The organism is Siccibacter colletis (assembly GCF_025914095.1).
Taxonomy (GTDB): domain Bacteria; phylum Pseudomonadota; class Gammaproteobacteria; order Enterobacterales; family Enterobacteriaceae; genus Siccibacter; species Siccibacter colletis.
This window is the reverse complement of the sequence record NZ_CP074352.1, coordinates 1-113,211: the sequence shown is the minus strand read 5'-3', so window position 1 is coordinate 113,211 and position 113,211 is coordinate 1. Positions and strand designations below refer to the sequence as shown.

The window sequence follows — 113,211 nt, the reverse complement described above, 5'->3', positions numbered from 1 at the left end:
TTGCCAACGATAATTCCCGCCTGCGGCCCGCCCAGCAGCTTATCGCCGGAGAAACTGACCAGGCTGACGCCGGCGCGGATCAGATCGCGCACCACCGGCTCTTTCGGCAGGCCGTACTGGCTGAAATCCACCAGCGAGCCGCTGCCGAGATCGGTAATCACCGGGACGCCGCACGTCTCGCCGAGCTGTGCCAGCTCCGCTTCGTCCACCGCTTTGGTAAAACCTTCAACATGATAATTGCTGGTGTGGACCTTCATCAGCAGCGCGGTCTGATCGCTCAGCGCGCTGCGGTAGTCCTTGAGATGGGTACGGTTGGTAGTGCCCACTTCCACCAGCTGGCATCCGGCCTGGCGCATAACGTCCGGGATGCGGAACGCACCGCCGATCTCCACCAGCTCACCGCGCGAAACCACCACTTCCCGGCCGCTGGAGGTGGCGGCCAGCATCAGCAGCACCGCCGCCGCGTTGTTATTGACGATACAGGCGTCTTCCGCCCCGGTTAGCTCGCACAGCAGCGCCGCCAGCGCCTGGTCGCGATGCCCGCGTCCGGCCCCGTCGAGATCGTACTCCAGCGTCACCGGGTGGCGCATCGCCTGGGTCACTGCTGCGATTGCTTCGTCAGCCTGCTGCGCGCGCCCGAGATTGGTGTGCAGCACCGTCCCGCTCAGGTTGATGACCGCCCGCAGCGCCGGGGCATTCTGCGCGACGAGTTGCGCCTGCGCCTGCCCGGCCCAGTCATTGCACCAGGCTGGCAGCGCCCCGGTGTCCCGAATAGCGTGGCGCGCCGCCTGCTGAAGCTGTTGCAGCACGGTCACTACCTGCGTGTGGCCCCAGGTTTCCAGCAGCGGAGAGAAGCGCGCATCGCGCAGCAGACGATCGGTGGCAGGAAGCTGACTGTAGAGCGAACGGTTTTCGGTTGTCATGAGCGAGGCCTGGCTGAGAATGTGTACACCGCAACACCATTACTGTGCGGGGCGCGGGAGATCCGCGCCGCGGTTAAAAGTGGTGTCGATTGTACAGGCTCATCGCGTCAGGCCCAAGCCGGGTCAGGAAGCAGGAGGTTCAGTACGGGCAAAGCTCTCACGGCTGAACAAGTTCTCTACCAGCTTCACCAGCTGCGGACGATCCACGCACCAGCCGGGCGCGACGCGGCGGAAATTGAGATAGCCAATCGCACAGGCTACCGCGATGGTGGCGATGGTCAGCTCATCGGCTTTCAGCGACCCGTCGGCGACGTGGCCTTCCAGCGCGTCCAGGCTCTGGTTGATTTTCTCACGCTGGCGCAGCAGTTCAGCCTCGGATTGCTGCTCCGCCGGACGCGCCTGCTCGCGGACAGAGGCCAGCGCCGCATCCATCACGCCGTCGGCCAGTGCTTCCAGCTGACGCACTTTCAGCGCCGCTCTGGCATCGCGCGGCAGCAGCGCCGGGGCGATATCGAGCTGCTCCAGATACGCGGCAATAATCGGCGAGTCGAACCAGGTTTCGCCCTCGTCGGTGACCAGCGCCGGGACTTTACCGAGTGGGTTGTACTGCGTGACGCCGTGGTTTTCGCTGTACGGCGATTCGTTTACGAATTCAAAGGTGATGCCTTTTTCCAACAGGATGACCGAGATTTTACGCACGAACGGGCTGGTATAGCTGCCAACGAGTTTCATTGCCTGCTCCTTAATAAGCGAAATGCCAACTGGGGGTAAGTATGGTTCAGGATACGCAAAAAGGCTGACAAAGCGACCCATTGCGCCGCTGCGGTTGCCGGGCGGTGCGTCATCGTTTTGTCACGCCGGACAGCTGTAATTTTCTTTCACCGCGTAACGAAAAGGATGTTGAAGAAGTGAACAGCTTTACTTAAGAAAAATCCTGGAAAATATTTCGTGATCGCCATCACAAATAGTTAACAAAGCGGCCGCGACAAAACGTGATTTGTTTCACATTTAACAGGATGTTACGACGGTTTTTTCGCCATTGTGATCTTTTTACAGGGCGTTTTTGTGACAAAAATCACACTTAATAGCCCCTGTTGCGGACAACCTGCGTGATGCAGATCACACTTTATTCCCCGGTCTGGACACCATAGCGATTCAGTGCCAGATTTCGCGTCACCAGAGCATGGGTCCGGCTACCTCTGCCGCCACGTAAACAATAAAACTCGGGCTACGAGCCTGCGCGTCAACACAATAAGGGGTGTTCTATGTCATCCGATATCAAGATCAAAGTGCAAAGCTTTGGTCGTTTCCTCAGCAATATGGTAATGCCAAACATCGGGGCGTTTATCGCCTGGGGTATTATCACTGCGTTGTTTATTCCAACAGGATGGTGGCCGAGCGAAACGCTGGCCAAGCTCGTCGGTCCGATGATTACCTATCTGCTGCCGCTGCTTATCGGTTATACCGGTGGCCGTCTGGTGGGTGGCGATCGCGGTGGCGTGGTCGGTGCGATTACCACGATGGGCGTAATCGTCGGTGCAGATATGCCGATGTTCCTCGGCGCAATGATTGCCGGTCCGCTGGGCGGCTGGTGCATCAAGAAGTTTGACGCTGCGGTAGACGGTAAAATCAAATCCGGCTTCGAAATGCTGGTGAACAACTTCTCCGCCGGCATCATCGGTATGATCCTGGCGATTCTGGCGTTCCTCGGCATTGGCCCGGCGGTTGAAGTGCTCTCTAAAGCACTGGCGGCTGGCGTTAACTTCATGGTTGTCCATGACATGCTGCCGCTGGCGTCCATCTTTGTTGAACCGGCGAAAATCCTGTTCCTCAACAACGCCATCAACCACGGCATCTTCTCGCCGCTGGGTATTCAGCAGTCCCATGAAATCGGCAAGTCTATCTTCTTCCTGATTGAAGCGAACCCGGGTCCGGGTATGGGCGTTCTGCTGGCGTACATGTTCTTCGGTCGCGGCAGCGCGAAGCAGTCTGCGGGCGGCGCGGCGATCATCCACTTCCTCGGTGGTATTCACGAAATTTACTTCCCGTATGTGCTGATGAATCCGCGTCTGATCATTGCCGTTATCCTCGGCGGTATGACCGGCGTGTTCACCCTGAGCGTGCTGGACGGCGGCCTGGTTTCTCCGGCGTCTCCGGGCTCCATCCTCGCGGTACTGGCGATGACGCCGAAAGGCGCGTACTTCGCTAACATCGTCGCGATTGTTGCCGCGATGGCAGTGTCGTTCGTGGTATCAGCCATCCTGCTGAAAACCAGCAAGGTGAAAGAAGAAGACGACATCGAAGCAGCGACCCGTCGCATGCAGGATATGAAATCCCAGTCTAAAGGCGGCGCGGTAGCGGCCACCGCTGGCGATGCCACTGGCGACCTGAGCCACGTGCGTAAAATCATCGTTGCCTGTGATGCCGGTATGGGTTCCAGCGCAATGGGTGCGGGCGTACTACGTAAGAAAGTGCAGGATGCAGGTCTGAGCCATATCTCCGTCACCAACAGCGCCATCAACAGCCTGCCGGGTGATGTGGATCTGGTGATTACCCACCGTGACCTCACCGAGCGCGCGATGCGCCAGGTGCCGCAGGCGCAGCACATTTCCCTGACCAACTTCCTCGACAGCGGCCTGTACACCAACCTGACCGACCGTCTGGTTGCGGCCCAGCGCCATACCCAGAACGAAGAGAAAGTGCGCACCAGCCTGCAGGACAGCTTTGACGAGAGCAACAGCCACCTGTTCAGACTCGGCGCGGAAAACGTGTTCCTCGGCCGCACCGCGACCCACAAAGAAGACGCGATCCGCTTTGCTGGTGAGCAACTGGTGAAAGGCGGCTACGTGCAGCCAGAATACGTGGAAGCGATGCTGGAGCGCGAGAAGCTGACCCCGACCTATCTGGGTGAGTCCATCGCGGTTCCGCACGGCACCGTGGAAGCCAAAGACCGCGTGCTGAAAACTGGCGTGGTATTCTGCCAGTATCCGGAAGGCGTGCGCTTCGGCGAAGACGAAGACGATATCGCCCGTCTGGTTATCGGTATCGCGGCGCGTAACAACGAGCACATCCAGGTGATCACCAGCCTGACCAACGCGCTGGATGACGACACCGTTATCGAACGTCTGGCTAACACCACCAGCGTGGATGAAGTGCTGGCGCTGCTGGCAGGTAACAAGAGCGCGTAATACGCTCCGGCCTCCTCTCCACGGTGAGGGGGCCGGTATTCAGTTTCATCCCTCTCCTTCGGGAGAGGGCCAGGGTGAGGGAACACCGTACGCTGCCTTCACCCTGGCCCTCTCGGGTAAAAACATTAGTAAGGATATCCACATGAAAGCATTACATTTTGGTGCAGGTAATATTGGACGCGGCTTCATTGGCAAACTGCTGGCGGATGCGGGTCTTGAACTCACGTTCGCCGACGTCAATCAGGTCGTGCTGGACGCCCTGAACGCCCGTCACAGTTATCAGGTACATGTGGTTGGTGAGAATGAGCAGGTGGACACCGTGTCCGGCGTTAATGCCGTGAGCAGCATCGGCGATGAGGTTATCGATCTAATCGCTCAGGTCGATCTCATCACCACCGCGGTCGGTCCGGTGGTACTGGAGCGCATCGCTCCGGCGCTCGCCAAAGGCCTGGCAAAACGTAAAGCGCAGGGCAACGACGCGCCGCTGAACATCATCGCCTGTGAAAACATGGTGCGCGGGACCAGCCAGCTGAAAGGCCACGTCTTCAATGCCCTGAACGATGAAGATAAAGGCTGGGTTGAGAGCCATATCGGCTTCGTTGACTCCGCCGTTGACCGCATCGTGCCGCCGTCTGAATCCGCAACCAACGATCCGCTGGAAGTGACCGTAGAAACCTTCAGCGAGTGGATTGTCGATAAAACCCAGTTCGTGGGCGCGCTGCCGACCATTCCGGGGATGGAACTGACCGACAACCTGATGGCGTTCGTTGAGCGTAAGCTGTTCACCCTCAATACCGGCCACGCTATCACCGCGTATCTCGGCAAGCTGGCGGGCCACCAGACTATCCGCGACGCTATTCTGGACGACGCCATTCGTGCGGTGGTGAAAGGCGCTATGGAAGAGAGTGGCGCGGTGCTGATCAAGCGCTACGGTTTTGAAGCCGATAAGCACGCGGCCTACATTGAGAAAATCCTCGGCCGCTTCGAAAACCCGTATCTGAAAGACGACGTAGAGCGCGTCGGCCGTCAGCCGCTGCGTAAACTCAGCGCCGGCGATCGCCTGATCAAGCCGCTGCTCGGCACCCTCGAATATGACCTTCCGCATCACAACCTGGTACAGGGTATCGCTGCCGCAATGCACTACCGCAGCGAGCAGGACCCGCAGGCCCAGGAGCTGGCGCAGCTTATCGATGAAAAAGGCCCGCAGGCCGCGCTGGCGCAGGTCTCTGGCCTGGACGCCCAGAGTGAAGTGGTGGCGGACGCGGTCAACGCGTATAACAGCCGGGCGTAATCAGTACCGGAAGCGCCCGCCAGCGTGGCGCTTCCGTTTTCAGGTTGTCAGATATGCAGGCAAAATTGGAAGAACCACAGGCCTTCGAAAACCGTGTGCTTGAGCGTCTGAACGCCGGTCAAAGCGTGCGCAGCCTGATCATCGCCGCCGTTGAATTACTCACCGAAGCGGTGAATCTTCTGGTGCTGCAGGTGTTTCGCAAGGACGACTACGCGGTGAAATACGCCGTTGAACCCTTGCTTGACGGCAACGGTCCGCTGGGCGATCTGGCGGTTCGTCTGAAGTTAATTTATGGCCTCGGGGTGCTCAGCCGCCCGGAGTATGAAGATGCCGAGCTGCTGCTGGCCCTGCGCGAAGAGCTGAATCACGACGGCAGCGACTACCGGTTTACCGACGATGAAATCCTCGGGCCGTTTGGCGAGCTGCACTGTGTTGCCGCTCTGCCGTCCGCGCCGCCGTTCGATCCCAGCGACGCCGCTTTATATGCGATGCAGAAACAGCGCTATCAGCAGATCGTGCGCTCAACGATGGTGTTATCCCTCACCGAGCTTATCTCAGGAATCAGCCTGAAAAAGGCGTTTCAGAAGTAGTTTTTCCTCAGGGCGGGGAGCGCATGCTTACCCGCCCTGAGGCGTTCCTGCCATTTCCCCCACCGCGAAAAATCGTGGCACCTGCGTTCCCGCAATCAATAGTGTATCCTTTGGGAGATACACACTTGTAGAGTCAATTTGCTATGAAAGAAGTCGAAAAAGCCGAAATTAAACGCCTGAGCGACCGCCTCGATGCGATTCGCCACCAGCAGGCCGATCTCTCGCTGGTTGAGGGAGCTGAAAAATACGCCGAGCTGGAAAAAGAGAAAGAGACCCTGGAAACCGAGATCGCGCGTCTGCGTGAAGTTCACGGTCAGAAGCTTAGCAAAGAGGCGCAGAAACTCGCCGACATGCCGTATCGCCGCGCCATCACCAAGAAAGAACAGGCCGACATGGGCAAGCTCAAGAAAAGCGTGCGCGGGCTGGTCGTGGTTCACCCGATGACCGCGCTGGGCCGCGAGATGGGCCTGAAAGAGATGACGGGCTTCTCGAAGACGGAATTCTGATCCTGTCGGGTGTGCCTCTCTGGCGCACCCGCTAATTGGTCCAACCAATCCCCTGCAATCTTTCGTCTGTCCTCACAAATCCCGCATCGTCTCTGACAATAATATTGCTCAAACTTAACATTCGGTTAACCATTTGTTGTCATTTACCCTACAACAACACTTTGGTTGGACCACCTTTACACTGACTGCAATCAGGCGAACGCAGAGTCGCCGCGCGGAACAGGTGGGCCACGGGAGCGCGCTATGCAACTCTGGCAGCAAAATTACGATCCGGCAGGCAATATCTGGCTCTCCAGTCTGATTGCCGCTTTACCGATTCTGTTTTTCTTTTTTGCCCTGATAAAACTGAAGCTTAAAGGCTGGCAGGCCGGGACCATCACCGTCGCCATCGCCCTCGCCGTCGCGCTGTTCTTCTACGATATGCCTTACGATCGCGCGTTCGCCTCAGCGGTGTATGGCTTCTTCTACGGCCTGTGGCCCATTGCCTGGATCATTATCGCCGCGGTCTTCGTCTACAAAATTTCGGTAAAAACCGGCCAGTTCGACATTATTCGCTCGTCGATTCTGAGTATCACCCCGGACCAGCGCCTGCAGATGCTGATCGTCGGCTTCTGCTTCGGGGCATTTCTTGAAGGGGCGGCGGGCTTTGGCGCACCGGTGGCGATTACCGCCGCGCTGCTGGTCGGGCTGGGCTTTAATCCGCTCTACGCCGCCGGGCTGTGCCTGATTGTTAACACCGCGCCGGTGGCCTTTGGCGCGATGGGGATTCCTATCCTGGTGGCGGGCCAGGTTACCGGTCTCGACAGCTTCGAGATCGGCCAGATGGTGGGCCGTCAGCTGCCGTTCCTCACCATCATCGTGCTGTTCTGGATCATGGCGATTATGGACGGCTGGCGCGGCATCAAAGAGACCTGGCCGGCGGTCATTGTTGCGGGCGGCTCGTTCGCTATCGCCCAGTACCTCAGCTCGAACTTTATCGGCCCGGAACTGCCGGATATCATCTCGTCACTGGTCTCGCTGGTCTGCCTTACCCTGTTCCTCAAACGCTGGCAGCCAAAACGCATCTTCCGCTTTGACGATATCAATGCCCAGGCTGCGGACCCAGCTGTTGCGCCCAAACGCTATACCGCAGGCCAGATCGTCAAAGCCTGGTCGCCATTCCTGTTCCTCACCGCCACGGTGACGCTGTGGAGCATTCCGCCGTTTAAAGCGCTGTTTGCCAAAGGTGGCGCGCTGGCCGACTGGGTATTCAACCTGCCGGTGCCGTTCCTCGATAAGCTGGTCGCCCGCATGCCCCCGGTGGTGGCTGACGCTACACCTTACGCCGCGGTCTATAAGTTCGACTGGTTCTCCGCCACCGGCACCGCCATTCTGTTTGCGGCGCTGCTCTCCATCTTCTGGCTGCGCATGAAGCCGAAAGACGCGGTGGTGACGTTCGGCCAGACCATGAAAGAGCTGGCGTTGCCTATCTACTCCATCGGCATGGTGCTGGCGTTCGCGTTTATCTCTAACTATTCCGGGCTGTCGTCCACTCTCGCGCTGGCGCTGGCCCATACCGGTCACGCGTTTACCTTCTTCTCGCCGTTCCTCGGCTGGCTGGGCGTGTTCCTGACCGGGTCGGACACCTCTTCCAACGCGCTGTTTGCTGCGCTCCAGGCCACGGCGGCTCAACAAATTGGCGTCTCGGACGTGCTGCTGGTCGCCGCCAACACCACCGGTGGCGTGACCGGGAAGATGATCTCCCCGCAGTCCATCGCCATTGCCTGTGCGGCGGTAGGGCTGGTGGGCAAGGAGTCAGACCTGTTCCGCTTCACCGTGAAGCACAGCCTGATATTCACCTGCATCGTCGGGATCATCACCACGCTGCAGGCCTACGTCTTAACCTGGATGATCCCATGACCTTCACTACCCGGCGTCTGACGGACGAGGTTGCCGAGCGTCTGCGGAAGCTGATTGACGATCGCGGGCTGGAGGCAGGCATGAAACTGCCCGCTGAACGCCAGCTCGCCGCCCTGCTTGGGGTATCGCGCAACTCGGTGCGCGAGGCGTTGCAGGTGCTGAATACCCAGGGCGTGCTGATGAGCCGCCGCGGCGGCGGCACCTTTGTACGCTGGCAGCACGATACCTGGTCGGAGCAAAACATCGTGCAGCCGATCAAGACCCTGCTGGCGGACGACCCCGGCTACAGCTACGACATTCTCGAAGCGCGCCACGCCATTGAGGCCAGCACCGCCTGGCATGCGGCGATGCGCGCCACCGCGGCGGACAAAGAGAAGCTGCGGCTCTGCTTCGAAGCGACCCAGGGGGATGACCCGGACCTGGCCTCCCGGGCCGACGTGCGTTTCCACCTGGCGATTGCGGAAGCATCGCACAACATTGTGCTGCTCCAGACCATGCGCGGCTTCTTCGATCTGCTGCAATCGTCGGTGATTGAGAGTCGTCAGCGCATGTACCTGGTGCCCCCGGTGTTTGCCCGCCTTACCGAGCAACATGAAGCCGTGCTCAACGCGATCCTCGATGGCGATGCCGAAGGTGCGCGTCGGGCGATGATGGCGCACCTGGGCTTCGTCCATACCACGATTAAACAGTTTGATGACGATCTGGCCCGTCAGGCGCGTATTACCCGCCTGCCCGGTGACCCGAGCGAAAACCTGGAGAAAGACGCATGATTATCTCAGCAGCGAGCGACTACCGTGCTTCCGCGCAGCGGATACTGCCGCCGTTTTTATTTCACTACATCGACGGCGGAGCGTATGCCGAATATACCCTGCGCCGCAACGTGGAAGACCTCGCGCAGATTGCGCTGCGCCAGCGCGTTCTGAAAAACATGGCGGACCTGAGCCTCGAAACCACCTTGTTTAACGAAAAGCTCGCCATGCCGGTAGCGCTGGCCCCGGTTGGGCTGTGCGGCATGTACGCCCGCCGCGGTGAAGTGCAGGCCGCAGGCGCGGCAGCGGATAAAGGTATCCCGTTCACGCTCTCCACCGTCTCGGTATGCCCGATTGAAGAGGTCGCTCCCACCATTAACCGTCCGATGTGGTTCCAGCTTTACGTGCTGCGCGATCGCGGCTTTATGCGTAATGCGCTGGAGCGCGCTAAAGCGGCGGGCTGTTCAACGCTGGTGTTTACCGTTGATATGCCAACGCCGGGGGCACGTTATCGCGATGCGCACTCCGGGATGAGCGGGGCCAACGCCGCCATGCGCCGTTACTTACAGGCAGTGACGCATCCGCAGTGGGCGTGGGACGTGGGTCTGCATGGTCGCCCGCACGATCTCGGGAATATCTCGACCTATCTCGGCAAGCCTACCGGGCTGGAGGATTACATCGGCTGGCTGGGGAATAACTTCGATCCGTCTATTTCCTGGAAGGACCTGGAGTGGATCCGCGAATTCTGGGATGGCCCGATGGTGATCAAAGGGATCCTGGATCCGGAAGATGCCCGCGATGCGGTGCGCTTCGGTGCCGACGGCATTGTGGTGTCCAACCACGGCGGACGCCAGCTCGACGGCGTGCTCTCCTCGGCGCGCGCGCTGCCGGCCATTGCCGATGCGGTGAAGGGGGATATCGCGATTCTGGCCGACAGCGGCATTCGCAACGGGCTGGATGTGGTGCGCATGATCGCGCTCGGGGCTGATACCGTGCTGCTGGGCCGGGCCTACCTCTACGCGCTGGCCACGCACGGGCGGGCCGGCGTCGCCAACCTGCTGAATTTGATCGAAAAAGAGATGAAGGTGGCGATGACCCTCACCGGTGCGAAGTCCATCAGCGAGATCTCCCGCGACTCGCTGGTGCCCGATCCGGAGTTCACCTCGGTGCTGGCCTCGCTGCCTGCTGCCAGCGCGTAAGGACATTTTGGCGGGTGCAAGCACACCCGCCGCCACATCCAGGCAACACCTGTAGGGTGGGTAAGCGCAGCGCACCCACCACAAAAAATCACCAGTCCTGGGCAGAGGGTTGATTCGCGGTTTTACCGTGCCATTTTTTAAGTTCATGCAGGCTTTTCGGAGACAAATAAACGTTTCCTTTACCTTCTTTCATGGCCCGCATTAAACCTAAAGCGGTGAGCTTTTTCAGATCGTCACGCGCTGTGTTTTCGGACACGCCCATGCGCGTCGACACTTCCATAGCGGTAAATAACACGCCAGGCTGGTTGATGGCGATAGTCGCTAAATCACGTTGACGGCTATTTATCTCGTTAAAAATTCCGGAGTCGTAAAGCCACTGGCGAAGTTCAGTGCGGGTATTAATTATCCCTTTAATATAATCAATGTATTCAACCACAGCGCGCGAAATGATTTCACACTGGTAATTAACGAAATAGGTCAGATCCATATTGTCGGTTTCAGTGTAGAGGTAAGCCCGCACGTATTTCGCTGGCGCGTTTTTTAATAGCTTAGAGATAGAGATATAGCGAAACGCGGTATAACCGCACTTAAGCATATACCAGTAAAATAGCGCCCTTGCGGTACGCCCGTTACCATCTTTGAAGGGGTGTAAATAACCAATCATAAAATGGATAACGCAGGCTTTGACCAGCGGATGGAGATAAGTCTCGTCTTCAGCTTGCTCATGACGGGTATTAATGAATTCACACAGTTCCTCTACCCCTGCCAGCATAAGCTCAGCCGCTGGAGGCGTATGAATTACATTACCTTCGTGATCGGCCACCACCACGTTATCCTCTGGCCCTCTGAATCTACCGGGGGCGTATTTTTCGTCATCAATACCGGCGATAGCAACGTGGTGTATTTCGAGCAGTTCGGCAACACTGAACGGGGCGTTATCCCGCTCCGATACGTACTGCATCATGCGCCAGTTGCCCATGATCATTTTCTCGCCTTCATCACGCGGCTTGCGTCCTACCTTGAGCATCTCCAGCGCAACCCGGCTGGTCGTCGCCGCCCCTTCAAGCTGGCTTGAGGCGATAGCTTCAGCACGCTCAAGCTCATCCATCAAATATTTTCTGGCATCTAATTTTTCATACCGCTCCGTTTCCGCTGCTGAAGAGGTAAGCCGGTCTACGATGGAGCATGATTTTTGGATCGTCGCGGTGGTATTCAGATATACGCCTGAACCCTCGTTGTCGGTCTGTAGCGGGTCAAGAAACATACTGGAGAGCAGACGAGATATTTTCATCGCCGCCCAGATGGCATCGCATTTCTTTTTATCGCTAAAGCGATGACGCAGCTGGTCATAATGAAGATAAGCCACGCCCTGACTACGAATTTCAGCGTAATACCCGAAAAGATCATCTTCTTTCCAGCTGGGACGCGTTTTAACAACTGGCGGTCTGGTTACCCTCACACTTCACCTCAAAATCAATCGAAATTGAGGTGAATATAGGCATGGCATGTTCAAAAAGCAACCAGGACGGGAATGCAAGCACACCCGCCGCTGGCATCTGTCAGAACCAGGCTTCCCACATCGCGCCGACGTTGAAGGAATCCAGCGTTTCATCGTCGGTGCCGTTGACGCGCGCGGTACGCTCGTTATCCACTTCGCCGCCGGTGACGTAGAAGCGCAGCATCGGACGGAACTCCGGCCCCATGTCGATGGAGATGTTTTGCGACAGCGTCAGTTTCCAGCCGCTGTTGTCCCCGCCCTGGTCGTAATCGACGCGCTGCCAGCCGGCTTCCAGCCAGGTGGAGTGCACATCGTTCCACCAGTACATCGGGCGCACAATCGCGTTGTAGTTGCGGCGATCGTCACGGTTATCCGCATCATTAGCGTAATCATGCCAGGCGAGCAGGTATTCCACCTGGGCCTGTTGGGTAAATTTATACAGCCCTTCGAAGCTGGCGTAGATGGCTGTCAGATCGTCGGTTTTGTTGTAAACGCTGTTATCAGCGTTATCGGAGTAGCGCGCAATCAGCTTGTTAACGCCGTTGTCACCGGTGTGGCTCAGCACCACGCCACCCTGCCAGGCCTTGAGGCGCTCGTCGCTGTCCACCGCTTTTGAGTCAAAGCCGTAGTTCGCATACAGCTCCAGATCCAGCGGCCCAACCTTCATGCCGTGCACTTTCGACGTCAGGGCGTAGTTACCTTTATCGCCGGTGCCGGAGCCGCCGGTACAGGTGATGCGTGACGGGTTACCCTCGTCGTTCATGATTTCCGGGCTGCAGGACTCCACCGCCGCGACGGTGGCAACGTCAAACTTCACGCCGCCGATATCGAAGTTTTTAATCCCGCCGCCCTGGCCGTCATGGTTCATCCAGAAGTAGTCGTTGATGCCCTGCTGCGGACGTTGATGGAAATCACGGCCAGCCCACAGGTAGGCGTCCGGATTAGACTCCAGAATGTTGGTCACACCGGCATAGGCCTTTTTCAGGTTCACCTCATCGCCCCAGTGGTCGATCATGACGTTAACGTCCCAGATAGCACCATTATCGCCCTTAAACGCCTTAGAAAGCTGGAATTCACCGCCGTTGCCTTCATTACCTAAACGGCCAATCGCCGACGAACCGTTATAGGAGCCGTCAACGCCGACAAATTTCTGATCGCCGCTCTGGAACTGGGCACCGTAGCGGGCGTAACCGGAGAACTTCACGCCAAAGGGAATAGCCAGATCCGGCGATTGCGCTGCGCTTTCCGGCTCGGTAATGGGATCGGCTTTTTTAGCGATCGCGGCATCGATTTTTTCCTGCCGTTCGGCGAGGGCTTTATCCACCGCTTTCGCGACGATGGCGTCGATTTGTTCCTGGGTAAATTCTTGTGCGAGGGTGTTTCCTGAGCAAAGCGCAGCCATGACCGCCAGTGCCACTGGAAGTTTTTTCTGTAATTTCATGTTTGTCTCGATGTAGTATTTTATTTTCAGACAATAACTATCCCGTCCGACTTTCACGGAATAATTGCGCTACCACCATGTCATTATTTATTGGGTACAGAGCGATATTTCTATTTTCGTTGCGGCTTCTCCGTTATTTCATTTATTAATTAACGCTGATACAGCTGAATAATTTCTTCAGATAATTCACGTGCCAGCAGAGAATTCATTAAATGATCCTGAGCGTGCACCATAATAAGCGTCATCGGCTGTCGTGCTTCGCCCGCGTCCTGCTCGATAAGCTTTGTCTGTATCTGGTGCGCCCGGCGGGAATAGCCATCGGCTTCGCGCAGCAGGCTTTTCGCTTCATCCAAATCGCCCTGGCGTGCCGAACGCAGCGCTTCAAAACAGAGACTGCGCGACTGACCGGCATTGACGATAATTTCCATTACCGCATCTTCTAATTCAATCATGGCGAATTCTCGTTATTAAGGCGTGGGGAGCCGAAGCGCCGGATAATAATATCCAACGCTGCGGGGTAAATATCGCTATTACTGGCTGACCGGCTGGGCCAGCGGCGCGCTGTTCTGCGCTTTCTGCTCTTCGGTTTTCAGCAGAGAACGTTCGTAAGCGCGCAGGAACGGCAGGTACATCAGCGCCGACATCACCATACACACGACGCACATCACCACCGGACTGAGCGCCCAGTTTGCTGCCCAGGAGGCACCGATCGGGGCCGGGGTCGTCCACGGCGTCAGCGAAACCACCTGCGCCAGCCAGCCAAGCTTCGTAGCACCATACGCGAGGCAGGCGTTGATCAGCGGTACGCACACGAACGGGATAAACAGCATCGGGTTCATGATAATCGGTGCGCCGAACAGGATCGGTTCGTTGATGTTGAAGAAGCTCGGCACCACGCCCATTTTACCGATGGTGCGCAAGTGGGTGACGCGGCTACGCAGCAGCAGGAACGCCAGCGGCAGTGTGGAACCCACCCCGCCAATCAGCAGATAGTGGTCCCAGAACCCTTGCAGATAGACGTGCGGCAGCGTTGCGCCCGCCGCCAGCGCGGCCTGGTTGGCAGACAGATTCGCCATCCAGAACGGGTTCATGATGCCGGTGACAATCAGCGAGCCGTGGATACCGGCGAACCAGAAAATCTGGCACAGCAGCACCGAGAGCAGAATAGCGGGCAGCGAGTCTGATGCTGACACCAGCGGCTCCAGCAGATGCATGATCGCCTGCGGCAGGATCATCCCGGTCTGCGCTTCGATAAACAGGTTAAGCGGATGCAGCGTCCCCATCACCACCACTACCGGGATCAGGATTTCAAACGAGCGCGCCACACCGGTCGGCACCTCTTTCGGCAGACGGATCGTAATCTTGTTCTGCTTCAGCCAGGCGTACACGCGGGTGGAATAGATGGCGGTAATCAGCGCGGTGAAAATCCCCTGCCCGGAGAGATACTGGGTAGAGATTTTGCCATCCGCATAAGGTGCGGCCACCAGTAAAAACGCCATGAACGCCAACAGGCCGGACATCACCGGGTCCAGCTGAAACTGCCGTCCAAGGCTGGCGCCGATACCGACGGAGATGAAAAACGTCATCATGCCCATGCTGAGGTTAAACGGCAGCATGAGCTGTTCGCGATACGTCTCGGAAAAGTTCAGCCAGCCGCGGGCGAAACCGTTAGTGGTATCGGCGGAGAACGGCGGAAAGATGAAAACCAGCATAAACGAGCCGATGATCATAAACGGCAGCGCGGCGGTGAAGCCGTCGCGGATCGCGATCACGTACTTTTGCTGTCCAAGACGACCAGCCAGCGGGGTGATGGTTTGCTCGATGACGGCAACCATTGACTGATAGAGCGAACTCATAGGAACACCTTTTTAGTGTGCCGCTTCGATAAGCGACAGAGCATAGTCCAGTACTTTATCGCCGCGCTGCATGCCGTAGTCCATCGGGTCGATGGGCTGTACCGGAACGCCGCGGGCGGCAGCCTTTTCTGACAGCGTGCTTAACATGTACTTCACCTGCGGCCCCAGCAGCACCACCTGGTAGCGGGGAAACTGCGTATCGAATTCCGCCACGCCATAAGCGTCGATTTCGACCGGCAATTGACGTGCCTCGGCAGCTTCCACCATTTTTCGTACCAGCAGGCTGGTAGACATTCCCGCAGAACAACACAGCATGATCCTGACCATCGACAACCATCCTTAAATGTAAATAGTTATTGCGGCGTTGATTGGATATTATACGGAAACCGATTTCCATTGGCGGTGATGAGAAGTGAGAGACGCATCATAAAGTGCAGGGCACTGGCGCGTAGTAAGGAGAGTTCCATCACAGCTTTTTGGGCGCTTTTGATAGCAATCAAGCCGAAATGGAAAATCGGTTTCCATGAAAAATGGAAAGCGGCTATACTGCGCTGGCGATTTTATGAGCCGTTATTCGCAACAGAATTATTGGGCCGTATACAGGCCTCCCAGGGGAAAAAATGTCAACAATCAACGACGTATCGCGTTTAGCTGGGGTATCAAAAGCCACGGTTTCACGGGTGTTGAGTGGGTCGCGTGGCGTCAAGGAAGCCAGCCGTCAGGCGGTGCTGAAAGCAGTCGAAGAACTGAATTATCGGCCAAACGTTATTGCTCAATCCCTGCTCAGCCAGTCTACGGGCTGCATCGGCGTCATCTGCGCTCAGGAAAATATTAACCAGACCACGGCTTATCTGTATGCGCTGGAGAAGCAGCTCAGCCAGCATCAGAAGCATCTGCTGCTGCGTTTCGCCAACAGCAAAGCGGAGGTGATGAGCGCGCTGGATGAGCTGACCTGCGGCCTGTGTGACGACGTGCTGATCATCGGGGCGCGCTTTCCGCTCAGCGTACCGCACGACAACGTGATTGTGGTGGACTGTGCGGAAACCGATACGCCAAACAGCATTCAGTTCGATCATGCTTTTGCTGCCGAAACCGCCTGTAATTACCTGATTAGCCAGGGGCGACGTCAAATCGCGCTGATTCATCCGGATGCCAGCGGCTCTGGCGAGCAGGTGCTGCTGGGCTACAAACACGCGCTGGAAAACAACTTCCTGCCGTTCAACCGCAACCTGGTGTTTATGGACTCCACCACCTCTTCGGTAGCGCTCCAGGTATTGCTGAATAATGCCACCACGCTGAACTTTAACGCGTTACTGGTGGCGGATGAGCAGGAGGCACAGCGGGTGATTACCCAGTTGCAGGCATTTAACAAATCGGTGCCGGGCGACATCATGGTATTCAGCCTCGCCGGTTCACTGCAGCTGCCCGGCGTGCCCACCATTCCGGCGATTGAATATTCGATGGACGCGATGGCCGCGCGCATCGTGAGCTGGCTGACGGAAAAAACTCAGCGCGTGCTCGGCTCGCAGGTGCTGCGCGGCGACCTGATCATACCCAACATGCGCAAGCGTTAAAAAAAAGCCTCCGTATGGAGGCTTTTTATATGGGTTAGCGGCTACACGCCTGACGACTTCACCGCAGGCTTATTTCCCCATAAACGGCGATGAAAACTCTCTATTTTGCGGGCATCGCGTCGCTTCTGCATGGTTTTCGCCCAGCTCGCCGACAAGCCGGCAGCGCTCAACAGGCGACGCGTCTGCTCATCGTCGAACGGCTGATGCCAGGCAATGGCAGCGGCGTCAAACACGCTGACATCGCTCAGCCGTGACGCCAGTTCCAGCGGCGTGTCGCTGTTGACCGGCCCGTCATTCAGCACCCGATACAGCCAGCCGGTGCGTCCGCTCTCCTGCATCAGGGAGGAGATATCCGTGATGCCAAAATGGAAATTGATCTTAAAGCACGGGGAACGCGGCTGCGTTACCTGAATCAGCGCGTCGCCCCAGCGATAGATATCGCCGATAAACACGCTCTTCTCATCCATACCCAGAGTGGAAAGATTTTCGCCAAAGGCTGGCGCGACAAAGCGTTCGGCCTGCTCCGGAAATGCCTGCGCCCACCAGGCGTAATGCTCGCGCGGGTAATGACACAGCGCGCGCTCCGGCCCACCGTGGATCTTCTTCTCCGCCTGCTGGTCACCTTCAAGGCCGAGGGTGGTGAGGATCAGTTCCCCTTCCACGCTGCGCTTGGCAATCGCGCTCGGGCGCGTGCCCGCGTATTTCTGGATGCGACCGGTAAAGACCTGAACGGGAAATTTCATCTGCGACTCCTTTTGCCAGTAACCCTTAACAGGCTCGCCGCTGCGCCTCGGCATTGCAACAAAATTCGCGAGGCACCGTCCAAAATCCGATATCGATGAAGGTGCGTGACGCGCTGAGGTGCTATCACTTAAAGGAGTGAAACGCCATTTCAGGATTAAGGAGAGAACGACGTGACTTTACAGCCCGCATTTAACGGCGTCTGGTGCCCCTCTATAACGCCGCTCGACACCCAGGGAAATATCGATCTGACAGGCCTGGCTCGCCACCTTGAGCGGCTGACCGCTGCAAAACTGGATGTCATTTTGCTGATGGGCAGCATCGGCGAGTTCGCCTCGTTCACGCTTGAGGAGCGTCTGCTGCTGATCCACGAAGCCCGCGCCATGAGCGCGACGCCAATGGTGGTGAACGTCTCCTCGACCTGTATTCCGGATATTCTGCGGCTGGCGGATGAAGCGCACCGCGTCGGCTATGAAGCAGTGATGATCCTGCCGCCGTACTACTACGGCCAAACCAGCGCGCAGCTGCTGGCGTATTACCGCGAGCTGGGTCGTCAGATTCAGGGGCCGTGGTTTGCTTACAACTTCCCGGCACGCACAGGATGCGATCTGACGCCGGAGCTGATCGCGACGCTGGCCGCAGAGTTCCCGCAGTTTGCCGGCATCAAAGATACCGTGGATTGCCAGTCTCACACCCGCAACATGATCCTCGCCACCCAGGCGGTGCGTCCGGACTTCACCGTGCTGTCGGGCTACGACGAGTACTACATCCCCAATCTGCTGACCGGCGGCGGCGGGATTATCTCTGGCCTGAACAACATCGTGCCAGAACTGTTTGTCCGCGCGAGGGAAGCGTTCGTCCGTGGCGATCTGGTGACCCTGTGCGAGGTGCAGCGCGATATCAGTCGCTACTCGGCGATTTACGCTATCGGGGATGACTTCGTGACCACCATCAAAACCGTGGTGGCACGCAAGTTTGGTTACAGCCAGACCCGCTCACGCAATGCAGGTGGCGAACTCACCGCAGCACAGCTCAGCCAGCTCGATGCGCTGTTCAGCATAGGGTAACGCGCACAAAAAAGCCGACCCTGGGGTCGGCTCGTTCTGCTCAGGACAGATTATTTTTTCGCTGCGAAACGTGCTGCAGCTTCGTCCCAGTTCACAACTTCCCAGAACGCTTTGATGTAATCAGGACGTTTGTTCTGATATTTCAGGTAGTAAGCGTGTTCCCACACGTCCAGACCCAGGATCGGGAAACCGGATGCGCCAGAGATCGCTTCGCCCATCAGCGGGCTGTCCTGGTTTGCGGTAGAAACCACAGCCAGTTTGTCGCCCTGCAGAACCAGCCACGCCCAGCCGGAGCCGAAACGGGTTGCTGCTGCTTTCTCGAACTCTTCTTTGAATTTCTCAACGCTGCCGAAATCGCGCTCGATAGCCGCTTTCAGGTCGCCCTGCAGGGTGGTGCCGAGTTTCAGGCCTTTCCAGAACAGGCTGTGGTTAGCGTGGCCGCCCGCGTTGTTGCGCAGTACGGTTTTCTTGTCAGCCGGAACCTGATCCAGTTTGGTGATCAGCTCTTCAACCGGCAGGTTAGCGAACTCCGGCAGGCTTTCCAGCGCCGCGTTAGCGTTGTTTACATAAGTCTGGTGATGCCTGGTGTGATGGATTTCCATCGTCTGCTTATCGAAGTGCGGTTCCAGTGCGTCATAAGCGTACGGCAGGGATGGCAGTGTATAACTCATAATCATCATCTCCATTGTTGTCGGGCGGCAGAGGTGTAAACGCCGCGTAAGCAGTGGGTTCATTATAGTTAATTAAATGATCTTGAAAATGTTTATCAATGCCGCATTCGTTATAAGGTTATAACGCTGAGCGCTGAGAGCTATGCCGCCTGATGGCTGGACTGACGCCACTGGCTGGGCGTCATGCCGGTTTCGCGGGTGAACACCACGGAAAAATAGTTGCTGTCTTCGAAGCCGCAGCGCATGGCAATTTCACTGATGAACAGGTCGCTATGGCGCAGCAGATACTGGGCGTGGCAGATGCGCAACTGGCGCAGGTACTGGTTGATGGTCATCCCTGTCTGGGTGCGAAACTGCTGGCGCAGGGTGCGCTCGCTGCACTGGTGACGAGCGCAGAACGGCTCCAGCACAAACGGTTTTTCCAGGCTGCGCGCCAGGGCGGTAATCAGCTTGTCGAGCAGCGCTTCCGGCTCGTCCGGGCTGGCGGTATCGGTAGCGTAGCGGGCGCGTTTCAGGGTAATGGCGAGCTGGGCAAACAGCGTTTCGGCGAGGGTGGCGCTCAGCGCATCCTGCTTGTGACTCTCCTGCTCCAGCTGGCTGATGATGGCGCGCGCCTGTGTCATGCCCGCGCTGCCGAGCCGCCACCAGGGCTGGAACGGGCCGCCATTCAGACCGGGGATCAGGCTGTGCCAGTCGAGGTTGAGCCGCAGCCGCTCGGGGCAATAGATCACATTCTGCAGCACCAGATCGTTCACCGAGGCGTAGCTGTGACGATCTTCAGCGCGGATATAAAACAGGTCGCCGCGGGTGATGCGGTACGGCCGATCGTTAAGCACGTGCAGGCCGTTGCCGCGCCACACCAGCACCAGCTCCCAGAACTCGTGGCTGTGCTCGGCGAAGACGTTTTGCGGATAGCGGTCCGCCACCGCCACGGGTTGCCCCGGCCAGGCAAAGAAGTCGTTTTTGCGAAGAATAAGCGGAGCCGCCACGGCGTTACCTCAGATGCTAACAACCTGACATTATTAGCCCTTTCGGTAAAAAAAACGGTGACTCCCCTCGCGTTACTGAAGCTGCGCGTCGCGCCCCTGGCGCACATCGCGCGGTGACCAGCAGAATTCGCGCTTAAACAGCGTCGAAAAGTGGTTACTGTCGCCGAACCCGCAGCGATAAGCGATATCTGTCACGCTCTCGTCGCTGTGGCGCAGCAGGTGACGCGCTTTGATCAGCCGCAGGCGGTTAAGGTAGCGCTGCGGCGAGAGTCCGGTTTGCTGCTTGAGCTGGCGGTGCAGCGTGCGCAGCGAGAGCGAGAAACGGTCGGCTATCGCTTCCCAGCACACCTCATCGGCATAGTGATCTTCCAGCCAGGCAATCAGCTGGTTCAACCGCGCATCGTTGTCTGCCGCCCCTTCTGCGAGGCTGCTTTTACGCAGCAGCACCAGCAGCTGCATAAACACAATTTCCCGGTTTGCGACCGCATGAGGGTCGTCGCCCTGCGGCAGCGCGTCCATCTGCTCAATCAGCACGCGCACCTGCTGAAGCACGCTCTGGTTAACGCGCCAGTGCGACGGGTAATGCCCGTCGTGTTCCTGAGGCAGCAGCTTATCCAGCCCCGACAGGAACGAAAACGCGTCCGGCGCGCGGTAGAGCACGTTGGTCAGGCAGAGGTTATCGGTGTGCTCATAGAGATGGCGATCGTGATCGCGCACGAAGCAGACCGAGCCGCCGCTCAGGGTATAGGGTTGGCCGTTAAAGACGTGAATACCGGTGCCGTGCTCCACGATGACAATCTCATGAAAATCATGGTGATGCTCCGGAAACGCGGACTGCGGCAGGCGTGGCTCAATCGCCAGCGATGTCCGCCCCGACGGGAAAAAATCAATGCCATGCAGTACCGTCATCATCATCTCCGCCCACCTGAAAGTGTCCAGATAGTAGTTAACGCCCTGGCGCCTCACCTTAACTTTTTGACAACAAAGCGCGCAAAGGCTGCGCGTTTTTCAAGATCCGCGCGGCAGATAACAGAAATGCGGCAGGGGTCACAGGGAAGAGCCTTACTGAAATGTGAGCTGCCTCACGTCCATCTTTGCTTTCTTGCCAGCCGCCTGCGGGCGCTGTCACTGGCGAGAAGGTGGCAGGCATCGCCCCTTTTTTAGACTGAACGGCATGTTTATCAGAAGGACTTCATCATGCCTGTTCGTCATTGCGTTGCGGTTGATCTTGGCGCATCCAGCGGCCGCGTCATGCTTGCCCGCTACGACAGCGCCAGCTGCGATCTGACGCTGCGCGAAATCCACCGTTTTACCAATACGCTGCGCCGGGTTGACGGGTTCGATACCTGGGATCTCGACGCGCTGGAGCAGGCGATCGTTATCGGCCTGACCTGCGTCACGGCGGAGGGCATCAAACCTGACAGCATCGGCATCGATACCTGGGGCGTGGACATGGTGCTGCTCGACAGCGCCGGTAACCGCGTCGGGCTGCCGGTGGCCTATCGCGACCACCGCACCGACGGCATTATGGCGCAGGCGCTTGCGCAGCAGGGCAGCGCTGATATTTACCAGCGCACCGGCATTCAGTTTCTGCCCTTCAACACCCTGTGGCAGTTTCGCGCCATTGCCGACCAGCAGCCGCAGTGGCTGGAGCAGGCGGCCCACGCGCTGCTGATCCCGGACTATTTCAGCTACCGCCTGACCGGCAACCTCAACTGGGAATACACCAACGCCACCACCACCCAGATGGTCAATATCAACAGCGACAGCTGGGACGAGACGCTGCTGGCCTGGGCAGGCGCGCCGCGCCGCCTGTTCGGAACGCCAACCCATCCCGGCAACGTCATTGGTCACTGGCACAGCCCGCAGGGCGATGCCATTCCGGTGGTGAGCGTCGCCTCTCACGATACCGCCAGCGCGGTGATTGCTGCCCCGCTGGCTCATCACGACGCGGCATATCTCTCCTCCGGCACCTGGTCGCTGATGGGCTTTGAAAGCCGCACGCCCTGGACAAACGAGGCCGCGCTGGCGGCCAACATCACCAACGAGGGCGGTGCCGAAGGCCGCTACCGGGTGCTGAAGAACATCATGGGGCTGTGGCTGCTGCAGCGCGTGGTCAAAGAGCAGCAGGTGAGCGATCTGCCGGACCTGATCCTCCGCGCCGCGGCGTTGCCCGCCTGTCTTAACCTGATCAATCCCAACGACGATCGCTTTATCAACCCGGACAACATGAGCGTCGAAATTCAGGCAGCCTGCGCTGAGCGCCACCAGCCGGTGCCGCAGGACGATGCCGCGCTGGCACGCTGCATCTTCGACAGCCTGGCGCTGCTCTACGCTGAGGTGCTGCACGAGCTGGCCGCACTGCGCGGTACGCCGTTTCGCAGTCTGCACATTGACGGCGGCGGCTGTCAGAACCCGCTGCTGAATCAGCTCTGCGCCGACGCCTGCGGCATTCCGGTGATCGCCGGGCCAGTGGAAGCCTCCACCCTCGGCAACATCGCCATCCAGCTTATGACCCTCGACGACATCCGCGACGTCGGGGATTTCCGTCGCCGGGTGACGGCCCGTCAGCCGCTCGTCACCTTCACACCCAATTCCGATAGCGAAATTGCACGCCACGTTGCGCAGTTTCAGCAACAACGTCAAACAAAGGAGCTTTGCGCATGACAACTCAACGAGAACAGGCCTGGATGATTGCGAAGGAGCGCTTTGCGGCCGTGGGCGTGGATGCCGAGGCGGCGCTGCGCCAGCTCGACAGACTGCCGGTCTCCGTTCACTGCTGGCAGGGGGATGACGTTGCCGGGTTTGAGAACCCCGAGGGGCAACTCACCGGCGGCATTCAGGCCACCGGCAACTATCCGGGCAAAGCGCGTAATGCCCGGGAGCTGCGCGCCGATCTGGAGCTGGCGTTCTCCCTCATTCCCGGGCCAAAACGCCTGAATCTGCACGCCATTTACCTGGAATCCGACACCCCGGTCAGCCGCGATGCCATTAAGCCCGAGCATTTCAGCCGCTGGGTGGCGTGGGCGAAAGAGAACCACATCGGCCTCGACTTCAACCCGTCCTGCTTCTCGCACCCCAACAGCGCCGACGGCTTTACGCTGGCCCACGCCAACGATGACATTCGCCAGTTCTGGATTGACCACTGCAAAACGAGCCGCCGGGTATCGGCCTCGTTTGGCGAAGCGCTGGGTACCCCATCGGTGATGAACATCTGGGTCCCAGACGGCATGAAAGACGTCACGGTGGACCGCCTCGCCCCGCGTCAGCGTCTGCTGGCGGCACTGGACGAGATCATCAGCGAAAAACTCAATCCGGCGCACCACATCGACGCGGTGGAGAGCAAGCTGTTCGGCATCGGCGCTGAGAGCTACACCGTCGGCTCTAACGAGTTTTACATGGGCTATGCCACCAGCCGCCAGACCGCGCTTTGCCTGGACGCCGGTCACTTCCACCCGACCGAAGTGATCTCCGACAAGATCTCCGCTGCCATGCTCTACGTGCCGCGCCTGCTGCTGCACGTAAGCCGCCCGGTGCGCTGGGACAGCGACCACGTAGTGCTGCTCGACGACGAAACCCAGGCCATCGCCAGCGAAATCATTCGCCATAACCTGTTTGACCGCGTGCATATCGGCCTCGACTTCTTTGACGCCTCCATCAACCGCATCGCTGCCTGGGTGATCGGTACCCGCAACATGAAAAAAGCCCTGCTGCGCGCCCTGCTGGAGCCGGTGGAGCAGCTGCGTCAGCTGGAAGCCGCGGGGGATTACACCGCCCGCCTGGCGCTGCTGGAGGAGCAGAAGTGCCTGCCGTGGCAGGCGGTCTGGGAAACGTACTGCGAGCGTCACGATGCGCCAGCCGGCAGCCAGTGGCTGGAGAGCGTGCGTGGATATGAGAAAGCGGTGCTGAACCAGCGCGGATAACCCACCGAAGGGTCGAGGGTGGGTAAGCGTAGCGCGCTCACCAGAACAGCATACCCTCCCCCGATCGGAGAGGGCCAGGCGAGGGGATACTTCGCCACGACAACAGGAACAGAACAACTATGCAGAACATCCTTAACGCCTGGTTCGTACAGGGCATGATCAAAGCCACCACCGACGCCTGGCTCAAGGGCTGGGACGAGCGCAACGGCGGTAACCTGACGCTGCGTCTCGACGCGCACGATCTGGCGCCCTACGAGGCAGATTTCCACGCCGTGCCGCGCTATATCGCCCTCAGCCAGCCGATGCCGCTGCTGGCGAACACCGCGTTTATCGTCACCGGCTCCGGCAAGTTTTTCCGCAACGTCCAGCTCGACCCCACCGCGAATCTCGGGGTGGTAAAAGTCGACAGCGACGGCGCGGGCTACCACATTTTGTGGGGGCTGACTGACGAGGCGGTGCCGACATCCGAACTGCCGTCACACTTCCTGTCGCACTGCTCGCGCATTCAGGCCACCGGCGGTAAAGATCGCGTCATTATGCACTGCCACGCCACCAACCTGATTGCCCTGACCTACGTGCTGGAGAACGACACCGACATCATCACCCGCTATCTGTGGGAAGGCAGCACCGAGTGTCTGGTGGTGTTCCCGGACGGCGTCGGCATTCTGCCGTGGATGGTGCCGGGTACCGATGAAATCGGTGCCGCCACCGCCCATGAGATGACGAAACATTCCCTGGTACTGTGGCCGTTCCACGGCGTGTTTGGCAGTGGCCCGACCCTGGATGAGGCGTTTGGCCTGATCGACACCGCGGAAAAGTCGGCGGAAGTGCTGGTGAAAGTGATTTCGATGGGCGGCATGAAGCAGACCATCAGCCGCGACGAGCTGATCGCGCTCGGCAAACGTTTTGGCGTGACACCGCGCGCCAGTGCTTTAGAGATTAAAAAATAAAATAACTTACCTGCGCTTTCGCCGGGTGCTACGGCGAAAGCAATCTGTACCTGAAACCTGCAAACGTGGAGTACAACATGAAAATAAAAGCAATACCGGCTTGTACGCTCATCGCATCTGTTCTGGCCTTCTCCGGCCCGGCGCTGGCCGAGGTTAAAATCGCGCTGGTCGCCAAATCGCTGGGGAACGGCTTTTTCGAAGCCGCCAACGTCGGCGCGCAGCAGGCTGCCAAAGAGCTGGGGGATGTGAAGGTCATCTACACCGGGCCAACTACCACCACCGCCGAGGCGCAAATTGAAGTGCTCAACGGGCTTATCGCCCAGGGCGTGGATGCCATCGCCATCTCCGCCAACGATCCGGACGCGGTAGTGCCGGTGCTCAAACGCGCCATGCAGCGTGGCATTAAGGTGGTTTCCTGGGATTCCGGCGTGGAAAAAGCGGGCCGCCAGATCCACCTCAACCCGTCCAACAATGCGCTGATTGGCGAAACCAACGTCAAGCTGGCCGCCGCGGCGCTGAAAGAGCTTAAGGTGGAGAAAGGCGACGTCGCGGTGCTGAGCGCAACGCCCACCTCCACCAACCAGAATATCTGGATTGAAGAGATGAAAAAGGTGCTGCCGAAGTACCCTTCCGTCAATCTGGTGACCGTCGCCTACGGTGACGACCTCTCCGATAAGAGCTACCGCGAAGCGGTGGGCCTGCTGAAGTCCCACCCCGATTTGAAAGTGATTGTTTCCCCCTCCTCGGTGGGCATTGTCGCCGCAGCGCAGGCAGTGAAGGACCAGAACAAGATTGGCAAGGTGTACGTTACCGGGCTGGGCCTGCCGTCTGAGATGGCGGGCGCGGTGAAGTCCGGGGCCACCAAAAGCTTTGCCATCTGGAATCCAATCGATCTCGGCTATGCCGCCACTTACCTCGCTCACGATCTGGTGAAAGGCACCGCCACTAAAACCGAGGCCAGCATGGGCAAACTCGGTAAAGTGAAGCTGGATGCGGATGGCAACGGCGCAATGGCTGAGCCTTACGTCTACGACGCGAGCAACATCGACAAGTTCGCGAAGATGTTCTGATCGGCGCCCAGGCGTGAACAATCCCGCCCTCTCCTGCAGAGGGCCGGGGTGAGGGTGGTTTAACCCATCGATTCGGAGAGACATCATGACGGCATCCACACCGCTGCTGTCGCTCAGGGGCATCACCAAAGTTTTTCCTGGTGTACGCGCTCTTGAGAACGTGCAGCTCGACCTCTGGCCAGGCCAGGTCACCGCGCTTATCGGCGAAAACGGCGCGGGCAAATCCACGCTGGTCAAAGTGATGACCGGCATCTATCAGCCTGACGGCGGCGAAATCCTATATAAAGCGATCCCCATCCAGCTCCCGACACCGGAAGCCGCCCACAAGGTTGGCATCACGGCGATACACCAGGAGACGGTGCTGTTCGACGAGCTGACCGTCACCGAGAACATTTTTGTCGGCCAGTACCTGCATAGCGGGCTGTTCAGAAAGCTCGACTGGCCAGCAATGCATCGCCGGGCACAGGAGATCCTCACCCGCCTGGAAGTGCAGATTGACCCGCGTGCCATCCTGAAAACCCTGAGTATCGCCCAGCGGCATATGGTGGCGATTGCCCGCGCGCTGTCGTTCGACGCCCAGGTGGTGATCCTCGACGAGCCAACCGCCGCGCTGTCACAGCATGAAATTCTGGAGTTTTATCAAATTGTTGAACGTCTGAAGCATGACGGCAAAGCAATTCTGTTTATCTCGCACAAATTCGACGAAATCTTCGAGCTGGCAGACCACTACACCATTCTGCGCGACGGCGAATTTATCAGCGCCGGGGCGATGAACGACATCACCGAAGAGCGCATGGTATCGATGATGGTGGGGCGCGCCATCACCCAGACCTACCCGAAAATCGCCTGCGAGCCGGGGGAGACGGTGCTGGAGGTAAAAAATCTCAGCCACCCCACCGAGTTCGCCAACATCAGCTTCTCGCTGCGCAAAGGGGAGATCCTCGGCTTCTACGGCCTCGTCGGTGCCGGGCGCACCGAGCTGATGCAGGCGCTGTGCGGCGTCTCCCGACCCGCCAGCGGTGAGATTGTCCTTAATGGTGTTCCCGTCTCGTTCAGCCAGCCCGCCGATGCCATCCGCGCCGGTATCGTCTGCGTGCCGGAGGAACGCCAGAAACAGGGGGCGATTATCGAACTGCCGATCGCCCAGAACATCAGCTTGCCGCAGCTCGGCACCCTTAATCCCAACGGCGTACTCAATGAGACGCGCGAATGGGCGCTGGCCGATGAGTACGCCCGTCGCCTGCAGGTGAAGGCATTTAGCTGGCGCCAGGCGGTCGAAACGCTCTCCGGCGGCAACCAGCAAAAGGTGGTGATCGCCAAATGGCTGGCCACTCACCCGACGGTGATTATTCTCGATGAGCCGACGAAGGGCATCGACATCGGCTCAAAAGCGGCCGTGCACCAGTTTATGTCCGAGCTGGTAGCCCAGGGGCTGGCGGTGATCATGGTCTCGTCCGAACTGCCGGAGGTGATGGGGATGGCGGACAGCATTATCGTGATGCACGAGGGGCTGATGGTGGCGCACTATCGCGCCGGGGAAGCCAGTGCGGAAACCATCGTCAGCGCCGCCAGCGGCGCGGGCAAGGAGGCAGCATAATGTGGCAATCCCTGCTTAAAAATCGCGAAGCGCTGCTGGCGGTGGTCATCGTGCTGATGATTGCCGCCATCGGCAGTCGCGTACCGTCGTTTGTCAGCCCCGGCAACCTTGTTGAGATGTTCAACGACACCTCGATCCTGATTATTCTCGCCCTCGGCCAGATGATGGTGCTGCTCACCAAAGGCATCGACCTCTCTATGGCCGCTAACCTGGCGCTCACCGGGATGATCGTCGCCCTGCTGAATTTCCACTATCCGGCGCTGCCGGTCTGGACGCTGATGCTGATCGCCACCGCGCTTGGGCTGGTGATGGGCGCGATCAACGGCCTGCTGGTGTGGAAGCTCGGCATTCCGGCGATAGTGGTGACCCTCGGCACCATGAGCGTCTATCGCGGGATTATCTTCCTGCTTACCGACGGCGGATGGATCAACGCCCACCAGATGAGCCAGGCGTTTCTCGCCCTGCCGCGCACGGCGCTGCTTGGCCTGCCGGTACTGAGCTGGTGCGCCATCGCCGCGCTGCTGCTGGTGGGCTACTTCCTGCGCTTCAGCCGCACCGGACGCGCGCTTTACACCGCTGGCGGCAATCCGACCGCCGCCTGGTACACCGGCATCAACGCCGGCAAGATGCAGTTCATCAGCTTCTGCCTCTCCGGCACCCTGGCCGGGTTCTGCGGCTACCTGTGGATCTCGCGCTTTGCGGTGGCCTACGTTGACGTGGCGAACGGCTTTGAGCTTCAGGTGGTGGCGGCCTGCGTGATCGGCGGCATCAGCACCATGGGCGGCATCGGACGCGTGCTCGGCTGCCTGTGCGGTGCGCTGTTCCTCGGCGTTATCAACAATGCGCTGCCGGTGATTGGCGTCTCGCCGTTCTGGCAGATGGCGATCTCCGGCGCGGTGATCGTTATCGCCGTGTTGCTCAACGAGCGCGGCAACAAACGCAAAGGGCGGCTGATCCTGCGTGATGCGGCGCTGGCCCGACAAAAACAGGCGGTGAATCCATGAGCAAAATAATGATGACCGATGCGCCGGCCGCTGCGCCGGTGCCTCCCACCTTCCTGAAACGCCTGCTGTGCTGGGAAGGGTTTCTGTTGGCGGTGACGCTGGCGGTGTTTGTCGGCAATGCCATCGCCTCGCCGTGGTTTCTGGATATCTGGAACCTGTCGGACGCCACCTTCAACTTCACCGAAAAAGCAATCATCGTGCTGCCGATGGCGATGCTGATTATCGCCAGGGAGATTGACCTCTCGGTGGCCTCCACCATTGCGCTCAGTTCGACGGTAATGGGGTTCTGCGCCCAGGCGGGATTCGGCACTCCGGAGCTGGTGTGTGTCGGGCTGGGGGTCGGGTTGCTGTGCGGGCTGTTTAACGGCCTGCTGGTGACGCGCTTCAACCTGTCGTCCATCGTTATCACCATCGGCACCATGAGCCTGTTCCGCGGTATCACCTATATCCTGCTCGGCGACCAGGCGCTGAAAGATTACCCGGAGAGCTTCGCCTGGTTTGGTCAGGGCTACGTGTGGGGCGCGCTGTCGTTTGAGTTCGCGCTGTTTATCGTGCTGGCAATAGCCTTCTCATTCCTGCTGCATCGCACCAACTTTGGCCGCCGCACCTACGCCATCGGCAACAACCCGACCGGCGCGTGGTTCTCGGGGATCAACGTGAAGCGCCACAACCTGCTGCTGTTTGCGCTGGTGGGCCTGATGGCCGGTCTGGCCGCGGTGCTGCTCACCTCGCGTCTCGGCAGTACCCGCCCGACCATCGCGCTCGGCTGGGAGCTGAGCGTGGTGACCATGGCGGTGCTCGGTGGGGTCAACATCCTTGGCGGCTCTGGCAGCATGCCGGGAGTGATTATCGCCGCGTTCCTGATGGGGCTGGTGACCTTCGGCCTGAGCCTGCTCAACGTGCCGGGCATCGTCATGTCGATCATTATCGGTCTGATGCTGATTGTGGTGATTTCCCTGCCGATCGTTACCCGTCGCCTGCTGGCGCGGCGGCGAATGTGACGTTGCCCCTTCAGGTATTAACCCCGGCGACACCGGATGCCGCCGCACGAATTATTTAAATATCAAGGAGATATACCATGAGCTTTATGTTGGCATTGCCAAAAATCAGCCTGCATGGCGCAGGTGCAATCGGCGATATGGTGCAGATGGTCGCGGGCAAACGCTGGGGCAAGGCCCTGATCGTAACCGACGGCCAGCTGGTCACGCTCGGCCTGCTGGACAGCCTGTTTGCCGCGCTCGACGCCCACCAGATGCCATATCACCTGTTTGATGCGGTATTCCCTAATCCGACCGAAGAACTGGTGCAGCAGGGCTATGCCGCGTTTCAGCAGGCAGAGTGCGACTACCTTATTGCCTTCGGCGGCGGCAGCCCCATCGACACCGCCAAAGCGGTAAAAATCCTTACCGCCAATCCAGGCCCCTCTACCGCTTATTCGGGCGTGGGCAAAGTCACCCATCCCGGCGTGCCGCTGGTGGCGATCAACACTACGGCGGGTACCGCGGCAGAGATGACCAGCAATGCGGTGATAATCGATTCGGCGCGCCACGTTAAAGAGGTGATTATCGATGCGCATATTATTCCGGATATCGCCGTGGACGATGCCAGCGTGATGGTCGCCATACCGCCCGCTGTGACCGCCGCCACCGGCATGGACGCCCTGACCCACGCGGTGGAAGCCTATGTCTCTGTGGGCGCGCATCCGCTGACCGACGCCAACGCGCTGGAGGCCATTCGTCTGATTAGCCACTGGCTGCCCGCCGCCGTTGAGAACGGCAGCAACCTGGAGGCGCGGGAGATGATGGCCTGCGGTCAGTACCTGGCGGGCATGGCCTTCAACAGCGCCGGTCTGGGGCTGGTCCATGCCCTCGCCCACCAGCCGGGCGCCACACACAACCTGCCGCACGGCGTGTGCAACGCCATCCTGCTGCCGATCATCGAAAACTTTAACCGCCCCAATGCGGTGGCGCGCTTTGCCCGCATCGCGCAAGCCATGGGCGTTAACACCCAGGGGATGAGCGATGAGGCTGCCAGCCAGGCGGCGATCGACGCCATTCGCCAGCTCAGCGCCAGGGTCGGCATTCCCTCTGGCTTCAGCCAGCTTGGCGTCACGAAAGCCGATATTGAAGGCTGGCTGGATAACGCCCTCGCCGATCCGTGCGCACCCTGCAATCCCCGCAGCGCCAGCCGCGACGAGGTGCGCGAGCTCTATCTGGAGGCCTTATGATCCGCAAAGCCTTTGTGATGCAGGTAAATCCGGACGCCCATGACGAATATCAGCGGCGGCATACCCCGATCTGGCCGGAGCTGGAAGCGGTGCTGAAAGCGCACGGCGCGCACCACTACGCCATCTGGCTCGACCCGGTGCGTAACCTGCTATTCGCCACGGTAGAGATTGAATCCGAAGAGCGCTGGGACGCTGTCGCCCGCACCGACGTCTGCCAGCGCTGGTGGCAGCACATGCGCGATATCATGTCGAGCAACCCCGATAACAGCCCGATCAGCGAGCCGCTTACAGCGGTGTTTTATCTGGAGTGACAGGCCATAAAAAAGCCCGTGCAAGCGGGCTTTTATGCCTTACAGGGAAAGGTGACGCATCACGTCCTGCGAATGGTGTAATACGCGAACAACAGTAATGGACATGTCGGTACGGAAAAAAAGAGTACGTGGTGGGCGCAAGCAAAAGAGTAAATACCTTTACTCAACTCAGGGCGCTTAATCCCAACGTCATGGCGGGCAAGCATATCGAAATGCGAAGAAAGCTTTCCAATATAGTTATCCGCCTGTGCCTCCCCAAACCGGCCCTTGCCATAGCGCCAGATCGCTTCCATGTCCTCACTGGCTTTCGGCGTTAGCTCAATCCGTCTCGTCATCATGCCGATCCCTGGCTTTTAGGTTTTGAAGGAAAGCATCCTGCTTCCACTCTTGCGGGGCACCGCTGTTCACCCCTTCATTGATGAGCGCTCGCAACTGCTGCAGATGCGACTGCGCCTGCTGTTCTCGCAGTAAACGCAGCGAGTCCCGAATCACTTCGCTTTGCGTTCGGTAGTCTCCGGTAGCGATCAGAGACTCCACAAAACCACGAAGCTCTTCACCCAGATCGACGGTCATGGTACGCGCCATATTGCCTCCACTGTAAGAACTAATCTTACAATAGTACCCTGACTCTGGTTACTTTTCCAGCAGGAAGACAGTGAGAAATTGTCCTCAGGTATGACAAAAAAAGCCCGCGCGAGCGGGCTTTTTTATGTAGTAACAAATAACGCGTTTACTGTGGGTCGATAAGATCAACAACCTTATCAAGTATCTCACGCATGACGGCGGCTTCCACTGTGGAGTGATACCGGGCACCACGTGCTTTGAGATCCATACTTCTCAGCATGTAACACAGGGCCACACCGGTTACGCTGCCTTTATCGGTACTGCCGCCGTCCAGCATGACCGTAACCTGTGCAGATCGCGCGGCGCTTCCACCTGTGGTAATGGGCACGCAGGTGGCGACGCCCAATGCTTTAACCAGCTGTTTGTCGGTAATCACCAGATAATAGTGTGGACCCTGAAATTCACGGCCTTTTGTCGGGTCGCCATTTACGTGCCAGATTTCTCCCTTATGCGGAAATTTCATCCCTGGTGCCATCTACACGATCTCCTTGCCAACGGGTGGTGAGTTCAGCACATCGCCCATCGCCTCGTTAAGCTGTTGAATTTCATCCTTGTCGATACCCTTAAGCAGCTCGGCGAGTGATTTTTTCCCACGCGGACGCGGCTGTTTCAATGTTACCGTCAGCGATTGCCCGGCAGGGTGCAATTCCACCACCATTCCTGCTTCCCAGTTCATTTGCGTCAGCGTTTCTTTAGGGATGGTCATGATGACCGCCCCACCTTGTTGCCTTAGCCTTGTTGCATTCATTTCAGACCCCAGGTCTCACAAAGTAACACTTTTGAGCATAACATAATCATCCGAGAACTGTAACGCTGTTTAAATATTATACGCGCTGCGCCAGCTCCTCTGGCTGCGCTACCGCACCTTTACGTTTGCTGGATGAGAGCGTAAACGCCGATACCACCGTCACGGTCAGCACGAAGCAGCCGAGCATCAGGTAGGTATCCTGGAAGCCGATGCGGTCATACATATTGCCGGCGAAGGCGGAGAGGAAGATCGCCATCATCTGCTTGGAGAACTGGAAACCAATCAGATAGATGGTGGCGGAAAGGCGCGTATCGAACACGCCGGTAATGTACTTGAAGGCACCCACCAGCAGGAACGGCACTTCCAGCGCGTGCAGCATTTTCAGCGCCACCACTTCCACCACGGTGGTGGCGAATGCCGAGCCGATAATGCGTGTCGCCATAATGGTGCCAGCGATAAGCAGAGTATTTTTCGCGCCGATGCGGTTAATGATCCACGGCGAGCAGAACATGATGATGGCATTGCACAACTCCCCGGCGGTGGTGGCAAAGCCAAATGCCCGCGTACCCGCTTCCGGCGTGGCGAAGAAGGATTTAAAGAAGGTCGCGAACTGCTGATCAAACACGTCATAGACGCAGGCCACGCCGACAACGTACAGAATGAACATCCACATCTTTGGCAGACGGAACAGGCCAAATACCATCTTCGCGGTGATCTGCGGCTGGTTAGCCCCCAGCGCGCCCATCACCTGCGCCGTCTGATTCGGTTTCGGCCGCGCCAGGATCAGCAGCACCATCATCAGCAGTGCCGCGCCGGACCCCATCCAGAACACCAGCGCCGGATTAACGTTGAACAGGATGCCAGCGGTGGAGGCGCACAGCCCCCAGCCGAGGCAGCCGAACATGCGTGCCTTGCCGTACTCAAACGCGCTGTTGCGGCTGACGCGTTCAATATAAGCCTCAATCGCCGCCGAGCCGGATGAAAAGACGAAGCCGATATACAGCCCGCCGCTCAGCGCTCCGAGCCAGATATTCACCTTCAGCAGCGGACCGAAAACGTAGAGGAAAAACGGCGCGAACAGCACCAGCAGCAGGGTGATGATCCACAGCAGGTGCTTCTTCAGCCCGAGCTTATCGGAAATCACGCCAAGCAGCGGCTGGAAGCTGATGGCGGCCAGCGAGATGCAGGAGAAGACGATCCCGGTATCGGTTTTGTTCAGGCCAATGATGTCCGACAGCCAGATCGGCAGGAACGGAAAGCAGGTCGCCATGACAAAGAAGTAGAGAAAAAAGAACAGACCGAAAATCCAGAAGTTAGGGTTATTTTTGTAGGTACAGGCGGTGGTGTTCATTCAGGATATCCTCAAAGGCGTGGCGCGTCGGGGCCATGCGGCCCCGCTCCGTTACACTCGTTCAACGACTATCAGCAGGGCCGTTTCCGGGTCCATTACCGGCAGCTGTAGCCCGGCCTGCGCCAGCCATTCGCCGCTGGCGCTGACTGGCGAAGTCATCCAGCCTGGCAGCTTGCGCATGGTATGCCCGCCGGCACCGGTTAACGGCAGGGTGGACGGATCTTCCAGCCGAATCTGGTAACGTGCGCCCGGCTCCAGGCCCGGTATTCTCAGGGCGCCAGGCAGCGTGTAATCCGGCATCGCCAGCTGGCTCACCAGCCACAGCCCCTGGGTTTTGTCTTCGCTAACCACGCCCTGTACCTGCGTGGTGTTGTCCGGCATCGCCACCCGCCACATCGTGCCGGAATGGATCAGCCCGCGCCAGCGCTTGTAGAGCGTGGCGTAGCGCTGATAGCCTGCGTATTCGTCGGCATCGGCGGTGACCGGGTCCAGCTCCAGCCCCATATGGCCAAACAGCGCAGTCAGGCCGCGGAAGGCAATGCTGTGCTGGCGAAACGTGGCATGACAGCGGCTGTTGCCGATATGCGCGCCCATCACTTCCGGCGGGTAGAAATAGCTCATGCCGCGCTGGATGGTGCTGCGCTCCAGCGCATCGTTGTTATCGGAGGCCCAGAAACGGTGGCTGCGGGTCAGCACCTCATAGTCGATACGTCCTCCGCCCGAGGCGCAGGACTCAAACTCCACCTGGGGGAAGCGTGTCCGCAGGGTGTCGAGCAGGCGATAAAACTGACGCGTCTGGGCATCTGCCGCGGCCCTGCCATGATGCCCCGGCTGTACCAGCTCGCGGTTCATGTCCCACTTCACGTAATCGACGGGATGCTCACCCAGCAGCCAGCTCAGGCGTTCCACCAGATAGTCAAACGCCTCGGGAATACTCAGGTTCAGCACCCACTGGTGGCGCCCGGTGGTTTTCGGGTAGCCCGGCAGCGCCAGTACCCAGTCGGGATGCGCGCGGCAGAGGTCGGAATCGGGATTAATCATCTCCGGCTCCACCCAGATACCGAACTCCATGCCGAGGGATTTCACGTGGTTGATCACCGGCATCAGGCCGTCCGGATACTTGTTCTCATCGAGATACCAGTCGCCGAGCGCAGCATGGTCGTCGTTGCGCCCCTTAAACCAGCCGTCATCGATGATAAAGCGCTCGACGCCCAGTTCGGCGGCGCGGCTCGCCATCTGCATGATGTACGCCGGGTCATGATCAAAATAGATGCCTTCCCAGGTATTGAGATGCACCGGGCGCGGCTTGTCGCCGGGGAAGCGGATAATCTCGTCGCGCAGGAAGCGGTGGAACTGCTGGCTCATGCCGTTTAACCCGGTAGCGGAGAAGCTCGCATAGAGCCACGGAGTATGCAGCGTTTCCCCTTCTTCCAGCGCCATTTCGCCAGGCAAATAGAGCGCTTCGGCCTGGATCAGACGGCGACCATCGGTTTTCGCTTCGCACTTGATACGGTGGTTGCCGCTCCAGCCAAGATGCACGCCCCAGACATCGCCCTGCTGCTCGTGGAAGCCCGGCGTGCCGGCAATCAGCGCCGGAAAGTGTTCATGCGACGTGCGCCCGCGACGGTTTTCCAGCACGAAGCCGTCATGGCTCAGCGCTACGCGGTGCGGCTGGAACTCGCGGATCCAGCGACCGTGAAACGCCATCACCTCCCCCGCCCGCTCCGGCACCGGCAGCGTGACGGCGAAGCGATCCACCTGCCACGGCTGCGCACGCTGGTTGGTGAGCGCGTGGCGCAACTTCAGCACGCCGCTGTCGGTCAGCACCAGTTCACTGACCAGCCCCAGACCGGCGTTCACGTCCTCGCAGAAGATCGTCAGGGCATTGCCCTGCTGCTCAACCCTCACCGGGGTAAACACCGGTGAGGCGTCCTGGCCGTTGCGATGCCCCTCCAGGCCCGGCGCGCCAAACAGGCCATGGCCGCTCTCTGCCATCAGGGTAATCGGGGAATCAACATCCAGCCGCCCGTTAGCAACCGGGCGCGTCAAACTGTGGCAATCCTGCGGCGAAAACCAGGCAAGATGTGCCCCCCAGTAAACAATTTCCGGGAATGGTGCGAGGACAATGATCACGTCGGTGGCATTGCTGGTGAGGCGGTAACAGGTCTCTTCCATAAAGCATCTCCTGAATCGGGTCTGCTTTAACTGTTGATCCGAAACGTTTCGGATGCCAACCACAACGTTTCGGTTATGTGAGCGTTGTTAAATTATTGAGAATTACTGCGGGGGTGTATTCAGGGTCACACCGGGGAAAAATTCTGGCTGCCAGAGCACCTGCAGCTGCGTCAGCGGCTCACCGGCAATAAGGCGGCGCACCATGTCGGCAATCTGCTGCCCCACGCCCTGACGGGTGGACTGGATCACAGCTGCAACATCAAGTTCAACGATGCTGTCCGGCGGCAGTCCGTCGTACACCACCAGCGATACCGCGTTATCGCCTTGCAGACGACCGAGGGTTTGCAGTGCCATCGCCGCGCCGTCGCCGTGGGAGTTGCAGTCCGTGACGATCGCCGTGGGCGGCGTGGGCAGTGCGAGCAGCTCCAGTGTAGCTTTATACCCGGCGCGACGGGTAGGCGGCAGCAGGCGCAGCCATGCATCAGAGAGATGGTACGCCCGCAGCGCGTCGCGCCAGCCGTCCCGACGCTGGGTGATAAACGCCTGGCTGTTGTTCTCCCCGAGCAGGGCAATGCGCTGATGGCCGAGCGCAATCAGACGCTCCGTTGCCTGCCGCGTTCCGGCCTGATTATCGAAATCAAACCAGGCGTAGGGCTGCGCAAGCTGGCTGCGACCCAGCGCCAGGAAAGGGAAATTCGCGCGCTGTAACTCCTGCAGCCGGGGGTCGTTATCGAGGGTGTGCGCGACGATCAGGGCATCAACGCGGCGGCTTTGCACCTGGCGCATATAGCTGTGGCGGTCCGCCAGATCGTCATCAGCAATCAGCAGCAGATCGATTTCGTACTGCGCCAGTTCGCGACTGATCTCGCCTACCATCCCGAGAAACACGCTGTTATTCAGCGGGGCGGGCAGCACCGGAAACACCAGTCCGACAGCGTCGATTTTGCCCATCTTCAGACGGCGGGCGAAAGTATTTGGCCGATAGCCGCGACGCTGTGCTTCCGCCTCGACGCGCGCCCGGGTCTCCTGCGAGACGTCGTCATAGCCGTTCAGCGCACGGCTGACGGTGGTGACGGAAAGACCCAGATGTGTGGCGATGGCTTTTAGCGACATGGTGAGCGGCCCGTAAAGAGTGATCGCGGGCTAGTGTCGCGCATCCCCGTCACCGAGTCCATATAACAAAAAAAGCGCCCTCAGGCGCTCTTTCAACATGAATTCATTTATTTAGTCAGTTCAGCGGTCATATAAACCTGGTCGCGGTTGAACGCGGAGGTGATTTTATAGGATGCGCCCATCTCATGCGCCTGCGCAGCGATTTTCGCTTCGGTATCATCGAGGGTAGAACCGGTTGCGGTCACGGTCTGGCCAGCGAAAGCACCAAAAGCAGAAGTCAGGGCGATAACTGCAACAAAAGTTTTGATAGTTTTCATCGGGTATTCCTTCATCTTATTTTGTCAGGGAGAAGGCTGATTGCCTTCGATGGAGTAATAATAGACCCCTCTCCCCTGAACAAAAAGCGGAAGGATTTGCTGAGCTTGTTCATAAAAATTGAACAAATATTTATCAGTTCTGCTCTGCCACCAGCAGCGCCTGGGTAGCTGGCTCCAGCGCGCGGAAAACGTGCTCCCGATCGGCGGGATAGCAGATGTAATCCCCCTGGTGCAGCTCTTCCGGCGCCTCCGTCAGCCCGACCAGCGCCCGCCCCTGGGTAATAATGATATGTTCGACGGAACCCGGCGGATGCGGGTGCGATACCCGGTCCGCCCCCGGCTCTGCCATCAGCAGGTAGATGTCACGGCGCGCGCCGGGCGGACAGGTCGCCAGTAAAATGGCCTGATAATTGGCCTGCTCTGCCACCACCTTTGTGCCCTCCCCGCGGCGAATAACCTGCGTCTGGGCAGCCTGAGGTTCAAACAGGCGCGCAAACGGGATGCCAAGCGCCACGCACAGCGACCACAGGGTTTCGAGACTGGGATTACCATTACCCGCTTCCAGCTGGGACAGGGTCGATTTGGCGACCCCGGCGCGGCGCGCAATCTCGGCCAGCGACAGCCCGGTTCGGGCGCGTTCGCGCACCAGGCTTCTGGCAATCACATCAATGGGCGGTGTCATTTACGGCTCCGGTGTTCAATAAAACGAACGATCGTTCGCTTGAAATTTAAATTCGCTGTGTTCATTATAATGGATACTCGTTCGATATGGCTAAAGATCTATGTTCACTCAACGTTTCTCTTGCCTGAGCGCCGATACCAGAAAAGCGATTTTTCTGGTGTGCCTCGCGGTTGCGGTGGTCGGCGTCTCTTATGGTTCATTAGCAATGGCCTACGGCTTCCCGCTCTGGCTGCCGCTGGTGCTGTCGATCACCGTACTCGCCGGCGCGTCAGAGTTTATGTTTATCGGCATTATTGCCAGCGGCGGGCATCCGCTGGCTGCAGCGGCGGCTGGTCTGCTGGTGAACGCCCGGCATATTCCGTTTGGCGTGGCGGTGCGGGACCTGGTGGGTAACCGCGCGGCCGCCCTGCTCGGCTGCCACATTATGAATGATGAAAGCGTGGTGTTTGGCCTCGCGCAGTCCACTCACGAACAACGTAAAGCCGCGTTCTGGCTGTGCGGGCTGGGGGTGGCGACCCTGTGGCCGCTCGGTGCGCTGCTGGGGAGCGTGATTGGCTCGCTGCTGCCGTCGCCTGAAGCGATTGGGCTTGATGCGGTCTTCCCGGCCATTCTGCTGGCACTGGTGATCCCGGCGTTGAAAAATCGTACCACCCTGATCCGCGCGACCAGCGGCGCGGCTATTTCCCTGGCGGCGGTGCCGTTTGCACCGGTGGGCCTGCCGGTGCTGCTGTCGCTGCTGGGCGTTCTGACGAGGAAGAAATGATGCACGCTACGCTGTTAGTGATTGCTGGCATTGTGGTGCTGTCGCTCGGCACCTGGCTGATGCGTTTTGGCGGCGCGAAACTGGGCAGCCGCATGGCGCTCTCCGAGCGCTCTCAGGCGATGCTGTCGGATGCGGCCACCACGCTGCTGTTCGCGGTAGCGCTGGCTACCACGCTCTATTCCGGCACCAGTTTCGCCGGGATGGCACGCCTGTGCGGTGTTGCGGTGGCGGTGCTGCTGGCGTGGCGCAAAACGCCGCTGATTATCGTCATTATCGCCGCGGCGGCAGTTACCGCCGGGCTGCGTCTGCTTGGCGTACCCTGATTAGCCTTTCAGGAGGGTCAGCGCCACTTCCGGCATCTGATTCGCCTGCACCAGTACCGCGGTGCTCGCCTGAGAGATAATCTGCGCCCGGCTCATCTTGCTCACTTCCATCGCGTAGTCAGCATCTTCAATGCGGCTGCGCGCTGCCGTGGTGGCAAGCGTGCTCTGCGCCAGCGTGGCTTTGGCGGATTCGAAGGTGTTGATGTGGCTGCCGTACTCGCTGCGGTAGCCGCTCACCTTTTCCAGCGCCTTATCCAGCGCGCCCAGCGCTTTGCTGGCCTCTTCTGCCGGGTCGAGTTTACTTTTCGAAATCCCTAACGTTTTGGTATCGGCCGGCGTTGGCGCAATGGTTTTTTTGCTGATCTCATCGCCGAAGTTGGCGCTGGTCACAATCTCAATCGGCTCACTGGCGCGCGGTGGTTTCGCCGGCACCATCGTCGGTGCCGGCAACGAACTCCAGGTGACGTTGCTGCTGAACGAACCGTTTCCCACTACCATCACAATCAGATCTTCCGGCACGGTGCCCAACAGGCGGAGACGTTCCTGCATCTGCGCGCCGTTCTGCCCATCGTTGAAGCCACCATTTGACGCGTCTTCGTAGCGATCGGTATCGCCGCTGTAGCGGATCGTCAGGCCGTTCAGCGTCGCGGTCGCGCCACCGTTAAATACCCAGATCGGCCCGCCCTGGGTCAGGGAACTGTCGTCATAGCTCGCGCCCGGCAAAAAGCCGTTCGACTCATTAATAAACTTCGCATTCGCCGAGGCGTCGTCCGTGATCCCTTTGCTCACCCAGGTGTAGTCCGGGTTAGCATCGTTGAACGGCGTACCGACAATATGCTTACCGTCGCGGGTGAAGAGCTGAATATCATCGTCCAGCCCCAGCGAGTTGATGGTGATCACCACGTTAGTCGCGCCGGCAGGCACATAGGCCAGCGGCACGATACCGGAGGTGAAGTTATAGTCGGTCCCCGGCGTCGGGAACTTCACGCTGAGCGGCGGCACGTCACCATATACCAGCGGCGGCAGCTCCGGGTCATCGGTCGCCAGCGGATACTTGCCAAAAATCTCGGTGTTATTCGAGATATGGTTAATGGTGGCGCTGATGGACTCGAACTCTTTCTGAATACTGGCGCGGTCCTCCAGCGACAACGTGCCGGTCGCCGCCTGAACCGCCAGCTCTTTGGCGCGGATCAGCAGGTTGCTGATGTTGGCCAGCCCGCCCTCGGCGGTCTGCGACAGGCTGATCCCGTCGTCAATGCCACGCGCCACCGCGCTGTCGGCGCGCAGATTCGCCGTCATACGGTTAGCAATAGCCTGTCCGGCGGCGTCATCGCGCGCGCCGTTGATTCTCATCCCTGAAGATAGCCGCTCCATTGCCTGACTCAGTGCAGATTCGACTTTAGTCTGGTTATTTCTCGTTTTATCGGCGTAGAGATTGGAATTTAAAGTGATCATAGCGGTATTCACATACGGACGGTTTCCCGAATACATGCTATATCGGCCCAGAGAAATTTCGCTTTAAGTGTTTTTTTAATGACCAACGCCCCTGGAAGCCGCGTGGCGTTTGGTTTCAGCTAGTTAGCACGCAAAAAAAAAGCGCCCTCAGGCGCTCTTTCTACGGTAAAGCAGTCTTATTTGGTCAATTCTGCGGTCATGTGAACCTGATTACGGTTGAACGCTGAAGTGATTTTGTAGGAAGCGCCCATATCCTGCGCCTGAGCGGCGATTTTCGCTTCGGTCGCGTCCAGGGTAGAACCGGTCGCGGTAATGGTCTGGGAAGCGAAAGCACCGAAAGAGGAAGCCAGTGCGATAACAGCAACAAAAGTTTTGATGTTTTTCATGATGTAGACCCTTAATGATTTAGTTTGATGTGAGGCGGTCTGCCTCGATGTGATAAATCATAGGGCAAGCCTGTGCTTATAAAAAGCACAAGCTTTTGCTGATAAAAATCAAAATTTTTGAATGATTAGCGCAGACGCTGCGGATGGGTATAGATGGTCGCCCGGCCCGGTTTGCTGAAGCCGACCAGCGTCAGGTTGCAGCGTTCGGCCACGTCAACCGCCAGCGACGTGGCGGCCGAGACGGCAAACAGGATCTCCACGCCGCACATGGCAGACTTCTGCACCATCTCGTAGCTGGCGCGGCTGCTGACCAGCACGGCACCGTCGCTCCAGCCTTCCCGTGCGCGGCGACCCAGCAGTTTATCGAGTGCGACGTGGCGACCGACGTCTTCATGTCCACCCGTCGCCTCACCCGAAGGGGTTAGCCAGGCGGCGGCGTGAGTACAGCCCGTGAGCTGCCCGACCGGCTGGAACGTCTTCAGGGTAGCCAGTGCCGCATCGAGATTTGCCAGATCGAAGGTTTGGGTAAAAGGCAATGGCGTCAATGGCTTGCCAATATCCTCCAGCTGCTCAACGCCGCAGACGCCACAGCCGGTACGCCCGGCGAGCTGGCGACGGCGCGCTTTTAAACCCATAAAGCGCCGGCTGGATAACTCTATTTGGACTTCCGTGCCATTACACCCCTGGACAATATCCATTCCGTAAATTTCGTGTGAAGATTCAACAATGCCTTCCGATAACGAGAAACCAAGGGCGAAAAGTTCCAGATCCTTGGGGGAAGCCATCATCACCACATGTGAAATACCGTTGTAGACCAGCGCCACGGGCACTTCTTCCGCCAGCATATCCTCGCGGGTATGGTCGAGCGCATCGCGCTGCCACAGCGAAACGGATTTTGCGCCTGTGATCTGAGTCACACTTTCGTTCTGTGCTGATGAAATATTCTTCACTTTTTTTTAACCGTATTGGAACAGCCACACCGGCATTATGGTATTCTCGTGGCCCTTCGCTTCAGGGACTGAGGTGGGAAAACAGCAATTCTGAACCTTTGCGGCTTTGACCGCAAAACAAAAACTAAATCCCCAACGTATCCGCTGCTTCAGGAAACAATAAGCAACGCGGCTACCAACGGGGTGATGAGTAATGTCAAAAGTAAGGAGTGACCATGCAGGTCAGCAGAAGGCAGTTCTTTAAGATCTGCGCTGGCGGTATGGCAGGCACCACGGTAGCGGCACTGGGCTTTGCACCCAGCGTAGCGCTGGCAGAAACACGTCAATATAAACTGCTGCGCACCCGTGAAACCCGTAACACCTGTACGTACTGCTCCGTTGGTTGTGGGCTGTTGATGTATAGCCTCGGCGACGGTGCGAAAAACGCCAAAGCATCTATTTTTCACATCGAAGGGGACCCGGACCATCCGGTAAACCGCGGGGCGCTCTGCCCGAAAGGCGCGGGCCTTGTGGATTTCATCCACTCCGAAAGCCGCCTGAAGTATCCGGAATATCGTGCTCCGGGTTCCGATAAATGGCAGCGCATCAGCTGGGACGAGGCGTTCGACCGCATCGCGAAGCTGGTCAAAGAAGACCGTGACGCCAACTTTATCAAGAAGAATGACGAAGGCACGACCGTAAACCGCTGGCTCTCCACCGGTATGCTGTGTGCGTCCGCATCAAGTAACGAAACCGGCTATTTAACTCAAAAATTTACGCGTTCGCTCGGCATGTTAGCCGTCGATAACCAGGCGCGTGTCTGACACGGACCAACGGTAGCAAGTCTTGCTCCAACATTTGGTCGCGGTGCGATGACCAACCACTGGGTCGACATGAAGAACGCCAACCTCATCATTGTGATGGGCGGGAATGCGGCAGAAGCGCATCCGGTGGGATTCCGCTGGGCGATGGAAGCCAAAATCCATAATGGCGCGAAGCTGATTGTTATCGATCCTCGCTTTACGCGTACGGCGTCGGTTGCCGATTTCTATACACCGATCCGCTCCGGTACTGACATTGCCTTCCTGTCAGGCGTACTGCTGTACCTGCTGAATAACAACAAGTTTAACCGCGAATACGTTGAAGCCTATACCAACGCCAGCCTTATCGTGCGTGAAGATTTTGGCTTTGAAGATGGCCTGTTCTCCGGCTACGACGCGGATAAACGCAAATACGATAAAACCTCCTGGAACTACGAGCTGGATGAGAAAGGCTTCGCCAAACGCGATACCACGCTCAGCCACCCGCGCTGCGTCTGGAATCTGCTGAAGCACCACGTTTCTCGCTACACGCCGGAAATCGTGGAAGACATCTGCGGAACGCCAAAAGCAGACTTCCTGAAGGTGTGTGAATACATTGCCGAAACCAGTGTTCACGACAAAACCGCCTCATTCCTGTACGCACTCGGCTGGACCCAGCACTCCGTTGGCGCCCAGAACATCCGTACGATGGCAATGATCCAGCTGCTGCTCGGCAACATGGGCATGGCAGGCGGCGGCGTTAACGCACTGCGCGGCCACTCCAACATCCAGGGACTGACCGACCTTGGCCTGCTGTCACAGAGCCTGACCGGCTACATGACGCTGCCAAGCGAGAAACAGGCCGACCTCCAGACCTACCTGACTGCCAACACGCCGACACCGCTGCGCGAAGGCCAGGTGAACTACTGGAGTAACTACCCGAAATTCTTCGTCTCCTTGATGAAAGCCTTCTACGGCGACAAGGCGACCGCGGAAAACAGCTGGGGCTTTGACTGGCTGCCGAAGTGGGATAAGGGTTACGACGTACTGCAGTACTTCGAAATGATGAACCAGGGCAAAGTGAACGGCTATTTCTGCCAGGGCTTTAACCCGGTCGCCTCATTCCCGAACAAAAACAAAGTCGTCGCGTCGCTGTCGAAACTGAAGTTCCTCGTCACCATCGATCCGCTCAACACCGAGACTGCCACATTCTGGCAGAACCACGGCGAGCAGAACGATGTGGACACCGCCAGCATTCAGACCGAAGTGTTCCGTCTGCCGTCCACCTGCTTCGCCGAAGAAAACGGTTCTATCGTTAACTCCGGCCGCTGGCTGCAGTGGCACTGGAAAGGTCAGGACGCGCCGGGCGAAGCCCTGAACGACGGTGAAATCCTCGCCGGTATCTTCATGCGCCTGCGCAAGATGTATGCCGAAGAGGGCGGCGCCTGCCCTGAGCAGGTGCTGAACATGAGCTGGAACTACTCCACGCCGCACAACCCGTCGCCGGAAGAAGTAGCGATGGAAAGCAACGGTAAAGCGCTGGCCGATATTATCGACCCGGTTACCGGCGATGTGCTGGCGAAGAAAGGCAATCAGCTTGGCACCTTCGCACACCTGCGCGATGACGGCACCACGTCCAGCGGCTGCTGGATCTTCGCCGGAAGCTGGACGCCAGATGGCAACCAGATGGCGCGCCGCGACAACGCCGACCCGTCAGGCCTGGGCAACACCCTGGGTTGGGCATGGTCCTGGCCGCTCAACCGCCGCATCCTTTATAACCGTGCCTCTGCGGACCCGCAGGGTAAACCGTGGGATCCGAAGCGTCAGCTTCTGTCTTACGCCAACGGTAAATGGGTTGGCGCTGATATTCCGGACTACAGCACCGCGCCTCCGGGCAGCGATGTCGGGCCGTTTATCATGCAGCCTGAAGGGATGGGTCGTCTGTTTGCGATGGATAAACTGGCCGAAGGTCCGTTCCCGGAACACTACGAGCCGTTTGAAACGCCGTTGGGTACCAACCCGCTGCACCCGAACGTTATCTCTAACCCGGCAGCCCGCGTCTTTAAAGGCGACATGGAAGCCATGGGTAAAAAAGATAAGTTCCCGTACGTGGGTACGACCTATCGTCTGACCGAGCACTTCCACTACTGGACCAAGCATGCGCTGTTGAACTCCATCGCGCAGCCGGAGCAGTTCGTGGAGATCGGTGAGAAGCTGGCGGGCAAACTCGGCATCGCCCAGGGCGATACGGTGAAAGTCTCCTCCAACCGTGGCTACATCAAAGCCAAGGCGGTGGTGACCAAACGTATCCGCACGCTTAACGTCCACGGTCAGGAAGTCGATACCATCGGTATTCCTATCCACTGGGGTTACGAAGGCGTGGCGAAGAAAGGCTTTATCGCCAACACCCTGACGCCGTTCGTCGGCGATGCGAATACGCAGACGCCTGAGTTCAAGGCGTTCCTGGTGAATGTGGAAAAGGTGTAACGGAGACGAATCATGGCTTATCAATCTCAAGACATCATCCGTCGTTCCGCGACTAACAGTTTCACTCCCGCGCCTCAGGCGCGGGATCACCAGCAGGAAGTGGCGAAGCTTATCGACGTAACCACCTGCATCGGCTGTAAAGCCTGTCAGGTGGCCTGTTCAGAGTGGAACGACCTGCGTGACGAAGTGGGCAACAACGTCGGGGTGTATGACAACCCGGCCGACCTGACCGCCAAGTCATGGACGGTGATGCGTTTCTCGGAAGTGGAGCAGAACGACAAACTGGAATGGCTGATCCGCAAGGATGGCTGTATGCACTGCGCCGATCCGGGCTGCCTTAAGGCGTGCCCGTCCGAAGGCGCTATCATTCAGTACGCCAACGGTATCGTCGACTTCCAGTCCGAGCAGTGCATCGGCTGTGGCTACTGCATCGCGGGCTGCCCGTTCGACGTACCGCGCCTGAACCCGGAAGACAACCGTGTCTACAAGTGCACCCTGTGCGTAGACCGCGTCAACGTGGGCCAGGAGCCAGCGTGCGTGAAGACCTGTCCGACCGGCGCTATCCACTTTGGTTCCAAAGAGGATATGAAGCAGCTTGCAGGCGAGCGCGTGGCGGAGCTGAAAACCCGTGGTTATGAAAACGCAGGCCTGTACGATCCGGCAGGAGTTGGCGGTACGCACGTGATGTACGTGCTGCACCACAACGACAAGCCGAATCTTTATCACGGCCTGCCGGAGAACCCGGAAATCAGCGAAACCGTGAAGTTCTGGAAAGGTATCTGGAAACCGCTCGCCGCTATCGGCTTTGCGGCCACCTTCGCCGCCAGCGTCTTCCACTATGTCGGCGTGGGCCCGAACCGTGCGGAAGAAGAGGAAGACAACCTTGATGAAGAGAAAGACGAGGTGCGCAAATGAAACGTCGTGACACCATCGTGCGCTACACGGCGCCGGAACGCATCAACCACTGGGTCACCGCCTTCTGCTTCGTGCTGGCGTCGGTGAGCGGGCTGGGCTTTTTCTTCCCGTCGTTCAACTGGCTGATGGGCATTCTCGGCACGCCGCAGCTGGCGCGCATCCTGCACCCCTTCGTGGGTGTGGTGATGTTTGCCTCGTTCATCATCATGTTCTTCCGTTACTGGCATCACAACCTGATTAACCGCGACGATATCTTCTGGGCGAAAAACATCCGCAAGATCGTTGTCAATGAGGAAGTGGGCGACACCGGACGCTATAACTTCGGCCAGAAATGCGTGTTCTGGGCGGCGATTATCTTCCTGGTGCTGCTGCTGGTGAGCGGCGTGGTGATCTGGCGTCCATACTTTGCGCAGGCTTTCCCGATCCCGCTGATTCGCGTGGCGCTGCTGGTACATTCATTTGCCGCAGTGGCGTTGATTGTGGTTATTATGGTGCATATTTACGCCGCCCTTTGGGTAAAAGGCACCATCACCGCAATGGTGGAAGGCTGGGTATCCTCAACGTGGGCGAAGAAACATCACCCGCGCTGGTACCGTGAAGTCCGCCAGAAACAGGAAAAATCATCTGAATGAGTATTCGCATCATCCCGCAAGATCAGCTGGAGAAAAGCGAGAAACGCACGGCGGAGAACATTCCGCCGTTATTGTTCCCCAGACTGAAAAATCTCTATAACCGCCGCGCGGCACGTCTGCGCGAGCTGGCGGAGAACAATCCGTTAGGCGACTATCTGCGTTTCGCGGCGCAAATCGCCCATGCTCAGGAAGTGGTGCTCTATGACCACCCGCTGGAGATGGACCTGACGACACGTCTGCAGGAAGCCGCAGCACAGGGCAAACCGCCGCTGGACGCGCATATTCTGCCACGCGATGCGCACTGGCAGCGCCTGCTGCACTCGCTTATCGCCGAGCTGAAGCCTGAAATGACTGGCCCGGCGCTGGCGGTGATCGAGAACCTGGAGAAGGCCTCTTCGCAGGAGCTGGAAGCGATGGCGAGCGCACTGTTTGCTGCCGACTTCGCCGATGTCAGCAGTGACAAAGCGCCCTTCATCTGGGCCGCGCTGTCGCTTTACTGGGCGCAGATGGCCAGCCTGATCCCCGGCAAAGCGCGCGCCGAATATGGCGAAGCGCGTCAGTTCTGCCCGGTGTGCGGCAGTATGCCGGTTTCCAGCATCGTGCAGATTGGCACCTCCCAGGGGCTTCGCTATTTGCACTGCAACCTGTGCGAGAGCGAATGGCACGTGGTGCGCATCAAGTGCAGCAACTGCGAACAGACCCGCGATCTGAACTACTGGTCAATCGACTCCGAACAGTCGGCCATCAAGGCCGAAAGCTGCGGCGACTGCGGCACTTACCTGAAGATCCTTTATCAGGAAAAAGACCCCAACGTCGAAGCCGTTGCGGACGACCTGGCTTCGCTGGTGCTGGATGCACGCATGGAGCAAGAGGGCTTCGCCCGTAGCTCCATCAACCCGTTCCTGTTCCCGGGAGAGGGTGAGTAGTTTTTCCCGTCAACCCGTCCTCATTATTGGGGGCGGGTTATCTTAAATTGTAGGGAATCGTTACGCCGCTTATGCCGGCGAAATCCTTCGAGTTGCGCGTTACCAGCAAACGAGAATTAACCTGCGCCGTTGCCAGAATGATGGCATCAGGCAGTTTCATGCCGTGCTGTTGACGAATCATTACGCTGCGTTCAGCCACTGCGGCTGAAATCGGCAACACATCAAACGCCTCCAGTACCTCACGCGTACGTATTTCCTGACCGTGTTTTTTTGCCCCTACCATTACTTCAATCCATGTCATCAGGCTGATGCCGCGATTAATGGGATACTGTTCCATCACCTCTGCCGCCTGCTGATGCCCACTAAATAGATCGATAAGGATGTTGGTATCGAATACCGCCACGCCCTCCATACCTACCACTCCTCACGTAGTTTTCGCTCATACTCCAGCCCATCTTCAGCCGCCTCCCCCCACAGGCCTAACGCCTCGTGAAGAACATTTTGTGTCTGCCTTTCCAGATACTGCTCAATCGCTTCGCGCAGTAGCTCCGCTCTGGCGGTGTTGCGGCGCTGTTTAAGGTGATCGAGGCGGCGAATCGCCTCGTCAGGTAAGTCGAGAAGAATTCGTCCCATAATGTTCTCTGCTGTCATGACCATATATCACCTCAGTATATCATCATCGTTCGTTTTTGAATCGCCACTTGCAAAAGGCTAATCCTTTTTCTTCGTGCGGTTAAGTCAGATTTCGGAGGTAATTCCCCTTCTGCGAGGTGCTTTCCAGAAACGTTTTTTCCCTGCATGACGGCGTTTTTCTTCCGTGTCGTTTAGGGTATAAACGCTGAACTTTTCACAGGTGAAAACCGCGCAACGCAGGCACAGTTCGCTCTTCACCGAAGCATCAGGTTATGGCGCAGGATAGATTTGTCGCTCCCCCTGACGGAGAGCAAACAAATGATTGCGGTACTTTTTGAAGCAGACGTATTACCGGAAAAGCAGGCGCGTTATCTGGCGCTGGCGGCGGAACTTAAGCCCATGCTGGCAGATAGTGAGGGCTTTATCAGCATTGAGCGGTTTCAGAGCCTGACCAGCGAGGGGAAGATCCTGTCGCTCTCATGGTGGCAGAATGAAGACGCCGTGCTGAGCTGGAAGCGTAACGTATTGCACCGCGAAGCACAGACCGAAGGGCGCGCTTCCATTTTCGCCCACTACCGGATTCGCATTGCTCAGGTGGTCAGAGATTACTCATCAGATATGCAAGGATAAGCCGATGTACGATATTCACGTAGTGCTGGAAAACACGCCAGGTCAACTGGCAGCCCTGGGTTCTGTGCTTGGCCAACACGGTATCGGCCTTGAGGGCGGCGGAGTGTTCAGCGCCGGAAGCGACTCGCATGCGCATTTTCTGGTGGCGGAGGGTGAAAAGGCCCGTGTGGTGCTGGAGCGCGAAGGGTTCAGGGTTGAAAACGTCTGCCAGCCGCTGATGCGTAAACTTAAGCAGGAGCGTCCCGGCGAGTTAGGTGAGATTGCCGCAGCCCTGGCAGATGCGGGCATTAATATCATTATCCAATACAGCGATCATGCGAATCAGCTTATCCTTGTCACGGATAATCCTGAGTTGGCGCACCGGGTTACGCAGCGCTGGTCCATCACCCGTGAGTGAATATGCTTAAACCTTCTACGCCAGACGGGCATGACGATGCCCTCGAAGACACTATCGTCGCGGTTGCCGCTGCAATGTCTGACGCCTCGCGCGTAAAAATGCTCTGCGCATTAATGGATGGGCGAGCCTGGACCGCGACCGAGCTGAGCGCCGTTGCTGATATAGCCTCCTCCACTGCCAGCGGGCATCTGGCGCGTCTGGTAAAGGGAAAGCTGATTACCTGCCTCTCCCAGGGCAGGCATCGTTATTATCGCCTCGCCGGTCATGACATCGCCGCGCTGCTTGAGGGGATGATGGGCGTATCCTGGAAGCGGACAGACCCGATGCGAACCCGCACACCGCAGCATCTGCGTAACGCTCGTACCTGCTATGACCATCTGGCGGGTGAAGCCGCCGTAAACATTTATGCGGCGTTAGTGGATGAGGGCTGGCTGCAGGCAGATGGTGCGGCGCTGACAGAGAAAGGCCGCGCGCGTTTTCAGCAGGCCGGTATTGCGCTCAATCCTAACCCCCGACGAAAGGCATGCTGCGCCTGTCTCGACTGGAGCGAACGGCGCTTTCATCTTGGTGGCGAAGCGGGTGCAGCGCTATTCCTGCACGGCGAGCACAAAGGATGGCTGGTGCGCACGCCCGGATTCAGGGAGGTGACCATCACACCAGCCGGGCGTCTGGCACTCAAAAAGTTGTTTAACATTGAGGTATAAGCTGGCACCGGTGCGTTGCATTTAGCTGCCCGACTACGATAGCCAGGAAATGGCAGGGCAGATAAACCGCGCGCCTGTCTTCGTTGTACCGCTTGCCAGACGCAACAAAAAAGCCGCCCGCGGGCGGCTTCATCCGGCTTTACTACTTAAAGCGTGATGCTGAAACTGCTCACGCCCTGAGTTGGGGCGATCACCATGCCCCGCTCGCTGCCCGCCAGCGTTGCACCATCAACGCCTGTCACCTGCGGAATATTACGCAGGCACAGCGTCCAGTCGGTCGCGGTGCCCTCGCTGTGCACTGTCAGTTGGTTACCGGTGCGGTTCACCCTCAGGGTAAACAGAACAGAACCGTCCGCTGCGGGCACCTCGCACAATGCCTCACGGCCATCGTCGAGATTAAACAGCTGGAAGGCGGTGCCTTCATGCCAGGCGTAGTCCGGTTGCTGGTCGTTGGCTCCCAGCGCCAGCAGCGTGTTGTCGCGTACATACACCGGCAAGCTCAGGAAATCGTGCTGCTGTTTGTACCAGCGGCTGCCGGTAAGCACATCGTTGTGCCACAGGTGTGTCCAGCGCCCTTCCGGTAGCCAGAAGCTTACCTCGCCCTGCTCGCTGAATACCGGCGCCACCAGCAGCGCATCACCCAGCATGTACTGCCTGTCCAGATAGTCGCAGGCCGGGTCGTCCGGGAACTCCAGCATCATGGCGCGCATCACCGGTGTACCGCACTCCCGCGCCAGCGCAGACTGGCGATACAGGTATGGCATCAGGCGGCACTTAAGCTCGGTGAAATGCCGCACCACGTCACAGGCTTCGTCATCGTATGCCCACGGCACGCGATAGGATTTACTGCCGTGCAGGCGACTGTGGCTGGAGAGCAGCCCAAAGGCGCACCAGCGCTTATAGACGTGTGCCGGTGCGGTGTTTTCGAATCCACCAATGTCGTGGCTCCAGAATCCAAACCCGGAAAGCCCAATCGACAGCCCGCCGCGCAGGCTTTCAGCCATCGATTCATAATTCGCATAGCAGTCGCCGCCCCAGTGCACCGGGAACTGCTGGGCACCCACCGAGGCCGAGCGGGCGAACAGCACCGCTTCCTCTTCGCCCACCGTCTCCTTCAGCACGTTCCACACCAGCTCGTTATAGAGATACGCGTAATGGTTGTGCATTTTTTGTGGATCGGCGCCGTCGTGCCACACCACGTCAGTGGGAATGCGCTCGCCGAAATCGGTTTTAAAGCAGTCCACGCCCATCGCCACCAGTCGTTTCAGATGCCCGGCGTACCACGCGCTTGCTTCCGGATTGGTAAAATCAACGATCGCCAGCCCCGGTTGCCATTTATCCCACTGCCATACCGCGCCGTTCGGGCGTTTCAGCAGATAACCTTTCTCCATCCCCTCGCGGAACAGCGGGGATTTCTGGCCGATATAAGGGTTAATCCAGACGCAGATTTTCAGGCCGCGCGCCTTCAGACGTTTCAGCATGCCTTCCGGGTCCGGGAAGGTAGCCGGGTCCCATTCGAAATCACACCACTGGAAGGCTTTCATCCAGAAGCAGTCGAAGTGGAACACGTGCAGCGGCAGGTTGCGCGCCGCCATGCCATCGATAAAGCTATTCACCGTCTCTTCGTCATAATTAGTGGTGAACGAGGTGGTGAGCCACAGCCCGAATGACCAGGCAGGCGGTAGCGCAGGCCGGCCGGTGAAGCGCGTATAACGGTCCAGCACGGCTTTTGGCGTCGGGCCATCAATCACAAAATACTCCAGATGCTCCCCTTCCACGCTGAACTGCACCTTCGAGACTTTCTCCGAGCCGATCTCAAACGACACGCACTCGGGATGATTCACCAGCACGCCATACCCACGGTTGGTAAGGTAAAACGGAATGTTTTTATAGGCCTGCTCGGTGCTGGTGCCGCCGTCGCGGTTCCAGGTTTCTACCGTCTGCCCGTTACGCACCAGCGCGGTAAAACGTTCGCCCAGGCCATACACCGTCTCGCCCACACCGAGGTCGAGACGCTCGAAAAGATAGTTGCGCCCGGTGGTGCCGTCCTGCACGTAGCCGTTATTTTTCACCTGGCTGCCGGTGATACGCACGCCGTCGCGCAGGAAGTCGAGCGCCCAGTATTCGCCCTTACTGATGCGTACGCTCAGGCTGCCGCTGGAAATTTCGGCGTAATCATCGCCGTTATCGAGCCGCACCGGATGGTTCGCCTCTGCGTTGAGTGGGAAATGTGGGCCGCTGTCAGCCACCCCCTCAAAATGCGTAATGCGCACACCGATAATGCCCTCCTGCGGCGAGAAAAATCGCAGGGTGAAGAGCGGCGTATCCAGTTGCCAGGTTCGCTCGCGCACGTCGCGTGGCGCGGCATATACCACCAGCTCACGCCCCTGTACCTCGACATCAAACACCTGCAGCGGATGCGTTAGCGTCAGACCGGGCTGGATCAGCCAGTTACCATCACTGATTTTCATCGTCTTATCCTCTTACTGCTGAAATTCTTTGCGAACCGGCACCTGCTCAAATTCCTGCTGATTGCGTCGGGCGCTGTCGGCCAGCTGCGACATGATTGACGTCAGATACGGTGTTTTCAGGGTGTAATAGCGCTTCGCTACCACGGCGCTGATGAGATAGCAGATGGCCGGCACGATAGTGAACAGCGCGATAATGATGCTGAGGGTGGCGCTGTTCTGGGTGGTGGCCGCCGCGTTATAGCCGCCGCCTGCCAGCATCCAGCCAATCAGCGCGCCGCCGATAGCCAGACCGAGTTTCAGCACGAACAGCGTCCCGGCAAAGCTGATACCGGTCAGGCGCTTGCCGTTGCGCCACTCGCCGTAGTCCACGGTATCGGACATCATGACCCACTGGATCGGCGTCACCAGCTGGTGGAGCACACCGATAACGAAGATGAATACAAACATCAGCACGCTGGCATGCAGCGGCACGAAGAACATGGCAAAGCTCAGCACGGCAAGCGCCGCATTGGTCCACCAGAACACGCTCACCTTACATTTCCAGTCGGTGAGCGGTTTAGCCAGCGCGCTGCCGAACAGATTCCCGACGCAGTAGGTCGTCAGGAACGCGGTAAACAGCGCCGGCGAGCCCATAATCCAGGTGACGTAATACATCATCGCCCCACCGCGCACCGACACCGCGAGGATATTGAGGATGGTAAGAATGCCCACGACGCGCCACTGGTCGTTTTGCAGGATGTCGCGCAGGTCCTCGCGCATTGGTGTGGTATTGGGCGGGGCCTGTACGCGCTCTTTGGTGGTGAAAAAGCAGAACGCCAGCATCAGGAAGGCCACTACCGAGAGCACAGCGATCCCGCCCTGGAAGCCGAGGGCTTTATCTTCACCGCCAATCAGGTTAACCAGCGGCATCATCAGCACCGTTGACAGCATGCCTCCTGCGGTCGCCAGCACGAAGCGCCAGGATTGCAGCGAGATGCGCTGCTGCGGGTCGCTGGTGACCACGCCGCCCAGCGCGCAGTAGGGAATATTGACCACGGTATACATCAGCGTCAGCAGCGTGTAGGTGACCGCGGCGTAAACCATTTTGCCGGTCAGGCTGAGGTCTGGCGTGCTGTAGGCGAAAACGCAGACGATGCCGAACGGCAGCGCCCCGAAGATGATCCACGGGCGGAACTTGCCCCAGCGGCTGCGGGTGCGGTCGGCTACCAGACCCATTACCGGGTCGGAAATGGCATCCAGCGCACGCGCCAGCAGGAACATGGTGCCGACAAACCCGGCAGGAATACCGAAGATATCGGTATAAAAGAACATCATGTACAGCATCACATTATCGAAGACGATGTGGCTGGCGGCGTCACCCATGCCGTAGCCAATTTTCTCCTTCACAGACAACACCTGATTGCTCATCACGTTGATCCTCGGGGCTTTTTAGCAGCTAAAAAACGTAACCGAGGTTGTAAACCATCCCACCGCCGCCGCATATTCTGTTTTCTGGTTATCAGATTACGTTTCCTGCTTTTTGTGATCGGTGTAGCTCTAACGAGGAAAATGAAATGACTAACCCGAGGAAAACGCGAGGCTTTATCCAAAATTGCGGGTAAAACAGACGGGTCGAAAAATAAAAAACACAGCGGGGGGATGTGGTTACGTTAAGAATGTAGCTATAATGCGCCCGCCTCCATGTAGCAATGCAGGCGCGGAAGATCGTCGTCTCCGGTGAGGCGGCTGGACTTCAACTCCAGTTGGGACCGCCAGCGGCCCCGGGCAGGTTCGACTCCTGTGATCTTCCGCCAACATGCTGTTCTTTCGTTGCTCTTATCTTATATTTCCCCCTCTGTTTTTCCTTTCTTATCACCGCCGATGTCGCTGTGACCGTCCGTACCGATAAATCTGCGTTATCTCTCATTTCATGGCAGGATTACCCGCACATGAAATCGCTCTGGCTTCACCTTTTTAGCGACTATTCAGCATACCCGGAGCGATGTCGTACCAGGGTAGAGCGGCGTGACGCCACACAGGAGAACACATGATTTGGTTGATGCTGGCCACGCTGGCGGTGGTGTTTGTAGTTGGTTTTCGGGTGTTAACCTCGGACGTCAGGCGCGCTATCCGCCGTCTCACCGAGCGGCTGGGGATCAGCGCCGTGCCGGTGGAGTCGATGATCGATCAGATGGGTAAAGACGCCGGGCAGGAGTACCTGCGCTATCTCCAGCGGACCGACGACAAAAATCTGCTCAGCGCCGCCCAGGTGCTGCTGATCTGGCAGGTGATGATTGTGGATGGCAGTGAATCGCATCTGCGTCAGTGGTATCGCCTGCTGCGCAAAGCCCGTCTGGCCGCGCCGTTAAGCGATGCCCATATCCGGCTGGCCTTTGGCCTGCTGCGCGAGCTGGAGCCGGATATGCAGGATCTGAATGCGTTTCAGGAGCGTTATAACGCCCTGTTTATGCCGGACGACAACGTCTACGTGTTGCACTGAGTGTTGCCATAGTTGCCAAAATGTTAAGCACGTCACATTGACGGTGTTACACTGCGCCTCTTCATTTTCCGTGTAACACGTCAGGTGACTCCATGACCCCACACTCCTCCTCATCGCGTCCGGATGCTGCCATCCGGCCGAACTGGTCTGCGGTATTCGCCGTGGCGTTCTGCGTCGCCTGCCTTATTACCGTCGAGTTTTTGCCGGTGAGCCTGCTCACGCCGATGGCGCATGACCTGGGTATCTCCGAAGGGCTGGCTGGCCAGTCGGTGACCGTTACCGCGTTCGTCGCCATGTTTGCCAGCCTGTTTATCACCCGGATTATCGGCACCACCGATCGCCGCTATGTGGTGATCCTGTTTTCCGTGCTGCTGACCCTCTCCTGCCTGCTGGTCTCCTTCGCCAACAGCTTCACCGTGCTGCTGATTGGCCGCGCCTGTCTGGGCCTGGCGCTCGGTGGCTTCTGGGCGATGTCGGCTTCGCTGACCATGCGTCTGGTTCCCGCAAGAACGGTGCCGAAAGCGCTGTCGGTGATCTTCGGTGCCGTGTCGATTGCGCTGGTGATTGCCGCGCCGCTGGGCAGCTTTTTCGGCGGCATTATCGGCTGGCGTCACGTGTTTAACGCCGCTGCGGTGATGGGGCTGGTCAGCATCTTCTGGGTGTGGAAATCACTGCCGTCGCTGCCGGGCGAAGCCGCGCACCAGCAACAGAATATGATCAGCCTGCTGAAGCGTCCCGGCGTGCTGGCCGGCATGGTTGCCATCTTTATGTCCTTTGCCGGGCAGTTCTCCTTCTTCACCTATATTCGTCCGGTGTATACCAGCCTTGCAGGCTTTGACGTAGATGGGCTGACGCTGGTGCTGCTGAGCTTCGGTATCGCCAGCTTTGTCGGCACTTCGCTGTCGTCGGCTATTCTGAAACACTCGGTGAAGCTGGCGCTGGCTGTCGCGCCGCTGGTCATCGCCCTCAGCGCGCTGACGCTGATCCTGTGGGGCGACAGTAAAGTGGTGGCCTCCGCCGTGGCGATTGTCTGGGGGCTGGGCTTTGCGCTGGTGCCGGTAGGCTGGTCAACCTGGATCACCCGCTCGCTGAGCGACCAGGCGGAAAAAGCTGGCTCCGTACAGGTGGCGGTGATCCAGCTGGCGAACACCTGCGGCGCAGCGGTAGGCGGCTATGCCCTTGATACGCTGGGCCTGCTTTCGCCGCTGGTGTTATCCGGCACGCTGATGCTGTTAACCGCGCTGCTGGTGACCCTCAAAGTCCGGGTGAGCTAACGCCCGCGTTCAGGCCGCGCCGCGGGGTTTGCGGCGTGAATCGAGCGAAATCAGCACCACCGAGAACACAATCAGCAAGGTGCCAAGCCAGTCCGGCAGCGTGAAGCTGACGCCCAGCAGCAGCACCGACAGCAACGCACTGCTCAGCGGTTCGGTACAGCTGAGAATGCTTGCTTTCGGGCCGCCAATCATCTGCGCGCCTTTGAGATACAGGCTGAAGGTGATGGCGGTCCCCACCACCACCAGATAGAAAAACGCCAGCAGTACATGGCCGCTCATCATCATCTCCCCGCCCTGACCCGCATAGAACGGCAGCAGCATCGCTCCGCCAATCAGCATGCTCCAGCCCACTACCGGCAGTGTGCCGTAACGGGCGATAAGCGTTGAAGGGTAAGTCGTGTAAAAAGCAGCGGCAAAGGCAGACGCGATACCCCATACCAGCGCGGCGGGCGAAATAGTGAGCGCGGTCGGGTTACCGTGGGTAACCAGCAGGAAGGTGCCCGCCAGCGAGGTGAAAATCGCGGCGAACACCAGCACGCCGGGCCGGGCTTTACGCGCCAGCGCGAACCAGGCCACGATTATGGTCGGGGATAAAAATTGCAGTACGGTCGCCGTGGCGGCATTGGATTTCTCAATGGTGACCAGAAACGTCAGCTGGACCGTCAGGGCACCAAACAGCGAGAACAGCAGCAGGCTGATGGCGTCCTTACGCTGCTTCAGTATTGAGAAGATTTTGTCGCCGTTGATGAACGACAGCGTCAGCAAAATAAAGCCGGAAAACAGCAGGCGGATCATGGTCAGGAAGGGAGAGGTCAGCGCGCTGTTTTCCATAATGTACTGCGCACACACACCGGAACTTCCCCACAGCACGGCGGCGACCAGCACGTACAGCATCCCTTTCTTCGTAACACCCATGTTATCCCCTGCGACGTTAATAGTTTCCTGATGCATAACGCCGGACAGCATAGCACAGGCCAGATGCCCCCTGCTTCCGTTGCCACAGGTGACTATAACGCCTGTATTTTCCTCAGCTTTTCAATGAAGTGTATATCTCCCACCCGATCCACATCCTGCACGATACCGACGTCATCAGACGTCAGATCCAACGTCGCGCCGCAGGATCGCGCCTGCTGCACAATCGTTTTTGCACCCACATCCCCGGAAAGCGCTGCCAGCGCAGCAAAGTACTTCCGGCCAAACCCGACCGGGTGGCCCTGACGCTGCTGGTAATGCGGGATAACAACCGTGTCCTCCCGCAACGCGTCGGCGACACGCCGGAGCGTTGTGGGCTGGATCAGCGGCAAATCGGCGGGCAGGATCAGCCACCCGCCAGCATCACGGGTAGCCTGCACGCCCAGCGCGATGGAATCGCCCATGCCGCGCGTGCCGCCGTCGGGGCGCACCAGATGCCATGCGAGGCCCGCTGCCTGCACCGCGTCCAGCACGTGGGTCAGCACCGGTTTTCCGTGCAGCAGCGCGTCCAGTTTGTGCGTGTTGCCGCCGGAGGCGAGAAAGCGCTCGCCTTTGCCGGCAGCGAGAATAATCACCGCAGGCGCTGGCACTATTTTTCAGCCCCGGCGAGGCGGGCGGCGGCAACGTCTGCCAGCACCGAGAGCGCCAGCGAGTGTGCATCCCGGGCTTTCGGGAATATGCCGATGGGGGCGCGAATGCGCTTGAGATCCTGCTCGCACCAGCCAAGCCCGGTGAGCTTTTCCACCCGTGCCGCATGGGTGCGCATACTGCCCAGCGCACCGATATAAAACGGGTTGGCGGCCAGCGCAGCCTGCAATATCGGCAGTTCGCGGTTCAGGTCGTGGTAGAGCAAAATGACGGCGGTCTGCGCATCCATCAGCGCGAAAGAGGTGCGCGGATCGAACCCGTCGCTGGTATGCACCTCATACCCCGCTGCCCGGGCAACCCGCGCCGTCGCTTCAGCCTCCATAGAGCGTCCGTAAACAATGACCCGGGTACAGGGCTGATAGCTGACGGTAAATTCCTCGTCGTGCCAGCCGCTCTCGCCGTCGCTAAGCTCGCTGCGGAGCGTCTGCGACGCGGGAGCGTAATGCAGGGAAGCCGTCTGGCGCTGCGCGGTGGCTTTCAGCACGGCGTGTAGCGGCTGGGCCGAACGCAGCTTGTGAATGCTCAGGGTGATGCCGCCGCCGCAGGGCAGCACGATATCAAAATACGGCGACCCCTGGCCGTAACGCACCATCCGATCTGTTCCGGAAGCGATGACCTCCAGCGCCTCATGAGCGACAGCCGATTCCACACAGCCGCCAGAGACGAAGCCGCAATACAGGCCGTCATCGCGTACCGCCATCTGCGCACCCAGCGGACGCGCCGCGCCGCCGCGGATCTCCACCAGCGTGACCAGCGCCGCCGCCTGGCCCGCCATCAGCGCCTCGGCGGCAAAACGCAGGATCGCCGCACTGTCGTCGGTGAGAAACGCCGGCTCGGGGGTGAGCGGATCGCGGGCCGCCGGTTCGGTTAAGGGGAGTTGTTGCAGCACCTTACCTCCATCCTGAAAGTGAAAGGGGAAGCGCTGCGGCTCTGGCGCGTCGGGCAGCCAGAACCGCAGGGCGATTACGCGACGGTCGGTAACCCGTGTAGCAGCTTATCGAGCGTAATCGGGTAATCCCGCACCCGCACGCCGGTCGCGTTATAGATGGCGTTGGCAATGGCAGCACTGACGCCGCACAGGCCCAGCTCACCTACCCCTTTAGCTTTCATCGGCGACGAGACCGGGTCGGTGTCGTCGAGGAAAATCACTTCCTGTTCGGGAATGTCGGCATGGACCGGCACTTCATAGCCCGCCATATCGTGATTCACGAAAAAGCCCTGCTGCGTATCGACTGCCAGCTCTTCCATCAGCGCACCGCCAAGCCCCATAGTCATCGCGCCAATCACCTGGCTGCGCGCCGTTTTCGGGTTAAGGATGCGCCCTGCCGCGCAGACCGCCAGCATGCGGCGAACGCGGACTTCCCCGGTGGCGATGTCCACACCCACTTCGACGAAATGCCCGGCAAAGGTGGACTGCTGGAACTGCTTGTCGAGATCGCCGAACTCAATCGCGTCCTCCACCGTCAGGGTACCACCCGCAGCGGCCTCGCTGAGCGGAACAGCACGCCCGTTGGCACGCACAGCGCCATCCACAAACTCTGCCGTGTTGGCGTCAAAACCGAGTTTGTTCGCTACCGCTTCGCGCAGTTTTACGCAGGCGGCATACACGCCTGCGGTGGAGCTGTTTGCTCCCCACTGGCCGCCCGAACCGGATGACAGCGGATAATCAGAATCCCCCAGCCGCACCACCACGCGCTCCAGCGGCACGCCCATCATCTCTGCCGCCGTCTGGGCAATGATGGTGTAGCTCCCGGTGCCGATATCGGTCATGTCGGTTTCCACGGTCACGATGCCCTGCGCATCCAGGTGCACGCGCGCGCCGGACGTGGTGACGATGTTGTTACGAAAACCGGCCGCCATGCCCAGACCCACCAGCCAGCGCCCGTCCCGCACCTGACCAGGCTGCGGATTACGCGCATGCCAGCCAAAGCGCTCCGCACCAGTGCGCAGGCACTCCACCAGCTGGCGGCGCGAGAAGAAGCGCTCGGGGTGCGCCGGGTCCACCTGGGTGTCGTTGAGAATGCGGAACTCCACCGGGTCCATGCCAAGTTTTTCCGCCATCTCGTCGATAGCAATCTCCAGCACCATCAGCCCCGGCGCTTCCCCCGGCGCGCGCATCGAGTTCCCTTCCGGCAGATCCAGCTCAGCCAGCCGCAGCCCGGTATGGCGATTCGCACCGGCATACAGCAGCTCAGTCTGGTTGGTGGCGGTCTCCGTCGGGCCGCCGGGCAGGTTACCGGACCAGCTGTGGTGCAGAATAGCGGTAATGCGTCCGGTCTCATCGGTGCCGATACGCACATGCTGCACCGTCGCCGGGCGGTGAGTGGTGTTATTGGGAATAAATGGCCGCGGCAACATCACCTTTACCGGGCGTTTTGCCGCCCGCGCGCCGAGCGCCGCCAGCACAGCATCGCTGCGCAGGAACAGCTTGCTGCCGAAGCCGCCGCCAATAAAAGGCGACCGCACGCGGATGTTTTCTGCGGGAATATTCAGGGTTTTCGCCAGATCGCCACGCCACCAGTCAATCATCTGGCTGGAGGTCCAGAGCGTAAGCTTCTCCCCTTCCCACGCCGCCATCGAAGCATGCGGCTCCATCGCCATATGGCTCTGATCCGGAGTGGTATAGATGGCATCGAGCTGCACCGCCGCGTCAGCCAACGCACGCTCCACGTCGCCGACGCTTTTGTCCGGCGTGTCTTCCGGTGGGGTGGTAACACCCGGTTTTTCCGCCGCCAGATCGTAAGCGCCGGGTTCGCGCTGGTACTCCACGTGAATCAGCCCTGCAGCCGCCCGTGCCTGTTCGAAGGTTTCTGCCACCACCACGGCGATAGCCTGGTGGTAATGCTCAATCTCCGGGCCAGCCAGCAAGGTCGCCGCGTTCATTTCACCCTTGCCGAGTGGACCGGCGTTATCCGCCGTGACGATCGCCAGGACGCCAGGAGCGCGCTGCGCCGCCTCAACATCGAGCGTCGTGATGCGGCCTTTCGCAATGGCGGAGCCGACCACATGGCCATAGGCTGCATCAGGCGCTTCATCGTGCCATTCATAGGCGTAGGTTGCCGAGCCGGTGGTTTTCAGCGGCCCGTCGATACGATCGTGCGGGCGGCCCACCACTTTCAGCTGATCGATGGGGTTGTTGGTAGCCGGTTTATCAAATTTCATGGTTGTGCCCCCGCTTCTGCCAGCACCGAGGCGAGCGTGCGCTTCGCCAGTGTCAGCTTGAATTCGTTTTCACTGGTTGGCTGCGCGTCGGCGAACAGCTGGTCGTAGACCGCCTGCGCGCCCTGTGGCAGCTGTGCATCCGCTTCATCGCGCCGCCAGGGTTTATGTGCCACCCCGCCCAGCGCCACGCGTCCGGTGCCATCGGCCTGCACCACCGCCGCGACGGATACCAGCGCAAACGCATAGGAGGCGCGATCGCGCACTTTGCGATAGATGTGCGTGCCGCCGGCCGGAGGCGGCAGCGTTACCGCCACGATCAGCTCGCCGGGTGCCAGCACGGTTTCCAGATGCGGCGTATCGCCCGGCGCGCGGTAGAAGTCAGCCAGCGGGATGCGGCGTTCGCTCCCGTCCGGGTTTACGGTCTCCACCACGGCGTCCAGTACCTGCATCGCAACCGCCATATCACTCGGATGCGTGGCGATGCAGGCCTCGCTGGCTCCGACTACCGCCAGCTGACGGCTGTAGCCTGTCAGAGCCGCACAGCCGCTGCCGGGCTGGCGCTTATTGCAGGGCTGGTTGGTGTCGTAGAAATAGGGGCAGCGCGTACGCTGCAGCAGGTTGCCCGCAGTAGTCGCCCGGTTACGCAACTGGCCCGACGCCCCCGCCAGCAGCGCACGGGACAGCACGCCGTAATCGCGACGCACGCGCTCATCAGCGGCCAGATCGGTATTGCGCACCAGCGCCCCGATGCGCAGTCCGCCATCGGCGGCAGGTTCAATGCTGTCCAGCGCCAGGCCATTGACGTCGATCAGATGAACCGGGGTCTCAATTTCCAGCTTCATCAGGTCGAGCAGGTTGGTGCCGCCAGCGATAAATTTGGCTCCCGGCGTGCGCTGCGCGCTGGCTGCCGCTTCGGCGGGCGAATTCACGCGTTGGTAGGTAAAGGCTTTCATCGTCCTTCCCCCCCGGCGACATCCTCGATCGCAGCCAGAATATTGGCGTACGCCCCACAGCGGCAGATATTCCCGCTCATGCGCTCCCGGATCTCATCCGCCGTCATTTGCGGCGGTGATACCAGATCGTGGGTGACGTGGCTCGGAATGCCCGCCTCAATCTCTTTCAGCACCGCCACGGATGAACAGATCTGGCCCGGCGTGCAATACCCGCACTGGTAGCCGTCATGTTTTACAAACGCCGCCTGCATCGGGTGCAAATTGTCCGGCGTGCCCAGCCCTTCAATGGTGGTGACTTCCGCATCCTGATGCATCACCGCGAGGGTCAGACAGGCGTTGATGCGTCGTCCGTCAACGATGACGGTACAGGCGCCGCACTGGCCGTGGTCGCACCCTTTTTTGGTGCCGGTGAGATGCAGATTCTCGCGCAGCGCATCCAGCAGCGTGGTGCGGGTATCCACGTCCAGCTCGCGGATCACGCCATTCACGTTGAGTCGCAGGGGTAGCGTTTCAGGCTGCGGGGTAACAGCGCGCCCATCCGGTTGCGGCAGCTGCCCGTATTCTGTGTTTTCGCCGTGGTTGCTCATACCAGGCCTCCAGTATTTTTAAAAATGAGTGGTTGCCGCTTATGCACTGCACGGCTTTTTTAATAACGAATAGTTAATGATAGTCGGCGCTGGCTTTCGCGCTGCGCAGACTGCGGTGAGACATGCTCAGTAATGCGCTCATGCTGCGTCAGGCGCGGTCGCGCGGATGTCCTGGAAATGTCTGCTTTTGATAGCTTTACGTTACGGATACGCAAATCCCTTTTAATGGGGCGGGTATTATTCTGACCGCCGTAGTTAACAGGGATATCACGGTGGAAATGAACAGGATTAAGGAAGGTGGGTTGAGGCTGCTCACACCCGGAGAGATCGTGCTTGCCCGCAGCGTCTTCAGAAACAGCATTACCTGGCATAAGGTCTGGATACACCGGGACAGCTATCTGCCGTTTGGACTGCAAAATAAAAACGTGGCGATGGCACCCAATGGGGAAATCTACCTGAGAAATCATTATCGGGATGATTTTTCTAAAGCGTCGATTGCGTTACAGCATATTTTCATCCATGAACTGGCGCATGTCTGGCAGCGAGAAAGAGGAATGAATGTGCGCTTGCGCGGGGCATTCAGCTGGGCGGCAAATTATGACTATGTGCTGGACAGCCGATTTTTAAATGAATATCCGCTTGAGCAGCAGGCACAGATTATTGCGGATTATTTTGTATTAGACAGATACGGATATTATTTATGGGCAGAGAGCCGTAAAAACCATGATGTCAGCTGCATAAATAACGTTTCAGAGAGTCAACTGCGCGATCTTTATAAAAAGACACTCACTTTTTTCTCTTCGGGCAGTAAATAATGAAGATGATAATTCAACTTACAACAGTGTTACTTGCGACGTTGATGCTTACTGGTTGCCCTGTAATGGATCGAGATTTAGATAAGCGTTACGCTCCACCAGATATTTCTATAATCACATTAACAGGTGATGACGTTTGCATGGCAGTGCCTTATCCTTCTGATTACCAGTTGCGCATGATCAGCATTAATCCTCGCGGCACCGACCCTAAAACCTGGTGGTATAAAGCAGAGCCTGACCTCAAACTCACTATCAATCAGGGCCAGATTTGTATTCCGCCCTCGTTTTACACGTTTGAACCGCACCAGCAATACGTAATCCGCACGGTTATGTGGTCGGATAAAAAATATCAACAAACCCAATATGGAGGCAGGGCTGTAATTGCCGCTTTCGAAATCGAGGACGGCCATGCCTGGCGGGTAATACTTGAAGAAAGAGAACAATAACGTTCGCTGTCGAAATGTCTCTGAGCATGAACTTCTCTCACTTTTTGCCAGAACGTTGTCATTTTTCCCATAGGAAGATCAGATGAATTTCGCTGTAAAGCTCACTCTGCTCTCAGCCTCGCTACTCTTATTAACAGGCTGCCCAATAATGGATCGGGATTTAGACTTGCGCTATCCCGAACCCGACATCACCACCGCAACGAAGGTAGATGATAATCTCTGTGTAGCCATTCCTGATCCTGCAGATTTCCAGATAAGAATGGTTATGATCTATCCTCGTAATATGCCACCAAAAGAACGTTGGTATCAGTTGAAGCCTGCGTTGAATGTCAGTGACGGACAAGTTTGCATTCCCTCTTCTCTCTATAAATTTGATTCGCGTCGTGAGTACGTAGTGCAACTTATTATGTGGTCTGATGAAAAGGCAAAAAGGACAAAATATGGCAGCCGCGTGGTCATCAGTGCTTTCGAAATCGACAACGATCATGCCTGGCGGGTAATACTTGAAGAGCGCGAGCTATAGGTATGCCACCCTTCGCGGATAAATATTGACCGGCAGGCATTGCGCCTGCCTTTTGTTTTAACCGTTATTACCAGCCCGGCACCGCACCGCCGTTGAAGATTTTTTCCGCCGCCTGTGCCACCTCCGGTGACTGATAGGCTCTGGTAAATGCCTTCACGTTTTCTGCGGCTTTATTGTCCTCACGTGCAACAATAATATTTACGTAAGGCGAGTGCTTATCTTCAATAAAGATGCTGTCGTGCACTGGCGACAGGCCGATATTCTGGATGTACGTGGTGCTGATAATCGCCGCGTCCACTTTCGGGTCATCAAGCACGCCCGGTAGCTGCGCACCTTCCATCTCAACGATATTTAGCTGACGTGGGTTATCACGGATATCAAGCGCGGTCGGCAGCAGGCCTTTACCCGGTGCAAGGCCGATGAGCTTCTCTTTTTGCAGTAGCAGCAGCGCACGCCCAAGGTTAGTCGGATCATTAGGAATGGCGATGGTCGCCCCGGTTTTCAGCTCAGAAACACGTTTAATTTTGCGGGAGTAACCCGCAATCGGGAAGACGAAGGTATTGCCCACCGCCACCAGATGATAGCCGTGCGCCTGATTATCCTGCGCCAGGAAAGGACGGTGCTGGAATACATTGGCATCCAGATCGCCGGCATTGGTTGATTCATTGGGAAGCAGCGACCCGCTGAAACCGACCAGCTCCACGTCAAGGCCATATTTCTCCTTTGCAACACGCTTTGCCACTTCCGCCACGTCCTGCTCAGCGCCATTTATCACGCCCACTTTAATATGGTTAGCATCGCTGCTCTGGTCGCAGCCAGCCAGCATCAACCCGGCCAGCAGCATAGCGCCGAGGCGAGAAACAACGTTTTTCATGGCAGATATCCTTTTAAAAACAGTACGATCCCAGGTGAAATCGACTATAGCGAATCTGCGCCGTGAGGGATAAAAACGAAAAGGCATGTCTAAGATGAAAACGCGATAAACCGCGCGTCAGGGGAAGCGGGCGATAACCGATGCAAACACCGGTTATCGCCACGTTACAACAGAAGGATTATTTCGCCGGGAAGGCTTTCGCAATCGCCTGTGTCGCGCACTTGCCATCGAACTCGGAGCCGCCCATTCCGGCCACGCCCACCGCGCCGATCACTTCATTATTGAAGGTCACCGGCACACCGCCGCCCAGCAGCAGCAGTTCGGGTAGCGTGTTCAGGTTTGCCGAATCGGCATCCGCCCGCGCCTTTTCCGCCAGCGCCTGGCTCGGGGTTTTGGTTGAAAGCGCGGTATACGCTTTACGCTGGGCTGCCAGCGTGTTGTGCGGGCCAACGTTGTCGTCGCGCATCACCACTACCGGATTCCCACCGCGATCGACCACCGCCACCACGCCTTTTTTATCATACTGGCGGCACTGGGCCAGGGTGTCAGAAGCCAGCGTGGTTGCCAGCTCCAGCGTCATGTCATGTACCGTCGCAGGCGCTGCCGCAAAACTCATTCCCGGCAGGGCCATCATTACCGCTATCAGCGTTCGCTTCATGTTTCAGTCTCTCGTTATTCGCACGTTACTGGCGGAGCAAAACGCCCCGCCGCGATGTCGGGTATCAGCTACCGCGATAGGTGGAATAACCGTACTGGCTCAGCAGCAGCGGTACATGGTAGTGCTCATTGGTATTGCTGATGTGGAACTCAACCGGGATCTCCGGGAAGAAGGTGCCCTGCTTCTGGGATGCGAACCAGTCGCCGGTTTTGAACACCACGCGGAAGTCACCGGTGCTTTCCGGCTGCTCTGGCCACAGACCTTTGATACGGCCATCCTGGTCGGTGGTAGCGCTGTTCAGCTTTTTCCAGCCGTCACCCTGTTTCTGCTCCAGGGTAACTTCCACGCCCGGTGCCGGTTTCCCGGTTTGCTGGTTAAGGATGTGGACGCTCAACAGGTTTTTTCCCGCAGCCATAACAACGGAAGGGGCGCAAAAAGAGGCGGCGAGGGCAGCAGCGATCAGATACTTTTTCATGTTGTTTCTCCTGAGTTGGTGTGCCGCTGTTATACCCCGCCCACAGGCGCAACAACCTGACGCCAGAATGACAATGTTGTCATGTCCGCAAAACTGACAGAGATTTGACTGTGTCGTGACTGTTATGATCTGACGAAGCGGACAACATTATTAACTCTTTTTATTCATTCAAATAATTGATACATACCCATTCCGCGCCAGCTTCTTAAATATTTATTCACGAAAATTAATAACATCACTCGCGCTTGATTTTAGCACTAGCCATATTATCATCCCAGACACCAATCCGTTAAAAAGCAATAAATATATGGAAAGCGTATCTTTACCCTTTGTTATTTATGAGACTGAGAGGAAAATGAATGATTACCGTTCTGATGATATGTGCTTCGGTGATTTAACGGAGAAACAACTTAAAGAAAACTTCCAGCTTTGGAATATTTCAGAACGTGTTGACCCTTATAAGCTTGAAGAAAAATCATCTTTTAATCGCCCTCAGTCACCGTTCTGCTGCAATTCATTGATAAAAACGAATTCGCTTTTCAGAAAAGCATGTGCTGATATTATGTTTAATGAAATGCGCAGTTTGTCACACGCTTTTTCCTTCCTTGGGACTTATAAAAATATTATCAATAAAATGCTAAACCACATGCAGTATGGCACCGGAAAACCATTTACCGATGGGTTGCTGGACATGGCGCTCAAGGAGCAAATTTCATACGATAATTCTGACAGTGGTTCACTGAGGCGTATCAAGCGGGGTTTAATAAAAAGCATTGACTGGGATAAAAATTATTTGCCAAAAAATAAAACTGAAGAAATAACAACGCTAATCAGCAAAGGTCGCTTACCAAAATTTGATACGTGGCATGACAACATTAACGGCATGGGGGTCTCTGTTCATGACACCTGGGCCACAAAAATTATCCTACGTGATTTGACAGTAAGTAACAATAGCTTCCGCGCGCAAATACATTACAACGTTCAGGATCATTTTGGTCTGGATAAAAATGATATAAGAAAACAAAAATTCTTTCAGTTTCAATTTTTCCGCTTGTGGTTTCTATTACAGCACCATCACCAGTTTGCCTTCAGGCCATTTATGACAAACATGGAAGCTGAAATATTCATTTCAGGCAGTAAATATGATATTTAAAAAAAACCTACTGCTGAGTACATTAGTGGCAGTAAGCTTCTCCCTGGCAGTATATTACCACCAGAATGCACCAGTTCAGGTTATTGACGTATATCATGAGAAAAACTTTAGCGATGTACTGGTACTTAACTTCCCTGATGCAGACCACGCAAAAGTTACCTGGTGGCTAAAAAACAGGGCGATGTTAGCGAAAGGATATTCTGTACCCCATCCATCAGATGAAGGCCATTTCACAGTTACCTTCTGGGACTTCAGAGATGGATATATTCAGGATGATAGTAGCGATATACTCTGTTTTCATCAAGCGAGCCCAGTGCCTCGCTGCATTAAAAAAAATGCGGTACTGGAGGTCAGTAACAATAATGACGGAACACTGATATTCAGAGTATATGACGGCACCTATGTTCTTGAGAAAAATGGCGTCGTAGTTAAAATCGACGATCGATAAATCGGTCTCTGCCATTTTTTCTGCGTACTATGCGCAGGTTCATTTCTCCCGCAACGCATCCACCACCAGCGAAAAGGCCGGTGACGGCTGTTTACGGCTGGGGTAGTAGAGGTAGTAGCCGGGAAACGGGTCGCACCAGGCTGCCAGCACGCGTGTAAGCCGCCCGTTGGCGATATGGTCGCCAAACTCCTCCTCAGGCAGAAAGGCAATGCCCAGCCCCGCCAGCGCCGCGTCCACCATATGCGCAGAGGTATTGAATATTAACTGGCCGTTGACGCGGACATTGACTGGTCCATCGGGATGATCGAACTCCCACACATACAGCCCACCGGTACTCGCCATGCGCATGTTCATGCAGTTGTGATGCACCAGATCCTGCGGAGTTTGCGGTATCGGGTAGCGAGAGAAATAGTCAGGCGAGGCCGCGGCCGCCATGCGCAGCGGAGGGCCGATCGGCACGGCAATCATGTCTTTATCGATGGTATCCCCCAGCCTTACACCGGCATCGAAACGATCGACGACAATATTGCGAAACGCGTGGCTGGCATCAAATTCGAGGTTAACGTCCGGATATTCACGCAGTATCGGTGCCAGTTTTGGCAACAGGATGTTATGCAGCACGTTGGGGGCGCAGGTAATCCGCACCGTGCCGGCCGGTTTATCGCGCAGCGCGGTAAGCATATCCAGTTCGGCTTCAATCTCATCGAAGCGATGGCCTATAGCCGCCAGTAAGCGTTCACCCGCCGCCGTGAGCGAGACGCTGCGGGTGGTGCGGGTAAGCAGGCGGATCTGCAGACGGTTTTCCAGCCCGGTAATGGACTGACTCAGCGCCGGCTGCGTAACGCCCAGAAACCCTGCCGCACGGGTAAAACTCCCCTCTCGTGCTACCGCAACAAACGACAGCAGGTCGTTCAGGTTACGTTTCATCTTTCCCCCGCTACAGTGCGATTAATTAGTTTTACTTATAACACTATTAAGCATTCATTAGCTAGTCAGCGCGGGCGTGACGTGTAAACTTTCCCTCAACGCACACACCGGCAGTGAGCGTCTCGCCGGGCTGTCACTCTAGGTTATCTGCCACCTCATCCCTCTTCAGACTGCATTCCCTGCGGAATACGGTCCCGGCATCCCCTTGCCTGCAATCCGGGAAGGTGACAGAGAAAATTATTTTTAATCATGACGTTAATTTAATTCATGCAGGATATTTATGACCATAACCCATAGCGACAGCCCGGCTGGCGCAGCGCAGCCCGCGTTCTGGAATGGCGTGCTGGCCATGACGCTGTGCGCCTTCACCCTGGTGGCGTCGGAGTTTATGCCGGTTAGTCTGCTGACGCCGGTTTCGCGTGACCTTGGCGTCAGCGAAGGGCTGGCCGGACAGGGGATTGCCATCTCCGGCGCGCTGGCAGTGCTTACCAGCCTGCTGATCTCCACCCTTGCCGGAGGCATCAACCGTAAAACGCTGCTGCTCGGTCTGACAGTGTTAATGGCGAGTTCCGGCGGCATTATCGCGCTGGCTCCCAACTATGCGGTGTATATGGCCGGACGCGCGCTGATCGGCGTGGCCATCGGCGGCTTCTGGTCGATGTCGGCCGCCACCGCCATCCGTCTGGTCCCTTCCCACCGCGTTCCACGGGCGCTGGCGATTTTCAACGGCGGTAATGCGCTGGCGACGGTCATCGCCGCCCCGTTGGGGAGCTGGCTGGGCGCGGTAATGGGCTGGCGCGGAGCATTTTTCTGCCTGGTGCCGGTGGCACTGATCGCATTCCTCTGGCAGGCCGTCAGCCTGCCATCAATGCCCGCGCAGAAGAACAATGCGCGCATCAGCAGCGTGTTTCGTCTGATGCGCTCCCCGCTGGTGGCGCTCGGCATGGCGGGCTGCGGGCTGTTCTTTATGGGCCAGTTCGCTCTGTTTACCTATCTGCGCCCGTTCCTGGAAACCGTTACCCACGTCAGCGCTGGCGGCCTGTCTCTGATGCTGCTCATTCTCGGCGTGGCCGGTTTTATCGGTACGCTGCTGATCGGTTATTTCCTGAAAGCGGGTTTCTATCGCACCCTGGCGTTTATTCCGGTGTTGATGGCGCTGATTGCCGTCCTGCTGATGAGTGTCGGTCACCAGACGCCGCTGGTTGCGGTGCTGCTGGGCCTCTGGGGCCTGGTTGCTACCGCCGCACCGGTCGGCTGGTGGACCTGGGTTGCCAGAACCTTGCCGGACAACGCCGAAGCCGGCGGTGGGCTGATGGTCGCCATCGTTCAGCTCTCTATCGCGCTCGGCTCCACATTCGGCGGGCTGATGTATGACGGCTTCGGCTACACCCATGCCTTTGCGCTTAGCGCGCTGCTGCTGCTGGTTGCGGCGGCGCTGACCGGGTTTACCTCTCGTTCCGACCACCACCGCGCCGTCTGACATCAGACGGCATCGCATACAGGAGTTAATACCATGAATATCAACGCTATTGGTGCATATTCCGGCACCCAGCCGCTGGAACCAATGAGCATTACCCGCCGCGAGCCAGGCCCGCACGATGTGCAGATCGACATCGCGTTCTGCGGCGTCTGCCATTCCGATATCCACCAGGTACGTGCCGAGTGGGCAGGAACGCTATACCCGTGCGTGCCGGGCCATGAGATCGTTGGTCGCGTCATCGCTACCGGGGCGCACGTTACCGGCTTCCAGCCCGGCGAACTGGTTGGCGTCGGCTGCATCGTGGACAGCTGTAAACAGTGCGACGAGTGCTTCGACGGTCTGGAAAACTACTGCGATAACATGATCGGCACCTACAACTTCCCGACGCCGGACGCGCCAGGCCACACGCTGGGCGGCTACTCCCAGCAGATCGTTGTGCACGAGCGCTACGTACTGCGCGTTCGTCATCCGGAATCGCAGCTGGCCGCCGTTGCGCCGTTGCTGTGCGCAGGCATCACCACGTATTCACCGCTGCGTCACTGGAACGTCGGGCCGGGCAAAAAAGTGGGCATCGTGGGTATTGGCGGACTGGGTCATATGGGGATCAAGCTGGCGCATGCGATGGGCGCGGAAGTGGTCGCTTTCACCACCTCGGAATCGAAACGCGAAGCAGCGAAAGCGCTGGGCGCGGATGAGGTTGTGGTCTCACGCAACGCTGAAGAGATGCAGGCTCACGCCAAAAGCTTCGACTTCATTCTCAACACCGTGGCAGCGCCGCACAATCTTGATGCGTTCACCACGCTGCTTAAGCGCGACGGTACCATGACGCTGGTCGGCGCCCCGGCCTCTCCGCACGATGCGCCGGAAGTGTTCAACCTGATCTTCAAGCGCCGGGCCATTGCCGGGTCGATGATTGGCGGCATCCTGGAAACCCAGGAGATGCTCGACTTCTGCGCCGAGCACGGGATTGTGGCGGATATCGAGCTGATCCGCGCTGACCAGATCAACGAAGCCTACGAACGCATGCTTAAGGGCGACGTGAAATACCGCTTCGTGATCGACAACGCTACGCTGTCTGCCTGAGGCGCATTGCTGGAGCCATGCCCCAGGCTAAACGCCGGAAAGCTGGCGGCATTCTACAGCAGCGCCTGATACCCTCACTGTTATGCCTTTTGCCGCGCCACCTGGCGCGGCTTTTTTCATTCCGCCCGCGCCGGGCGAACCGGAGCGCTTCTGCTACAGTTTTTACATCGCGCCTTTGGGCTTATCAGGAATTAGCATATGAAAATTGCCTGTCTTGGCTGGGGATCGCTTATCTGGAAACCGGAAAACTTACCGGTCGCCTGGGACTGGAAAGCGGATGGCCCGCACCTCCCGATTGAATTCACCCGTATCAGCGACGGCGGCGAACTGGCCACCGTCATCAGCCTGAATGCCACTCCGGTACCGATATTATGGGCGTGGCTTGATACCGATCGGCTTGACGTTGCCTGCGAGGCGCTGCGCAGACGCGAGGGCATTACCGAAGAGCGCTGCGACGGCATCGGCTCGCTGCTCATTCATAACGCACCCGGCGGGATGCTGAACGACTGGGCGCGTGAACGCGACATTGATGCGCTGATCTGGACCGATTTACCGCCGCGCAGCGAGGACACAGAGGGGCGCGTACCGTCCATCACCGAAGCGATTCTCTACCTCGACGGCCTAAGCGGCGAGACGCGCGAACACGCCAGGGATTATATGCAGCGCGTACCCGCGCAGATCGATACCACATACCGCCGCGCGATTATGCATGCGCTGGGGTGGGATTAAACGGCCTCGGCACTCAGATGGCCTGACGATATCCTTTGAGAACGCTGACAGTGCCATTAAGACCCTGCTTCAGCAGCATATCCAGAAAATCATCTATTGAGAGAGGAGGGTGTCGGAGCGACTGCCGTTGACGCCTGACGGCTTCGAGTGCGATGCCCGGACTGAGATCAAGCAGGTCAGTGATAAAATCGTCCGGATGCAACGCTTCGATATTAAATTTTTGCAGGGCGGAGGCAGGAAAATCTTTTTGATTTAGCGTCACGATGACTTCGGCTTTTGCGCGTAACGCCACGGCCAACACATGGCGGTCATTTTCATCAGGAAGCGTAAGCCCCTCAATGAGGGTTTCGAAGCCCACCACGCGAGCGTCAGGAAGCGCCTTCTCCATCAACTCAACGGTGCGCGTTAATGCTGCCTGGGTAATATCCGGTCGGTTCATCAACAGATTTCGGCACCATTCGCGATGGATCTCAGCACTCCATTTCGGCTGATATAATCCCGCTATCCCCAGATGCATCAGCAAATCCCTTAATCGTGCTGGATAAAGCACGCATGCATCCAGCACAACGGGATAAGGTGAGTGTTCCATTAATACATCCCTGTGTCCTGCGCCTGGTCCGCAAGCGCCTGCATGGCCTCGAGGCTTTCGTGTTCCCGTTTCTGTTTATATTCCATCAGATCGGCAAACAACACGCGACGATGCCGCCCGGTTTTGTGGAACGGCAATTTCCCGTCCTCAAGCAATTTCACCATATGAGGACGTGAAACGTTAAGCATGTTAGCTGCTTCTTGCGTAGTGAGTTCCGCATGAATCGGCACAACTTGCACAGCGTTGCCCGCGGCCAGCTCGCCGAGGATATCCCTCAACATGCTCAGCGCTCTGGCAGGCAGCTCAATAGTATGGGTTTGGTTATCGTCCCCAACGATTGCGATACGCTGCGTTTCAAATTTTGTTGAGAGGAATGCCGCCAGTTCCTGCTGGCCTCGCTGCGCCAGCTCGCTTTCGCGTGCGTCCGGGAGCTCGAGTGCGGTTAATGAGGTGGTCATGGCTATTACCTTCGTTAAGTAGTCACGCTGAATGTAATCGAAATAAACGAAAATAACAATATTCGAAACAAACGAAATTTGCGTTAATGCGGGATCGCCAGCCGCTCCAGATCCGCTGGCGGAAGTAGCGCCAGCGCCTGTTTCATCATGCGCGACTCTTCACCGGGGCTGCGACCAAAGAACCGTTTAAACTCGCGGTTGAACTGCGAGGCGCTTTCATAACCCACTTCCAGCGCGGTTTTAGACGCCGGCAGATTACTGCGGATCATCATCAGCCGCGCCTGATGCAGCCTGACCGATTTTATATATTGCAGCGGCGAGGTGTGGGTGATGGCTTTGAAGTGGATGTGAAACCGCGGCACGCTCATCCCGGCGCGGCTGGCGAGATCCGCCACGCTGAGCGGGCTTTGCCACTCGGCATGAATATGATTAAGTGCCCGTGAGATGCGCCCGAAGTGCCCCTGATACGCCAGCGCCGCGCGTACCGCACCACCCTGCTCACTCATCAGCACGCGAAAATAGAGCTCCTTGATCAGCGACGGCCCTAGCGCTTTCGCTTCCAGCGGCGACATCAGCGCCTGCAGCAGACGATGCAGCACATCCAGCATCGACCCATCCAGCGGCGTAGAGATCATTCCCTCCGGCTCGTCCGGGATTGGCTGCCGCGCCTCGCCCATCAGCATGATCAGCTCTGCCACCGTCGTCATATCCAGCCGTACCGCCACGGCCAGCATGGGCTCCTCGGGCGTCGCCTCTGTTTCTGATGAGAACGGCAGCGGCACCGACAGCACCAGGAACTGCTGGGCATCGTAGCGGTACATCCGGTCAGCCAGAAAACCGCGCTTGCGGCCCTGACAGACAATAATGATACCCGGCTCATACAGCACCGGCGTGCGCGGCAACGGGTGATCGGCGCGCATAAACCTTACTTCGTCGAGCAAAGATTTGGTGTAGCCCTCATGCGGCGCAAGCTGCATCAGCCGCTGGCAGATCTGCTGTTGTACGTCAGGCACTGGCATAGTTTCCATCCGGTAGTATCGCTGCGTTAAGGCTAGTGTACTGCATAATTCAGCTTACTAATTAATCATTACGAGATAATCAGGCAATACTCAGAGAGGAATGGCGCTATTTCAGGCAGGGGGTTTTCACTACTCTGAACGCTCACTAACCGTACAGAGGGCGTTAAGCATGAACCAGACTCAACAACCAAATCGTAAAGTGATTGTTCTGACCGGCGCAAGCAGCGGCATTGGCGAAGCCACCGCGCGCCAGCTGGCGGCGGAGGGGCATCTGCTGGTGATCGGCTCACGGCGTACCGACCGCCTGGAAGCGCTGTGCGACGAGCTGCGCTTTGACGGCGCGACCATCGATGCGCTGCAGACCGACGTGCAGGATCGGGCATCGGTACAGCGTCTTGCTGACTTTGCGCTGGAGAAACATGGCCGTATCGACGTGCTGATCAACAATGCGGGCGTCATGCCTCTGTCGCCGCTGTCGTCGCTGAAGGTGGAGGAGTGGGATCTGATGCTGGATGTGAACGTGCGCGGGGTGCTCTACGGTATCGCCGCCGTACTGCCGGTGATGGAGAAGCAGAAGGCGGGGCACATTATCAATGTCGCGTCGATTGGTGCCCATGCCGTATCACCCACCGCAGCGGTTTATTGCGCGAGTAAATACGCGGTGTGGGCCATCTCGGAAGGGCTGCGCCAGGAAACCGACGTTATTCGCGTGAGCGTCATCTCTCCCGGCGTGGTGGAATCGGAACTGGCGGACATCATTAGCGACGACACCGCCCGGGAAGCCATGCGCGATTTCCGCCGCATCGCCCTGAAACCGGAAAGTATCGCTCGCGCCATGTCATACGCTATCTCGCAGCCGGACGACGTGGACGTCAGCGAAATTATCGTGCGCCCGGTGGCAAGCCCGCATTGATGGTGAGAGGGCCAGGGATGGCTCTTAAAAAAGCAGTTATTTACGCCCGCCGACGTTTGTAAAAAGGCATAACCTACAGCTACACGCGAGCCTAATATTTGTGGCTGCGATTAAGCCTACTACAAGTATTTTGTCGACATTGGCTCAAAATCCTTTTATTTTTAATAGCTTCATTAAAACAACACCAAAACCCACTACCCCCCCTCCAAAAACACCAATTTTAGTGTAGGTGATTATTTCCACTATATTAAAATCTAACTGTCCGCCAACCATCCACAATAAAAATGCAAATAAAAAATATCCAAATAAAGACAAGAAAGTCATACCTAGCATTGAAAACAATATAAACAAAACAGCCCAAGCCAAACTGTTATTTTTTTTCATATTTCTCTTTAACCTTATTTACAACTGCTTCTGCGCCTTTTCCTGTAGTTTCAGAGAATACTGAACCGCCTACATTAGCTGCAGCCGCCTGGATTTTTAATGACCATGCTGTTTTTTTTGGAGATAAACTACTTATCATCGACCTAAAATATTTTTAGTTTTAATAGCCTGGTAGTAACAAAAACCGCGCCAGTGAAAGCGCCAATTACACAACCAATTTTAATGATTTTAATTACATCGCCCTTTTTCAAATCGAAAGATCCTGTTAGCATCCAAACTAAAACATCTACAAGCAAGGCAATGCACAAGAAAGTAAAAGTAATCCCAAGTATACTGCCAAAAAATAAAATCAGCAGGTTGGACATTTTTCCATTAAAGTATTCCATTTCAACTTTTTCTCAATGATTAGTTCAATTTTTTTTCCGCCACATTCAGAAGAGAAAGATGCTCCAATATCGCCCGCCAAAACTGCCAGGTATGTTACTCGGTGTCATTTCTTTCGAAATCCCAAAATCTCCTTTAATTTCGGAGTACTGCCTCAATTCAGCATTAACTTCGGATATCTACCTCCTTTTCACTATTTAGCACCTGCATTAATGCCTCAAGAACTTCTTTCTATGAGCAAATAGCTTAAGGCCTTCTCAAGCGCGGAAACGTGAATTTAGGGTTACATCGTATAACGTAATACCGGCACTCAGACCAGGGAATTTTTAGGTTCTTTATAATTTATTATCTGGCTTAATACATAAATATCTGTTATCGATTTTTAGATTAAGCTCATTTACGATATTAATGATTTGATTATACTCATCCTTCGTTATAACAGCATCATAATCAGCAATATGATCACATAGCGTTTCAAACGCCAAAACATTCTCAGAATGCTCTATATATTCCAAGTCGAAATCAATGATTGAAGCATCTATTCGATCTTTTAGACCTTCACCCAACGCTCTAATTTTATTATTGATACTCATATTATAATCCTGGCCGGTGGGCTTACCTGTACATCAGAAGGCAACATTGAAGCTCGATAGTAACCCTGGTAGCTTACGCAGCGTCTTTTTGTTCACATTCTCAAAAGCATGGCCAATAAATGCCCATATTTCATCGAACTCACAGATAAGCTGAATCTGAAGATTATTAAGTGGAGGTGTGGCTACACATCGTGGCGAGAGTGTTTTAAGCTGCGAACGACGGCATAGATACCATTGTACAATACTCGCCCGATGCCACGAATGCCCGCATTGGTCATTGTAGGATCGACAATCTGTTCTTTCATTCAGGGCTGACAGGCACGATAAACATAATCGAGTTGGGAAGTACGGCGGCATGACTGGCAGCGATAGCGCTGATGCCCCGTTTTACCTGAACCATTTTCTTAACGGATTCGGCCTCCTTATAATAAGGGCATTTTACGTCAATTTTAGCAATTAAATACAATCTACAAAAAGAGTGCCTTATAAAATAATCGACATTTTGAATACTTGATCATCAAATAAAAAACTCATGCTGAATTTCTTAAACATATTTTACTGAACATCATCTTGAACGTTCATTTTTAAGATATGCATACCAACAACCAGCCCCTGCTACAAAACCGCCCAAAGAAGCAGCTTTAATTATCCTCAACAATTCTTGAAGATCCACACCAAATTCAACACCGCGAATAAAATAAATATACGTTTTGGCAGCAAGGTAAGCAAGCAATGCTATAAAGTCCATCGTCAAAATAAATGCGATTAAAATTAATAAAAATTTTTTCAACCAATTTTTATCTTTCACTGGGCCGCCTCCTTTTTATCATTTTCTGTTTAGGATCGACAGATCCGGTTAATCCATAATCAATGACACCGACTGCCCCGGCACCTATAGTCCCCCAGAAACAGTTCCAATAACATCAGAAGTTACCGACGAGTATCCCTTCGATAGCATTTCTTTGGTAAATTTATATCCGGCTTTGTTTCCCAGAACAGTACCTATTGCATTCCCCGCCATTGGCACTGTAGGGTCTTATCCAAGTCATCCTTTGACGCCGTCGCCAGCTTCGCTTTCGCCGCTTCGGTGGCGTGAATCGCCATCTCGCTGCGCACGATATCCGTCGCCTGGCTCACCATCTCACCCACCAGCTGCGCCTGCTGGATGCGCTGCTGCTCTTTCTCTTTATCGAATATCTGCGAAATCGAGCCGTTGGCGTGCTCCACGTCGCGGCTGACGACGACGTTGAGCGAGCCACTAAATCAAAAAATAAAAAAATTTTCTAATATTAGAGAATATAAAAAAGTTATAAATGTGAAAATCATTATTAACAATCAAAATTCAGCCTAATGCGAGACATCCAGGTTATCAAAATAAATCACTTACCTCTATTACTTAATTGCTATTTTTCCTTTCTATATATTTTGCCCTGAGCCAAATCCACCCCCCAAATAATCCCCCTCCTATAAGCGCCTGCTTGAAAGATGAGTAAAGCTCATTAGCCCAATCATAATAAAAACCAGTGTCATTAAAAATTGAAAATAAAGCACTTGTACTTATACCCACAAGAATTAATGTTCCGAAAATAACAATTACCCAGAGCGCGATGAAAAAAATAAGCATTGACACCCCAATCTTTTTGAATTTCATTTAATCCCCATCTCTTTAATCATTTTTCGGTCAAATCTGTTGCCATCCCACTAGACTTTTCTGAAGCATAAGCCCCGATTACAGCACTACCCATCTCGGCATTAGGTTTATTGATGAAAGGCGTGAGAAATTTTGTAGATTTTAATTCAACTTTTCCGCCAATGTATGTACCAACCATAGCGCCGAACATAGATGCAGATGGGTTCTCTCCTTTTAAACCACTACCTATGGCCGCACCTCCTATATTTATCATATAACTTTCTTTAATCCCTTTGCCTTTTGTAAGAGCCGCTGTACCTCCAGCGATAACTGCATCAACATAACTAAAAGGCTTATCTCCGTTTAATTGATTAATCGTATTAATACTTACCCCTATAGCCGCATTTACTGCAGCTCCGCCTTTTACTACATCGCCAAGTGGACCTGTACCAAACATTAAGACAGGATCTCCAATACTAGCGTTGGAATTATGATAACCCCATGTATTAATCGCAGACTCTGCTGCTCTTAAGGCTTCTTTATCGGGAACGCGCATCATATACTGCTGACCAGATAAATAATTCATGATTGTCTGCTGTGTAACATCAGCTCCGAGCTTCTGCTCCATCTCCGATGCAACAACTGCCAGATAGCGGTATAAATCTCTTTTCTCGGGCGCAGTCAAATTTTGTGGTTCCTTATTAAATTTTTTCAATAAAGAATCGCTTCGCTCATCAAAGTTAACCAAAGAAATATATTCCTCAGCAACTTTTTGCGATTTGTCACCTTTTTTAAGTTTATCCTCAAGCTCCAGTAATCTCGCGGCGGATTTATCACCCAAAAGGTTATTCTCAACCGTCGTCTTCCCGGTCTGTGCCGCGTAGGCCGCACTCTGGGTGCTGTCGCCCACCAGACCACCGGCGAGGCCAGAGGCCAGGGTGGCCAGTGCGGAGACGGTTTCTTTTTCGCTTTCGGTGAGTGCGCCTGCTTTTTTGCCGTACATCTCTTCGGCAATCATGCCCGTCAGTTCGCCGGTTATCGCCCCTGCGGCACCTGCTGCGGCGTTCTGGCCCTGGGCGGCGGCAAGGGCGGCATTGACCACCGCGTGTGCCGCGATTTTTCCTGCATTATCGAGTCCGGATTTATGCCCGATAAAGTCCGCAATCCACGGCGCGGCACCGCCAGCCAGCGCGGCGCCCAGGTCATTACCTGCCAGCCCCTTAATCACCGCGCCCGCGGTGTCCATCACCCGGGAATAGGTTCCGCCCACCCCGAATCCGCTCGCTTTCACTTCCGCGTCGTAATAGTTCTGGTAGGCCTGCGAGGCGATATCTTTCGCATCCGGGTTCGCTTTCGGGTTTTTATCCAGGATGTCCTGACGCGCCTTATCCAGGTCATCCTTAGACGCCGTCGCCAGCTTCGCTTTCGCCGCTTCGGTGGCGTGAATCGCCACCTCGCTGCGCACGATGTCCGTCGCCTGGCTCACCATCTCGCCCACCAGCTGCGCCTGCTGGATGCGCTGCTGCTCTTTCTCTTTATCAAATATCTGCGAAATCGAGCCGTTGGCGTGCTCCACATCGCGGCTGAGCTGCGCCACGTCCTGACCCTGCTTGTCCTGGTCGCGCACCACAAGGGTGCCGTCGCTCACCGCCGCCCGGGTGGTGCCGCTGTCATGGCCCTCCTCGTTCACGCCAGCCAGCATGGTGTTCGCCAGGTTACCGGCAAACTGGCTGCCGATGCTGCCCCCGGTGCTCAGGCCAATGCTCTGGTGTTCAACCTTGTAATCCGCCTGGTTGTGGATGTCGCTGAAGCCCAGGGTGCCGGTGTCAAGGCGGTTTTTGTCCGCGCTGGCGGTAGAGCCGATAACCGCACCGTTAAGCCAGGTGTGCTCGCCCACGGTGACGTCGAAGCAGCCTTTCCCGGCGTAGATCCAGCTGCGAGTACTACAGCCGGGCTATGCGTAATGCGATATTTTTACGCGGCCTGTGGATACCACCGACGAGATTTACCGACAGGATGCAGGTTAAGATACGGGTGATGCCGGACTGTATCGCCATCACCACACAGAAAGCCCACGAGTTGTACGGCTGTGCAGAGGGGCTGAGCGTGGTCTCCGTCAACGGGCCGAAGATGAAGCAGTGGCTTAAGGCGTTCCCCGGCGTGCTGAACGACACAGGGGATCGTCAGGCGATCAAGCGTGAGCGCGGGCGTTTTGGATAAGCCTGACGGCTGATAATAAGATCCCGGAATCAAGAGCGGGATCGTTTGAGAGTAAGAGTATGAATAATAAAATTACAGATATCAGTAAGTTTTTGAGTTACGTATTACGCCATCAACCAGAATCTATTGGCTTATTATTAGATAAAGAAGGATGGGCTGTCATAAGCGAGCTTATTACTTGCTCTATCAAAGAAGGTTATAAACTTGATAACAACATTATTTTTAACATCGTTGATAGTAGTGACAAAAAACGCTTTACGATCTCAGAAGATGGTTTGCGTATCCGGGCAGCTCAGGGGCATTCAACACAACAAGTTGACATTACCTACATAGAGAAGGTGCCTCCATGCTTTTTATATCATGGAACAGCCATCCGTTTTATATTTTCAATAAGGGAACAAGGTCTAATCCCTATGTCTCGCAAGTATGTACATCTTTCATCCAATAAAGATACAGCAATTCAGGTAGGCCAGCGTTATGGAAAGCCAGTGCTACTAAAAATAGAAGCCCTGAATATGTATGATCAAGGCTTTAAATTCTACCAGGCTGATAATGGAGTATGGTTAACAGAACGAGTACCTTATCTGTTTATTCAGGAATAACTATTCCTCATCTTCTGCCCGTTCAGCTTTATGACGGGCAGATTCGAGACGCGCCATTTTTAACCATTCATCAAAGTTATCTGTATAATCTCTATCTTCCCAGCCTGCTGAAGCAAAGGCGTGAACATAGTATACCTCCGGATCTCCAGATATATCCGCACCATCAAAGCAGACTATATCATCTGAATAACGCCAGTTAGCAAAAGGAATTAATTTTCTTTCAGGATAAAGCTCTCTAACCTTTTCACACCAAAAATCAACATAATTTGATGAATGGCAAAACAACCACCACGGCTCAATATCTTCCAATTGCGCCTGAGACACATAATTGACAAAAGTTTCAGGAAAAGAAAATCCTGAGTATAAATAACTCTGATACATCATGGCTCTATTAATCATTTATTTTTACCCGTTATTCTAGGTGAGTCAGTGGAACCATTCGGATTATTTTTACTAAAACCACCACTTTGATTTTTAATCCTTACGATGATGGCTTCACCCCACGTTGTTGCAGAACCGAACCGACCAGAATCAACCATATCTTTTGGTAACGGATCATTAAAGTTTCTAAATTTTCAAATTCAAAATAACCATATTAATGGTTTTCAAAAAAATATAACACTCATATTTTTATAATTGATCGTAAATGTCATTTTTTTAAATAAAGAAACCAACAACCGATACCCGCTATTAGACCACCGATAGATGCGCCTCGAATAGCTCTTGAAAATCCTGACAGAAAATTACCCAATGGCACATCCTGAAACAGATACAGATATGCCTTTGCTAATAAATATATAACCACAGCAATAATATTCATTGTCAGAACAGATGTGACTGCTAAAAAGATTAATAAAACAATATTTTTATTGTTATTCATTTTTCATGCTTTTTTATATTGGAATTTTCTGAATCTGCCACTATATTGAATGCTTCATGCGCAGATCCGCCACTAACCGTTCCCATTGCGGTTATAGCAAGCTCGCATGCAAGTAGTGTGTTTCCACTGCTTGTAGCCTTGAAAGTAGCTAGCTATTGTTTTGCCGTTTTTTTAGCGTAAGCGGTTTATGGCCTTCCGCAGCAACCAGTACTCTGACGAGATTATTATTCTTGACCGTCGTCTTCCCTGCCTGCACTTCGTAAATCGCGCTCTGTGTTCTGTCGCCTATCAGAACAACGGTGAGGCCCATACTAAAAAAGAAAAATAAATATCAGTGCTGAATTTTTCTTTCAGCCACTCCTTTTTTCTTTAACTGACTTCCGGGCTTCATCCCGATCAAGGAGTTATTCCCCACAAAATTTCAGAAACCCTTAACTTTCATGATATGCAACAAACCAATACCCAAGCCTAAGATCCCCCCCCCATACACACTCATTTTTAACAGTCTAGAAAACTGAAAAACTTCAAATGATATTGGCGCATTCAAATAAAAGTACATAAATATTTCCAGAAAAATATAAAAAATCGCACCAACTATAAACAAACTAAATATGCATACAGTCATTAATAAGACAATAAAAAGGAGATTCTTCATTTTCCAGCCTCCAATGCATCTTTCTTTTTCTGGATAATGGAGCTTCCAAATTCAGATGATAAACTACTACCAGCATTACCCGAAGCACTAGGAATCTTACTCGGTACCATTTCCTTAGATAGACCTAACTGCCCTTTAACTTCAGTATATTTTAGTAGAGTAGGATCGAATTTTGGATTCCAGCCACCGGTTAACCATTTACCGAGTGTATTTGCAGCAGGCTTGACCACATAATTGCCAATCCCATATCCAAACCCGGCCCCCGCTCCATTTGTTATAGCCCCGGTAAGAGGGTCGTCTCCATTGATTGCATTTGTTAATGCCCCGCCTGCCGCATTCCAGGCTATCGTTCCTGTCCAGCCCTGGCCTATAGTTATCACATTTATCCAGCCAGCCGCTACAGAATTAATCGGATTGATTTCACCAGTGGTTGCATACTGTATAGCCGAATTTGCTACTGCACCAAGTCCCCACATTGCAGCTTGTTCGGCTGTCAACATACCGACACCCACAGTACTAACTATCCCAGCAGATACCACCCCATTACCTTTCGCCACTTTGCCAGCTAATTCCGCTTTTTCCTCTGTTGTTGCATCCGGTGTTTTGCCCAGCCAAAATCCAAGGTCTGAACCGGCCATAGCACCCATATTATTATTCTCAACCGTCGTCTTCCCGGTCTGCGCGGCGTAAGCCGCACTCTGGGTGCTGTCGCCCACCAGACCACCGGCGAGGCCAGAGTGGCCAGCGCTGAGACGGTTTCTTTTTCGATTTCGATTTCATTGGGTTGATGAAATTTTTTACTCTTAAAGGTTCATGGAACCGGTGATTTCTCGCATGTCCAGTCTTATTCTTAGGGCCACGCGGACTGGTGGTTTACCGGCTGGCAAATGAACGATAAGTCGGGTAAACAGGACAGTATAGTAAGATTATTTGGTATCCCCCCCTCTATTTTCTCGTTCTTGTAATTTATTTTTGAGCCATAAACCTGAGCCTAAAAGGATACCAGGCACAGGTGCTCTATTTATAATATTGCTTAACAATTCACTCCAAGAAAAAATAAATCTGTCTATTTTAAAAAAAACAATCAATGTTGCAATAACATCAGAGATTGCGGATAGTAAGGCACAGAAGACAAGACCTACTACTATAAAAAAAATATACCGATATTTTTTAATTATCTTCATTTTCAGCCTTTTTAAGTTTGTCTTTAACTTGATTACCAACATATTCACTTGACATAGATCCACCAACGGCTTCCAGTATATTCTTAGTGCTTTCTTTAACTACAGGTTCAAGTATACCCACTCCTTTGGAAACAGCACTACCTGCAACGGATCCTGCCGCAGCTCCTAATGCTTCATTGGTATTATCTTTTCCTTGAATACTACTTCCAACTAAGGCTCCACCTACGTTAATAGCCGCTGATGCACTAACTCCTTTCCCATTAGTCAATGCTGCAGTAACTCCTGCCATAACCGCATCAACATAACTGAATGGATCGTTTCCTGCTAACTGAGCGCCAGTATTTACCGTAGTACCAATCGCCACATTCATTGCCATGCCCTTTACTGTAAGCCCCAGCACACTGCTTCCGAACATTACCGGCGCGTCACCAATACTGGCATTCGACTTATGATAACCCCATGTATTAATCGCAGACTCTGCTGCTCTTAAGGCTTCTTTATCGGGAACGCGCATCATATACTGCTGACCAGATAAATAATTCATGATTGTCTGCTGTGTAACATCAGCTCCGAGCTTCTGCTCCATCTCCGATGCAACAACTGCCAGATAGCGGTATAAATCTCTTTTCTCGGGCGCAGTCAAATTTTGTGGTTCCTTATTAAATTTTTTCAATAAAGAATCGCTTCGCTCATCAAAGTTAACCAAAGAAATATATTCCTCAGCAACTTTTTGCGATTTGTCACCTTTTTTAAGTTTATCCTCAAGCTCCAGTAATCTCGCGGCGGATTTATCACCCAAAAGGTTATTCTCAACCGTCGTCTTCCCGGTCTGGGCTGCGTAGGCCGCGCTCTGGGTGCTGTCGCCCACCAGTCCACCGGCGAGGCCCGACGCCAGGGTGGCCAGTGCGGAGACGGTTTCTTTTTCGCTTTCGGTGAGTGCGCCTGCCTTCTTGCCGTACATCTCGGCGGCAATCATGCCCGTCAGTTCGCCGGTTATCGCGCCCGCGGCACCTGCGGCGGCGTTCTGGCCCTGGGCGGCGGCAAGGGCGGCATTGACCACCGCGTGCGCCGCGATTTTTCCTGCATTATCGAGTTCGGATTTATGCCCGATAAAGTCCGCTATCCACGGTGCGGCACCGCCGGCCAGCGCGGCGCCCAGGTCATTACCTGCCAGCCCCTTAATCACCGCGCCCGCGGTGTCCATCACCCGGGAATAGGTTCCGCCTACTCCGAAGCCGCTCGCTTTCACTTCCGCATCGTAATAGTTCTGGTAGGCCTGGGAGGCGATATCTTTCGCATCCGGGTTCGCTTTCGCGTTTTTATCCAGGATGTCCTGACGCGCCTTATCCAGGTCATCCTTTGACGCCGTCGCCAGCTTCGCTTTCGCCGCTTCGGTGGCGTGAATCGCCATCTCGCTGCGCACGATGTCCGTCGCCTGGCTCACCATCTCGCCCACCAGCTGCGCCTGCTGGATGCGCTGCTGCTCTTTCTCTTTATCGAATATCTGCGAAATCGAGCCGTTGGCGTGCTCCACGTCGCGGCTGAGCTGCGCCACGTCCTGGCCCTGCTTGTCCTGGTCGCGAATCACGAGGGTACCGTCGCTCACCGCCGCCCGGGTGGTGCCGCTGTCGTGCCCTTCCTCATTCACGCCCGCCAGCATGGTGTTCGCCAGGTTACCGGCAAACTGGCTGCCGATGCTGCCCCCGGTGCTCAGGCCGATGCTCTGGTGCTCAACCTTGTAATCCGCCTGGTTGTGGATGTCGCTGAAGCCCAGGGTGCCGGTGTCGAGGCGGTTTTTGTCCGCGCTGGCGGTGGAGCCGATAACCGCGCCGTTAAGCTGGGTGTGCTCGCCCACGGTGACGTCGAAGCCGCCTTTCCCGGCGTAGATCCCGGTCTGCTCAACCACGCTGTCGTAGTTGCTGTGCATCTTGTCGCGGCTGAGGCTGACGCTGGCCGAGCCGCTCATCGATCCGATGTTAAAGCTGCCGCCCGCGCTGGCATTCTGCTGTTTCGAGTCGTAGCGGTCGCTGTCCTGCTCGCTGGTCAGCGTCAGGTTGCGGCCAACATCGGCCTTCACCGTCTCGCCGCTGACCTGCGCGCCCGTCAGGGTGGTGTCGCGTCCGCTGGTCAGGTTGACGGTGTCTCCGGCGTTAACCAGCGTCTCGGTATGGGTGGTGCCGTTGCCTTTCTCGCTGCCCTTGCCCTGGTTAACGCTGGCGGACACGTTAATGCCCCAGCCGCCGGACCCTGCGCCAATGCCGACGCCCACGCTGCCGCCGCTGCTCTTGTTGCTCCCGGTCTGCTGCTGGGTGTTCTGCGCCGACACCAGGTTGATGTCGCGGTTGGCAGTCAGGTTCACATCCTTACCGGCCTGCACCGTTGCGCCCTGCATCAGGATGTCGCCGTCCACGCCCTTCGCGCCGGAGCCTGTGGCTGTGATGTTGACGTTATCCCCGGCGGTCAGGCTGCCGCCGCGCGCGGTGGTCTGTTCGCTGTGCTGGGTGGACGATGAGGACTGCGAGCCGTAAGAGAGACTGACGCCGACGGTGTTATCGGAGGCGGCTGGCGTGCCGGCCTGCGCCATTGCCAGCCGAGCGGCCTGCGCCGCCTGGATGCCGGTCAGCGCCGCTTTGGTGTTCTGCAGGGCGGCAATGCGTCCGTTGCCGCTGGACTGCGCCTGGTGCGCGGTCTCAACGGCGGTATTCACCGCGCTGCCTACCGTGCCGGAAAGCGCCAGGGTGAAGCCACTCTGCTTCTGCTCCACCTTGTGGGTCTGCTCGTTATAGTCAGCCGCGGCGGTGATGGCGATGTTTTTGCCTTCCAGCGTCATATCCTGCCCGGCGATAAGCTCAGCGCTGCGGGCGTTGAGATCGTTGCCGGCCTGCAGCGTCAGGTTGCCCTGGCTGCTGCCCACGGTGCTGATGGCGTGGCTGATGCTCTTACCGTCATCGGTGGTGTTCAGGCTCTGACTACCCACGGTGAAGCCAATACCGCCGGTGCCCATCAGGCCGGACTTACTCTCTTTGCGCTGATGGTTCTCCTGCCGGTGCTCCTCAACGGTATCGATGGTCAGGTTGTTGCCCGCCCCGAGACGCACGTCGCCGTCACCCGCCACGTTGCTGCCGCGTACCGCCAGGTCGTTCCCGGCCAGCAGCGTCACCTTGTCGCCGGTGAAATTACTGGCGACGGACTCTGTCGCCCGCACGTCATCGTGGGTCTCCAGCGACTGCGCGGAGAGGAAGCCTTTGCTGGTCTGCTTGCTGTGTTCGGTAAGGTGATACGCCGACTCGCCCGCGGTGATGTTGAGATCGTGTCCGGCGGTGGCGGTCAGCGCCTCCCCGGCATCGACCGTGGCAGCACGCGCGTTAAGGTCGTTGCCCGCCGAGAGCGTCACGTTGCCGTTGCCGGCGATCTGGCTGCCAACCTCGTTACGCTCCGTCAGGTCGCGATAGTTATCCTTGCCCCAGTCGCCGCGCTCGCTGTGCGTGGTGGTAATGGTGCCGAGGTTAATGTTATTGCCTGCGGCAATGGTGGTGGTGCTCTCTTTGCCGTTGTTGCCCACCAGCGTGGCGGCGAGGTTAACGTCGTTGACGCCCTGCAGCACCAGTTTGCCGCCGTCGTTCTGCACGTAAATCCCCGCGGTGCGATCCAGGTGACGGTTCGCCGCATCGCCGCGCACAGTACTGGTGCTGGTGAGATCGCGTCCGGCGCGGATCTGCAGCGCGTCATCGGCCAGCAGCGTGCCGCCGATATTGCTGAAGTCGGTCAGGGCGGCGATGTCGATATTGCTGCCGCGGATCGTGCCGCTGTTGGTGATGTTGTTGCCGCTGAGCGCAGTCAAATCGCGGCCCAGCAGGGTGCCGCTGTTGTTCAGCTCGCCGGTCTGCAAGGCGACGCGGTTGCCCGCCAGCAGCGAACCGCTGCCGTCAACGTCGCCGTCTTTCACCCGCACGTAAACCTGCGGGACCAGCACCTGCTGGCTGGTGCCGTCCGCCAGCTGCACGGTTTCGGTAACCATCCACACCATGTCGGAGGTGAGTAGGGCCATCTGTTCCGGGCTGAGCGCCACGCCCGCGGTCAGGTTGTGCGCCTTCGCAAAGGCAATGCCTGCATCCATCAGCGCTTTGTACTGGGCGTTGTCGTCATCAAAACCGCTGAGGTAGCGCTGTCCGGTGAGGTTAGCGACCTGATCGCGGATCAGCTGCTGCTCATAGAAGCCGTCGCCGAGGCGCTTCAGCGTGACATCTCCGTTGGGCGACAGCGCTTTCTGCATGTAATCCGAGCTGAGCCAGGTACGTTCGTTGGTGAAACGCGCGTCGGTTTCGATCAGGTAGTTGCTGGTCGGCGAGGCGTGCACGGTATAGAGGCTGGCGGATGGCAGACGGGTGTTCACGCCGCTGGTGCGCACCAGGCGATCCGGCGTGTTGCCGGATGCGTCCTGCACGTTCTGGCCCACTTCCCAGCTCTGGCCCGGTGCCAGATGCACCGGCTGCGAGCCGTTAAAGGTCAGGGAAACCGGCTGGGCAAACTGCCCGGTATTGCGTCCGCCAGGGGCGGCGCCGCTGCCCTGCACCGCGCCATTGCTCTCCCAGGCGAGGGTGTTGAGCGAGATAGTCTGGGTGACCGCCGCCGGGCGATAGTCGCTGGTGCTTCTGCCCTGCGAGGTTTTGGTGCCGCCGAGTTTTCTTTTCTTCTTCTTGGCATACCAGCGCGTCTGCGACCCGACGTCGGTGATGATTTTCACGCCGGTGGTGGCATCGTTATTCAGCACGCCGATGGTACCGGCCAGCAATTTAGCGGCGACGATCTGGCTGTCCTTGTTGTGCAGCAGATCGCTGTTGATGGTGAGATTGCCCCCGGAGATGATTTTGCCCGGATCGCTCTCTTTCACCCGCGTCTCCTGCACGGTGCGGGTGTAGTTGTATTCGTAGAACTCGCTGCCGCTGGTGCCATCAGGCATCTTCGCGGTGTGAACCCCGTATTTGTTCTTTTTATCGGTATTGACCTGGCTCCAGTCGAAGCGATCCCGTTTGCCTTTCAGTACCGCGTCATGATGGCTGGAAACCTCGCTGACCACCACTTCGGTGACCAGATTGTTGTTGAGGTTCTGGATCTGGCTCATGTCGATGCGCATGTCGCCGCCCGACTCGATGGTCGCCCCGCGGTTGATGAGCATGGCGCCGCGTCCGACAGCGTTAAAGGCTGCATCCAGCGCACCGCCGATCGCCATCGCGCCAGCGCTGTAGATCAGGCCGTGGCCGCTGTTGTTAAGATTGCCTGCGCCAATATCCAGACGATCGCGCGCCGCGATGGTCCCGGCGACGCCGTTTTCCGCCGCGTTATTCAGCGTACCGGCCTGCAGCGCAATGCGATCCCCGTACAGCCGCCCGCTGCCGAGGTTGTTCAGGGTGCCGGCCTGGATGTGGGTCAGCGATCCATCGATCAGCCCGCGGTTGGTGAGCGTATCGTTCAGAATCAGGTGCGTTTCGCCACCGCCCAGTTCGGCGCCTGCGGCGTTGCTGGCGCTAGCGGCATTGAGCGTCAGGCTTTTGCCTGCCAGCAGCTTGCCCTGGTTATCGACGTGTCCGCCGCTGCTCAGCGACAGTGCACCGTTCGCCACCATCTGGCTCTGGTTGGTGAAGCCCTGGGCGAGGGTAAGGTTCATATCGCCGTCGGAGAGCACTTTGCCATCGCCGCTCAGGGCGCTGGCGTTAAGGTCGAGGCGCTGACCGGCGACCAGGTTGCCGGCGCGGTTATTCACCGTCAGCGGCGCATCGCTGCCGTCGAGGGTCAGTGCCTGTCCGGCCTGCACTGAACCCTCGGCGTTGTCGAGTTCACGGGTGCGCAGCACGGCGTTCTGATTACTGCCGAACACGCCGCCGCTGTTGCCCAGCGAACCGGCCTGCAGGTCGAGGTTGTTGCCCGCTACCAGTGTGCCCTGGGCGTTATCCACCGCACCGCCGATGCGGGCCGTAAGATTGCCGTCCCCGGCGGCGATGGTTTTCCCGCTGCGGTTGCTGAGCGCTGCGGCGTTAAGCTCCACGTCACCATCGGCAGCAAGCGTGCCGCCATCGTTGTTGATGGTGTCGTTAACCGTGGCGATCAGCCCGCCATCGCCGGATGCTACCAGCTGTCCGGTGCGGTTATCGAGGCTGCCAGCGGTGAGCGTCACGCCGTTATTGGCCGTCAGCACGCCGCCGGTGTTGTCCACCGCACCATTGACCTGCGCAGTCAGGTTGCCCTTGCCGAGCGCGGCCGTCTTGCCGCTGCGGTTATTCAGGGCACCCGCCGTCAAATCGACATCGCTGTTGGCGGCGATGGTCCCGGCCTCGTTATTCAGCAGGTTGCTGGCGCGCGCGGTCAGGCTGCCTTCTCCGGCGGCGATAAGGCTCCCATTGCGGTTGTTCAGCGTATCGGCACCGAGCCGGACAGCGCCATTGCTCTCGATCGCGCCGCCGTCGTTATCCAGCGCGCCGGTGGCGGTGACGTGCATATCGCCCGTGCCTTTCTGCACCAGCTGCCCGCCGCGGTGCGACAGGTTACCGGCATCAAGGGTGATATTGTCTGCGCTGGTGGTGGCGTTATTGAGTTGCAGATCGCCGACCTTTGCCGTCAGCGCGCCTGCCGAGGCGATCTCGCCCTCATCACCGCTGAAGCGCGGAGTGGTTACCGCCAGGGTGCCTTTCCCGGCGTGAACGATTTCACCTTTGCGGTTATCAATATTTCCGGCGTCGAGGGTGAGATTTCTGGCATTGGTGGCGATGCGCCCGCTGCCGTTGTTCAGCGAGCCCGCCGGGGCCAGCGTCATGTCTTCGTCGCCGGTCTGGACGATCTCGCCCTGCTGGTTAGAGAGGTCGTGCGCGGTTAGCGCAACGCGTTTCGCATTGAGCGCACCGCCGTCGTTATTGAGCGTCCCGGCGCTGCGCGCATCAAGGCTATCGGTGGCGACAACCTGTGCCTGACGCAGATCGAGATCGCCGTTACCGGCGTCGAGCGTCGCAGCGCGGGCGCTGGTACGGCTGCCGCTGGCATCGAGGCCGTTGCTGCGGGTAGTGAGCGCGCCAGCGGTCAGGTTTTCACCGTGCATACTGAGCTTGCCGTCGCTGGAGAGGTGCAGGTCGCCCTGCGTACCGATGCTGCCGTCGTTGCGAATACCGGCGGCGAGGGTGCTGGTTTTGCTGGCGGTGATGCGCGAGCCGGTCACGGTCGTGTTGCCGGTGGCGGCGAGGCTACCGCTGTGGTCGACATCGCCACGGCTGGTCACCGCCGCGTTACCGCCCGCGAACAGATGGCCGCTGTTGGTGACGCCATTACCCGCCAGCTGCATGTCGCCGCTGCTGTTGATGTTGCCGCTGTTCTCAATGCGGCCATCGGCGGTCACCACGACGGTGCCGGCCTGCGCCCCGATATTCCCGGCGTTGCGCACTCCGACCCCGGCTTCGGTGCCGGTAAGACGGATTTTCCCGGCATACATGCCGCCGAGGTTTGCCACGTCCACCGCCAGCTGTGGGCGGGTCGCCGCGTCGGCGGTTTTGGCCTCGACGCGATCGTGGGCGGCATCAACGTTGTTCGCCCCGGTGGTGACTTTCAGATCCTTTGCCCATAGCCCGGCGTTTACTTTGGTCGAACGGGCAATGATGTCGGTGTAATCCTGGCGGGAGCTGTCCATGCCCTTGCCCTGAATCACGATCTCGCCTTTATTAACCGCGTAGCCGGTGAGATTGCCGTCTTTGAGCTGCGCCTGACCGGTTGTCAGGGTGGCGCGGTTAGCGTTGATGAAGCCGCAGCCGTCGCAGGTGATGCCCGACGGGTTAGCGATCACCACCTGGGCTTTTTTCCCGGCCACTTCGATGTAACCGTTCAGGCGGCTTGGGTCGCGGGAGTTCACTTCGTTGAGGATGATTTTAGCTTCGCCGCGCGCCAGCCACGGATTTGCCGCTACCATGCCGCCCTGCTGGGTCGCGACGTTTTTGCGGCTGTTGTTAAGGATGGCACCTTTGCTGTTGACGTCGAACTGGCTGTATACGTTGCGCGAGACCCCGGCTTTGCTCGGCGTCTGGATGTTGACCTGCGGCGTACCGTTGGCGCTGTTGAGGATGGTGGGTTTCTGATTCCCTGGCGCGTTGCGATCGGCCACGATATTGGCTGCCGCAGGCTGCACGGCACCGAGCGCCAGCAGCAGACCAAAGGAGACGGCGCTCAGGCGCGTTACGCACTGGCGCTGCACGCAGGACGGGCCGGATGCCGGACAGGCTACCGCACGACAGCTCCGGGAGATCTCTGCCACTACCATCAACATACCGCGCGCTTTGTTGAACACGATACGATACAGATTCTTGTTCATCCTTAAATCCCTGTTGCGTGTGGCAGCGCCGGGCCGCCACGAAAAGCGTAAATCAGTAACTCCAGTTCAGGCTGAAACCGAGCGTGTAGTGGCTGGTCTGGAAGCCGTCGGGTCGGGAGAACGGCACCCCTGCGAACAGGTCGTAGCCGGTGTTAAACGCGTTCCCGCGCAGGCCCACCACGCCACCTGCCAGATGTTTGCCGATCAGCAAGCCGTTGCTGGTGCTGCCGCCGACTTCGCCGTAGTCGGCACCTACATACAACTCCTGCTGCGGGAGCGGCGTTTGCCAGGCCAGATCGTTGCGCACAAACCAGCCGCGGCTGGCGCTGAGGGTGCGCTCCCCGTCGAAGCCACGTACCGACCAGCGGCTACCGATGGCGAACTCCTCCTGCGGAGTGAGGCGCGTGGAGCTCATCTGGCGCTGATACTGCACGTTGTAGCGGAACGACTGACCGTATAGCATGAACGGCACGTCCAGCCCGGCATTCAGCGAGACGATTTTGCTCAGCGCGGTGGCTTCACCGCTGTACTCTTCCGGGGCCGGGATCGCGCCGAACCAGCGGGTGCCGCGCTGATAGCTGACGCCCGCATCCAGGGTGCTCTGACCAATGTAGTGACGGTGCTGTAGCCCCAGACGCCAGCCGGCGGTCTGACGGCGCTGTACCTGCACCTCGGTATCATCAATAAAGTTGCGCGACTCGCTGGTGAGGACGTCGGCAGTGAGGGTCGTCCGCTGCGTACCGCTGCGGTGCAGCACGCGGCTGAGCTGGACGTCGAGGTTTTTGCGTTTCCCGCTGTAGCGGTAGTCCTCGTTCAGGCCCGCGACGGTCTGGCGATAGTCGTAGTCGCTGTACGTTACGCCCGCCATCCAGTAACCAAACGGCACAGAGTAATGCGTGGTGACGTTTTTACTGCCCTTGTCGCCGCGATCGTGCAGGCTGCGCGAGCCGGAGATGTAGAACAGGTCACTCAGGGAAAGCGGATTATCCAGCGACAGGGTCAGGCCGCCCTGATAGCGCCCGGTGCTGCGCGAGCCGGAATCGTCCAGCGACGCGCCCAGACGCCACATCTTGCTCTGCTGCCATTTCACGTCGATATCGCTCTCGCCCGGCTGCTCGCCAGGCACGATCTCCATGCTCGCTTCCACCGTCGGCAAACGCTGCAGGTTTTCCAGCCCCTGTTCGATATCGCGCAGGTCAAGCAGGTTGCCAGCGTGAGCCGGGAAGGCGCTGTAAAGCGTCAGATAGCGGTCGCTGTCCGGGGTGCGTTTCACCTCGCGAACGTGTCCTGGCAGGATCACCAGCGACAAAGTGCCGCGGGTTAAGTCCTGATCCGGGGCCAGTACGCGGGTGGTGATGTACCCGTGATCGATAAGCCGGTTTTGCAGAGTGCTCATCAGCAGGTTGATGCCTTTCCCGCCGAGGCAGTGCCCTTCACCCTGCCGCGCCAGACGCTGGAGCGGCAGCCAGTGGGGCAACGCCTCCTGACCGCTCAGCTCAACCCGGTCAATCCGGAAACAGGGGGTTTCCGGTTCAAAGGTGATACGTCCGAACGAGGAAGCCGGGGGAGAAAGACGGACATCCGGGGTTGGCGGTGTCAGGGTTTCTTCCAGCGCACGCTGGCGCTGCTGTTGATTCTGGAACAGCGTCTCGCCACGGTTTTCCAGCATCCGCTGAGGCGGTGTGGCCTGGGCAGCGGCGGCGGCAGGCATCGGGGCGGCCGTGGGGGCGGGGGCGGCGTAAAGCGCAGGGGAAACCACCATCGCAATGGTCAGAAGCGCCCGATAAAACGGCGTTTTTTTATCCAGGGCTTCCCCTGAGAACATGCAGTGCGTCATCCCTGGAACATCTCTTTTTAAATACACAGGTGCTTAATAACTAAACAAACGCCGCGATGATAGGGGAACTGTGAAGTTGTGTAAATAAATGTGGCTTTAACGAAACCATTTTCCGATTAGTGCCAGATTCAGGGGTTTAAGCCGGGCCGTGGGCGCAAAAAATTTCGCTTAATCAACGGTTTTACTTAAGTAACCGCGGTGCCAGAAGGGGTGAGAAAGAGGTTAATAATGTGAAATAACCTACCAGAAAAGGTAGGGGGAGGACCGAAAACAAAAAACCCCGCCGGAGCGAGGTTTTTATTCAGGACTTGCGGGTGGTAACCGCAGAGCACACTGTGTTACGTCAACAGCGTAACTATACGACGAATTTAGCCTGGCTGCAATTTTAGCGCCGCCTGGTGAGCCATACAGAGTATGGGCGAGGCCACCTTTTTTGTCGAATATATACTGTTCATTTATACAGTACTTTATTATACTGGTTTGGCTGACGCAGAGGTGCGATACGGGGGCCGCGTGTATACGGGCGCAATACAAGTCCTGGCTGAAACGGGTGGTGCCGTCAGTGCCTTAGCCCCGAGAGAGCACACTGTGTTACGCCAACAAAACAGCTGGTTACAGGCGGCGGAGAGGTAAGCCAGCTGGTGCTCCTTTACCTGAGGAGACGCGTATGGGCGGAGTGGATTTGGCAATTCTTATCCTGAAACTCATTGTTGCTGTACTGCAACTGCTTGATGCTGTCCTGAAGTTCTTTCGCTGAATCAGGTTCAAGCCGCAACTAAGAGGGGCGGGCAACCGCCCCTCTTTAATAATCTCCCGCTGGTCGCGTTGTCGCCCGTTGTGTTACATTTTTATTACATTAACCTCCGCGCGCATCACTATGACCCTGACCGTATTCTGCGTTCTGCTGTTTGCCGCCCTGCTGCACGCCACCTGGAACGCCATCGTTAAAGCCGGCAGCGATAAACTCTATGCCGCCATTAGCGTCAGCGGTTCGGCGGCACTGATCGCCCTCATCCTGCTGCCGTTCTCCCCACAGCCGAGCTGGGAAAGCGCACCGTATCTGGCAGTTAGCTGCGCCCTGCAGGTGGTATATACCGTGCTGGTGGCGAAGACCTATCAGGTATCGGACATGAGCCAGACCTACCCCTTAATGCGCGGCACCGCACCGCTGCTGGTGGCAGTTATTAGCGTGCTGGCGCTGCATGACAGCCTGTCGCCGCTGGCCTGGCTCGGTATCGCCGTGATTTGCTGCGCCATTCTGCTGATGGCATTCAACGGCCGCGCCCGCTCCCGGCGTGGGATCGTGCTGGCGCTGTGCAATGCTTGTTTTATCGCCGGTTATACGCTGGTTGATGGCACCGGCGTGCGCCTCTCGGGCACAGCGCTGGGCTACACGCTGTGGACCTTTTTGATGAACGGCTTCTGCCTGCTGGCCTGGGCGATGGTCGCCCGTCGCCGCGAGGTGTCGCACTACATGGCGCGCCACTGGAAAAAAGGCGTGCTCGGCGGTGTAGGTACGATGGGCTCCTATGGCCTGGCGCTGTGGGCGATGACTCAGGCGCCGCTGGCGATCGTGGCGGCGCTGCGCGAAACCTCAATCCTGTTCGGCGCGCTGCTGGCCTTCTTTATCCTTAAAGAACACCTGCGCGGACTGCGCATCCTCGCCATCTGCGGTATCGCGGCTGGCGCTATGCTGCTGCGGCTTGCCTGAGCCGCTGGCAACATTGCTTGCCGAAAGCGTGTACTAATCCTGCCTGCTACGTCCTGATATATCTTCGCGCCTGAGTGGAAGGTCGCCGCGGTTGTGGTAGATTTCACTCGCATTTAGCTATTTATCCAGAACCTTATGCTCCGTTCCTGAGATTTCATAAAGTATTCATCGAAATGAAAACGAACAATAACCTGAACCTGATGCTGATGCTGGTGCTGCTGGTGGCGGTAGGCCAGATGGCACAAACCATCTGGATCCCGGCAGTAGCGGATATGGCGTATGACTTCCACGTGCGCGACGGCGAAGTCCAGCGCGTGATGGCGGCCTACCTCTTTACCTATGGCATTTCCCAGCTGGTTTACGGGCCGATTGCCGACCGCATCGGGCGTCGCCCGGTGATCCTCTTCGGGATGGCAATATTTATGCTGGCAACCGTGCTGGCGCTGTACACCTCAAGCCTGACGGTGCTGATTGCCGCCAGCGCCCTGCAGGGTGTGGGCACCGGCGTGGGCGGGGTGATGGCCCGCACTATGCCACGCGATCTCTATTCCGGCACCGGGTTGCGCAGAGCGAACAGCCTGCTGAACATGGGGATTCTGGTCAGTCCGTTGCTGGCTCCGCTGATTGGCGGCCTGCTCGGTACGGTCTGGGGCTGGCGCGCCTGCTATGGATTCCTGCTGGCGCTGTGCGTGGTGGTGACGTTCAGCATGGCGCGCTGGATGCCGGAAACCCGTCCGGCGGATGCGCCCCGCACTCAACTGCTGACCAGCTACCGCATGCTGTTCAGCCGCGCGTCGTTTGCCTGTTATCTGCTGATGCTGATAGGCGCACTGGCCGGGATCGCGGTGTTTGAAGCCAGCGCGGGCGTGCTGCTGGGCGCAGGTCTCGGGTTCAGCAGCTTTGCGGTCAGCGTGCTGTTTATTTTGCCGGTGCCAGCGGCGTTCTTCGGGGCCTGGTTTGCCGGTCGTCAGACGAAACGCTTTACCGGCATGATGTGGCAGGGCGTGCTGAGCTGCCTTATCGCTGGCGTGCTGATGTGGTTGCCCGCCTGGTTCGGGGTGATGAACGTCTGGACGTTGCTGGTTCCGGCCGCGCTGTTCTTCTTCGGGGCCGGGATGCTGTTTCCGCTTGCCACCAGCGGCGCGATGGAGCCGTTCCCGTTTCTTGCCGGCACCGCCGGGGCGCTGATTGGTGGTTTGCAAAATACCGGTGCCGGGTTGCTGGCCTGGGTTTCCGCCCAGCTTCCGCAGCAGGGCCAGGGCAGCCTCGGCATGTTGATGACCGCAACGGGAATGCTGATCCTGCTCTGCTGGCTGCCGCTGGCGGCGCGCGATGAGCAACATCAGCAGCCGGTCTAAGACAGTAACCTAAGGATTGCCCGCAGATGGGTAGCGACAAAAAGCAGTGACAGGGCGACCACCGCCAGCGCGACGATCAGCCGCGCGCGCATTGACCGCGTGGAAGTGAAGTCGCTCACCGCCACGTCCATCAGATTGCGCTGGCGGGCGTAGCGCCACAGCAGCCCGGTCACCAGCATCAGCGCCAGCAGCACACCCCACAGCCAGATGTCCGCTTCCGGGCCTTTCTGGCGCAGCGCCAGGGCCAGCAGCGCGCCGTAACCCAGCAGGGTGCGCAGCCACGCCAGCGACGTCCGCTCCGGCTGCAGGCCTGGGTCCGCCAGTCGCCGCGCCCGGCGGCTATCGGCCATAGAGCACCAGCACTATCATGGCGAGCGCTACCAGCGCCATCACCACGCTTATTAGCTTCAGCATCCCGGTGTAGGGCATGTCCTGCTTCAGGCGCATCGCTTTTTCATTGTTCAGCCAGCGCAGATAGCCATACAGCGCCAGCACGCCGGCGAACAGACACAGCAGCAGGCTCAGGCTCTCCCGCAGCAATGGCGTGGTGAATTCGGGGGCCAGCTGATCCAGCCCAACGCCGGCGGCAAGGAAGCCCAGCGCGGTACGGATCCACGCCAGAAAGGTGCGTTCATTGGCCAGCGAAAAGCGGTAGTCCGGCGCGTCGCCCGGCAAGGTGGTTTTCATGCTCACTCCTGTACGTCACGGTTGCAGGAAGTGTACTGGCTTTGGCCGGGAAGTGACCAGATGTTCGCGTCCGGCAAACAAAAAAGGCTCCCGTCGGGAGCCTTTGTTTTTTACATCAGCCGGTTAGCTGTTGAGCGCCGGGCGCTCGCTGATGGCGATGCGCTGCGGGGCGATCTCTTCAGGCACGTTGCGCACCAGGTCGATGTGCAGCAGACCGTTGGTGAAGGTCGCGCCGGAGACTTCCATATGTTCAGCCAGCGTAAAGCTCAGGCTGAACGGCTGGGATACCAGCCCCTGATGTAGCCATTTCGGCTCTTTTTCCGGTTTTACCGGCGTACCGGAGATGGTCAGCCGTGTCCCTTCCAGCTGGACGTTCAGATCTTCCTGACGGAATCCCGCCAGCGCCAGCGTAATGCGATAGTGGTTATCGTCGCTTTTTTCGATGTTATAAGGCGGGAAGGTCTGGCTGTCAGCGGTGCTTTGCAGGGCGTTTGCCAGTTTGTCAAAGCCGATCCATTGACGCAGCAGCGGAGATAAATCGTAGTTACGAATAGTCATGGTCTGTCTCCTTCTGAGAAGCGAGTTCGCACGGATTCCCGGTTCGGCACTAAGCCGCGGGGAAAAGGTGCAGGTTAATAGCGAACGCAGGTTCGCCAGTGCTCCCGTTCGGCAAGCACATTTTTCAGGGCCGCTTTCGCGACCCGAATCATTAATTGATTTCGATACGGCGCGGTTTTTTCGCTTCCGGAATAACGCGCTCAAGGTCGATATAGAGCAGGCCGTTCACCAGATTAGCGCCGCGGATCTGAATGTTTTCCGCCAGCTGGAATTTGCGCTCAAAGTTGCGTTCGGCGATACCCTGGTAGAGATAGGTACGCTCTTTCTGCTCGGTCGCGTGGGAGCCTTTCACCACCAGCAGGTTGTCCTGCGCGGTGATCTCCAGTTCGCCTTCGGCAAAACCGGCGACGGCAATCGCAATGCGGTAGTGGTTTTCGTCTACCAGTTCAACGTTATACGGAGGGTAGCCGCCGTTGCTCTGGCTCTGGTTGTTTTCCAGCAGGTTGAACAGGCGATCGAAACCGATGGCGGAACGATAAAGCGGGGAGAGATCGAAATTACGCATAAAACAGACTCCTGAAATCAGCGAGAAATTACATTGCCTTCCGGTAACCGGACAGGCGGTCCAGGTAAGCACCCTGTCGGCGTGCTTCCGTTGTCTACATTCTCAAAATGGGTGCGCTTTCAGGCGTTTCAAGATCTAATGAGTGTGTTTTTTTGGCGCTTTACATATCTTTGCGTAGACTGAACAGGACAGGTTCACATAACAACTGCGACGATCACCACAGCGTAGCAACGGCGGACTACTTATTCCTGATGCCGGTGGTATAACCTTCGTCACCGGCGCATTGATGCCTACAAAATGATATCTATGATGATGAAAAACGTTCCTGGCAAATTTTTGGCTGGCGCCTGCGGTTTCGTACTCTGCGGCTGTTCCAGCGTTATGACACACACAGGCGGCGAAGAGGGTTACTATCCAGGTACCCGCGCCAGTTTTGAGCTGTTGCAGAACGGTGAGACCAGTTGGGGAGTGAAGCCGCTGGTGGCGCTGGATATGCCATTTACCGCCTTACTCGATACCCTGTTGCTGCCGTGGGATGCGTTCCGCGAAGACAACTCGGTGCGCTCCAGAGTGCGCAAAAGCGAGCGCGAGGCGCTCGCCACTAACTCCGTGATCCCACCTGCGCCCTGATTTATAAGCCGGTTTCCGTAGCCCACAGCTGACGGAAACCGTCCACTTCCTGCATCCAGGCAATCATCGCCCCGTCCGGGGAAAAGACCACCGCATCTGCCGACGGCGGTGCGTCGTGATGTTCCGTCAGGGCAAAAACGCTGCCGGTTACCGCATCACACAGCACTATCCGCCCGCCGCTGACAAAGCCCAGCATGCTGCCGGACGGATGCCAGTTAAACGCCGACTCCACCCCGCTTGCTTCGCGCGTCAGCTGCCGCGGTTCGCCGCCGTGCGGTGAGATTAGCCACAGCTGCGCCACGCCGCGCTCGTCGCACATCAAAAAGGCGATCTCCGTCCCCTGCGGGTTACTGCGCACCCAGTGGCGCGGGACGGTAGCGAGACCCGGATAACGGCGCGAATGGGTAAAGGTCAGGCGGCGCTGCGTCACGCCCGCAGGCGGGGCTGGCAGGGTGGTGTCCGTGCCGCACAGCGGGGCGTCACCCGGCGTCTGCCACGCTTGCGGGTTATCCGGCAGATCGACAATAAACAGCTCAGGCACCTTTTCATGGTTTAGCGACAGCGTATCGCCGATAAACGCCAGCGCACGCGGCTGCCAGCTACCGTCGGCCCGGCGATAGCCCTCCTCGCCGATCCAGCCCTCTTCATACGCGCGGTTGATCTCGTCGCTGCCGGGCGCAGGGGTTGGAGTGGTCTGGCTGACCAGCACGCACCAGTGGCTGCCGTCATATTCACGCGGATGATGACCGGGCACCGTCACCGGCCCCCAGGGCAGCGCCACACCGACGTTGCGCAGGTCGAGCACCGGGTCACGCTCGTGCAGCACGTGGTCATTATAGGTGAAGCTCAGGTAGCGCCCGTCCGGGCTCCAGACGTGCACATGGCTGCCGCCGCGCAGCGCGCCGGGGGTGTAGGGGGCGGTGATATCCATCGCATCAAGATTGGTGGCCGCGCCGTCGCGCACCACCACGCCGCGACGGTGATGGAAATCGTACTGCCAGCTGGCGTCCGGGTTCTCCGGGCCGTGAATAAAGACGTACTCATCGCGCTGGGGATTGACCGTCACCACGCCGACGTGCGCGCCCTGCGGGGCGCGGTAGATCACCTGCACCTCGCCGGTTTCGACATTCACGCGTTCAATGGTTTGTCCGGTAAACGATGCTCCGGAAGGACGAACGTCAAACGCCAGCCAGCGGCTGTCTGAAGTCCAGGTATTGATGTTGGTCAGCTGATGGTGACGCGCTGCAAAGGTGAGCTGTTTCATTGGGATACCCTGAAGCCATGACGGGCTTCAGGGTAGCCTATGCCGGGGATTTAGCCTACGCGTTTCACGTCGCCCACCAGCAGGATGTAGGAGAGCGCGCCGATCAGCGCGACGGCGGAGATATAGACCAGCGCCGGGCCAAAACCGTAGTCCTGCGCCAGATAGCCAATCACCAGCGGAACGGTGATGCCGCCGAGGCCGCCAACAAAGTTGAAGACGCCGCCGGTCAGGCCGATGAGGCGCATCGGTGCCAGCGAGGAGACCAGCGACCAGGTGATAGACGCAAAGCCGTTACCAAAGAACGCTACCGCCATCAGGGTCATGATCCAGATCGGGTCGTTGGTGTAGTTCGCGCCCATGATGCAGGTGGAAATCAGCAGCCCGCAGATAATCGGCGTTTTACGCGCGATGCCCAGCGAGTAACCTTTGCGCACCAGACGGTCTGCTACCCAGCCGGAGAGCAGTACGCCAACGAACGCGGCGAGGAAAGGCACCGTGGTCATAAAGCCGGCCTTCAGCGCGGTAATGCCTTTCTCCTGGGTCAGATAGTTCGGGAACCAGGTCAGGAAGAACCACAGCGTTGAGGTGACCGCGAACTGACCGAGGTAGACGCCAATCAGTTTACGGTGGAACACCAGCTTCCAGTCGGCGCGGGTCAGCGGCTGACGAGCTTCTTTTTTCGCCGGGGCGTCGCCGTCCACCAGGCCGCCACCGTCGCGAATATAGTCCAGCTCGGCTTTACTGATGCCTTTAGTGAGGCGCGGCGGCTGATAGACCTTAAACCAGATCAGCGACCAGATAATCCCGATGCCGCCGGTGACGATAAACACCCAGTGCCAGCTCAGCAGCTCCTGGATCCAGATCAGCAGCGGCGTCAGGAAGGCGAGGCCGACGAACTGCCCGGAGGTGTAGAACCCCACCGCCGAGGCGCGTTCATGCTCCGGGAACCAGCTGGTCACCATGCGGTTGTTGGTCGGGAATGCCGGGGCTTCGAAGATACCGGTAATGGCACGCAGGCCGATCAGCGACATCAGTCCGGTAGCGAAGCCCTGGAACAGGGTAGCCACCGACCAGCCGAAAATAGCGATGAAGTAGGTCAGGCGCGAGCCGACGCGGTCAAGGAACCAGCCGCCGGGGATCTGGCACAATGTATAGAGCCAGGCGAAAGCCGAAAAGACGTAGCCCATTTCCGCTTTAGTGATGCCGAACTCCTCCTGAATATGCGCGGAAGCCACCGCCAGGTTGGCGCGGTCTACGTAGCAAATCACCACGGTAATAAAGATCATCACCAGGGTGACATAACGACGACGTCCGGGTTTTGCAGTAGTCACTGGAATATCCATCGTAATCTGTCTCCAGATTTTGGGCATGGCGAAGCCGCTCACCATGCCCTGTAAGTTACAGAGGGTGGGTTTGATTTTTTATTTAAAAAACGGAACCGGAATGCGCTAAATAATTCGTGCCGGGTGACAAAAACGCAGCCAACGCATCACCAGCGCGAAGTATGACGCGCATTTACCATTCGGCGACGGAGCCGTCCTCGTGCCGCCACAGCGGGTTGCGCCAGTCGCTGACGTCTTTGCTGCGTGCGATCACCTGTTCTTCGTCGATCTCCACGCCGAGGCCCGGCTTCATCAGCGGTTTGAAGAAGCCGCCTTCCATGCAGAAGTCCTCTTTGTTCTTCACGAAGTCCAGCAGCTCTGCGCCCTGGTTGTAGTGAATGCCCATGCTCTGCTCCTGGAATACCGCATTGCGCGAGACAAAATCCACGTGCAGACAGGCGGCCAGCGCGATCGGCCCGAGCGGGCAGTGCGGGGCCAGCGCCACGTCATAGGCTTCCGCCATACCGGCGATTTTGAAGCATTCGGTGATGCCGCCAGCGTGGGAGAGATCCGGTTGCAGGATGGCGATGCCGCCCGCTTCCAGCACGCGCTTAAATTCGAAGCGCGAGAACATACGCTCCCCGGCAGCGATAGGAATATGGGTCTGGGCGGCGAGGCGCGGATAGTATTCCGCCTGCTCGGCCAGCACCGGCTCCTCAATAAACAGCGGGCGATACGGCTCCAGCTCTTTAATCAGGATTTTTGCCATCGGCGCGCTGACGCGACCGTGGAAATCGAGGCCGAATTCAATGTCATAGCCAAACGCTTCGCGGATCTGCGCCACCGTATTCACCGCCGCATCCACTTTACGGGAGTCGTCAATCACGCCCAGCTCTTCGCAACCGTTAAGCTTAAAGGTGTCGAAGCCAATTTCACGCAGTTTGCTGATGCCCGCGATCACTTCTGCCGGACGGTCGCCGCCAACCCAGCTGTAGGCTTTGATTTTGTCGCGTACCAGGCCGCCCATCAGCTGCCATACCGGCGCGTTGAGCACTTTGCCTTTGATGTCCCACAGCGCCTGGTCGATACCGGCGATGGCGCTCATCAGGATCGGGCCGCCGCGATAGAAACCGGCGCGGTACATCACCTGCCACAGGTCATTGATGCGCGCCGGGTCCTGGCCAATCAGGAACTCGCCCAGTTCGTGTACCGCAGCTTCCACGGTGCGCGCGCGCCCTTCGATGACCGGTTCGCCCCAGCCGACAATGCCTTCGTCGGTTTCGATTTTCAGGAACATCCAGCGCGGGGGTAAACGGTAGGTTGTCAGTCTGGTAATTTTCATTGCACTGCCTCTTGATACGCCTTAACAAATGCTGCGGCCTGCTGCGCCGTGCGCTCCACGGACTGCCCGGCGCGATAGAGATCGCTGCCCAGTCCGGCACCCACGCAGCCTGCTTTCATCCACTGCGCCAGGTTCTCCGGCGTCACGCCGCCGACGGCAAATACCGGCACATCCGCAGGCAGTACTGCCTTAAGCGCTTTGATGTAGTCCGGGCCAAACGCCGATGACGGGAAAATTTTCAGCGCCTGCGCGCCCGCGTCCAGCGCGGTAAACGCTTCGGTGGCGGTGGCGCAGCCGGGGCAGACGGTCATGCCGTGCGCTACAGCGCGACGAATGACTTCCGGCTGGATATTCGGGGTGACGATGAGCTGGCAGCCCATCTCTGCAAGCTGATCCACCTGCTCCGGTTTCAGCACCGTTCCGGCGCCAATCAGCGCCCGATCACCAAACGCCCGGACCATAGCGGGGATGCTCTGTTCCCACTGCGGGGAGTTAAGGGGGATCTCGACCGCGTCAAAGCCTGCGTCCAGTACCGCGGCGACGTGCGCGTGCGCCTCGTCGGGGGTAATGCCGCGCAGGATGGCGATCAGCGGGAGGTTAGTTTGCCACTGCATGTGCGATGCTCCTTATGCCTGCCTGAAATGCCTGTTCACCGTCAATGACCTGCACATCGCGACCGATAGCGGCAAAAGCACGCTGATAGCGACGAGCAAGCGCCGGACTGGCGACCAGGGTGATAACCTGCTGAGCGGCAACGTCGGCGGTCATGGTCGCCACTTCGCTGCCAATCAACAGGCCAGAAAGGAATTCGCTCACCTGCTCGCGAGGCAGCGAGCCGAGGACGTGAGAAGCCCGCACTTCAAACAGCTGCGGCAGCAGTGCCGGGGCGTTGAGGCCACGCGTCAGGCCGGCGTCAAACGCATCCGCGCTGTCGGTTTGCTCGGGCAGCCCGGTGCCCACCAGCGAGTGGCGCAATAAGATATGGTGCAATTCGCCGGTCATGGCGGTGCGAAAATCGACGATCTGCTGCGCATCGGCCTGCACCCATTTGCAGTGGGTGCCGGGCATCACATACAGCGAGGCCGGAGCCAGATCGCGCGCGCCGAGAAGCTGGGTCTCTTCGCCGCGCATGACGTTGTGATTGTCGTCGCGGTTAACGCTGAGACCGGGGATTATCCAGACGTTGTCGATAACCGGCGTCAGCTGTTCGCCGATGGCGCTGAACCGCGCCGGGCAAGGCAGGTAGGGGGCGATTTTCCAGCCGGCGTTACTGCCGACCATGCCCGCCATCACCACCGGGGTCGGCTCATCGCGCCAGCCCTCGGTCACTTCCGCTAACACCGCGTCGGGGGATTTGCCGTTCAGGCGCGTGACGCCTGCTTCGGATTGCCTGCTCTCCAGGCACTCGTCGCCCTGGTAACGCCAGGCGCGGAGGTTGGTGGATCCCCAGTCGATTGCGATGTAGCGAGATGTCATGTGATTTCCTTTAGCCTTCGGGTGGAGCTGGCAATCATGGTGAGCGCCGCCTGCTCCGCTGCATCGCCGTCCTGATGCCGGATGGCATCGAACAGCGCCTTATGTTCCTGGAGCGTTTTCGGCATGTTGGCCTCATCGCCCATCCAGGTTCGTTCAAATACCGCCCGCTGCAGGGAGCCTATGGCCACTGTGAGCTGCTGCAGCACCGGGTTATGCACCGCCTGAAGCACCGCGTCGTGGTAGCGAATGTCCGCTTCATTAAAGGCGTCGCGATCCTGGTTGTTGGCGACCATATCGTTCAGCGCCGCTTCAATCTGTGCCAGGTCGCTGGAGGTGGCGCGCTCTGCTGCCCAGCGGGCAATAGCGGGTTCCACCAGATTTCGTACTTCGCTCATCGCGCTGATGAGTCGCGGGTCGTAGTCGTTTTCCAGCACCCACTGCAACACCTCGGTATCGAGGTAGTTCCACTGGTTGCGCGGGGCGACAAAGGCACCGCGATAGCGCTTCATCTCGATCAGCCGTTTCGCCATCAGCGAGCGAAACACTTCCCGGATGATGTTGCGCGAGGTTTCAAACTCTTCGCACAGCTCTGCTTCTGCTGGCAGCGCCGCGCCGGGTACATATTTCCCGCTGACGATCTGGCGGCCAAGGTCGACGATGATGCGGTCAGTTTTCGTGAGGGTCATGACGTGTCCTTATGAACGTTGTGTCCTTAGCTACTTTACCCTGCCTGCCGCTTTTCGCCTCATCTTTGCAGTACAAACATGCAATGACTTGCCGTCCTAATGATCACAATGTAGTACAATCATATTGTGTTGTACTACAATCCTGATCACAAAAACGACACAAGAATATATTCAGGGCAAAAAAAAGCCCCGATGCATAATCGGGGCCGATGGGTAACCGCCGTGGTTACTGCAGCGCAAACTTCTCAATAGCGTAAGCGACGCCATCTTCCAGGTTGGATTTGGTCACGAAATCAGCCACCTCTTTCACCGACGGGATGGCGTTGTCCATTGCCACGCCGACGCCCGCATATTCCAGCATCGCGATGTCGTTTTCCTGATCGCCAATCGCCATCACCTCTTCCGGCTTGATGTTCAGCGTTTCCGCCAGGGCGTGCACGCCGGTGCCTTTGGTCACGCGCTTGTTAAGGATCTCAAGGAAGTACGGAGCGCTTTTCAGCACGGTGTACTTCTCACGCACCTCGTCCGGAATGCGCGCGATGGCTTTGTCGAGGATCTCCGGCTCGTCGATCATCATCACCTTCAGGAACGCGGTATCCGGGTCCATGTTTTCCGGCTCGCAGAACACCAGCGGAATAGTGGCGACAAAAGATTCATGCACGGTGTAGGCGCTGATATCGCGGTTAGCGGTATAGAGCGTGTTGCGATCCAGGGCGTGGAAGTGAGAGCCCACCTCGCGGGAGAGCTTTTCGAGGAACAGATAGTCGTCATAGTTGAGCGGCGTTTGCGCCACGGTGCTGCCATCTCCTGCTTTCTGAACCAGCGCGCCGTTATAGGTAATGCAGTAGTCGCCCGGCTTATCCATGTGCAGCTCTTTCAGATAAGTGTGCACCCCGGCGTACGGGCGGCCAGTGGTAAGCACGACGTTGATGCCGCGCTCGCGGGCGCTGGCAATCGCATTTTTAACGGCGGGAGAAATGGTGTGATCGGGCAGCAGTAAGGTGCCGTCCATGTCGATTGCAATAAGTTTGATAGCCATGTGTTCCCCTGCGTAAATGAGTCCTTCCGCATGCTAACGCGATTTAGTTCAAAAAACAGTAGCAGCCTGGGGAAGAAAGGGGGATGGAATGGTCGGGAAAAGTGCCGGTTATTCAATGGCGGGAGTGAAGCGTATGACGGTGGGTGCGCCAGACTTATCCACCCTGCGACATAACAGCGACGCAGGGTGGAAGCGTGGCGCACCCGCCACAGCGATGATCAGATATCGATATTCGCCGCTTTCAGGGCGTTTTCTTCGATAAAGGCGCGGCGCGGTTCTACGGCATCGCCCATCAGGGTGGTGAACAGCTGGTCAGCGGCAATCGCGTCCTTAACGGTTACGCGCAGCATGCGACGGCTTTCCGGGTCCATTGTGGTTTCCCACAGCTGATCCGGGTTCATCTCGCCCAGACCTTTATAGCGCTGGATTGCCAGACCGCGACGGGACTCTTTCACCAGCCACTCCAGTGCCTGTTCGAAGCTGGCGACCGGCTGACGACGCTCGCCGCGCTCGATGAACGCGTCCTCTTCGATCAGCCCGCGCAGTTTCTCGCCCAGGGTGCACAGACGACGGTATTCCCCGCCCAGCACGAACTCCTGATCCAGCACATAGTCGGTATCGACGCCGTGCGTACGCACGCGCACGACCGGTTCGAACAGGTTCAGCTCGGCGTTTTCGCGCACGTCATATTTCCACAGGCTGCCGTGCTGCTCGTTGTCGTTCAGCGTGGTGATGAGCGCGGAAACCCAGCGCGTTACCTTCGCTTCATCGCTCAGATCGGCATCGGCCAGCGTCGGCTGATAAACCAGCTCTTTCAGCAGTGAACGCGGGTAGCGGCGCTCCATGCGGCCAATCATTTTCTGCGCGGCGTTGTACTCGGAAACCAGCTTCTCCAGCGCTTCGCCGGCGATAGCCGGTGCCGAGGCGTTGGCGTGCAGCGTTGCGCCATCAAGAGCGATAGAGATCTGGTACTGATCCATCGCCTCATCGTCTTTGATGTACTGCTCCTGCTTGCCTTTCTTCACTTTGTACAGCGGCGGCTGCGCAATGTAGACGTGGCCGCGCTCAACGATTTCCGGCATCTGACGGTAGAAGAAGGTCAGCAGCAGGGTACGGATGTGCGAGCCATCGACGTCCGCATCGGTCATGATGATGATGCTGTGATAGCGCAGCTTGTCCGGGTTGTACTCGTCGCGACCGATGCCGCAGCCCAGCGCGGTGATCAGCGTCGCCACTTCCTGCGAAGAGAGCATCTTGTCGAAACGCGCTTTCTCGACGTTGAGGATTTTACCCTTCAGCGGCAGAATCGCCTGGTTCTTGCGGTTACGGCCCTGCTTCGCAGAACCGCCCGCGGAGTCCCCTTCCACTAAGTAGAGTTCGGACAGCGCCGGGTCACGCTCCTGGCAATCCGCCAGTTTGCCCGGCAGGCCAGCCAGATCCAGCGCGCCTTTACGGCGGGTCATTTCACGGGCTTTACGCGCCGCTTCACGCGCGCGGGCCGCGTCGATGATCTTACCGACCACGATTTTCGCGTCAGACGGGTTCTCCAGCAGGTACTCGGCCAGCAGTTCGTTCATCTGCTGCTCAACCGCGGATTTCACCTCGGAAGAGACCAGCTTATCTTTGGTCTGCGAGGAGAATTTCGGGTCCGGCACTTTCACGGAGACCACGGCAATCAGGCCTTCGCGGGCATCGTCGCCGGTGGCGCTGACTTTCGCTTTTTTGCTGTACCCTTCTTTATCCATGTAGGCATTCAGGGTACGGGTCATCGCAGCGCGGAAGCCCGCCAGGTGCGTACCGCCGTCGCGCTGCGGAATGTTGTTGGTGAAGCAGTAGATGTTTTCCTGGAAACCGTCGTTCCACTGCAGCGCCACTTCCACGCCAATCCCGTCTTTTTCTGTAGAGAAATAGAAGATATTCGGGTGAATCGGGGTTTTGTTTTTGTTCAGGTACTCCACGAACGCTTTGATGCCGCCTTCGTAGTGGAAATGGTCCTGTTTGCCGTCGCGCTTGTCATTCAGGCGAATAGAAACGCCGGAGTTCAGGAACGACAGCTCGCGCAGGCGCTTCGCCAGAATTTCGTATTCGAATTCGGTAACGTTGGTAAAGGTTTCAAGGCTCGGCCAGAAACGCACCACGGTACCGGTTTGCTCGGTTTCACCGGTGACGGCCAGCGGAGCCTGCGGCACGCCGTGCTCGTACACCTGCTGGTGCACTTTGCCTTCGCGGCGAATAACCAGTTCAAGCTTCTGGGAAAGGGCGTTAACCACAGAGACGCCCACGCCGTGCAGACCGCCGGATACTTTATAGGAGTTATCGTCGAACTTACCGCCGGCGTGCAGCACGGTCATGATCACTTCCGCCGCCGACACACCCTCTTCCGGGTGAATACCGGTCGGGATACCACGCCCGTCATCCGAGACGGACACAGAGTTGTCAGCGTGAATGGTCACCACGATGTCTTTACAGTGACCGGCGAGCGCTTCGTCGATAGCGTTATCTACCACCTCAAATACCATGTGGTGCAGACCGGTGCCGTCATCCGTGTCGCCGATATACATGCCCGGGCGCTTACGCACCGCATCCAGCCCTTTGAGGACTTTGATACTGGAGGAGTCATAAGAATTCGACATCAACGTTTCTCGCTCATTTATCTTGGGTTAATCCGTTATTTTACCCTTTTCCACGGTGAACATCTTCGAATTTTTGTCCGACATGTCCATTACGTGTTCGGCGCTAATGGCGCTCACAAAGACCTGCGACTGCGTGGCTTTTAACCGGTTCGCAAGCAGGGCCCGGCGGGCGTCATCCAGCTCCGAGGCAAAATCATCTATCAAATACAGGCAGCGCCTTCCGCTTTCGCGCGTCAGGAACTCCCCCTGTGCGAGACGCAGCGCGCACATCAGGAGCTTGAGCTGCCCGCGCGACAGGGTGTCTTCCACCGGCGCGCCGTCGGCCCGAATGCGGAAATCCGCCTTATGGGGGCCGTGCGCCGTATAGGTTAGCATCCGGTCACGTTCGAAGTTTTTCTCCAGCACGTCGGCATAATCCGCCTCTTTTTCCCAGCCGCGCTGGAAACTGAACGTGAGGGAGAATTCAGGTAAAAACTGTGCGCAGGTATCGGCCATGTCGGCGGCGATCGCCGCGCTGTAGTCGGCGCGCCACTGGCTAATCTGTTCGGCCAGCGGGATCAGCTCCTGATCCCAGGGCCGCAGCTGCGCGTATCGGGTCACCTGACGAAGCGCGGCATTTCGCTGCTTTAACAGGCGTTTTAAGTTGCTCCAGGCGACGAAAAAGCCCGGTTCGTTGTGGAAGCATCCCCAGTCGAGGAATGCTCTTCGGTATTTGGGGCCGCCGCCGAGCAAAGTAAACCCCTCGGGGGTAATCAGCTGCATCGGCATCAACAACGCAAGCTCGGCAACCTTATGGCCGTCGGTGCCGTCGATGCGCACCTTGCTGTCGCCGTGTTTATCTTTGGTCAACCCGATGGCGGTTTCACGTTCGTCATTCTGCAGACGTCCGTGCAGCACAAACGCCTCCTGCTCATGACGGATCACCCGGCCAATCTGCAGACTGCGGAACGCACGTCCGTGCCCAAGGGTGTAGATCGCTTCCAGCACGCTGGTCTTGCCGCTGCCGTTAGCGCCGACTAAGAAGTTAAATCCGGGAGAAAGCGCGAGATCCGCATTCTCGATATTGCGGAAGTCTTTGATGAGTAGACGGGATAGCGACATGATCAATTCTTAGCCAGGGCGTTATCGGCGCAGTTAGTCTGGTTTCGGCCAGCGCGCAGCAACCGGAGCGTACTGAAGTACGTGAGGATTGCGAGCACTGCCCGGAGCCAGAATAACAAGTAAGATAGCCCGATATTTTCTAAAGCCTCATGGGCATGACGACATAGGCTGCGGATGTACTCGCCGCATCTTCAATCTGCACGCTCGACACCGAGTCCGTCAGCAAAATCCGCACGTTTTCGCACTTCAGCGCGTTCAGCACATCCAGCACGTAACTCACGTTGAAGCCGATTTCCATCTCGGTGCCTTCGTAGGCGACGTCGAGGATCTCTTCCGCTTCTTCCTGTTCCGGGTTGTTGGCGGTGATTTTCAGCTGGTTCTGGCTGACATACAGACGCACGCCGCGGAATTTCTCGTTCGAGAGAATGGCCGCGCGGGCAAACGCCTGCTTAAGAATGTCGCAGCCGGCATCAAGGTGTTTATCGGGATTCTTCGGCAGTACGCGACGATAATCCGGGAAACGGCCATCAACCAGCTTGGAAGTAAAGATGTAGTCGCCTACGTGAGCGCGAATGTTGTTGCTGCCGATCTGCACACGCAGCGGGTTTTCGCCGCCGTCGAGCATACGCATCAGCTCGATAACGCCTTTACGCGGCACGATCACCGAATGGTTGGGCAGCGATACGCCGATAGGCATGGAACAAACCGCCAGACGGTGACCGTCGGTGGCGACGGTACGCAGCTCTTCGCCTTCGGTTTCAAACAGCATCCCGTTGAGGTAGTAGCGAACGTCCTGATGCGCCATTGAAAACTGGGTCGCTTCAATCAGGCGCTTCATGGTCGCCTGCGGCAGCGTGAATTCAACGTTGCTCTGCCAGTCGTCCAGATTCGGGAAATCCGCCGCCGGGAGCGTGGAGAGCGAGAAACGGCTGCGCCCGGAGCGCACCAGCATGCGGTCGCCCTCAAGCTGCACCGCGATTTCCGCCCCTTCCGGCAGACCACGACAGATATCAAACAGCTTACGCGCCGGAACCGTGGTCGCGCCGGGTTCGTGCGGCGACACCAGCGCCACCCGCGCGATCATTTCCATTTCCAGATCGGTGCCGGTCAGCGACAGCGTACCGTCCGCGACTTTCAGCAGCAGGTTACCGAGGATAGGCAGCGTCGGACGACCGCCCAGCGGGCCGCTTACCTGTTGCAGCGGCTTTAAGAGATGTTCACGTTCTACGGTAAATTTCATAGCGTCACGAAGATAATGTTCTGATTAAATTGGAAAAATCTTCTTTGATATCATGGCTCTCTTCACGCAACTGTTCGATTTTACGACAGGCGTGGAGCACAGTGGTATGGTCGCGCCCACCAAAAGCGTCGCCGATCTCCGGCAGGCTATGGTTGGTCAACTCTTTTGCCAGTGCCATCGCCATCTGGCGCGGGCGGGCAACGGACCGCGACCGTCGTTTCGACAGCAGGTCCGCCACTTTAATTTTGTAGTACTCGGCCACCGTTTTTTGAATGTTATCGATGGTGACCAGTTTTTCCTGAAGCGCCAGCAGATCGCGCAGCGCTTCACGTACAAAGTCGATGGTAATTGCGCGCCCGGTAAAGTTGGCGTTAGCAATCACGCGGTTCAGTGCCCCTTCCAGCTCACGCACGTTGGAGCGCAGGCGCTTGGCAATAAAGAAGGCCACTTCACCCGGCAGACGAATGTCGTTTTCGTCAGCCTTTTTCATCAGGATCGCCACGCGGGTTTCCAGCTCCGGCGGCTCGATCGCCACCGTCAGTCCCCATCCGAAACGGGATTTGAGACGATCTTCCACACCGTTGATCTCTTTCGGATAACGATCCGAGGTGAGAATGATCTGCTGATTGCCTTCCAGCAGGGCATTAAAGGTATGGAAAAATTCTTCCTGGGATCGTTCTTTATTAGCAAAGAACTGGATGTCATCGATCAGCAGCGCATCCACCGAACGGTAGTAGCGCTTGAACTCTTCAATAGCGTTGTTTTGCAGCGCTTTAACCATGTCCTGCACGAAGCGCTCGGAGTGCATGTACACCACTTTGGCATTGGGCTTGCGCGCCATAATGCCGTTACCGACCGCATGCAGCAGGTGCGTTTTACCCAGCCCGGTGCCGCCATAAAGGAACAGCGGGTTGTAGGCGCCGCCCGGGTTATCCGCCACCTGACGCGCCGCCGCACGGGCAAGCTGGTTCGATTTACCTTCAACGAAGTTATCGAAGTTGTGTTTCAGGTTGACGTTCGAGCGGTAGGACGGCTCGGCGGGCGCGGGCATGTTATCCCAGCTCGGACGCGCGGGGGCCGCGCTGCGAACGGCCTGCGCCTGTGCGGGTGCTGCCTGGCTGTTTACCGGCGCGCGCTGCGGCTGCGTTGCCGGCTTGCTGCCCACTTCAAAACGCAGCAATGGCGCATCGGTACCGCAGAAATCGTTTAACAGTCCATTGATATTGTTGAGGTATTTGTCCCTGACCCAATCGAGCACAAAACGGTTTGGCGCGTACAGGGCCAGCGTGTTATCGCTCAGTTCCGCCTGTAGGGGGCGTATCCACATACTGAATTCTGTGGCTGGTAACTCATCCTGCAATCGGGCAAGACACTGCTGCCAAAGCGAAAGTGACACGGCGGACTCCACTCGAACAAAGTCGACAATTAAAGACGAAGACTGAAACATTCATGATTGTGTGACACACGCCGGTAAGACCACGATGGGGTGGCGTGCG

113 protein-coding genes, 1 tRNA gene and 1 pseudogene (1 of these 115 only partly in view) are annotated in these 113,211 nt (G+C 57.4%); 45 read left to right on the top strand and 70 right to left on the bottom strand.

Features of this window, described 5'->3' with window-relative positions; translation table 11 throughout:
- Both selA and KFZ77_RS00575 read right to left on the bottom strand, forming a co-directional pair.
- On the bottom strand, positions 1–923 hold the 5' portion of the coding sequence (selA, locus tag KFZ77_RS00580; protein ID WP_264385166.1) for an L-seryl-tRNA(Sec) selenium transferase. Its footprint begins 469 nt before the window's first position; the window shows 923 of its 1,392 coding nt (coding positions 1–923); its start codon is at positions 921–923; its stop codon lies off the left edge, out of view.
- A 123-nt stretch (positions 924–1,046) separates the two neighbouring features.
- Positions 1,047–1,655, bottom strand: a complete 609-nt coding sequence (locus KFZ77_RS00575) for a glutathione S-transferase (protein WP_264385165.1) — start codon at positions 1,653–1,655, stop codon at positions 1,047–1,049.
- Between the two features lie 533 nt (positions 1,656–2,188).
- Between KFZ77_RS00575 and KFZ77_RS00570 the strand changes: the two genes are divergently transcribed.
- The 7 genes from KFZ77_RS00570 to lldD all read left to right on the top strand — a co-directional run bounded on the left by KFZ77_RS00570 (position 2,189) and on the right by lldD (position 10,345).
- A complete protein-coding gene (locus KFZ77_RS00570) occupies positions 2,189–4,111 on the top strand; it encodes a PTS mannitol transporter subunit IICBA (protein WP_031522073.1) in 1,923 nt (640 codons plus the stop codon).
- 142 nt (positions 4,112–4,253) lie between these two features.
- Positions 4,254–5,402 (top strand): mannitol-1-phosphate 5-dehydrogenase, encoded by a 1,149-nt coding sequence (gene mtlD, locus KFZ77_RS00565; protein WP_031522074.1) that lies wholly within the window; start codon positions 4,254–4,256, stop codon positions 5,400–5,402.
- 53 nt (positions 5,403–5,455) lie between these two features.
- A complete protein-coding gene (gene mtlR, locus KFZ77_RS00560) occupies positions 5,456–5,992 on the top strand; it encodes a mannitol operon repressor MtlR (RefSeq protein WP_051640518.1) in 537 nt (178 codons plus the stop codon).
- Positions 5,993–6,135: 143 nt separating this feature from the next.
- A complete protein-coding gene (locus KFZ77_RS00555; RefSeq protein ID WP_264385164.1) occupies positions 6,136–6,498 on the top strand; it encodes a YibL family ribosome-associated protein in 363 nt (120 codons plus the stop codon).
- Between the two features lie 243 nt (positions 6,499–6,741).
- Entirely contained in the window at positions 6,742–8,397 is a 1,656-nt protein-coding gene (gene lldP / locus KFZ77_RS00550; RefSeq protein ID WP_031522080.1) for an L-lactate permease, read from the top strand.
- Positions 8,394–9,167 (top strand): transcriptional regulator LldR, encoded by a 774-nt coding sequence (gene lldR, locus KFZ77_RS00545; RefSeq protein ID WP_031522081.1) that lies wholly within the window; start codon positions 8,394–8,396, stop codon positions 9,165–9,167. Before lldP ends, lldR begins: the two co-directional genes overlap by 4 nt.
- Positions 9,164–10,345, top strand: coding sequence for an FMN-dependent L-lactate dehydrogenase LldD (lldD, locus tag KFZ77_RS00540; RefSeq protein ID WP_264385163.1), 1,182 nt, complete (start codon positions 9,164–9,166; stop codon positions 10,343–10,345). The genes lldR and lldD overlap by 4 nt, the downstream gene beginning before the upstream one ends.
- A gap of 88 nt (positions 10,346–10,433) precedes the next feature.
- On the opposite strand, the gene KFZ77_RS00535 is transcribed toward lldD, so the two are convergent.
- The 5 genes from KFZ77_RS00535 to KFZ77_RS00515 all read right to left on the bottom strand — a co-directional run bounded on the left by KFZ77_RS00535 (position 10,434) and on the right by KFZ77_RS00515 (position 15,467).
- On the bottom strand, positions 10,434–11,804 hold the full coding sequence (locus KFZ77_RS00535; RefSeq protein ID WP_264385162.1) for a Fic family protein: 1,371 nt from the start codon (positions 11,802–11,804) through the stop codon (positions 10,434–10,436).
- 100 nt (positions 11,805–11,904) lie between these two features.
- Entirely contained in the window at positions 11,905–13,284 is a 1,380-nt protein-coding gene (locus KFZ77_RS00530; RefSeq protein WP_264385161.1) for a carbohydrate porin, read from the bottom strand.
- A gap of 149 nt (positions 13,285–13,433) precedes the next feature.
- A complete protein-coding gene (locus KFZ77_RS00525; protein ID WP_031522088.1) occupies positions 13,434–13,736 on the bottom strand; it encodes a PTS lactose/cellobiose transporter subunit IIA in 303 nt (100 codons plus the stop codon).
- Positions 13,737–13,814: 78 nt separating this feature from the next.
- Positions 13,815–15,140, bottom strand: a complete 1,326-nt coding sequence (locus tag KFZ77_RS00520) for a PTS sugar transporter subunit IIC (protein WP_264385160.1) — start codon at positions 15,138–15,140, stop codon at positions 13,815–13,817.
- 12 nt (positions 15,141–15,152) lie between these two features.
- Entirely contained in the window at positions 15,153–15,467 is a 315-nt protein-coding gene (locus tag KFZ77_RS00515; protein ID WP_031522092.1) for a PTS sugar transporter subunit IIB, read from the bottom strand.
- A 293-nt stretch (positions 15,468–15,760) separates the two neighbouring features.
- Between KFZ77_RS00515 and KFZ77_RS00510 the strand changes: the two genes are divergently transcribed.
- Positions 15,761–16,714: a LacI family DNA-binding transcriptional regulator gene (locus KFZ77_RS00510; RefSeq protein ID WP_031522093.1), complete on the top strand. Its 954-nt coding sequence runs from the start codon at positions 15,761–15,763 to the stop codon at positions 16,712–16,714.
- A gap of 41 nt (positions 16,715–16,755) precedes the next feature.
- Here the strand turns inward: KFZ77_RS00510 and yiiM are convergent, their stop codons facing one another.
- Complete coding sequence (gene yiiM, locus KFZ77_RS00505; protein WP_031522095.1) at positions 16,756–17,457, bottom strand: 6-hydroxyaminopurine reductase; 702 nt, start codon at positions 17,455–17,457, stop codon at positions 16,756–16,758.
- Between the two features lie 171 nt (positions 17,458–17,628).
- Here yiiM and KFZ77_RS00500 point away from each other — a divergent pair, with 171 nt between their 5' ends.
- Positions 17,629–18,522, top strand: a complete 894-nt coding sequence (locus KFZ77_RS00500; RefSeq protein ID WP_264385159.1) for a dihydrodipicolinate synthase family protein — start codon at positions 17,629–17,631, stop codon at positions 18,520–18,522.
- Between the two features lie 50 nt (positions 18,523–18,572).
- On the opposite strand, the gene sodA is transcribed toward KFZ77_RS00500, so the two are convergent.
- From sodA to rhaS (KFZ77_RS00485), 3 genes are all read right to left on the bottom strand, one after another.
- Entirely contained in the window at positions 18,573–19,193 is a 621-nt protein-coding gene (gene sodA / locus KFZ77_RS00495; RefSeq protein ID WP_031522099.1) for a superoxide dismutase [Mn], read from the bottom strand.
- Positions 19,194–19,333: 140 nt separating this feature from the next.
- Positions 19,334–20,182 carry an HTH-type transcriptional activator RhaR gene (rhaR, locus tag KFZ77_RS00490; protein ID WP_031522100.1) on the bottom strand — a complete coding sequence of 283 codons (849 nt, stop codon included), beginning with the start codon at positions 20,180–20,182 and terminating at the stop codon, positions 19,334–19,336.
- Positions 20,183–20,254: 72 nt separating this feature from the next.
- Positions 20,255–21,091 (bottom strand): HTH-type transcriptional activator RhaS, encoded by an 837-nt coding sequence (gene rhaS, locus KFZ77_RS00485; RefSeq protein WP_264386224.1) that lies wholly within the window; start codon positions 21,089–21,091, stop codon positions 20,255–20,257.
- A gap of 288 nt (positions 21,092–21,379) precedes the next feature.
- Between rhaS (KFZ77_RS00485) and rhaB the strand changes: the two genes are divergently transcribed.
- The 9 genes from rhaB (at position 21,380) to rhaM (ending at position 31,264) form a co-directional block, all read left to right on the top strand.
- Positions 21,380–22,849, top strand: coding sequence for a rhamnulokinase (rhaB, locus tag KFZ77_RS00480; RefSeq protein ID WP_264385158.1), 1,470 nt, complete (start codon positions 21,380–21,382; stop codon positions 22,847–22,849).
- Positions 22,846–24,105, top strand: a complete 1,260-nt coding sequence (locus KFZ77_RS00475; protein WP_264385157.1) for an L-rhamnose isomerase — start codon at positions 22,846–22,848, stop codon at positions 24,103–24,105. Before rhaB ends, KFZ77_RS00475 begins: the two co-directional genes overlap by 4 nt.
- Positions 24,106–24,224: 119 nt before the next feature.
- Positions 24,225–25,055 carry a rhamnulose-1-phosphate aldolase gene (rhaD, locus tag KFZ77_RS00470; protein ID WP_031522108.1) on the top strand — a complete coding sequence of 277 codons (831 nt, stop codon included), beginning with the start codon at positions 24,225–24,227 and terminating at the stop codon, positions 25,053–25,055.
- Positions 25,056–25,132: 77 nt separating this feature from the next.
- Complete coding sequence (rhaS, locus tag KFZ77_RS00465) at positions 25,133–26,125, top strand: rhamnose ABC transporter substrate-binding protein (RefSeq protein ID WP_264385156.1); 993 nt, start codon at positions 25,133–25,135, stop codon at positions 26,123–26,125.
- Positions 26,126–26,210: 85 nt separating this feature from the next.
- Complete coding sequence (locus tag KFZ77_RS00460; RefSeq protein ID WP_264385155.1) at positions 26,211–27,722, top strand: sugar ABC transporter ATP-binding protein; 1,512 nt, start codon at positions 26,211–26,213, stop codon at positions 27,720–27,722.
- Positions 27,722–28,726: an ABC transporter permease gene (locus KFZ77_RS00455; protein ID WP_406678794.1), complete on the top strand. Its 1,005-nt coding sequence runs from the start codon at positions 27,722–27,724 to the stop codon at positions 28,724–28,726. The genes KFZ77_RS00460 and KFZ77_RS00455 overlap by 1 nt, the downstream gene beginning before the upstream one ends.
- On the top strand, positions 28,723–29,727 hold the full coding sequence (locus KFZ77_RS00450; protein WP_264385154.1) for an ABC transporter permease: 1,005 nt from the start codon (positions 28,723–28,725) through the stop codon (positions 29,725–29,727). Before KFZ77_RS00455 ends, KFZ77_RS00450 begins: the two co-directional genes overlap by 4 nt.
- Before the next feature lie 77 nt (positions 29,728–29,804).
- Entirely contained in the window at positions 29,805–30,953 is a 1,149-nt protein-coding gene (fucO, locus tag KFZ77_RS00445; RefSeq protein ID WP_264385153.1) for a lactaldehyde reductase, read from the top strand.
- On the top strand, positions 30,950–31,264 hold the full coding sequence (gene rhaM / locus KFZ77_RS00440; RefSeq protein WP_264385152.1) for an L-rhamnose mutarotase: 315 nt from the start codon (positions 30,950–30,952) through the stop codon (positions 31,262–31,264). Before fucO ends, rhaM begins: the two co-directional genes overlap by 4 nt.
- A gap of 59 nt (positions 31,265–31,323) precedes the next feature.
- On the opposite strand, the gene KFZ77_RS00435 is transcribed toward rhaM, so the two are convergent.
- The 9 genes from KFZ77_RS00435 to KFZ77_RS00395 form a co-directional block, all read right to left on the bottom strand.
- Positions 31,324–31,602 carry a type II toxin-antitoxin system RelE/ParE family toxin gene (locus tag KFZ77_RS00435; protein ID WP_264385151.1) on the bottom strand — a complete coding sequence of 93 codons (279 nt, stop codon included), beginning with the start codon at positions 31,600–31,602 and terminating at the stop codon, positions 31,324–31,326.
- A complete protein-coding gene (locus KFZ77_RS00430) occupies positions 31,583–31,849 on the bottom strand; it encodes a type II toxin-antitoxin system ParD family antitoxin (RefSeq protein ID WP_031522118.1) in 267 nt (88 codons plus the stop codon). The genes KFZ77_RS00435 and KFZ77_RS00430 overlap by 20 nt, the downstream gene beginning before the upstream one ends.
- 145 nt (positions 31,850–31,994) lie before the next feature.
- Positions 31,995–32,363, bottom strand: a complete 369-nt coding sequence (locus KFZ77_RS00425; RefSeq protein ID WP_264385150.1) for a type II toxin-antitoxin system PemK/MazF family toxin — start codon at positions 32,361–32,363, stop codon at positions 31,995–31,997.
- The gene (locus tag KFZ77_RS00420) at positions 32,364–32,594 is read right to left on the bottom strand and encodes an AbrB/MazE/SpoVT family DNA-binding domain-containing protein (protein ID WP_264385149.1); all 231 of its coding nucleotides are present in this window, start codon (positions 32,592–32,594) and stop codon (positions 32,364–32,366) included.
- Between the two features lie 118 nt (positions 32,595–32,712).
- Positions 32,713–33,987 (bottom strand): MFS transporter, encoded by a 1,275-nt coding sequence (locus KFZ77_RS00415; RefSeq protein ID WP_031522123.1) that lies wholly within the window; start codon positions 33,985–33,987, stop codon positions 32,713–32,715.
- A gap of 51 nt (positions 33,988–34,038) precedes the next feature.
- A complete protein-coding gene (locus KFZ77_RS00410) occupies positions 34,039–36,162 on the bottom strand; it encodes an alpha-galactosidase (protein WP_264385148.1) in 2,124 nt (707 codons plus the stop codon).
- Between the two features lie 102 nt (positions 36,163–36,264).
- Entirely contained in the window at positions 36,265–37,275 is a 1,011-nt protein-coding gene (locus tag KFZ77_RS00405; RefSeq protein WP_031522126.1) for a LacI family DNA-binding transcriptional regulator, read from the bottom strand.
- A gap of 107 nt (positions 37,276–37,382) precedes the next feature.
- Positions 37,383–37,592 carry a YdgH/BhsA/McbA-like domain containing protein gene (locus KFZ77_RS00400; RefSeq protein WP_031522128.1) on the bottom strand — a complete coding sequence of 70 codons (210 nt, stop codon included), beginning with the start codon at positions 37,590–37,592 and terminating at the stop codon, positions 37,383–37,385.
- 133 nt (positions 37,593–37,725) lie between these two features.
- Entirely contained in the window at positions 37,726–38,274 is a 549-nt protein-coding gene (locus KFZ77_RS00395; protein WP_264385147.1) for a helix-turn-helix domain-containing protein, read from the bottom strand.
- A 100-nt stretch (positions 38,275–38,374) separates the two neighbouring features.
- On the opposite strand from KFZ77_RS00395, the gene KFZ77_RS00390 reads away from it, so the two are divergent.
- A complete protein-coding gene (locus tag KFZ77_RS00390) occupies positions 38,375–39,037 on the top strand; it encodes an AzlC family ABC transporter permease (RefSeq protein ID WP_031522131.1) in 663 nt (220 codons plus the stop codon).
- Positions 39,037–39,360: an AzlD domain-containing protein gene (locus KFZ77_RS00385; RefSeq protein WP_031522133.1), complete on the top strand. Its 324-nt coding sequence runs from the start codon at positions 39,037–39,039 to the stop codon at positions 39,358–39,360. The genes KFZ77_RS00390 and KFZ77_RS00385 overlap by 1 nt, the downstream gene beginning before the upstream one ends.
- Here KFZ77_RS00385 and KFZ77_RS00380 read toward each other — a convergent pair whose 3' ends face one another.
- The 3 genes from KFZ77_RS00380 to fdhD all read right to left on the bottom strand — a co-directional run bounded on the left by KFZ77_RS00380 (position 39,361) and on the right by fdhD (position 42,151).
- Positions 39,361–40,815, bottom strand: coding sequence for a flagellin N-terminal helical domain-containing protein (locus KFZ77_RS00380; protein ID WP_031522135.1), 1,455 nt, complete (start codon positions 40,813–40,815; stop codon positions 39,361–39,363).
- Positions 40,816–40,991: 176 nt separating this feature from the next.
- Entirely contained in the window at positions 40,992–41,201 is a 210-nt protein-coding gene (locus tag KFZ77_RS00375; RefSeq protein ID WP_031522136.1) for a YdgH/BhsA/McbA-like domain containing protein, read from the bottom strand.
- A 125-nt stretch (positions 41,202–41,326) separates the two neighbouring features.
- The gene (fdhD, locus tag KFZ77_RS00370; protein ID WP_264385146.1) at positions 41,327–42,151 is read right to left on the bottom strand and encodes a formate dehydrogenase accessory sulfurtransferase FdhD; all 825 of its coding nucleotides are present in this window, start codon (positions 42,149–42,151) and stop codon (positions 41,327–41,329) included.
- A 215-nt stretch (positions 42,152–42,366) separates the two neighbouring features.
- Here fdhD and fdnG point away from each other — a divergent pair, with 215 nt between their 5' ends.
- The 4 genes from fdnG to fdhE are packed head-to-tail and all read left to right on the top strand — an operon-like array spanning position 42,367 to position 47,890.
- Positions 42,367–45,417 (top strand): formate dehydrogenase-N subunit alpha, encoded by a 3,051-nt coding sequence (gene fdnG, locus KFZ77_RS00365; protein WP_264385145.1) that lies wholly within the window; start codon positions 42,367–42,369, stop codon positions 45,415–45,417.
- Between the two features lie 12 nt (positions 45,418–45,429).
- The gene (gene fdxH, locus KFZ77_RS00360) at positions 45,430–46,332 is read left to right on the top strand and encodes a formate dehydrogenase subunit beta (RefSeq protein WP_031522144.1); all 903 of its coding nucleotides are present in this window, start codon (positions 45,430–45,432) and stop codon (positions 46,330–46,332) included.
- A complete protein-coding gene (fdoI, locus tag KFZ77_RS00355; protein ID WP_031522145.1) occupies positions 46,329–46,964 on the top strand; it encodes a formate dehydrogenase cytochrome b556 subunit in 636 nt (211 codons plus the stop codon). The genes fdxH and fdoI overlap by 4 nt, the downstream gene beginning before the upstream one ends.
- Positions 46,961–47,890, top strand: coding sequence for a formate dehydrogenase accessory protein FdhE (fdhE, locus tag KFZ77_RS00350; RefSeq protein WP_264385144.1), 930 nt, complete (start codon positions 46,961–46,963; stop codon positions 47,888–47,890). The genes fdoI and fdhE overlap by 4 nt, the downstream gene beginning before the upstream one ends.
- A 37-nt stretch (positions 47,891–47,927) precedes the next feature.
- On the opposite strand, the gene KFZ77_RS00345 is transcribed toward fdhE, so the two are convergent.
- Together KFZ77_RS00345 and KFZ77_RS00340 are read right to left on the bottom strand one after the other, a co-directional pair.
- Positions 47,928–48,302, bottom strand: a complete 375-nt coding sequence (locus KFZ77_RS00345) for a type II toxin-antitoxin system VapC family toxin (RefSeq protein ID WP_264385143.1) — start codon at positions 48,300–48,302, stop codon at positions 47,928–47,930.
- Between the two features lie 2 nt (positions 48,303–48,304).
- Entirely contained in the window at positions 48,305–48,541 is a 237-nt protein-coding gene (locus tag KFZ77_RS00340) for a ribbon-helix-helix domain-containing protein (RefSeq protein WP_406678815.1), read from the bottom strand.
- 300 nt (positions 48,542–48,841) lie between these two features.
- On the opposite strand from KFZ77_RS00340, the gene KFZ77_RS00335 reads away from it, so the two are divergent.
- From KFZ77_RS00335 to KFZ77_RS00325, 3 genes are read left to right on the top strand one after another with little or no spacing between them, the layout of a single operon-like run.
- A complete protein-coding gene (locus tag KFZ77_RS00335; protein ID WP_264385141.1) occupies positions 48,842–49,153 on the top strand; it encodes an antibiotic biosynthesis monooxygenase family protein in 312 nt (103 codons plus the stop codon).
- Positions 49,154–49,157: 4 nt separating this feature from the next.
- Positions 49,158–49,550, top strand: coding sequence for an amino acid-binding protein (locus tag KFZ77_RS00330; RefSeq protein ID WP_264385140.1), 393 nt, complete (start codon positions 49,158–49,160; stop codon positions 49,548–49,550).
- 2 nt (positions 49,551–49,552) lie between these two features.
- Positions 49,553–50,254, top strand: coding sequence for an ArsR/SmtB family transcription factor (locus KFZ77_RS00325; RefSeq protein ID WP_264385139.1), 702 nt, complete (start codon positions 49,553–49,555; stop codon positions 50,252–50,254).
- Positions 50,255–50,400: 146 nt separating this feature from the next.
- On the opposite strand, the gene yicI is transcribed toward KFZ77_RS00325, so the two are convergent.
- Both yicI and KFZ77_RS00315 read right to left on the bottom strand, forming a co-directional pair.
- Positions 50,401–52,725 (bottom strand): alpha-xylosidase, encoded by a 2,325-nt coding sequence (gene yicI, locus KFZ77_RS00320; protein WP_264385138.1) that lies wholly within the window; start codon positions 52,723–52,725, stop codon positions 50,401–50,403.
- 12 nt (positions 52,726–52,737) lie between these two features.
- A complete protein-coding gene (locus tag KFZ77_RS00315) occupies positions 52,738–54,132 on the bottom strand; it encodes a glycoside-pentoside-hexuronide family transporter (RefSeq protein ID WP_264385137.1) in 1,395 nt (464 codons plus the stop codon).
- Between the two features lie 291 nt (positions 54,133–54,423).
- Here KFZ77_RS00315 and KFZ77_RS00310 point away from each other — a divergent pair.
- The 3 genes from KFZ77_RS00310 (at position 54,424) to nepI (ending at position 56,478) form a co-directional block, all read left to right on the top strand.
- Positions 54,424–54,518, top strand: a tRNA-Sec gene (locus tag KFZ77_RS00310).
- Between the two features lie 233 nt (positions 54,519–54,751).
- Complete coding sequence (locus tag KFZ77_RS00305) at positions 54,752–55,204, top strand: DUF1198 domain-containing protein (RefSeq protein WP_264385136.1); 453 nt, start codon at positions 54,752–54,754, stop codon at positions 55,202–55,204.
- 92 nt (positions 55,205–55,296) lie between these two features.
- Positions 55,297–56,478: a purine ribonucleoside efflux pump NepI gene (gene nepI / locus KFZ77_RS00300; RefSeq protein ID WP_264385135.1), complete on the top strand. Its 1,182-nt coding sequence runs from the start codon at positions 55,297–55,299 to the stop codon at positions 56,476–56,478.
- Positions 56,479–56,487: 9 nt separating this feature from the next.
- Here the strand turns inward: nepI and KFZ77_RS00295 are convergent, their stop codons facing one another.
- The 6 genes from KFZ77_RS00295 to paoA all read right to left on the bottom strand — a co-directional run bounded on the left by KFZ77_RS00295 (position 56,488) and on the right by paoA (position 62,800).
- Positions 56,488–57,393 (bottom strand): EamA family transporter, encoded by a 906-nt coding sequence (locus tag KFZ77_RS00295; RefSeq protein ID WP_264385134.1) that lies wholly within the window; start codon positions 57,391–57,393, stop codon positions 56,488–56,490.
- Between the two features lie 92 nt (positions 57,394–57,485).
- Entirely contained in the window at positions 57,486–58,040 is a 555-nt protein-coding gene (locus KFZ77_RS00290; RefSeq protein WP_264385133.1) for a nucleotidyltransferase family protein, read from the bottom strand.
- Complete coding sequence (locus tag KFZ77_RS00285) at positions 58,040–58,987, bottom strand: XdhC family protein (protein ID WP_406678793.1); 948 nt, start codon at positions 58,985–58,987, stop codon at positions 58,040–58,042. Before KFZ77_RS00285 ends, KFZ77_RS00290 begins: the two co-directional genes overlap by 1 nt.
- A gap of 74 nt (positions 58,988–59,061) precedes the next feature.
- The gene (paoC, locus tag KFZ77_RS00280) at positions 59,062–61,260 is read right to left on the bottom strand and encodes an aldehyde oxidoreductase molybdenum-binding subunit PaoC (protein ID WP_264385132.1); all 2,199 of its coding nucleotides are present in this window, start codon (positions 61,258–61,260) and stop codon (positions 59,062–59,064) included.
- Positions 61,257–62,213, bottom strand: a complete 957-nt coding sequence (locus KFZ77_RS00275; protein WP_264385131.1) for an FAD binding domain-containing protein — start codon at positions 62,211–62,213, stop codon at positions 61,257–61,259. Before KFZ77_RS00275 ends, paoC begins: the two co-directional genes overlap by 4 nt.
- A complete protein-coding gene (gene paoA, locus KFZ77_RS00270; RefSeq protein WP_264385130.1) occupies positions 62,210–62,800 on the bottom strand; it encodes an aldehyde dehydrogenase iron-sulfur subunit PaoA in 591 nt (196 codons plus the stop codon). Before paoA ends, KFZ77_RS00275 begins: the two co-directional genes overlap by 4 nt.
- A 278-nt stretch (positions 62,801–63,078) precedes the next feature.
- Here paoA and KFZ77_RS00265 point away from each other — a divergent pair, with 278 nt between their 5' ends.
- From KFZ77_RS00265 to KFZ77_RS00255, 3 genes are all read left to right on the top strand, one after another.
- Positions 63,079–63,615 (top strand): hypothetical protein, encoded by a 537-nt coding sequence (locus KFZ77_RS00265; RefSeq protein WP_035891276.1) that lies wholly within the window; start codon positions 63,079–63,081, stop codon positions 63,613–63,615.
- A complete protein-coding gene (locus KFZ77_RS00260; RefSeq protein WP_031522175.1) occupies positions 63,615–64,061 on the top strand; it encodes a putative T6SS immunity periplasmic lipoprotein in 447 nt (148 codons plus the stop codon). The genes KFZ77_RS00265 and KFZ77_RS00260 overlap by 1 nt, the downstream gene beginning before the upstream one ends.
- Before the next feature lie 82 nt (positions 64,062–64,143).
- On the top strand, positions 64,144–64,584 hold the full coding sequence (locus KFZ77_RS00255; protein ID WP_031522177.1) for a putative T6SS immunity periplasmic lipoprotein: 441 nt from the start codon (positions 64,144–64,146) through the stop codon (positions 64,582–64,584).
- Positions 64,585–64,651: 67 nt separating this feature from the next.
- On the opposite strand, the gene nlpA is transcribed toward KFZ77_RS00255, so the two are convergent.
- The 3 genes from nlpA to hiuH all read right to left on the bottom strand — a co-directional run bounded on the left by nlpA (position 64,652) and on the right by hiuH (position 66,591).
- On the bottom strand, positions 64,652–65,458 hold the full coding sequence (gene nlpA, locus KFZ77_RS00250) for a lipoprotein NlpA (RefSeq protein ID WP_031522178.1): 807 nt from the start codon (positions 65,456–65,458) through the stop codon (positions 64,652–64,654).
- 178 nt (positions 65,459–65,636) lie between these two features.
- The gene (locus tag KFZ77_RS00245) at positions 65,637–66,116 is read right to left on the bottom strand and encodes a GlcG/HbpS family heme-binding protein (RefSeq protein WP_031522180.1); all 480 of its coding nucleotides are present in this window, start codon (positions 66,114–66,116) and stop codon (positions 65,637–65,639) included.
- Positions 66,117–66,180: 64 nt separating this feature from the next.
- Entirely contained in the window at positions 66,181–66,591 is a 411-nt protein-coding gene (gene hiuH / locus KFZ77_RS00240; protein ID WP_031522182.1) for a hydroxyisourate hydrolase, read from the bottom strand.
- A gap of 307 nt (positions 66,592–66,898) precedes the next feature.
- Between hiuH and KFZ77_RS00235 the strand changes: the two genes are divergently transcribed.
- Positions 66,899–67,744, top strand: coding sequence for a DUF3289 family protein (locus KFZ77_RS00235; protein WP_031522183.1), 846 nt, complete (start codon positions 66,899–66,901; stop codon positions 67,742–67,744).
- Positions 67,734–68,192, top strand: coding sequence for a DUF943 family protein (locus KFZ77_RS00230; protein WP_072002013.1), 459 nt, complete (start codon positions 67,734–67,736; stop codon positions 68,190–68,192). The genes KFZ77_RS00235 and KFZ77_RS00230 overlap by 11 nt, the downstream gene beginning before the upstream one ends.
- A gap of 39 nt (positions 68,193–68,231) precedes the next feature.
- On the opposite strand, the gene KFZ77_RS00225 is transcribed toward KFZ77_RS00230, so the two are convergent.
- The gene (locus tag KFZ77_RS00225) at positions 68,232–69,119 is read right to left on the bottom strand and encodes a LysR family transcriptional regulator (protein ID WP_031522187.1); all 888 of its coding nucleotides are present in this window, start codon (positions 69,117–69,119) and stop codon (positions 68,232–68,234) included.
- A 280-nt stretch (positions 69,120–69,399) separates the two neighbouring features.
- Here KFZ77_RS00225 and KFZ77_RS00220 point away from each other — a divergent pair, with 280 nt between their 5' ends.
- From KFZ77_RS00220 to KFZ77_RS00210, 3 genes are all read left to right on the top strand, one after another.
- A complete protein-coding gene (locus KFZ77_RS00220; RefSeq protein WP_264385129.1) occupies positions 69,400–70,599 on the top strand; it encodes an MFS transporter in 1,200 nt (399 codons plus the stop codon).
- Between the two features lie 33 nt (positions 70,600–70,632).
- Positions 70,633–71,682, top strand: coding sequence for an NAD(P)-dependent alcohol dehydrogenase (locus tag KFZ77_RS00215; protein WP_264385128.1), 1,050 nt, complete (start codon positions 70,633–70,635; stop codon positions 71,680–71,682).
- Positions 71,683–71,880: 198 nt separating this feature from the next.
- Entirely contained in the window at positions 71,881–72,411 is a 531-nt protein-coding gene (locus tag KFZ77_RS00210; protein ID WP_264385127.1) for a hypothetical protein, read from the top strand.
- A gap of 13 nt (positions 72,412–72,424) precedes the next feature.
- Here KFZ77_RS00210 and KFZ77_RS00205 read toward each other — a convergent pair whose 3' ends face one another.
- From KFZ77_RS00205 to KFZ77_RS00195, 3 genes are all read right to left on the bottom strand, one after another.
- Positions 72,425–73,000 carry a PIN domain-containing protein gene (locus tag KFZ77_RS00205; RefSeq protein WP_264385126.1) on the bottom strand — a complete coding sequence of 192 codons (576 nt, stop codon included), beginning with the start codon at positions 72,998–73,000 and terminating at the stop codon, positions 72,425–72,427.
- The gene (locus tag KFZ77_RS00200) at positions 73,000–73,458 is read right to left on the bottom strand and encodes a helix-turn-helix domain-containing protein (protein WP_031522196.1); all 459 of its coding nucleotides are present in this window, start codon (positions 73,456–73,458) and stop codon (positions 73,000–73,002) included. Before KFZ77_RS00200 ends, KFZ77_RS00205 begins: the two co-directional genes overlap by 1 nt.
- Before the next feature lie 83 nt (positions 73,459–73,541).
- Entirely contained in the window at positions 73,542–74,477 is a 936-nt protein-coding gene (locus KFZ77_RS00195) for an AraC family transcriptional regulator (protein ID WP_031522198.1), read from the bottom strand.
- Between the two features lie 169 nt (positions 74,478–74,646).
- Between KFZ77_RS00195 and KFZ77_RS00190 the strand changes: the two genes are divergently transcribed.
- Positions 74,647–75,390: an SDR family oxidoreductase gene (locus tag KFZ77_RS00190; RefSeq protein ID WP_031522200.1), complete on the top strand. Its 744-nt coding sequence runs from the start codon at positions 74,647–74,649 to the stop codon at positions 75,388–75,390.
- A 144-nt stretch (positions 75,391–75,534) separates the two neighbouring features.
- Here KFZ77_RS00190 and KFZ77_RS00185 read toward each other — a convergent pair whose 3' ends face one another.
- From KFZ77_RS00185 to KFZ77_RS00145, 9 genes and pseudogenes are all read right to left on the bottom strand, one after another.
- Positions 75,535–75,774 carry a hypothetical protein gene (locus tag KFZ77_RS00185; RefSeq protein ID WP_264385125.1) on the bottom strand — a complete coding sequence of 80 codons (240 nt, stop codon included), beginning with the start codon at positions 75,772–75,774 and terminating at the stop codon, positions 75,535–75,537.
- Positions 75,761–75,913 carry a hypothetical protein gene (locus KFZ77_RS00180; protein WP_264385124.1) on the bottom strand — a complete coding sequence of 51 codons (153 nt, stop codon included), beginning with the start codon at positions 75,911–75,913 and terminating at the stop codon, positions 75,761–75,763. Before KFZ77_RS00180 ends, KFZ77_RS00185 begins: the two co-directional genes overlap by 14 nt.
- Positions 75,914–75,917: 4 nt before the next feature.
- Positions 75,918–76,160 carry a hypothetical protein gene (locus KFZ77_RS00175; RefSeq protein ID WP_264385123.1) on the bottom strand — a complete coding sequence of 81 codons (243 nt, stop codon included), beginning with the start codon at positions 76,158–76,160 and terminating at the stop codon, positions 75,918–75,920.
- A 333-nt stretch (positions 76,161–76,493) separates the two neighbouring features.
- A complete protein-coding gene (locus KFZ77_RS00170) occupies positions 76,494–76,751 on the bottom strand; it encodes a MafI family immunity protein (RefSeq protein WP_264385122.1) in 258 nt (85 codons plus the stop codon).
- A gap of 36 nt (positions 76,752–76,787) precedes the next feature.
- A pseudogene (locus KFZ77_RS00165) lies at positions 76,788–77,208 on the bottom strand (IS1-like element transposase); the annotation flags it as partial.
- Positions 77,209–77,316: 108 nt separating this feature from the next.
- Positions 77,317–77,559, bottom strand: coding sequence for a hypothetical protein (locus KFZ77_RS00160; RefSeq protein WP_264385121.1), 243 nt, complete (start codon positions 77,557–77,559; stop codon positions 77,317–77,319).
- 194 nt (positions 77,560–77,753) lie between these two features.
- On the bottom strand, positions 77,754–77,978 hold the full coding sequence (locus KFZ77_RS00155) for a hypothetical protein (protein WP_264385120.1): 225 nt from the start codon (positions 77,976–77,978) through the stop codon (positions 77,754–77,756).
- Between the two features lie 169 nt (positions 77,979–78,147).
- Complete coding sequence (locus tag KFZ77_RS00150) at positions 78,148–78,402, bottom strand: hypothetical protein (protein ID WP_264385119.1); 255 nt, start codon at positions 78,400–78,402, stop codon at positions 78,148–78,150.
- Between the two features lie 19 nt (positions 78,403–78,421).
- Positions 78,422–80,278 carry a VENN motif pre-toxin domain-containing protein gene (locus KFZ77_RS00145; RefSeq protein WP_264385118.1) on the bottom strand — a complete coding sequence of 619 codons (1,857 nt, stop codon included), beginning with the start codon at positions 80,276–80,278 and terminating at the stop codon, positions 78,422–78,424.
- A gap of 119 nt (positions 80,279–80,397) precedes the next feature.
- On the opposite strand from KFZ77_RS00145, the gene KFZ77_RS00140 reads away from it, so the two are divergent.
- Both KFZ77_RS00140 and KFZ77_RS00135 read left to right on the top strand, forming a co-directional pair.
- A complete protein-coding gene (locus KFZ77_RS00140) occupies positions 80,398–80,601 on the top strand; it encodes a hypothetical protein (RefSeq protein WP_264385117.1) in 204 nt (67 codons plus the stop codon).
- Between the two features lie 59 nt (positions 80,602–80,660).
- Complete coding sequence (locus KFZ77_RS00135; protein WP_264385116.1) at positions 80,661–81,203, top strand: RNA 2'-phosphotransferase; 543 nt, start codon at positions 80,661–80,663, stop codon at positions 81,201–81,203.
- Here KFZ77_RS00135 and KFZ77_RS00130 read toward each other — a convergent pair whose 3' ends face one another.
- The 6 genes from KFZ77_RS00130 to KFZ77_RS00100 all read right to left on the bottom strand — a co-directional run bounded on the left by KFZ77_RS00130 (position 81,204) and on the right by KFZ77_RS00100 (position 93,935).
- Entirely contained in the window at positions 81,204–81,602 is a 399-nt protein-coding gene (locus KFZ77_RS00130; RefSeq protein ID WP_264385115.1) for an SMI1/KNR4 family protein, read from the bottom strand.
- Between the two features lie 250 nt (positions 81,603–81,852).
- Positions 81,853–82,083: a hypothetical protein gene (locus KFZ77_RS00125; protein WP_264385114.1), complete on the bottom strand. Its 231-nt coding sequence runs from the start codon at positions 82,081–82,083 to the stop codon at positions 81,853–81,855.
- 651 nt (positions 82,084–82,734) lie between these two features.
- On the bottom strand, positions 82,735–83,454 hold the full coding sequence (locus tag KFZ77_RS00115; protein WP_406678792.1) for a VENN motif pre-toxin domain-containing protein: 720 nt from the start codon (positions 83,452–83,454) through the stop codon (positions 82,735–82,737).
- A 210-nt stretch (positions 83,455–83,664) separates the two neighbouring features.
- Positions 83,665–83,922, bottom strand: coding sequence for a hypothetical protein (locus tag KFZ77_RS00110; protein ID WP_264385112.1), 258 nt, complete (start codon positions 83,920–83,922; stop codon positions 83,665–83,667).
- The gene (locus KFZ77_RS00105) at positions 83,909–92,266 is read right to left on the bottom strand and encodes a hemagglutinin repeat-containing protein (protein ID WP_264385111.1); all 8,358 of its coding nucleotides are present in this window, start codon (positions 92,264–92,266) and stop codon (positions 83,909–83,911) included. The genes KFZ77_RS00110 and KFZ77_RS00105 overlap by 14 nt, the downstream gene beginning before the upstream one ends.
- A 52-nt stretch (positions 92,267–92,318) precedes the next feature.
- Positions 92,319–93,935 (bottom strand): ShlB/FhaC/HecB family hemolysin secretion/activation protein, encoded by a 1,617-nt coding sequence (locus KFZ77_RS00100; RefSeq protein ID WP_264386221.1) that lies wholly within the window; start codon positions 93,933–93,935, stop codon positions 92,319–92,321.
- A gap of 835 nt (positions 93,936–94,770) precedes the next feature.
- Between KFZ77_RS00100 and tisB the strand changes: the two genes are divergently transcribed.
- The 3 genes from tisB (at position 94,771) to emrD (ending at position 97,172) form a co-directional block, all read left to right on the top strand.
- Positions 94,771–94,860, top strand: a complete 90-nt coding sequence (gene tisB / locus KFZ77_RS00095; protein ID WP_055725979.1) for a type I toxin-antitoxin system toxin TisB — start codon at positions 94,771–94,773, stop codon at positions 94,858–94,860.
- A gap of 120 nt (positions 94,861–94,980) precedes the next feature.
- On the top strand, positions 94,981–95,814 hold the full coding sequence (locus tag KFZ77_RS00090; RefSeq protein WP_264385110.1) for an EamA family transporter: 834 nt from the start codon (positions 94,981–94,983) through the stop codon (positions 95,812–95,814).
- A gap of 173 nt (positions 95,815–95,987) precedes the next feature.
- The gene (gene emrD / locus KFZ77_RS00085; RefSeq protein ID WP_264385109.1) at positions 95,988–97,172 is read left to right on the top strand and encodes a multidrug efflux MFS transporter EmrD; all 1,185 of its coding nucleotides are present in this window, start codon (positions 95,988–95,990) and stop codon (positions 97,170–97,172) included.
- Here emrD and KFZ77_RS00080 read toward each other — a convergent pair.
- The 4 genes from KFZ77_RS00080 to ibpA all read right to left on the bottom strand — a co-directional run bounded on the left by KFZ77_RS00080 (position 97,169) and on the right by ibpA (position 98,982).
- Positions 97,169–97,522 carry a DUF202 domain-containing protein gene (locus KFZ77_RS00080; protein ID WP_264385108.1) on the bottom strand — a complete coding sequence of 118 codons (354 nt, stop codon included), beginning with the start codon at positions 97,520–97,522 and terminating at the stop codon, positions 97,169–97,171. The genes emrD and KFZ77_RS00080 overlap by 4 nt on opposite strands.
- Entirely contained in the window at positions 97,512–97,859 is a 348-nt protein-coding gene (locus KFZ77_RS00075; RefSeq protein WP_264385107.1) for a YidH family protein, read from the bottom strand. Before KFZ77_RS00075 ends, KFZ77_RS00080 begins: the two co-directional genes overlap by 11 nt.
- 123 nt (positions 97,860–97,982) lie before the next feature.
- Positions 97,983–98,411, bottom strand: a complete 429-nt coding sequence (gene ibpB / locus KFZ77_RS00070; RefSeq protein ID WP_031522232.1) for a small heat shock chaperone IbpB — start codon at positions 98,409–98,411, stop codon at positions 97,983–97,985.
- Between the two features lie 157 nt (positions 98,412–98,568).
- A complete protein-coding gene (gene ibpA / locus KFZ77_RS00065) occupies positions 98,569–98,982 on the bottom strand; it encodes a small heat shock chaperone IbpA (protein ID WP_031522234.1) in 414 nt (137 codons plus the stop codon).
- Positions 98,983–99,291: 309 nt separating this feature from the next.
- Here ibpA and KFZ77_RS00060 point away from each other — a divergent pair, with 309 nt between their 5' ends.
- Positions 99,292–99,612 (top strand): YceK/YidQ family lipoprotein, encoded by a 321-nt coding sequence (locus tag KFZ77_RS00060; protein ID WP_031522236.1) that lies wholly within the window; start codon positions 99,292–99,294, stop codon positions 99,610–99,612.
- Position 99,613: 1 nt separating this feature from the next.
- On the opposite strand, the gene KFZ77_RS00055 is transcribed toward KFZ77_RS00060, so the two are convergent.
- The 11 genes from KFZ77_RS00055 to dnaA all read right to left on the bottom strand — a co-directional run bounded on the left by KFZ77_RS00055 (position 99,614) and on the right by dnaA (position 113,111).
- The gene (locus KFZ77_RS00055) at positions 99,614–100,876 is read right to left on the bottom strand and encodes a DUF3748 domain-containing protein (RefSeq protein WP_264385106.1); all 1,263 of its coding nucleotides are present in this window, start codon (positions 100,874–100,876) and stop codon (positions 99,614–99,616) included.
- A gap of 50 nt (positions 100,877–100,926) precedes the next feature.
- Complete coding sequence (locus KFZ77_RS00050) at positions 100,927–102,264, bottom strand: MFS transporter (RefSeq protein WP_169738119.1); 1,338 nt, start codon at positions 102,262–102,264, stop codon at positions 100,927–100,929.
- Between the two features lie 127 nt (positions 102,265–102,391).
- The gene (dgoD, locus tag KFZ77_RS00045; RefSeq protein WP_031522241.1) at positions 102,392–103,540 is read right to left on the bottom strand and encodes a galactonate dehydratase; all 1,149 of its coding nucleotides are present in this window, start codon (positions 103,538–103,540) and stop codon (positions 102,392–102,394) included.
- Entirely contained in the window at positions 103,537–104,154 is a 618-nt protein-coding gene (locus tag KFZ77_RS00040; protein WP_031522243.1) for a 2-dehydro-3-deoxy-6-phosphogalactonate aldolase, read from the bottom strand. Before KFZ77_RS00040 ends, dgoD begins: the two co-directional genes overlap by 4 nt.
- Positions 104,138–105,016: a 2-dehydro-3-deoxygalactonokinase gene (locus KFZ77_RS00035; RefSeq protein WP_264385105.1), complete on the bottom strand. Its 879-nt coding sequence runs from the start codon at positions 105,014–105,016 to the stop codon at positions 104,138–104,140. Before KFZ77_RS00035 ends, KFZ77_RS00040 begins: the two co-directional genes overlap by 17 nt.
- Entirely contained in the window at positions 105,013–105,702 is a 690-nt protein-coding gene (gene dgoR / locus KFZ77_RS00030) for a D-galactonate utilization transcriptional regulator DgoR (RefSeq protein ID WP_031522246.1), read from the bottom strand. Before dgoR ends, KFZ77_RS00035 begins: the two co-directional genes overlap by 4 nt.
- 226 nt (positions 105,703–105,928) lie before the next feature.
- Positions 105,929–106,741, bottom strand: a complete 813-nt coding sequence (gene yidA, locus KFZ77_RS00025; protein ID WP_031522249.1) for a sugar-phosphatase — start codon at positions 106,739–106,741, stop codon at positions 105,929–105,931.
- 218 nt (positions 106,742–106,959) lie between these two features.
- Entirely contained in the window at positions 106,960–109,374 is a 2,415-nt protein-coding gene (gene gyrB / locus KFZ77_RS00020) for a DNA topoisomerase (ATP-hydrolyzing) subunit B (RefSeq protein ID WP_031522250.1), read from the bottom strand.
- 27 nt (positions 109,375–109,401) lie between these two features.
- Entirely contained in the window at positions 109,402–110,475 is a 1,074-nt protein-coding gene (gene recF, locus KFZ77_RS00015) for a DNA replication/repair protein RecF (protein WP_264386220.1), read from the bottom strand.
- Positions 110,476–110,614: 139 nt separating this feature from the next.
- On the bottom strand, positions 110,615–111,715 hold the full coding sequence (gene dnaN / locus KFZ77_RS00010; RefSeq protein ID WP_031522254.1) for a DNA polymerase III subunit beta: 1,101 nt from the start codon (positions 111,713–111,715) through the stop codon (positions 110,615–110,617).
- A 4-nt stretch (positions 111,716–111,719) separates the two neighbouring features.
- Positions 111,720–113,111, bottom strand: coding sequence for a chromosomal replication initiator protein DnaA (gene dnaA, locus KFZ77_RS00005; RefSeq protein ID WP_031522255.1), 1,392 nt, complete (start codon positions 113,109–113,111; stop codon positions 111,720–111,722).
- Positions 113,112–113,211 lie beyond the last annotated feature (100 nt).

Bases quoted from the DNA above. Each gene is read 5' to 3' on its own strand.
- lldR (WP_031522081.1), top strand. From the start codon at position 8,394: ATGACCTTCACTACCCGGCGTCTGACGGACGAGGTTGCCGAGCGTCTG.
- yidA (WP_031522249.1), bottom strand. From the start codon at position 106,741: ATGGCTATCAAACTTATTGCAATCGACATGGACGGCACCTTACTGCTG.
- KFZ77_RS00525 (WP_031522088.1), bottom strand. From the start codon at position 13,736: ATGATTGAATTAGAAGATGCGGTAATGGAAATTATCGTCAATGCCGGT.
- KFZ77_RS00225 (WP_031522187.1), bottom strand. From the start codon at position 69,119: ATGAAACGTAACCTGAACGACCTGCTGTCGTTTGTTGCGGTAGCACGA.
- rhaM (WP_264385152.1), top strand. From the start codon at position 30,950: ATGATCCGCAAAGCCTTTGTGATGCAGGTAAATCCGGACGCCCATGAC.
- KFZ77_RS00420 (WP_264385149.1), bottom strand. From the start codon at position 32,594: ATGACCATCCCTAAAGAAACGCTGACGCAAATGAACTGGGAAGCAGGA.
- KFZ77_RS00050 (WP_169738119.1), bottom strand. From the start codon at position 102,264: ATGGTGAGCGGCTTCGCCATGCCCAAAATCTGGAGACAGATTACGATG.
- mtlR (WP_051640518.1), top strand. From the start codon at position 5,456: ATGCAGGCAAAATTGGAAGAACCACAGGCCTTCGAAAACCGTGTGCTT.
- rhaS (WP_264385156.1), top strand. From the start codon at position 25,133: ATGAAAATAAAAGCAATACCGGCTTGTACGCTCATCGCATCTGTTCTG.
- KFZ77_RS00150 (WP_264385119.1), bottom strand. From the start codon at position 78,402: ATGAAATTCAAAAAGATTGGGGTGTCAATGCTTATTTTTTTCATCGCG.
- KFZ77_RS00220 (WP_264385129.1), top strand. From the start codon at position 69,400: ATGACCATAACCCATAGCGACAGCCCGGCTGGCGCAGCGCAGCCCGCG.
- KFZ77_RS00460 (WP_264385155.1), top strand. From the start codon at position 26,211: ATGACGGCATCCACACCGCTGCTGTCGCTCAGGGGCATCACCAAAGTT.
- KFZ77_RS00315 (WP_264385137.1), bottom strand. From the start codon at position 54,132: ATGAGCAATCAGGTGTTGTCTGTGAAGGAGAAAATTGGCTACGGCATG.
- KFZ77_RS00245 (WP_031522180.1), bottom strand. From the start codon at position 66,116: ATGAAGCGAACGCTGATAGCGGTAATGATGGCCCTGCCGGGAATGAGT.
- KFZ77_RS00455 (WP_406678794.1), top strand. From the start codon at position 27,722: ATGTGGCAATCCCTGCTTAAAAATCGCGAAGCGCTGCTGGCGGTGGTC.
- KFZ77_RS00555 (WP_264385164.1), top strand. From the start codon at position 6,136: ATGAAAGAAGTCGAAAAAGCCGAAATTAAACGCCTGAGCGACCGCCTC.
- KFZ77_RS00380 (WP_031522135.1), bottom strand. From the start codon at position 40,815: ATGATCACTTTAAATTCCAATCTCTACGCCGATAAAACGAGAAATAAC.
- hiuH (WP_031522182.1), bottom strand. From the start codon at position 66,591: ATGAAAAAGTATCTGATCGCTGCTGCCCTCGCCGCCTCTTTTTGCGCC.
- KFZ77_RS00475 (WP_264385157.1), top strand. From the start codon at position 22,846: ATGACAACTCAACGAGAACAGGCCTGGATGATTGCGAAGGAGCGCTTT.
- gyrB (WP_031522250.1), bottom strand. From the start codon at position 109,374: ATGTCGAATTCTTATGACTCCTCCAGTATCAAAGTCCTCAAAGGGCTG.
- KFZ77_RS00090 (WP_264385110.1), top strand. From the start codon at position 94,981: ATGACCCTGACCGTATTCTGCGTTCTGCTGTTTGCCGCCCTGCTGCAC.
- KFZ77_RS00575 (WP_264385165.1), bottom strand. From the start codon at position 1,655: ATGAAACTCGTTGGCAGCTATACCAGCCCGTTCGTGCGTAAAATCTCG.
- mtlD (WP_031522074.1), top strand. From the start codon at position 4,254: ATGAAAGCATTACATTTTGGTGCAGGTAATATTGGACGCGGCTTCATT.
- KFZ77_RS00390 (WP_031522131.1), top strand. From the start codon at position 38,375: ATGTTCACTCAACGTTTCTCTTGCCTGAGCGCCGATACCAGAAAAGCG.
- KFZ77_RS00325 (WP_264385139.1), top strand. From the start codon at position 49,553: ATGCTTAAACCTTCTACGCCAGACGGGCATGACGATGCCCTCGAAGAC.
- KFZ77_RS00530 (WP_264385161.1), bottom strand. From the start codon at position 13,284: ATGAAATTACAGAAAAAACTTCCAGTGGCACTGGCGGTCATGGCTGCG.
- KFZ77_RS00200 (WP_031522196.1), bottom strand. From the start codon at position 73,458: ATGACCACCTCATTAACCGCACTCGAGCTCCCGGACGCACGCGAAAGC.
- fucO (WP_264385153.1), top strand. From the start codon at position 29,805: ATGAGCTTTATGTTGGCATTGCCAAAAATCAGCCTGCATGGCGCAGGT.
- yicI (WP_264385138.1), bottom strand. From the start codon at position 52,725: ATGAAAATCAGTGATGGTAACTGGCTGATCCAGCCCGGTCTGACGCTA.
- KFZ77_RS00060 (WP_031522236.1), top strand. From the start codon at position 99,292: ATGATGAAAAACGTTCCTGGCAAATTTTTGGCTGGCGCCTGCGGTTTC.
- KFZ77_RS00345 (WP_264385143.1), bottom strand. From the start codon at position 48,302: ATGGAGGGCGTGGCGGTATTCGATACCAACATCCTTATCGATCTATTT.
- KFZ77_RS00435 (WP_264385151.1), bottom strand. From the start codon at position 31,602: ATGATGACGAGACGGATTGAGCTAACGCCGAAAGCCAGTGAGGACATG.
- KFZ77_RS00210 (WP_264385127.1), top strand. From the start codon at position 71,881: ATGAAAATTGCCTGTCTTGGCTGGGGATCGCTTATCTGGAAACCGGAA.
- KFZ77_RS00055 (WP_264385106.1), bottom strand. From the start codon at position 100,876: ATGAAACAGCTCACCTTTGCAGCGCGTCACCATCAGCTGACCAACATC.
- KFZ77_RS00190 (WP_031522200.1), top strand. From the start codon at position 74,647: ATGAACCAGACTCAACAACCAAATCGTAAAGTGATTGTTCTGACCGGC.
- yiiM (WP_031522095.1), bottom strand. From the start codon at position 17,457: ATGAAATTTCCCGTTCAGGTCTTTACCGGTCGCATCCAGAAATACGCG.
- dnaN (WP_031522254.1), bottom strand. From the start codon at position 111,715: ATGAAATTTACCGTAGAACGTGAACATCTCTTAAAGCCGCTGCAACAG.
- fdxH (WP_031522144.1), top strand. From the start codon at position 45,430: ATGGCTTATCAATCTCAAGACATCATCCGTCGTTCCGCGACTAACAGT.
- KFZ77_RS00385 (WP_031522133.1), top strand. From the start codon at position 39,037: ATGCACGCTACGCTGTTAGTGATTGCTGGCATTGTGGTGCTGTCGCTC.
- KFZ77_RS00375 (WP_031522136.1), bottom strand. From the start codon at position 41,201: ATGAAAAACATCAAAACTTTTGTTGCTGTTATCGCACTGGCTTCCTCT.
- KFZ77_RS00400 (WP_031522128.1), bottom strand. From the start codon at position 37,592: ATGAAAACTATCAAAACTTTTGTTGCAGTTATCGCCCTGACTTCTGCT.
- rhaD (WP_031522108.1), top strand. From the start codon at position 24,225: ATGCAGAACATCCTTAACGCCTGGTTCGTACAGGGCATGATCAAAGCC.
- paoA (WP_264385130.1), bottom strand. From the start codon at position 62,800: ATGAGCAACCACGGCGAAAACACAGAATACGGGCAGCTGCCGCAACCG.
- KFZ77_RS00330 (WP_264385140.1), top strand. From the start codon at position 49,158: ATGTACGATATTCACGTAGTGCTGGAAAACACGCCAGGTCAACTGGCA.
- KFZ77_RS00100 (WP_264386221.1), bottom strand. From the start codon at position 93,935: ATGCTGGAAAACCGTGGCGAGACGCTGTTCCAGAATCAACAGCAGCGC.
- KFZ77_RS00205 (WP_264385126.1), bottom strand. From the start codon at position 73,000: ATGGAACACTCACCTTATCCCGTTGTGCTGGATGCATGCGTGCTTTAT.
- KFZ77_RS00410 (WP_264385148.1), bottom strand. From the start codon at position 36,162: ATGGAAGAGACCTGTTACCGCCTCACCAGCAATGCCACCGACGTGATC.
- KFZ77_RS00450 (WP_264385154.1), top strand. From the start codon at position 28,723: ATGAGCAAAATAATGATGACCGATGCGCCGGCCGCTGCGCCGGTGCCT.
- KFZ77_RS00340 (WP_406678815.1), bottom strand. From the start codon at position 48,541: ATGACAGCAGAGAACATTATGGGACGAATTCTTCTCGACTTACCTGAC.
- fdoI (WP_031522145.1), top strand. From the start codon at position 46,329: ATGAAACGTCGTGACACCATCGTGCGCTACACGGCGCCGGAACGCATC.
- KFZ77_RS00425 (WP_264385150.1), bottom strand. From the start codon at position 32,363: ATGGCACCAGGGATGAAATTTCCGCATAAGGGAGAAATCTGGCACGTA.
- nepI (WP_264385135.1), top strand. From the start codon at position 55,297: ATGACCCCACACTCCTCCTCATCGCGTCCGGATGCTGCCATCCGGCCG.
- dgoR (WP_031522246.1), bottom strand. From the start codon at position 105,702: ATGACCCTCACGAAAACTGACCGCATCATCGTCGACCTTGGCCGCCAG.
- KFZ77_RS00255 (WP_031522177.1), top strand. From the start codon at position 64,144: ATGAATTTCGCTGTAAAGCTCACTCTGCTCTCAGCCTCGCTACTCTTA.
- KFZ77_RS00305 (WP_264385136.1), top strand. From the start codon at position 54,752: ATGATTTGGTTGATGCTGGCCACGCTGGCGGTGGTGTTTGTAGTTGGT.
- KFZ77_RS00415 (WP_031522123.1), bottom strand. From the start codon at position 33,987: ATGAACACCACCGCCTGTACCTACAAAAATAACCCTAACTTCTGGATT.
- KFZ77_RS00570 (WP_031522073.1), top strand. From the start codon at position 2,189: ATGTCATCCGATATCAAGATCAAAGTGCAAAGCTTTGGTCGTTTCCTC.
- KFZ77_RS00275 (WP_264385131.1), bottom strand. From the start codon at position 62,213: ATGAAAGCCTTTACCTACCAACGCGTGAATTCGCCCGCCGAAGCGGCA.
- KFZ77_RS00175 (WP_264385123.1), bottom strand. From the start codon at position 76,160: ATGGAATACTTTAATGGAAAAATGTCCAACCTGCTGATTTTATTTTTT.
- KFZ77_RS00170 (WP_264385122.1), bottom strand. From the start codon at position 76,751: ATGAGTATCAATAATAAAATTAGAGCGTTGGGTGAAGGTCTAAAAGAT.
- rhaB (WP_264385158.1), top strand. From the start codon at position 21,380: ATGCCTGTTCGTCATTGCGTTGCGGTTGATCTTGGCGCATCCAGCGGC.
- KFZ77_RS00125 (WP_264385114.1), bottom strand. From the start codon at position 82,083: ATGAATAACAATAAAAATATTGTTTTATTAATCTTTTTAGCAGTCACA.
- KFZ77_RS00395 (WP_264385147.1), bottom strand. From the start codon at position 38,274: ATGACACCGCCCATTGATGTGATTGCCAGAAGCCTGGTGCGCGAACGC.
- KFZ77_RS00105 (WP_264385111.1), bottom strand. From the start codon at position 92,266: ATGAACAAGAATCTGTATCGTATCGTGTTCAACAAAGCGCGCGGTATG.
- dgoD (WP_031522241.1), bottom strand. From the start codon at position 103,540: ATGAAAATTACCAGACTGACAACCTACCGTTTACCCCCGCGCTGGATG.
- ibpA (WP_031522234.1), bottom strand. From the start codon at position 98,982: ATGCGTAATTTCGATCTCTCCCCGCTTTATCGTTCCGCCATCGGTTTC.
- KFZ77_RS00510 (WP_031522093.1), top strand. From the start codon at position 15,761: ATGTCAACAATCAACGACGTATCGCGTTTAGCTGGGGTATCAAAAGCC.
- recF (WP_264386220.1), bottom strand. From the start codon at position 110,475: ATGTCGCTATCCCGTCTACTCATCAAAGACTTCCGCAATATCGAGAAT.
- KFZ77_RS00235 (WP_031522183.1), top strand. From the start codon at position 66,899: ATGGAAAGCGTATCTTTACCCTTTGTTATTTATGAGACTGAGAGGAAA.
- KFZ77_RS00405 (WP_031522126.1), bottom strand. From the start codon at position 37,275: ATGTCGCTAAAAGCCATCGCCACACATCTGGGTCTTTCCGTCACCACC.
- rhaS (WP_264386224.1), bottom strand. From the start codon at position 21,091: ATGACGGTACTGCATGGCATTGATTTTTTCCCGTCGGGGCGGACATCG.
- KFZ77_RS00130 (WP_264385115.1), bottom strand. From the start codon at position 81,602: ATGATTAATAGAGCCATGATGTATCAGAGTTATTTATACTCAGGATTT.
- KFZ77_RS00180 (WP_264385124.1), bottom strand. From the start codon at position 75,913: ATGATAAGTAGTTTATCTCCAAAAAAAACAGCATGGTCATTAAAAATC.
- paoC (WP_264385132.1), bottom strand. From the start codon at position 61,260: ATGAAATTTGATAAACCGGCTACCAACAACCCCATCGATCAGCTGAAA.
- KFZ77_RS00080 (WP_264385108.1), bottom strand. From the start codon at position 97,522: ATGGCCGATAGCCGCCGGGCGCGGCGACTGGCGGACCCAGGCCTGCAG.
- nlpA (WP_031522178.1), bottom strand. From the start codon at position 65,458: ATGAAAAACGTTGTTTCTCGCCTCGGCGCTATGCTGCTGGCCGGGTTG.
- KFZ77_RS00260 (WP_031522175.1), top strand. From the start codon at position 63,615: ATGAAGATGATAATTCAACTTACAACAGTGTTACTTGCGACGTTGATG.
- KFZ77_RS00185 (WP_264385125.1), bottom strand. From the start codon at position 75,774: ATGAAAAAAAATAACAGTTTGGCTTGGGCTGTTTTGTTTATATTGTTT.
- KFZ77_RS00195 (WP_031522198.1), bottom strand. From the start codon at position 74,477: ATGCCAGTGCCTGACGTACAACAGCAGATCTGCCAGCGGCTGATGCAG.
- KFZ77_RS00515 (WP_031522092.1), bottom strand. From the start codon at position 15,467: ATGGTCAGGATCATGCTGTGTTGTTCTGCGGGAATGTCTACCAGCCTG.
- KFZ77_RS00265 (WP_035891276.1), top strand. From the start codon at position 63,079: ATGAACAGGATTAAGGAAGGTGGGTTGAGGCTGCTCACACCCGGAGAG.
- KFZ77_RS00075 (WP_264385107.1), bottom strand. From the start codon at position 97,859: ATGAAAACCACCTTGCCGGGCGACGCGCCGGACTACCGCTTTTCGCTG.
- KFZ77_RS00520 (WP_264385160.1), bottom strand. From the start codon at position 15,140: ATGAGTTCGCTCTATCAGTCAATGGTTGCCGTCATCGAGCAAACCATC.
- fdhE (WP_264385144.1), top strand. From the start codon at position 46,961: ATGAGTATTCGCATCATCCCGCAAGATCAGCTGGAGAAAAGCGAGAAA.
- lldP (WP_031522080.1), top strand. From the start codon at position 6,742: ATGCAACTCTGGCAGCAAAATTACGATCCGGCAGGCAATATCTGGCTC.
- KFZ77_RS00035 (WP_264385105.1), bottom strand. From the start codon at position 105,016: ATGACATCTCGCTACATCGCAATCGACTGGGGATCCACCAACCTCCGC.
- KFZ77_RS00295 (WP_264385134.1), bottom strand. From the start codon at position 57,393: ATGGGTGTTACGAAGAAAGGGATGCTGTACGTGCTGGTCGCCGCCGTG.
- KFZ77_RS00215 (WP_264385128.1), top strand. From the start codon at position 70,633: ATGAATATCAACGCTATTGGTGCATATTCCGGCACCCAGCCGCTGGAA.
- tisB (WP_055725979.1), top strand. From the start codon at position 94,771: ATGGGCGGAGTGGATTTGGCAATTCTTATCCTGAAACTCATTGTTGCT.
- KFZ77_RS00135 (WP_264385116.1), top strand. From the start codon at position 80,661: ATGAATAATAAAATTACAGATATCAGTAAGTTTTTGAGTTACGTATTA.
- KFZ77_RS00110 (WP_264385112.1), bottom strand. From the start codon at position 83,922: ATGAAGATAATTAAAAAATATCGGTATATTTTTTTTATAGTAGTAGGT.
- KFZ77_RS00335 (WP_264385141.1), top strand. From the start codon at position 48,842: ATGATTGCGGTACTTTTTGAAGCAGACGTATTACCGGAAAAGCAGGCG.
- emrD (WP_264385109.1), top strand. From the start codon at position 95,988: ATGAAAACGAACAATAACCTGAACCTGATGCTGATGCTGGTGCTGCTG.
- sodA (WP_031522099.1), bottom strand. From the start codon at position 19,193: ATGAGTTATACACTGCCATCCCTGCCGTACGCTTATGACGCACTGGAA.
- KFZ77_RS00140 (WP_264385117.1), top strand. From the start codon at position 80,398: ATGCAGGTTAAGATACGGGTGATGCCGGACTGTATCGCCATCACCACA.
- KFZ77_RS00430 (WP_031522118.1), bottom strand. From the start codon at position 31,849: ATGGCGCGTACCATGACCGTCGATCTGGGTGAAGAGCTTCGTGGTTTT.
- KFZ77_RS00040 (WP_031522243.1), bottom strand. From the start codon at position 104,154: ATGCAGTGGCAAACTAACCTCCCGCTGATCGCCATCCTGCGCGGCATT.
- lldD (WP_264385163.1), top strand. From the start codon at position 9,164: ATGATTATCTCAGCAGCGAGCGACTACCGTGCTTCCGCGCAGCGGATA.
- KFZ77_RS00230 (WP_072002013.1), top strand. From the start codon at position 67,734: ATGATATTTAAAAAAAACCTACTGCTGAGTACATTAGTGGCAGTAAGC.